The 115,343-nt window shown below is 55.3% G+C and carries 98 protein-coding genes and 1 tRNA gene (1 of these 99 running past the window's edge); 59 read left to right on the top strand and 40 right to left on the bottom strand.

Annotation, left to right across the window (positions count from 1 at the left end):
- Together G494_RS25350 and G494_RS25345 are read left to right on the top strand one after the other, a co-directional pair.
- Positions 1-2,473 carry the 3' portion of a PAS domain-containing protein gene (locus G494_RS25350; protein ID WP_051305562.1) on the top strand. Its footprint begins 653 nt before the window's first position, so only the last 2,473 of its 3,126 coding nucleotides appear in the window; the start codon falls outside the window, past its left edge; its stop codon occupies positions 2,471-2,473.
- An 89-nt stretch (positions 2,474-2,562) separates the two neighbouring features.
- Positions 2,563-4,569, top strand: a complete 2,007-nt coding sequence (locus G494_RS25345; protein ID WP_051305561.1) for a response regulator — start codon at positions 2,563-2,565, stop codon at positions 4,567-4,569.
- A gap of 33 nt (positions 4,570-4,602) precedes the next feature.
- Here the strand turns inward: G494_RS25345 and G494_RS0109225 are convergent, their stop codons facing one another.
- Positions 4,603-5,067 (bottom strand): hypothetical protein, encoded by a 465-nt coding sequence (locus tag G494_RS0109225; RefSeq protein ID WP_153305818.1) that lies wholly within the window; start codon positions 5,065-5,067, stop codon positions 4,603-4,605.
- Between the two features lie 512 nt (positions 5,068-5,579).
- On the opposite strand from G494_RS0109225, the gene G494_RS0109220 reads away from it, so the two are divergent.
- Complete coding sequence (locus tag G494_RS0109220; protein ID WP_028584303.1) at positions 5,580-6,410, top strand: ion transporter; 831 nt, start codon at positions 5,580-5,582, stop codon at positions 6,408-6,410.
- 22 nt (positions 6,411-6,432) lie between these two features.
- Here the strand turns inward: G494_RS0109220 and tviB are convergent, their stop codons facing one another.
- On the bottom strand, positions 6,433-7,725 hold the full coding sequence (gene tviB / locus G494_RS0109215) for a Vi polysaccharide biosynthesis UDP-N-acetylglucosamine C-6 dehydrogenase TviB (RefSeq protein ID WP_035246013.1): 1,293 nt from the start codon (positions 7,723-7,725) through the stop codon (positions 6,433-6,435).
- A gap of 133 nt (positions 7,726-7,858) precedes the next feature.
- Complete coding sequence (queD, locus tag G494_RS0109210; protein WP_028584301.1) at positions 7,859-8,227, bottom strand: 6-carboxytetrahydropterin synthase QueD; 369 nt, start codon at positions 8,225-8,227, stop codon at positions 7,859-7,861.
- Between the two features lie 612 nt (positions 8,228-8,839).
- On the opposite strand from queD, the gene G494_RS22690 reads away from it, so the two are divergent.
- From G494_RS22690 to ribD, 28 genes are all read left to right on the top strand, one after another.
- Complete coding sequence (locus tag G494_RS22690; protein WP_161629965.1) at positions 8,840-9,568, top strand: tRNA1(Val) (adenine(37)-N6)-methyltransferase; 729 nt, start codon at positions 8,840-8,842, stop codon at positions 9,566-9,568.
- A 4-nt stretch (positions 9,569-9,572) separates the two neighbouring features.
- Positions 9,573-11,102 (top strand): YifB family Mg chelatase-like AAA ATPase, encoded by a 1,530-nt coding sequence (locus G494_RS0109190; RefSeq protein ID WP_028584300.1) that lies wholly within the window; start codon positions 9,573-9,575, stop codon positions 11,100-11,102.
- Positions 11,103-11,218: 116 nt separating this feature from the next.
- Positions 11,219-12,955, top strand: coding sequence for a hypothetical protein (locus tag G494_RS0109185; protein ID WP_028584299.1), 1,737 nt, complete (start codon positions 11,219-11,221; stop codon positions 12,953-12,955).
- Between the two features lie 37 nt (positions 12,956-12,992).
- The gene (locus tag G494_RS0109180) at positions 12,993-13,403 is read left to right on the top strand and encodes a hypothetical protein (protein WP_035246010.1); all 411 of its coding nucleotides are present in this window, start codon (positions 12,993-12,995) and stop codon (positions 13,401-13,403) included.
- Positions 13,400-13,672: an HPr family phosphocarrier protein gene (locus tag G494_RS0109175; protein ID WP_028584297.1), complete on the top strand. Its 273-nt coding sequence runs from the start codon at positions 13,400-13,402 to the stop codon at positions 13,670-13,672. The genes G494_RS0109180 and G494_RS0109175 overlap by 4 nt, the downstream gene beginning before the upstream one ends.
- Positions 13,669-15,471, top strand: a complete 1,803-nt coding sequence (ptsP, locus tag G494_RS22685) for a phosphoenolpyruvate--protein phosphotransferase (protein WP_051305559.1) — start codon at positions 13,669-13,671, stop codon at positions 15,469-15,471. Before G494_RS0109175 ends, ptsP begins: the two co-directional genes overlap by 4 nt.
- The gene (gene thiL / locus G494_RS22680) at positions 15,468-16,484 is read left to right on the top strand and encodes a thiamine-phosphate kinase (RefSeq protein WP_051305558.1); all 1,017 of its coding nucleotides are present in this window, start codon (positions 15,468-15,470) and stop codon (positions 16,482-16,484) included. The genes ptsP and thiL overlap by 4 nt, the downstream gene beginning before the upstream one ends.
- 217 nt (positions 16,485-16,701) lie before the next feature.
- Positions 16,702-18,075, top strand: a complete 1,374-nt coding sequence (locus tag G494_RS25340) for an NAD-binding protein (RefSeq protein ID WP_028584296.1) — start codon at positions 16,702-16,704, stop codon at positions 18,073-18,075.
- Between the two features lie 389 nt (positions 18,076-18,464).
- Positions 18,465-19,163, top strand: a complete 699-nt coding sequence (locus tag G494_RS0109155; protein WP_028584295.1) for a FadR/GntR family transcriptional regulator — start codon at positions 18,465-18,467, stop codon at positions 19,161-19,163.
- 138 nt (positions 19,164-19,301) lie between these two features.
- Positions 19,302-19,730, top strand: a complete 429-nt coding sequence (locus tag G494_RS0109150; RefSeq protein ID WP_084456615.1) for a PilZ domain-containing protein — start codon at positions 19,302-19,304, stop codon at positions 19,728-19,730.
- A gap of 99 nt (positions 19,731-19,829) precedes the next feature.
- Positions 19,830-20,648, top strand: a complete 819-nt coding sequence (locus G494_RS0109145; RefSeq protein ID WP_051305557.1) for an MlaE family ABC transporter permease — start codon at positions 19,830-19,832, stop codon at positions 20,646-20,648.
- 22 nt (positions 20,649-20,670) lie between these two features.
- Complete coding sequence (locus G494_RS0109140) at positions 20,671-21,453, top strand: ABC transporter ATP-binding protein (protein WP_028584292.1); 783 nt, start codon at positions 20,671-20,673, stop codon at positions 21,451-21,453.
- Positions 21,454-21,471: 18 nt separating this feature from the next.
- The gene (gene mlaD / locus G494_RS0109135; RefSeq protein WP_028584291.1) at positions 21,472-21,921 is read left to right on the top strand and encodes an outer membrane lipid asymmetry maintenance protein MlaD; all 450 of its coding nucleotides are present in this window, start codon (positions 21,472-21,474) and stop codon (positions 21,919-21,921) included.
- Between the two features lie 7 nt (positions 21,922-21,928).
- Positions 21,929-22,714 (top strand): MlaA family lipoprotein, encoded by a 786-nt coding sequence (locus tag G494_RS0109130; protein WP_051305555.1) that lies wholly within the window; start codon positions 21,929-21,931, stop codon positions 22,712-22,714.
- A 156-nt stretch (positions 22,715-22,870) separates the two neighbouring features.
- Positions 22,871-23,422: an MlaC/ttg2D family ABC transporter substrate-binding protein gene (locus G494_RS0109125; protein ID WP_161629964.1), complete on the top strand. Its 552-nt coding sequence runs from the start codon at positions 22,871-22,873 to the stop codon at positions 23,420-23,422.
- Positions 23,423-23,637: 215 nt separating this feature from the next.
- Positions 23,638-24,153, top strand: a complete 516-nt coding sequence (locus tag G494_RS0109120; protein WP_028584288.1) for a YceD family protein — start codon at positions 23,638-23,640, stop codon at positions 24,151-24,153.
- A 67-nt stretch (positions 24,154-24,220) separates the two neighbouring features.
- Complete coding sequence (rpmF, locus tag G494_RS26065; RefSeq protein ID WP_084456611.1) at positions 24,221-24,409, top strand: 50S ribosomal protein L32; 189 nt, start codon at positions 24,221-24,223, stop codon at positions 24,407-24,409.
- Positions 24,410-24,418: 9 nt separating this feature from the next.
- Positions 24,419-25,429, top strand: a complete 1,011-nt coding sequence (plsX, locus tag G494_RS22670; protein WP_035246008.1) for a phosphate acyltransferase PlsX — start codon at positions 24,419-24,421, stop codon at positions 25,427-25,429.
- A 12-nt stretch (positions 25,430-25,441) separates the two neighbouring features.
- Positions 25,442-26,419: a beta-ketoacyl-ACP synthase III gene (locus G494_RS0109110; protein WP_028584287.1), complete on the top strand. Its 978-nt coding sequence runs from the start codon at positions 25,442-25,444 to the stop codon at positions 26,417-26,419.
- A gap of 18 nt (positions 26,420-26,437) precedes the next feature.
- Positions 26,438-27,586 carry an acyl-CoA dehydrogenase family protein gene (locus G494_RS0109105; RefSeq protein ID WP_028584286.1) on the top strand — a complete coding sequence of 383 codons (1,149 nt, stop codon included), beginning with the start codon at positions 26,438-26,440 and terminating at the stop codon, positions 27,584-27,586.
- A 10-nt stretch (positions 27,587-27,596) separates the two neighbouring features.
- Positions 27,597-28,376 (top strand): electron transfer flavoprotein subunit beta/FixA family protein, encoded by a 780-nt coding sequence (locus tag G494_RS0109100; protein ID WP_028584285.1) that lies wholly within the window; start codon positions 27,597-27,599, stop codon positions 28,374-28,376.
- A 75-nt stretch (positions 28,377-28,451) separates the two neighbouring features.
- A complete protein-coding gene (locus G494_RS0109095) occupies positions 28,452-29,654 on the top strand; it encodes an FAD-binding protein (RefSeq protein ID WP_028584284.1) in 1,203 nt (400 codons plus the stop codon).
- Positions 29,638-30,387, top strand: a complete 750-nt coding sequence (gene fabG / locus G494_RS0109090) for a 3-oxoacyl-[acyl-carrier-protein] reductase (protein ID WP_028584283.1) — start codon at positions 29,638-29,640, stop codon at positions 30,385-30,387. The genes G494_RS0109095 and fabG overlap by 17 nt, the downstream gene beginning before the upstream one ends.
- A 76-nt stretch (positions 30,388-30,463) precedes the next feature.
- On the top strand, positions 30,464-30,697 hold the full coding sequence (gene acpP, locus G494_RS0109085; RefSeq protein ID WP_028584282.1) for an acyl carrier protein: 234 nt from the start codon (positions 30,464-30,466) through the stop codon (positions 30,695-30,697).
- Positions 30,698-30,711: 14 nt separating this feature from the next.
- A complete protein-coding gene (fabF, locus tag G494_RS0109080) occupies positions 30,712-31,953 on the top strand; it encodes a beta-ketoacyl-ACP synthase II (protein ID WP_028584281.1) in 1,242 nt (413 codons plus the stop codon).
- Between the two features lie 16 nt (positions 31,954-31,969).
- Positions 31,970-32,395 (top strand): ribose 5-phosphate isomerase B, encoded by a 426-nt coding sequence (gene rpiB, locus G494_RS0109075; RefSeq protein ID WP_028584280.1) that lies wholly within the window; start codon positions 31,970-31,972, stop codon positions 32,393-32,395.
- A 308-nt stretch (positions 32,396-32,703) separates the two neighbouring features.
- Positions 32,704-33,177 carry a transcriptional regulator NrdR gene (nrdR, locus tag G494_RS0109070; protein WP_028584279.1) on the top strand — a complete coding sequence of 158 codons (474 nt, stop codon included), beginning with the start codon at positions 32,704-32,706 and terminating at the stop codon, positions 33,175-33,177.
- 17 nt (positions 33,178-33,194) lie between these two features.
- On the top strand, positions 33,195-34,310 hold the full coding sequence (gene ribD / locus G494_RS0109065; protein ID WP_035246005.1) for a bifunctional diaminohydroxyphosphoribosylaminopyrimidine deaminase/5-amino-6-(5-phosphoribosylamino)uracil reductase RibD: 1,116 nt from the start codon (positions 33,195-33,197) through the stop codon (positions 34,308-34,310).
- Here ribD and G494_RS0109060 read toward each other — a convergent pair.
- From G494_RS0109060 to G494_RS0109045, 4 genes are all read right to left on the bottom strand, one after another.
- Positions 34,307-35,293 carry a ParB N-terminal domain-containing protein gene (locus G494_RS0109060; protein ID WP_028584277.1) on the bottom strand — a complete coding sequence of 329 codons (987 nt, stop codon included), beginning with the start codon at positions 35,291-35,293 and terminating at the stop codon, positions 34,307-34,309. The two genes, ribD and G494_RS0109060, sit on opposite strands and share 4 nt — an antisense overlap.
- A gap of 36 nt (positions 35,294-35,329) precedes the next feature.
- The gene (locus G494_RS0109055; RefSeq protein WP_028584276.1) at positions 35,330-35,620 is read right to left on the bottom strand and encodes an integration host factor subunit alpha; all 291 of its coding nucleotides are present in this window, start codon (positions 35,618-35,620) and stop codon (positions 35,330-35,332) included.
- A gap of 95 nt (positions 35,621-35,715) precedes the next feature.
- Complete coding sequence (eno, locus tag G494_RS0109050) at positions 35,716-37,008, bottom strand: phosphopyruvate hydratase (RefSeq protein WP_028584275.1); 1,293 nt, start codon at positions 37,006-37,008, stop codon at positions 35,716-35,718.
- A gap of 77 nt (positions 37,009-37,085) precedes the next feature.
- Positions 37,086-38,291 carry a type II secretion system F family protein gene (locus tag G494_RS0109045; RefSeq protein ID WP_028584274.1) on the bottom strand — a complete coding sequence of 402 codons (1,206 nt, stop codon included), beginning with the start codon at positions 38,289-38,291 and terminating at the stop codon, positions 37,086-37,088.
- A gap of 193 nt (positions 38,292-38,484) precedes the next feature.
- Between G494_RS0109045 and G494_RS0109040 the strand changes: the two genes are divergently transcribed.
- On the top strand, positions 38,485-38,730 hold the full coding sequence (locus tag G494_RS0109040) for a PxxKW family cysteine-rich protein (protein ID WP_028584273.1): 246 nt from the start codon (positions 38,485-38,487) through the stop codon (positions 38,728-38,730).
- Between the two features lie 154 nt (positions 38,731-38,884).
- Here G494_RS0109040 and G494_RS0109035 read toward each other — a convergent pair whose 3' ends face one another.
- The 3 genes from G494_RS0109035 to G494_RS0109025 are packed head-to-tail and all read right to left on the bottom strand — an operon-like array spanning position 38,885 to position 41,723.
- On the bottom strand, positions 38,885-40,195 hold the full coding sequence (locus tag G494_RS0109035; RefSeq protein WP_028584272.1) for a UDP-glucose dehydrogenase family protein: 1,311 nt from the start codon (positions 40,193-40,195) through the stop codon (positions 38,885-38,887).
- Between the two features lie 14 nt (positions 40,196-40,209).
- Positions 40,210-40,896: a YggS family pyridoxal phosphate-dependent enzyme gene (locus G494_RS0109030; protein WP_028584271.1), complete on the bottom strand. Its 687-nt coding sequence runs from the start codon at positions 40,894-40,896 to the stop codon at positions 40,210-40,212.
- On the bottom strand, positions 40,893-41,723 hold the full coding sequence (locus tag G494_RS0109025; protein ID WP_051305554.1) for a TatD family hydrolase: 831 nt from the start codon (positions 41,721-41,723) through the stop codon (positions 40,893-40,895). The genes G494_RS0109030 and G494_RS0109025 overlap by 4 nt, the downstream gene beginning before the upstream one ends.
- Positions 41,724-42,053: 330 nt before the next feature.
- Here G494_RS0109025 and G494_RS22665 point away from each other — a divergent pair, with 330 nt between their 5' ends.
- The 3 genes from G494_RS22665 (at position 42,054) to yjgA (ending at position 44,938) form a co-directional block, all read left to right on the top strand.
- On the top strand, positions 42,054-42,554 hold the full coding sequence (locus G494_RS22665; protein WP_051305553.1) for a hypothetical protein: 501 nt from the start codon (positions 42,054-42,056) through the stop codon (positions 42,552-42,554).
- Positions 42,555-42,638: 84 nt separating this feature from the next.
- The gene (gene coaBC, locus G494_RS0109015; protein ID WP_051305552.1) at positions 42,639-43,868 is read left to right on the top strand and encodes a bifunctional phosphopantothenoylcysteine decarboxylase/phosphopantothenate--cysteine ligase CoaBC; all 1,230 of its coding nucleotides are present in this window, start codon (positions 42,639-42,641) and stop codon (positions 43,866-43,868) included.
- Positions 43,869-44,404: 536 nt separating this feature from the next.
- Positions 44,405-44,938, top strand: a complete 534-nt coding sequence (gene yjgA, locus G494_RS0109010; protein WP_028584268.1) for a ribosome biogenesis factor YjgA — start codon at positions 44,405-44,407, stop codon at positions 44,936-44,938.
- A gap of 66 nt (positions 44,939-45,004) precedes the next feature.
- Here yjgA and G494_RS0109005 read toward each other — a convergent pair whose 3' ends face one another.
- Positions 45,005-45,931, bottom strand: a complete 927-nt coding sequence (locus G494_RS0109005) for an NAD(P)/FAD-dependent oxidoreductase (RefSeq protein ID WP_028584267.1) — start codon at positions 45,929-45,931, stop codon at positions 45,005-45,007.
- Between the two features lie 398 nt (positions 45,932-46,329).
- Here G494_RS0109005 and tolQ point away from each other — a divergent pair, with 398 nt between their 5' ends.
- From tolQ to G494_RS22660, 7 genes are all read left to right on the top strand, one after another.
- Positions 46,330-47,022 (top strand): protein TolQ, encoded by a 693-nt coding sequence (tolQ, locus tag G494_RS0109000; RefSeq protein ID WP_028584266.1) that lies wholly within the window; start codon positions 46,330-46,332, stop codon positions 47,020-47,022.
- 7 nt (positions 47,023-47,029) lie between these two features.
- Positions 47,030-47,449 carry a protein TolR gene (gene tolR, locus G494_RS0108995; protein ID WP_028584265.1) on the top strand — a complete coding sequence of 140 codons (420 nt, stop codon included), beginning with the start codon at positions 47,030-47,032 and terminating at the stop codon, positions 47,447-47,449.
- Positions 47,450-47,466: 17 nt separating this feature from the next.
- A complete protein-coding gene (locus tag G494_RS0108990) occupies positions 47,467-48,432 on the top strand; it encodes an energy transducer TonB (RefSeq protein WP_028584264.1) in 966 nt (321 codons plus the stop codon).
- 39 nt (positions 48,433-48,471) lie between these two features.
- Positions 48,472-49,761, top strand: coding sequence for a PD40 domain-containing protein (locus G494_RS0108985; RefSeq protein WP_028584263.1), 1,290 nt, complete (start codon positions 48,472-48,474; stop codon positions 49,759-49,761).
- 136 nt (positions 49,762-49,897) lie between these two features.
- Positions 49,898-50,938, top strand: coding sequence for a tetratricopeptide repeat protein (locus G494_RS0108980; RefSeq protein WP_028584262.1), 1,041 nt, complete (start codon positions 49,898-49,900; stop codon positions 50,936-50,938).
- A 21-nt stretch (positions 50,939-50,959) separates the two neighbouring features.
- Positions 50,960-51,709 carry a TlyA family RNA methyltransferase gene (locus G494_RS0108975; RefSeq protein ID WP_028584261.1) on the top strand — a complete coding sequence of 250 codons (750 nt, stop codon included), beginning with the start codon at positions 50,960-50,962 and terminating at the stop codon, positions 51,707-51,709.
- A 26-nt stretch (positions 51,710-51,735) separates the two neighbouring features.
- Positions 51,736-52,197 carry an SH3 domain-containing protein gene (locus tag G494_RS22660; protein ID WP_084456605.1) on the top strand — a complete coding sequence of 154 codons (462 nt, stop codon included), beginning with the start codon at positions 51,736-51,738 and terminating at the stop codon, positions 52,195-52,197.
- On the opposite strand, the gene G494_RS22655 is transcribed toward G494_RS22660, so the two are convergent.
- Positions 52,160-55,159 carry a DEAD/DEAH box helicase gene (locus G494_RS22655; RefSeq protein WP_084456603.1) on the bottom strand — a complete coding sequence of 1,000 codons (3,000 nt, stop codon included), beginning with the start codon at positions 55,157-55,159 and terminating at the stop codon, positions 52,160-52,162. The genes G494_RS22660 and G494_RS22655 overlap by 38 nt on opposite strands.
- A 201-nt stretch (positions 55,160-55,360) precedes the next feature.
- Here G494_RS22655 and G494_RS0108960 point away from each other — a divergent pair, with 201 nt between their 5' ends.
- From G494_RS0108960 to G494_RS0108950, 3 genes are all read left to right on the top strand, one after another.
- Positions 55,361-57,046: a prephenate dehydratase domain-containing protein gene (locus G494_RS0108960; protein ID WP_232362519.1), complete on the top strand. Its 1,686-nt coding sequence runs from the start codon at positions 55,361-55,363 to the stop codon at positions 57,044-57,046.
- Between the two features lie 211 nt (positions 57,047-57,257).
- Positions 57,258-57,914 carry a hypothetical protein gene (locus tag G494_RS0108955; RefSeq protein ID WP_028584259.1) on the top strand — a complete coding sequence of 219 codons (657 nt, stop codon included), beginning with the start codon at positions 57,258-57,260 and terminating at the stop codon, positions 57,912-57,914.
- A 51-nt stretch (positions 57,915-57,965) separates the two neighbouring features.
- Positions 57,966-58,042: transfer RNA gene (locus tag G494_RS0108950), tRNA-His, on the top strand.
- Between the two features lie 251 nt (positions 58,043-58,293).
- Here G494_RS0108950 and G494_RS0108945 read toward each other — a convergent pair.
- Positions 58,294-58,884, bottom strand: coding sequence for a hypothetical protein (locus tag G494_RS0108945; RefSeq protein ID WP_028584258.1), 591 nt, complete (start codon positions 58,882-58,884; stop codon positions 58,294-58,296).
- Between the two features lie 385 nt (positions 58,885-59,269).
- On the opposite strand from G494_RS0108945, the gene G494_RS0108940 reads away from it, so the two are divergent.
- Positions 59,270-59,821: a DUF6790 family protein gene (locus G494_RS0108940; protein WP_161629963.1), complete on the top strand. Its 552-nt coding sequence runs from the start codon at positions 59,270-59,272 to the stop codon at positions 59,819-59,821.
- An 862-nt stretch (positions 59,822-60,683) separates the two neighbouring features.
- On the opposite strand, the gene G494_RS0108935 is transcribed toward G494_RS0108940, so the two are convergent.
- Positions 60,684-61,394: a hypothetical protein gene (locus tag G494_RS0108935; RefSeq protein ID WP_153305816.1), complete on the bottom strand. Its 711-nt coding sequence runs from the start codon at positions 61,392-61,394 to the stop codon at positions 60,684-60,686.
- 634 nt (positions 61,395-62,028) lie between these two features.
- On the opposite strand from G494_RS0108935, the gene G494_RS0108930 reads away from it, so the two are divergent.
- Positions 62,029-62,271, top strand: a complete 243-nt coding sequence (locus G494_RS0108930; protein WP_084456622.1) for a DUF3955 domain-containing protein — start codon at positions 62,029-62,031, stop codon at positions 62,269-62,271.
- Between the two features lie 206 nt (positions 62,272-62,477).
- Here G494_RS0108930 and G494_RS22650 read toward each other — a convergent pair whose 3' ends face one another.
- The 8 genes from G494_RS22650 to G494_RS28065 all read right to left on the bottom strand — a co-directional run bounded on the left by G494_RS22650 (position 62,478) and on the right by G494_RS28065 (position 72,859).
- Positions 62,478-63,869 (bottom strand): amidase, encoded by a 1,392-nt coding sequence (locus G494_RS22650; RefSeq protein WP_051305549.1) that lies wholly within the window; start codon positions 63,867-63,869, stop codon positions 62,478-62,480.
- 107 nt (positions 63,870-63,976) lie between these two features.
- Positions 63,977-64,753: a hypothetical protein gene (locus tag G494_RS0108920; RefSeq protein ID WP_028584254.1), complete on the bottom strand. Its 777-nt coding sequence runs from the start codon at positions 64,751-64,753 to the stop codon at positions 63,977-63,979.
- A gap of 623 nt (positions 64,754-65,376) precedes the next feature.
- Positions 65,377-67,770 (bottom strand): cache domain-containing protein, encoded by a 2,394-nt coding sequence (locus G494_RS0108910; RefSeq protein ID WP_028584253.1) that lies wholly within the window; start codon positions 67,768-67,770, stop codon positions 65,377-65,379.
- A 511-nt stretch (positions 67,771-68,281) separates the two neighbouring features.
- On the bottom strand, positions 68,282-69,274 hold the full coding sequence (locus tag G494_RS0108905) for a hypothetical protein (RefSeq protein ID WP_028584252.1): 993 nt from the start codon (positions 69,272-69,274) through the stop codon (positions 68,282-68,284).
- On the bottom strand, positions 69,271-70,431 hold the full coding sequence (locus tag G494_RS0108900) for a tetratricopeptide repeat protein (protein ID WP_028584251.1): 1,161 nt from the start codon (positions 70,429-70,431) through the stop codon (positions 69,271-69,273). Before G494_RS0108900 ends, G494_RS0108905 begins: the two co-directional genes overlap by 4 nt.
- Positions 70,421-71,029: an RNA polymerase sigma factor gene (locus tag G494_RS0108895; protein ID WP_028584250.1), complete on the bottom strand. Its 609-nt coding sequence runs from the start codon at positions 71,027-71,029 to the stop codon at positions 70,421-70,423. The genes G494_RS0108900 and G494_RS0108895 overlap by 11 nt, the downstream gene beginning before the upstream one ends.
- Positions 71,030-71,257: 228 nt before the next feature.
- Positions 71,258-72,307: a tetratricopeptide repeat protein gene (locus tag G494_RS22645; RefSeq protein WP_084456599.1), complete on the bottom strand. Its 1,050-nt coding sequence runs from the start codon at positions 72,305-72,307 to the stop codon at positions 71,258-71,260.
- Between the two features lie 330 nt (positions 72,308-72,637).
- Positions 72,638-72,859 carry a hypothetical protein gene (locus G494_RS28065; protein ID WP_408608374.1) on the bottom strand — a complete coding sequence of 74 codons (222 nt, stop codon included), beginning with the start codon at positions 72,857-72,859 and terminating at the stop codon, positions 72,638-72,640.
- On the opposite strand from G494_RS28065, the gene G494_RS27610 reads away from it, so the two are divergent.
- The gene (locus G494_RS27610; RefSeq protein ID WP_232362518.1) at positions 72,794-72,952 is read left to right on the top strand and encodes a hypothetical protein; all 159 of its coding nucleotides are present in this window, start codon (positions 72,794-72,796) and stop codon (positions 72,950-72,952) included. The two genes, G494_RS28065 and G494_RS27610, sit on opposite strands and share 66 nt — an antisense overlap.
- On the opposite strand, the gene G494_RS25335 is transcribed toward G494_RS27610, so the two are convergent.
- Positions 72,937-73,515: a hypothetical protein gene (locus G494_RS25335; protein WP_153305815.1), complete on the bottom strand. Its 579-nt coding sequence runs from the start codon at positions 73,513-73,515 to the stop codon at positions 72,937-72,939. The two genes, G494_RS27610 and G494_RS25335, sit on opposite strands and share 16 nt — an antisense overlap.
- 412 nt (positions 73,516-73,927) lie before the next feature.
- Here G494_RS25335 and G494_RS0108875 point away from each other — a divergent pair, with 412 nt between their 5' ends.
- Entirely contained in the window at positions 73,928-74,137 is a 210-nt protein-coding gene (locus tag G494_RS0108875) for a rubredoxin (RefSeq protein WP_028584249.1), read from the top strand.
- Positions 74,138-74,415: 278 nt separating this feature from the next.
- Here G494_RS0108875 and G494_RS0108865 read toward each other — a convergent pair whose 3' ends face one another.
- Both G494_RS0108865 and G494_RS0108860 read right to left on the bottom strand, forming a co-directional pair.
- A complete protein-coding gene (locus G494_RS0108865) occupies positions 74,416-75,036 on the bottom strand; it encodes a trimeric intracellular cation channel family protein (protein ID WP_028584248.1) in 621 nt (206 codons plus the stop codon).
- A gap of 333 nt (positions 75,037-75,369) precedes the next feature.
- On the bottom strand, positions 75,370-76,386 hold the full coding sequence (locus G494_RS0108860; RefSeq protein WP_028584247.1) for a hypothetical protein: 1,017 nt from the start codon (positions 76,384-76,386) through the stop codon (positions 75,370-75,372).
- A gap of 1,498 nt (positions 76,387-77,884) precedes the next feature.
- On the opposite strand from G494_RS0108860, the gene G494_RS0108845 reads away from it, so the two are divergent.
- The 6 genes from G494_RS0108845 to G494_RS0108815 all read left to right on the top strand — a co-directional run bounded on the left by G494_RS0108845 (position 77,885) and on the right by G494_RS0108815 (position 83,594).
- Positions 77,885-78,106, top strand: coding sequence for a hotdog family protein (locus G494_RS0108845; RefSeq protein ID WP_028584245.1), 222 nt, complete (start codon positions 77,885-77,887; stop codon positions 78,104-78,106).
- Positions 78,107-79,046: 940 nt separating this feature from the next.
- Positions 79,047-80,414: an alanine/glycine:cation symporter family protein gene (locus G494_RS0108840; RefSeq protein ID WP_035245999.1), complete on the top strand. Its 1,368-nt coding sequence runs from the start codon at positions 79,047-79,049 to the stop codon at positions 80,412-80,414.
- Between the two features lie 463 nt (positions 80,415-80,877).
- Positions 80,878-81,654 (top strand): septum site-determining protein MinC, encoded by a 777-nt coding sequence (gene minC, locus G494_RS0108830; RefSeq protein ID WP_028584243.1) that lies wholly within the window; start codon positions 80,878-80,880, stop codon positions 81,652-81,654.
- A gap of 285 nt (positions 81,655-81,939) precedes the next feature.
- Positions 81,940-82,755, top strand: a complete 816-nt coding sequence (minD, locus tag G494_RS0108825) for a septum site-determining protein MinD (protein WP_028584242.1) — start codon at positions 81,940-81,942, stop codon at positions 82,753-82,755.
- A gap of 2 nt (positions 82,756-82,757) precedes the next feature.
- A complete protein-coding gene (gene minE, locus G494_RS0108820) occupies positions 82,758-83,021 on the top strand; it encodes a cell division topological specificity factor MinE (RefSeq protein ID WP_028584241.1) in 264 nt (87 codons plus the stop codon).
- A 378-nt stretch (positions 83,022-83,399) separates the two neighbouring features.
- Positions 83,400-83,594, top strand: coding sequence for a hypothetical protein (locus tag G494_RS0108815; protein WP_028584240.1), 195 nt, complete (start codon positions 83,400-83,402; stop codon positions 83,592-83,594).
- A 206-nt stretch (positions 83,595-83,800) separates the two neighbouring features.
- Here G494_RS0108815 and G494_RS0108810 read toward each other — a convergent pair whose 3' ends face one another.
- The 12 genes from G494_RS0108810 to G494_RS0108730 form a co-directional block, all read right to left on the bottom strand.
- Entirely contained in the window at positions 83,801-84,235 is a 435-nt protein-coding gene (locus G494_RS0108810) for a hypothetical protein (RefSeq protein WP_028584239.1), read from the bottom strand.
- Between the two features lie 421 nt (positions 84,236-84,656).
- Positions 84,657-85,478, bottom strand: a complete 822-nt coding sequence (locus G494_RS22630) for a hypothetical protein (RefSeq protein WP_208597654.1) — start codon at positions 85,476-85,478, stop codon at positions 84,657-84,659.
- A 241-nt stretch (positions 85,479-85,719) separates the two neighbouring features.
- Positions 85,720-88,251, bottom strand: coding sequence for an efflux RND transporter permease subunit (locus tag G494_RS0108800; protein WP_035245996.1), 2,532 nt, complete (start codon positions 88,249-88,251; stop codon positions 85,720-85,722).
- Between the two features lie 368 nt (positions 88,252-88,619).
- The gene (locus G494_RS0108795) at positions 88,620-89,696 is read right to left on the bottom strand and encodes a KamA family radical SAM protein (protein ID WP_028584237.1); all 1,077 of its coding nucleotides are present in this window, start codon (positions 89,694-89,696) and stop codon (positions 88,620-88,622) included.
- A 1,609-nt stretch (positions 89,697-91,305) separates the two neighbouring features.
- A complete protein-coding gene (gene sufU, locus G494_RS0108780; protein ID WP_208597653.1) occupies positions 91,306-91,779 on the bottom strand; it encodes a Fe-S cluster assembly sulfur transfer protein SufU in 474 nt (157 codons plus the stop codon).
- The gene (locus G494_RS0108775; protein ID WP_028584234.1) at positions 91,776-92,999 is read right to left on the bottom strand and encodes a cysteine desulfurase; all 1,224 of its coding nucleotides are present in this window, start codon (positions 92,997-92,999) and stop codon (positions 91,776-91,778) included. The genes sufU and G494_RS0108775 overlap by 4 nt, the downstream gene beginning before the upstream one ends.
- The gene (gene sufD / locus G494_RS0108770; RefSeq protein ID WP_028584233.1) at positions 92,996-94,354 is read right to left on the bottom strand and encodes a Fe-S cluster assembly protein SufD; all 1,359 of its coding nucleotides are present in this window, start codon (positions 94,352-94,354) and stop codon (positions 92,996-92,998) included. Before sufD ends, G494_RS0108775 begins: the two co-directional genes overlap by 4 nt.
- Positions 94,347-95,120, bottom strand: a complete 774-nt coding sequence (gene sufC / locus G494_RS0108765) for a Fe-S cluster assembly ATPase SufC (protein ID WP_028584232.1) — start codon at positions 95,118-95,120, stop codon at positions 94,347-94,349. The genes sufD and sufC overlap by 8 nt, the downstream gene beginning before the upstream one ends.
- An 11-nt stretch (positions 95,121-95,131) precedes the next feature.
- The gene (sufB, locus tag G494_RS0108760; RefSeq protein ID WP_028584231.1) at positions 95,132-96,547 is read right to left on the bottom strand and encodes a Fe-S cluster assembly protein SufB; all 1,416 of its coding nucleotides are present in this window, start codon (positions 96,545-96,547) and stop codon (positions 95,132-95,134) included.
- 918 nt (positions 96,548-97,465) lie between these two features.
- Complete coding sequence (locus tag G494_RS25330) at positions 97,466-99,652, bottom strand: response regulator (RefSeq protein WP_051305546.1); 2,187 nt, start codon at positions 99,650-99,652, stop codon at positions 97,466-97,468.
- A gap of 839 nt (positions 99,653-100,491) precedes the next feature.
- Positions 100,492-101,124: a PEP-CTERM sorting domain-containing protein gene (locus G494_RS26060; RefSeq protein ID WP_153305813.1), complete on the bottom strand. Its 633-nt coding sequence runs from the start codon at positions 101,122-101,124 to the stop codon at positions 100,492-100,494.
- A 753-nt stretch (positions 101,125-101,877) separates the two neighbouring features.
- Positions 101,878-102,729 carry a DMT family transporter gene (locus G494_RS0108730; protein ID WP_028584229.1) on the bottom strand — a complete coding sequence of 284 codons (852 nt, stop codon included), beginning with the start codon at positions 102,727-102,729 and terminating at the stop codon, positions 101,878-101,880.
- A gap of 296 nt (positions 102,730-103,025) precedes the next feature.
- On the opposite strand from G494_RS0108730, the gene G494_RS25325 reads away from it, so the two are divergent.
- From G494_RS25325 to G494_RS0108715, 3 genes are all read left to right on the top strand, one after another.
- The gene (locus G494_RS25325) at positions 103,026-106,151 is read left to right on the top strand and encodes an ATP-binding protein (RefSeq protein WP_084456593.1); all 3,126 of its coding nucleotides are present in this window, start codon (positions 103,026-103,028) and stop codon (positions 106,149-106,151) included.
- Positions 106,144-108,156: an ATP-binding response regulator gene (locus G494_RS25320; protein ID WP_028584228.1), complete on the top strand. Its 2,013-nt coding sequence runs from the start codon at positions 106,144-106,146 to the stop codon at positions 108,154-108,156. Before G494_RS25325 ends, G494_RS25320 begins: the two co-directional genes overlap by 8 nt.
- A 298-nt stretch (positions 108,157-108,454) precedes the next feature.
- Positions 108,455-109,180, top strand: a complete 726-nt coding sequence (locus G494_RS0108715; RefSeq protein ID WP_051305544.1) for a pseudouridine synthase — start codon at positions 108,455-108,457, stop codon at positions 109,178-109,180.
- A 442-nt stretch (positions 109,181-109,622) separates the two neighbouring features.
- On the opposite strand, the gene G494_RS0108710 is transcribed toward G494_RS0108715, so the two are convergent.
- On the bottom strand, positions 109,623-111,239 hold the full coding sequence (locus G494_RS0108710) for an ABC-F family ATP-binding cassette domain-containing protein (protein ID WP_028584226.1): 1,617 nt from the start codon (positions 111,237-111,239) through the stop codon (positions 109,623-109,625).
- Between the two features lie 689 nt (positions 111,240-111,928).
- On the opposite strand from G494_RS0108710, the gene G494_RS0108700 reads away from it, so the two are divergent.
- Positions 111,929-113,800, top strand: coding sequence for an anthranilate synthase family protein (locus G494_RS0108700; RefSeq protein WP_035245994.1), 1,872 nt, complete (start codon positions 111,929-111,931; stop codon positions 113,798-113,800).
- Positions 113,801-114,159: 359 nt separating this feature from the next.
- On the opposite strand, the gene G494_RS0108695 is transcribed toward G494_RS0108700, so the two are convergent.
- Positions 114,160-114,570: a zinc ribbon domain-containing protein gene (locus tag G494_RS0108695; protein ID WP_028584224.1), complete on the bottom strand. Its 411-nt coding sequence runs from the start codon at positions 114,568-114,570 to the stop codon at positions 114,160-114,162.
- 318 nt (positions 114,571-114,888) lie between these two features.
- On the bottom strand, positions 114,889-115,128 hold the full coding sequence (locus tag G494_RS27365; protein ID WP_208597652.1) for an NIPSNAP family protein: 240 nt from the start codon (positions 115,126-115,128) through the stop codon (positions 114,889-114,891).
- Positions 115,129-115,343 lie beyond the last annotated feature (215 nt).

The raw sequence follows: 115,343 nt of genomic DNA, 5'->3' as shown, positions 1-115,343 counted from the left end.
GCTGTTTGAGATCGAGTATTCCTGTCATGGCCCGGAAGGGGAGCGCTGGTTCCATCTTCGGGCCTGCCCCTTGCCCGGGGAAGGGCCGCTGCTGCTGGTCATGGCCCACGAGGATATCACGGCCCGGAAGATGGCCGAAGAGGCCCTGCAGCGCAGTGAGGCCCGCGCTCGTCAGATCTTTGAAAGCCTGCCCATCGGCCTCTGGATGGCGGACAGTGCGGGCAGGATTACCCGGGGCAATCCTGAGGCAAGGCGGATCTGGGGAGCGGAACCCCTGGTGGGGGTCGAACAGTATGGTCTCTTTAAGGCCCGTTTCCTGTCCTCGGGCAGAGAGGTGCTGCCCCATGAGTGGGCCTTGCGAACCACCATTGAACAGGGAGTGCAGGTCCGTGACGAACTGCTGGAGATCCATGCCTTTGACGGTGAGGTCCGCACCATTCGCAACTATACCACGCCCCTGTTCGGCGCCGGTGGCGAGGTGGTCGGGGCCCTGGTAGCCAACATCGATGTCTCCCGGCAGCAAGAGATCAAAAACGCCCTGGTCGAGAGCGAGCAGCGTTTGCGGACCATCTTTGAGGCCGCTCCCAACGGTATCTTTATCAAGAATCAGCAGGGCGAGTACCTGATGGCCAACCAGGCCCTGGCCGCATCTCTGGACATGGATCAGGAGGAGCTCATCGGTAAGACGGATCAGGATCTGGTTCGAGCCGGCCGGATGGAGGGTGAAGATGCGGCCAGGTATGAGCAGGCTCGTCGGCAGGTCCTGGCCACGGGTGTGCCCCTGCGGGTAGCTGAGGACTCTTTTTGCGGGGCCGATGGCGCCCTCAGCTGGTTCAACAGCAGCAAGATCAGGATCAGCGTAGGAGGCGATGATCAGTGCCTCTTGGGGATATTCATCGATATCACTGAACAGCGTGAGGCCAGGGAGAAGTTGCGTAACTCCGAGTTACGCCTGCGTGCTATTCTCAACGCCCTCAGCGCCAGGGTCGTCCTCATCGACCCCCGGATGCGGATCATCTGGGCCAATGAGACTGCCCTCAAAGCCATGGAACTGTCTCTGGAAGAGGCCATGGGGCAGGACTGTCATCAGATCCTTCACGGGCAGGGAGAGGTTTGTGAGGATTGTGGCCTGGTCACCGCCCTGGAGTCGGGTCAGGCCTCCAGCACGATCCGTCACTCTTCCCGGGGTAAGAGCTGGTTGGCTTCAGCTGCTCCGGTCTATGACGACCAGGGGACCATTGTCAGTGCTGTTTCCGTGCTTGAAGATATCTCAGAGAAGGTTATGCTGGAGAAACAGCTCAGACAGGCCCAGAAGATGGAGTCGCTGGGCACCCTGGCCGGCGGCATAGCCCATGACTTTAACAACATCCTTGCCGGGGTCCTGGGCTACACCGAGCTGGCCATGTTGAAGATGGCGGACAGGGAGGGTGAGCTCTTCGATTATCTCCGGGAGATCCATGGAGCCGGGGTCCGGGCCACCGGCTTGGTTCGTCAGATCCTGACCTTCAGCCGGCGGGCAGAGCTTGAACTGATCCCCCTGGATATAGGCCTGGTGGTGAAAGAGGGCCTGAAACTGCTCCGTTCAACCCTGCCCTCCACGGTGGAACTGGTGCAGGGCATCGCAGCCGATACCTCCCAGGTCCTGGCCGATCCCACCCAGATTCATCAGATCATCATGAACCTCTGCACCAACGCCAACCATGCCATGGAACCCTGGGGCGGAATCCTGGAGGTACGGCTGGAGCAGTGCACGCCCCTGGACAGCGTGTTTGAGAGTCGGCCGGAGCTGACCGGCAAGGAGTTCCTCTGCCTGCTGGTAAGTGATGGCGGCTGCGGCATAGCCCCCGAGGCCCTTGAGTCGATTTTTGACCCCTACTATACCACCAAGGAACCAGGCGTAGGGACCGGACTGGGGCTCAGCGTGGTTCACGGTATTGTCCACGACCTGGGCGGGATGATCCAGGTGGAATCTGAACCCGGCAAGGGTAGCCGTTTCAGGGTGTATCTGCCAGTGGAGAAGGCCGAGGCACGGCGGCTGCAGGAGGTGCCGCTGGAGAAGGTCACCGCCGGGGTTGAGCATATCCTGGTGGTGGATGATGAACCGGTGCTGTTGCGGGTATTGGACCGGATCTTGGCGCAGTATGGGTATACGGTGACCACCGAGAGCGATCCCCTGCAGGCCTTGGCCTTGATCCAGCAGCAGCCCGATGGCTTTGATCTGCTCCTGAGTGATGTCACCATGCCCATGCTCACCGGTAACCAACTGGCACAGGAAGTGTTGCAGCTCAACCCCCGGCTGCCTATCTGCCTGATGACCGGTTTTTCCAATATCATCTCCGAGGAGAGCGTCAAAGAGATCGGCTGTAAGGCGCTTCTGGAAAAACCTGTCAGCCGAAAGGATTTGCTGACCACGGTCCGCAGGCTGTTGGACGCAGAGGAGCGGGCCGGGATCTCCTCTGCCGGTCTGGATTAGGACTGCTTGCAGCCATTGTTATGGTCTCGGTCCCGATGGAACAGACTCATCAGCTAAGATCCCCTCAACTGTAGAGCATGAGCATAGGTATGAAGGATCGTATTCTCATTGTGGATGATGAAGCGGTAATCTGCAGCCTCCTGCAACGTATCCTGGAGGACGCAGGCTATCAATGCACAACTGCGGCCAGTGCTGCCCAGGGCAGGGCAAGGCTCAGGGAGGAACACTTTGACCTGCTGATGACCGATATGTATATGCCCGGGGAGACAGGGGCCCAGCTTGCCCGCCATGTCCAGGAGGCCTACCCAAAGACCGCCATCGTCATGGTCACCGTCATCGACGACCCGGACCAGGCCAAGGAAATTCTCGAAATCGGGATCTATGGCTATATCATCAAGCCCTTTGCCCACAACATGGTCTTGATCACCGTGGAAAACGCCCTGCGCCGGCATAAGCTCGAGATGAAGGAGCAGGCCTATACCGCGCTCTTGGAAGCCAAGATTGCCCAGCGGACCGAGACCCTGCGCGAACAGTTGGAATTTTTCCAGGTCCTGATGGATACCATCCCCCTGCCGCTCTATTACAAGGATGATGCCGAGGTCTACCGCGGCTGCAACCAGGCCTTTGCCAGGTATCTGCAGCGGCCCAGTGGTGAAATCATCGGCCGAACTGTGGGGGAACTGGTCGGCCATGAGTCGGCGACAGTCTTTGCAGAGAGGGATCTGGAGCTGCGGGCCAAGGGTGGGGTCCAGATTTTTGAACAGACAGTGACAGGTCCCGATGGTCAACTGCAGGATATGCTCTTCCATCGGGCACGGGTCGGGGGGCAAGGTCGTGCCGCCTCCGGGATCCTCGCGGTCATGCTTGATATCACCAAGCGGAAGAAAACGCTCAAGCTGCTCCATACCTCTGAAGAGAAGTTGCGCACCATCATGGATGGGCTGCATATCGGGGTGGTCATGGTCAATCTCGACAATGAGATCCTGCAGGTGAATCGCCAGATCCAGCGTTGGTTTGCAGAGGCAGCGCCAGGGAGACCCTACTGTGAGCAGTTTTTCGCCGGCCTGCAGAATGGTGAGCGGCGCTGTTGGGGCTCGCTGATTGCTGAGCAGGGCAAGGAGGGGGCCGCGGAAATCATTCAGCGGCTGGTGACCGACGTGGGGGAGCGTGACTTTGCCATCCATGTCTCCATGGTCAAAGACCGCAAAGGGGTCGCCCAGGGGGTCATCCTGCTCTTTGAAGATGTCACCGAGAAGATCGCCGTAGAGCAGGAGCTCCGTCAGGCGCAGAAGCTGGAGGCCATAGGCCAGCTGGCCGCAGGCATTGCCCATGAAATCAATACCCCTGTTCAGTTTGTGGGTGATAATCTGAATTTTCTTGACGAGGGTTTTGTTGAGCTCCACGCAATCTTGCAACGATTTGCTCAACTGCAGGCCGCAGTTGTCGGAGGCAAGCCCACCCAGGGGATGGTTGAGGAGCTGGCTGCGGTCATAGAGGAAGTCGATCTGGAGTTCCTCCTGGAAGAGATTCCCGCCACCATCAGCCAGAGTAGGGACGGGGTCCGGCGAGTCGGGGATATCGTACGAGCCATGCGGGAGTTTTCCCACCCAGGTAGTGATGATCGGGTGGTGGTGGATATCAATGCTGCCCTGGAAAACACCCTGACGGTGAGCCGTAACGAGTGGAAGTATGTGGCCGAGGTGGAGACCGATTTTGCACCCGAGCTGCCGGCGGTGAGCTGTCTGCCTGCTGATATCAATCAGGTTTTTTTAAACATTATCGTCAACGCCGCCCATGCCATCCAAGAGGTGGTGGCTGGGGAAGAGGGGGAGAGGGGGACCATCACCATCCGGACCTCCTTTGACCGGGATTTTGTCCGCGTCCAGATCAGTGATACCGGCCTGGGCATCCCCGGGGATGTTCAGGAGCGGATTTTTGATCCCTTCTTCACCACCAAGGCCATCGGTAAGGGCACCGGCCAGGGGCTGGCCATTGCCAGAAATGTAGTGGTGGAGAAGCATCAGGGGCAGTTGTGGTTTGAACCGCGACCGGGCGGGGGAAGTACCTTTATAATTCAACTCCCCCTGAAACCGTGATCCGCCCCTCTCGGCAGGACAGGGCACGGGGATTCAGGCGGGAGGCTCGCTCCTGCCGTCTTGGCGTGTCACGATTTGGCCTGCATCGCTCTCCTCAGGGGCCAGTTCCGGGCAGTAGCTGTTGATACAGTCAAGACAGAGACCGTTGATAAAGGCGGTCTCTACGTACCGATGGGCTGCCTGATCGAGGATCTGCCAGAACTCCTGGTCATCACAGATTTTTTTGCAGGAGGGACAGACCGGGATGACCTCGGCGATCGTGTTGATTTTTTTCAGGATCTTTTGATTGACCAGGATAACCGGTGACCATACCAGGAGGAGGAGCACGCTTTCGATCACGGATTCCTGCCAGTTAACCGGCGTGGGCTGGGCGCCCAGGATCAGGAAAGGCAGATCAAAGAGCTCGTTGGCCCAGATAATCGCCAGGAGCAGACCCACGGCTCCGCACTCGTAGAGAAATATTTTACGGATGATGGCGTTGGTGCTGACGATGCGCATGGAAAGGAGCTCCCCTCTGCTGGTTCCTCTGCCCGAGAATCGGCCCGGCTCCGGATCAGGGGGAGAGGTCCCTGTCAATGGCTCTCGGCCTGGGCACGGATCATCCTGGTTGCCGGTGGTGTGCATCTTGCACAGGTCGATATCTACCATTACCTCGTTTATCTTCCTAAATCAAGAGGATATCCGGATTATCACGTTGCCCCCGGTCCCTGGTCATGTCGCTGTTGCACCCTTGTATTCAAGCTTGGCAAGGCTGCACCCAGGGCAACTCGATGGAGGCGGAAGAGTGGCCTCCTGCGCTCGTCCGGGGAAGGGAAGGTGCGCGACATGGGATCATGGCCAGGCAGGATTAAGTTGCTGATCGGCGCTGTCCCGGCCATTGGCTGTTTTCTTCCGGCAGGGAGAGGTCCCTGGGGGAAAGGGAGCAACTCTGTAGAGGTACTGTGGAAAAACCGGCCCAGGATCAGGAGATGAAGCAAGATGAAATATAAGCAGGAGCGGATCTAGAGATCATGGACAAGGAGATCAAACCCTGCACGACCTGTCCTTGGCGGGAACAACTATATCGGATCATCTTTGAGTCGGATAGTGGCGCGGCAAAGTTGTTTGACCTGCTCTTGATCGTAGCCATCAGTGCCAGTGTGGGGGTGGTGATGCTGGACAGTATCCGCCTGGTGCGTGAGGAGTGGCTCCTGCAGCTCAATGCGTTGGAGTGGTTGTTCACCCTGATCTTTACCCTGGAGTATCTGGCCCGCCTGCTGGCAGTGGACAGACCCCTTCAGTATGCCCGTTCTTTTTTCGGGATTATCGACCTGTTGGCCATCCTTCCCACCTACTTTACCGCCTTCATTCCGGCTACCGCCTACATGGTGGTGATCCGGTTGCTCAGGATCCTGCGGATTTTTCGGATCCTCAAGCTGGGTGCCTATATCGGCGAAGCGGATATCATCATCCGCTCCCTCCAGGCCAGTCGAAAAAAGATCGAGGTCTTCCTCTGTGCCGTCCTCACCCTGGTGGTGATCTTTGGTTCTCTGATGTATGTGATTGAAGGGGAGGACCACGGTTTTACGTCCATTCCTCGCTCCGTCTACTGGGCCATCGTCACCCTGACCACCGTGGGCTATGGCGATATCTCTCCCCAGACCGGCCTGGGACAGATGCTGGCCTCCATCATCATGGTCTGCGGGTTCGGCATCATTGCCGTGCCCACCGGCATCGTCTCTGCTGAGATGGTGCGCACTGCCAGCAGGGAAGAGTCTTTCATCATCTGTGCCAACTGTCACGACCGTTTCCATGCCCCCCATGCCAGCTACTGCAAGAGCTGCGGCCACAAGCTGGAGTAAGCAGGTTGGAGGTTCATACCTTTTAGAGGGATCCGTCCACCACCTCTCTGGGGAGCACATGTTTGACATCATAGATAACGGCCCTCTCCTTACAGAGCTGTCGCAGTCGGTCTGCGCTCATGGCGGCGAACTGGGCGTGGGCCACGGCCAGGAGCACTCCGTCGTAGTGCGCCTGAGGGAGTTTTTCGATCATGGAAATTCCGTAGCGCTGGCCTGCCTCTTCGGGATCGGTCCAGGGGTCATGGACATCCACCCGGGCCCCGTAGTTTTCCAGTTCTGCAATGATGTCGACGACCCTGGTGTTGCGCAGGTCCGGGCAGTTCTCCTTGAAGGTGAGGCCCAGGACCAGGATCCGGGCATCGGCCACGTGGATGCGTTTTTTCAACATCAGTTTGACCATCTCTGCGGCAATATAGCTGCCCATGTGGTCGTTGAGTCGACGTCCGGCCAGGATCATCTCCGGATGGTAGCCGACTTCCTGGGCCTTGTGGGTGAGGTAGTAGGGGTCAACCCCGATGCAGTGGCCCCCAACCAGGCCTGGGCGGAAGGGGAGAAAGTTCCACTTGGTGCCGGCGGCCTCCAGTACCTCCAGGGTGTCGATCCCCAGGCGATTGAAGATCAGGGCCAGCTCGTTGATCAGGGCGATGTTGACGTCCCGCTGGGTATTTTCAATGACCTTAGCCGCCTCGGCCACCGGGATGGAACTGGCCTTGAAGGTGCCGGCGGTGATGATGGCGCCGTAGAGGGCATCGACAAAATCAGCGGTCTGCGGGGTCGAGCCCGAGGTTACCTTCATGATGGTGGGCAGACGGTGTTCGTGGTCCCCCGGGTTGATCCGCTCCGGGCTGTAGCCGGCAAAAAAATCTTGGTTATAGACGAGGCCGGACTCTTGTTCCAGGATGGGGATACAGACCTCTTCGGTGGCTCCGGGATAGACCGTGGATTCATAGATGACCACATCCCCGGGTTTCAGGACCTGGGCAACGGTCTGTGAGGCGCCGATCAGCGGGGAGAGATCGGGATTTTTGTTGTCGTCGATGGGGGTCGGCACGGCCACGATATAGACATTGCAGGCTGTAAGGTCTGCAACCCTGGAGGTGAAGGAGAGCTCTCCTGCCTGTTGCAGTTCTTCCGAGGAGACCTCCTGGGTGGTGTCCAGGTGCTCCTCCAGTTGGGTGATGCGCTTCTGGTTGAGGTCAAAACCCGTGGTGGGGAACCTGCCGCTAAAGGCAACGGCCAAGGGCAGGCCGACGTAGCCCAGGCCAATGATTCCGATGGAGCTTGTTTCAAGTGAAGGGGGTGCAGGTTGTGCCATGATCGTCTCTGGAAGGTTTGGGGCTGGAGGGAGTCTTGTTTGCTAACAGTTGAGCATATTGGCATAAAAAAGGGAATCGATATTTCCTCCCTTTCAACTCCGGAGGGGGCAGGGTAGGGCGGAGCCGTGGGGCTCAGTCGCCGAAATAGATCACCCCGCTGCTGTCGGTCTCGCTGACCTCAACCGAGTAGAGACGGTAGTGTTCGCCGGCCAGGGGTTGCTGCAGCGCCTTGAAGAGGAAGATGGCGATATGCTCCGAGGAGGGGTTCACCGCGGCAAAGGCTGGGTGGTCATTGAGGTTGCAGTGGTCCAGCTCATCCACCACGGTGTTGACTCGGGCCTTGAGCACCTTGAAGTCAATCCCCATGCCCAGTTGATCGAGCTGATCTGCCCGTACCGTTACCTTCAGCTTCCAGTTATGGCCGTGTGGCTGTTCACAGGTACCAGGGTAATCACGGAGGTGATGTCCTCCTGAAAAGTGGGTTTTAATAAAAATATCCATAGAGTATATTCTCAGCGTTGTTTTTGACTGTGCGACAGGGCTACGGGCATGGCTCTGAGCCGGCTGCTCCGGGAGAAACGCTGTCTCAGCACCTCTGTCTCGGGCCCCCTGGTCGCCCGCGTCCGGCTGGGGAGCAGGCGGCAGGATTGATCAAAGAGCCGGCCCATGGTAAAAAAAAACATGGCTTTTGGGAAGAGAGAAAGTATATCATCTCTCCTTGAGGTGGGAAAGGGAAACGCAGGGTTCGGCCATCCGGGTGGGCGGCTCTCAACGGGATTTCCGGGACAGGGGTGCCAGGGATTGTGGAGCAGGGCTCCGGAGCTGCTGGTTTGGGGAGACAGGGTTCTCCCTTCTCTTTGCTTGGTGGTCCCTTTTCTGAGCACCTCAAGGCCCGCTTGAAAAGTTGCTTTTTTTTTCAATCTCTGCATTATGGTACAGAGATAAACAATGATCCCCGAAATGTCTGTTATCTGCCTCTGCTCAAATTTCTTACAGGTTTTGATCCTGATCGAAAAAACTCTTGAGTTACAGTACCCTCAAGACAAGCCCGTATCCGGGTATGATTTCCCTGTTCATGGACTGGGAGCAGGGAGGCATCTCTTCTAGATGGTGATGATGGCAACAACAGCTGATACCCTTTTTGAGGGCCGACTCCTCTGTCGGCAACATCTCAGGGGCTATCGATTTTCCATAGATGCGGTCCTCCTGGCGGGCTTTGCCCGGATCCGGCCACCCGTGGAGCGGGTCCTGGATCTCTGCGCCGGTTGTGGGGTGGTTGGGCTGATCCTGGCCCATCGTCATCCCCGACTGCGGGTCTGTGGTCTGGAATTGCAGCCGGCCCTGGCTGGACTGGCCAGGGGAAACGGGCAGGATAACGGCTTTGCCGAGCGTTACCGGGTGATCCAGGGCGATGCCCGGGAGGTGGATCGATACCTGGAGCCGGAGTCCTTTGAGCTGGTGGTCTGTAACCCACCCTATCGAAAGGGACAGACCGGCAGGCTGAATGGTTCGGCAGAGGCGACCATTGCCCGTCATGAGGCCCAAGGCAAGATCGCTGAATTTGTCCGCGCTGCCGCCTTTGGGGTACAAAACAGAGGGAGGGTTCTCTTTGTCTACCCAGCTGCCCGGTTGGGGGTGTTGATACAGACCATGGAAAATCAAGGCCTGAGGGTCAAGCGTCTCCAGGTGGTCTACTCCTATCCCGGGGTAGCCGCTGCCAGCCTGGTGCTGGTGGAGGCCCTCAAAAACGGGGGTGAACAGTGCGAGCTCCTGCCGCCCTTTTTCATCTATGAGCACAAGAACGGCGCCTATTCTGCTGCCATGAAGGAACTCTACCTTTAAGATCATGCTGGCCAAGGTGAACAGCGGCGCAGTTGCCGGAGTCAACGGCATCATGGTGGAGGTGGAGGTGGACCTTGCCCTGGGCCTGCCCGCCTTTTCCACGGTAGGCTTGCCTGAGGGGGCGGTACGGGAGGCCAAGGATCGGGTGAGGGCGGCCATTAAGAACGGTGGTTATGAGTTTCCACCCCGCCGGATCACGGTCAACCTTGCTCCTGCCTCGGTCAAGAAGGAGGGGGCAGGCTATGATCTGCCCATTGCCCTGGGCATCCTGGCTGCGGCCGGGGTTCTGCCCCAGGGGGTGCTTGACGATACCGCGGTGGTGGGAGAGCTCTCCCTGGATGGCTCGGTGAAGCCGGTTCGAGGGGTGCTGGCCATGGCCCTGGCAGCCAGGCAAGCGGGGCTGGCTCGTTTCCTGGTTCCCGTTGCCAATGGCCACGAGGCGGCAGTGGTCCAGGGCCTTGAGGTCATCGCGATCGAACGTTTGGATCAGGCTGTGGAGTTGTGCTGTGGGCTGCAGCAGCTGCAGGCGGTGCAGATCGACCTGGCCCGGCTGTTTGCTGTCAGCCCCCAGCAGGGGCCTGACTTTGCCGAGGTCAAGGGTCAGGAGCATGTCAAGCGCGCCCTGGAGGTAGCTGCAGCCGGGGGGCATAATATCCTGCTCAGCGGTTTTCCGGGCAGCGGTAAAACCATGATGGCTCGTCGGCTTCCCTCCATCCTCCCTGAAATGACCCTGGAGGAGGCCCTGGAGACCACCAAGGTGTTTTCCGCCATGGGTGCCCTGCCACTTGACCAACCATTGGTGCTGCATCGTCCCTTTCGGGCCCCTCATCATACCGTATCCGATGCAGGCCTGATCGGCGGAGGCACCGTACCCCGCCCCGGCGAGGTCTCTCTGGCCCACAACGGGGTCCTGTTCCTGGACGAGTTGCCGGAGTTTAAGAAGAGTGTCCTGGAGGTGCTGCGCCAGCCCATGGAAGACGGAGATGTTACCATTGCCAGGGCCGCGGTCAGCCTGCACTTTCCGGCCCGCTTCATGCTCGTTGCAGCGATGAATCCCTGTCCCTGCGGCTACTATGGAGACCCGGTCCACGGCTGCAGCTGCAGCCCGGTACAGGTGCGGCGCTACCAGAGTCGGATCTCAGGACCGCTCCTGGATCGGATTGATATGCATGTTGAGGTCCCTGCGGTGGAGGTGGCCAAGCTCAGCGGACTGAGCCCGGGTGAGGACTCGGCGGCCATCAGAAAACGGGTCCAGCAGGCACGAAGCCTTCAACGGGACAGGTTTGCCCGCCAGCGGGGAGTCTATTGCAATGCCCAGATGGATGAGGCCGGCATCGAACGCTACTGCAGACTCGATCGGCCGGCCAGGGCCCTGTTGGAGGCGGCAGTGCAGAACCTGGGCCTGTCTGCCCGGGCCTATAAGCGCGTCTTGAAGATAGCCCGCACCATTGGTGATCTTGAGGGCATGGAATCCTTGACCAGCACCCACCTTGCCGAGGCGGTGCAGTACCGGAGAGTCCAGTATGACAGGTAGGGGGGATGTCTCATCAAACCTCCAGCGCCCGGGAGGGCTGGCTGGTGTGGCGGCTTTGAGGCGTCCCTGGGGTGCTCCAGCCAGCCTTTGGCCTGGATTGTTTAGCCGGTGGTGTGATGGTTAAGAACCACTGGTTCAGGAAGATAAGCAGTGGCCTTCTGCTGCTGGTGGTGGCGTGCCTGGGCTGCTTTTATCTGAGCTTCAATTTCGACTCAGGACCTGATCTGGCAGAGTTGCTCCCCCGGGAGACCCTGGCCCTGGTACAGGTGCGGGATCTTGCCCAGGCCTGCACCAGCCTGCAACGCTCCCCTCTGGGACAGGAACTGCTGGCGCCGGCGCTGGAGCAGAAGCTGCTCATCCTGGGTGGGGAGGAGCGGACCAGAGCGCGGATCCTCGGCGCGGTTGAGGGCTTCAGGCGGCTGGTCAGTCACCCCCTCTTTGGGGCGGTGTTCAGTCGTCAATCGGCCCTGGCCCTTCTGCCGGCAGAACGCTCCTTTTCAAGCCCTGCCTCCTATCTCTCGGCCAATACGCTCTTTATTGCCCGAACCAGGATAAAGGTCGCTCCCTCCGTTCTTCTCGGCTGGGCAGAGGCAGGCCAGAGCTCCCTGGAAACCAGCGTCTATCAGGGTGCTGTGCTGACCACCATCCAGGGTCCGGGTGGGGGGAGCCTGGTGGTTGCCGTGGTGGATACGACCATTATCTGTGCCCTGGAGCGCCGTGCCGTGGAGCGTTGCCTTGAGCTGATGGCAGAGCGCCTCCTGCGTCCCCGGTTCAACCTGGCCAATGATCCGCTTTACCAGCAGTTGAGGGCCGATATCCGGGGCCGGGAAGATGTCCTGATCTATGCCAATCCCGGCCCGCTGGCAGAGCTGACCTCCCTGGCCGGAGAGGATACCGCCCCTCACAGCTCTCGCTTCACTCCCGGCCAGCGTCTGTTTTTCTCTCACCAGGCAGCGGGAAGGCAGGACTATCTGCAGTTGCTCCTGCGCGGCTTTGGAGATACCCGCTCAGGGCTGGTGGAGCAGTACCGGCTTGCCCCTGCTGTGTACAATCGCGGCCTGGCCGGGATCGGTGCAGAGGCCTCGATTTATTTCTGGACCAACTGGCTGGATCCGGCGGCCCTCTGGCAGGTCTTTTCCCGGTCCCCGACCCTGGAAACGGCTGGTGCACTCTTTTATATCGGCCAACAGGTCTATCACCATACCGGTAAGGATATCGACACCCTGAGCCATATGTTTGGGCCTCAATTCAGTTTTTTTGTCCAAGACCTGGCAGGCGCTGCTCCAGAGAGAGCCCCGCTGCTCTGCTTTCAGTTCCAGGTGCGGGACCCGCTGGGAGTACAGGAGTTGCTGAACCTCGTCCTGGAGGAGGTGCCCACCCGGACCACCAGTCTGGCCGGAGGGCGGGCTGTTTCAGTGATCATGGCGGACGGTCTGATCCAGCCAGCCTATCTGCTTCGGGGTGATCAGCTTGTGGTAGCCGATGATATCAGCATGATCGCAGGCCTGTTCGATGAGCAGGCACCTAAACTGGTGGCAGACCCGGACTTTCGCGGGGTGGGATCCGCCTTTACCCAGGCCAATAACCTCCTGCTCTATACCCGGATTGATCAACTCAACCAGGGGCTGAGGCAACTGGTGCTCTGGATACTCGAGTCCCAGGAGGCCATGGGACAGATTTCTTCAGAGCAACATGCGCTGCTGCTGACCAGTGGGGTTACTCCCCTGTTTGAGAGCCTGGCCCATGTTCGCTCCCAGGGTATCCGTCTGCGCCAGGCAGGTCCGGATCTGCACCTGGAGCTCACCCTGTATTCCCCTACAACCAGAACCCTTGGCCGGAGCGAGGGCAACTGAACCTTGCCCACGCCTCTGCCCAACCAACAGGATGGAGATGACCTTAGAAAAACTCGTGGCTGACCTCAAAAAGGTACTGCCCCTGAAACCAACCACCAGCGAAGGCGACATCGTAATCATAGCTGCCCAGGAACCCCAGCTCTTGAGTTATGCAGTGGTCTGTAGCATTGAGCCGGATCCGTCGCGCCGGGATCAATGGTGGCATGTGACCATGCAGCTGCTGAGCATACCTCCCCAGAAGGTTACCTGGACCCTGAGGACTCCACAGTTTAACGGCCAGGAGACCTTCACCATGGGGGGCAACGGCCACTTTATCCAGGCCGTGGATTTTGCTATCCAGCCTGGCCCGGAGGCGCTTGGCGGGGCGGCTGCTCAGGAAAAGCAAGCGGTCGCAGGCAAGGCCAAGGACAAGGCCAAAGGCAGTAATGTGTTCAGGATTGTCCGATGACCAGGGTCAGGCAGCAATATACCGTGGCCAACAGCAAAGGCATCCATGGCAGGGTGGCCACTCGGTTGGCCGAAATCGGCAGGGACTTTGAGTTGGAGCTGCTGCTCAACCATGGCGGCCGGGAGGTGGCGTGTGACTCCATCCTGGATGTGCTCAGTTTGGCCGTGGTCCACGGCAGCACCATTGAACTCACCATTATGGGTGCTCGGGCCCAGGAAGCTCTGACGCCGCTGGCCGTCCTCTTTAACTCTGCAAACGACCCTGAATGAAGAAGCAGCAATATTCTGCCGGCAAAGAACCAGCCTGCTCCACCCTGCTCCAGGGGATAGGCGTCTCTGCCGGGATCGTGGTCGGCAGGGTGGTGGTGATCAAACGTCAGACCTGCAGGGCCGGCTGGTATCAACTGCCCCCGGAGTTTATCCAGGAGGAGGTAGCCAGGTTTCAGCAGGCCGTGACCACGGCAGAGCAGGAGTTGCGTCAACTCCGGGAGAACCTTGCCGACGACCTTGCCGATTCCCTCTCTATCATCGATTCCCATATCCTGATGCTCAAGGACCGGATGATCTATGATCAGACCGTTGAGATCATCCGCCTGAAAAACGTCAATGCCGAGTGGGCCCTGGCCCAGGCCCTGACCAAGGTCAAACAGCGTTTTGATACCATAGCCGATCCCTACATCAAGGAGCGCTATGCCGATGTCAAGCATGTTGCTGATCGGGTCTTCGGGATCCTCTTTGGCAGGGAACCGTATCAGCTGGTCACCGGCCAGGAGCCGGTGGTGGTGGTGGCCAACGATTTTTCCCCGGAAGACACCATGCAGCTCCACACGGAAAATATCCTGGGGCTGCTCGCTGAAAGGGGAGGGATGACCTCCCATACCTCCATTGTGGCCCGTTCCCTCAACATTCCTGCAGTGATCGGCCTGACCCACATCACCGGGAGCATTGCCACCGGCGACCTGGTGATCATCGATGGGGATGCCGGTACGGTCATCGTCGCCCCCAGTCCTGAGCAGATCAAGGCCTATCGCCGACAGGCCCTGGAACTCAACGCCGGAGCCGGTGAGCTGGCGCAGTACATCCCCTTAAGCGCGACCACTTTTGACGGTTACCAGGTGCAGCTGAGCGCCAATGTGGAGATGACCGAGGAGCTGGCCTCGGTCCTGCGTTTCGGTTCCCAGGGCATAGGGCTGTTTCGCAGTGAATTCGATTTTTTTCACCAGAGTTGTCACCCTGATGAGGCGGCGCTCTACACCACCTACCGGCAGCTGCTGGAGACCCTGGCACCTCATCCGGTGACGGTGCGTACCCTGGATGTGGGCGGAGATAAGTTTTTAGATCACCTGCCCGGCCACCTTTCCCAGCTCGACCCTGAACGCAATCCGGCCCTGGGCTTGCGCTCCATTCGTTTTTCCCTCTACGAGAGCGAGCTCTTTTCCATGCAACTGCGTGCCCTGTTGCGAGCCTCGGTACACGGACGGTTGCGGATCCTCTTTCCGCTGGTCTCCTCCCTGGCGGAACTCCATGCTGTCAAGGCCATTCTCCGCACCATCATTGGCCAGCTGGAGGAGGATGGCCTGGACTATGAACCTCAGGTGGAGCTGGGGGTCATGGTGGAGGTCCCCAGTGCCGTGATCCTGGCCGATGTCTTTGCCAAGGAGGTCGATTTTTTAGCCGTGGGCACCAATGACCTGATCCAGTATTCCCTGGCCATTGATCGCAGCAACCAGCATGTGGCCCATATGTATGACCCCTTTCATCCTGCGGTACTGCGGATGATCAAACAGACCATTGACGCCGGCCATGCCCAGGGGATTCCGGTTTCGGTCTGTGGCGAGATGGCCGGTGATATCCTCTGTGCAACGGTTCTCTTTGGCCTGGGCGTGGATGAGTTGTCCATGCGGCCTGCTGTTATTCCCTATATCAAACGACTGCTCAGGCATCTGCGCTACGACGAGTTACAGCTCCTTGGTCAGGAGATCCTCCACTGTGTGGATGGTCGCCAGGTCCAGAATCAGCTGATGGCCTTCCTGCGGCAGTACTACCCGGAGAAGGTACCCCAACTGTGAACGAACGAGCTATTATAGACCATATCAGCGGCCTGGTGGGCGGAGAAGCAGAACAACTGGTCCTGGGTATAGGCGATGATTGCGCTGTTATCGGGAAAGATGATCAGGAACACTGGTTGTTGACCATGGATACCCTGGTGGAGTCGGTCCATTTTGATCGGAGCTGGCATCCTGCGCACCAACTGGGTCGCAAGACCATCAGCGTCAATGTCAGCGATGTTGCGGCCATGGGGGGACGGCCGCAGTTCATGTTGCTCTCGGTCGGCCTGCCACCCGGCTTTGACCGGGAGTGGTTTGCCGCCTTTTCCCAGGGCATTGCCGAGGCCTGCCGGGACTATGGCTGCCTCCTGGTTGGCGGGGATACGGTCAGAAGTCCGGAGAGCTACAACTTTACGGTCACCGCCATTGGCACGGCGCTCCGCGATCAGGTGATTTACCGGCACGGCGCCCGGCCGGGAGATACCATCTGGGTCAGCGATTATCTGGGCCAGGCCGCAGCCGGGCTTGAGCTGTTCCACCGCGGAGTCGATCCCATGGACGGTGCCTATGGTCCGCTCTGCAGTCGTCACCTCGATCCCTTGGCCCGGACCGTACTCGGATCCCGACTGGGCAGCAGCGGCCTGGTCCACGCCATGATGGATCTCTCCGATGGCCTGGCGACAGACCTGGCTCATCTCTGTAAACGCTCCCAGGTGCAGGGGCGGATCGATGCCGACAGGCTGCCCCTTTCGCCGCAGTTGCTCCAGGCCGCAGCTCTGCTCAGCCTTCCCCCTGAGCAACTGGCCCTTAAGGGCGGAGAGGATTATGAGCTGCTCTTTACTGCCCCGCCCGAGGCCCGGAGTGCAATCCTGGAAATCGGGCGTGGTTGTGGACTCCAGCTGCACGAGGTGGGAAGGATAGGCAGGGGCTGCGGGGTTATCCTTCGGACGCCGGTCAGTGGTTCTCAGGTGGTGGAGGAGCAGATCGACTATGGCGGCTTTGACCATTTCAACAGCCAGGATTCGAAGCAATGAGCATGGGCCGTGGACCCTGTAACCATGGATAGCGGAAGATGATTTCAACTCCCATGCCCTGAGCCGCGTTTGCGGAGCTCCAGGGGGCATGCAGGCCGCCACTGTGCTATCTTTTACTATTTTTTTTCTGCCACCATGGTATATCTAGGGCTAGGCAGCTGTCCCGGCGACAGCAGATTCTTCAGTTATCGCTTCTTTTGCCCTGGGGATATCTCTGATGGCCGGTTTTAAAGTCGACAAGATCATCCTCGCCCTCCTCCTGCTCAGCGGCACCATCTTGTTTGGAACGGCAGGGTATTACCTGATCGATCACTACCCCCTGCTCGATGCCCTCTATATGTCGGTCATCACCATTACCACCGTTGGCTTCGGAGAGACCCATCCGCTCTCCCAGGGGGGGCGGCTGTTCACCGTTGCCTTGATTCTGTTGGGGTTCGTGGTCCTTGGTTTTGTCGGTCACTCCCTGGCCGCGTCCCTGCTGGAAAAGGTCTGGAGCGGCAACAGCCTGGAGAGGAGAATGAAAAAAAAGATCGCTGCTTTGCAGAACCATTACATCCTCTGCGGCTTTGGCCGGGTGGGAGAGGTGGCCTCCCAGCACCTGGCCGAGGCAGGGGTGGACTTTATCGTCATCGATCCCGGCCTGGCAGGTGTTGAACAGGGTAAGGAGCCGCTGTTTCCCTCTATCCAGGGAGACGCCACCCGGGAGCAGGTGCTGCTCCAGGCCGGCATCAAGCGGGCCTGCGGGCTGCTGGCCCTGGTGGACTCTGATCCCCTGAATCTCTTTATTGCCCTGACCGCCCGGGAACTGAACCCCACCCTCCACATCATCGCCCGTTCCGAGGAGAAAGAGACCGCCAACAAGATCCTCCGGGCCGGTGCTGATGCGATTATCTCTCCCTTTGACTCTGCCGGCCGGCGCATTGCCGATGACCTGCTGGCTGCCACCGGCAGGGGTGACGCAGCCCCGGACCAGACAGACAGTGCCCCGGGGTCTTGCCGGCCGAGCTGGATCCTGGTCAACCAGGTGTCCGGACTGGCCGGGAAATCGGTGGCTGAAGGCAGCCGCCTGCTCAAGGGGACCATTGTCGGTGTACGCAGAGGTGACCTGGACCTGCTGCAGCCTGACCAGGCCATGATGATCAGGGGTGATGATCAGCTCATGTTCATCGCACCAGGGGCGGGTACCGAGCTGGACCGCGGTCTTCCCGTGCCCCGCAAGATTGTGATTGTCGACGACAACCCGGTGATCGCCCGTCTCTTTACCCGTCTGTTCCAGAAGGAGGGGTACCATCCCCTGTCCGTGGACAACGGTGAGGAAGGTTTTGAACTGATCCTGCGGGAACGTCCTGTTGCTGCGGTGATTGACTACATGCTGCCGGGGATCAGCGGCCTGGATGTCTGCCGTAGACTGCAGGCCATCAGCTTTGAGCAGCAGCTGAAGATTGTCATCTTCACCGCCGAAGATGACCCTGAACTCCGGGAGCAGTGCCTGGCTGCCGGTGCCGATGCCGTGATCGTCAAGAGCGCCGATGCAGCGGAGATTATCCAGACCGTGGGCCTCCTGATTGGCCAGGGAGGGGTGAGGGGGTGAGCCCCTGCGCATGACTGACGGTCGTACTCCTGCCTACGTCAGGCGCCCCTTGGTGCTGAAATTGACTTGCAAGCGCGGTGGCTCTGGAATATCATGGCCGCGGTATCTTGACCCATAGGGTATCCGGGGTGGTCGCTTGCTTAAGAGCCTGTTTCTGCCTCTGGGCAGTGGCAGCAGGCGAGCTGCAGGTTTTTTAAGGATCGTCAGGGATCGTTAGAGATAGTTTAGGGAGCGGAGGGGCAGCGGCCCTCCAGGCCCTGCTGCCGCCGCTTTTAGGCAAAGGGTTGGAGGGCGCGTTCTTCGGGCCTAGGCAGCGAAGGGATGCCTGCTCAGGATCGCACCCAGTTTTTCGCCCAAATAATTGCCCTGAGAATTGCCCTGAGGAGGCTATGAATTTACGTCCAATTAAACCAAAACGGGTTTCTGACCAGGTATTTGAGCAGTTGCGAGAGTTGATTTTCCGGGGAGAGTTGAAGCCCGGGGAGCAGCTCCTGCCCGAGCGCGAGCTGGCCGGGAGCCTGGAGGTGAGCCGGACCACGGTGCGGCACGCCATCAATAAGTTGGTAACCCTTGGCCTGCTGGAACATCGACAGGGACAGGGAACCTTTGTGACGACTCCCGATGGTCAAAAAAAGAATCCCCTGGCCACCATCATTGCCGTGGACGAGGTGACCATCCATGACCTTCTTGAGGTTCGCCTCGGTCTGGAGTGCAATGCCGCCAGGATGGCTGCCATGCGGGCCACTGCCCAGGACCTGCACAACCTCTCAAAGAGTATCGATGAGATGAGGGCTACCATCAAGACGGGAAACCTTGGCAGCGAAGCTGATGCCGCCTTTCACATGGCTGTCACCTTTGCCACCAAGAATCCGGTCCAGATCCACCTGATGCGCAACTTCTATGACCTGCTTTTTCTGGGGATCAAGAGAAATTTAAGTCACCTCTATGATGACCCGGACAACATCAGCACCGTGCTTGCGGCGCACCAGAAGGTCTACGAGGCCATCGCCGATCATGAGCCGGACCGGGCCGAAACCGCGATGCGGGAACATATCAACCATGTCCAGGAATGGTTCCGGAAGCGCTAGCCCTGGCATGAATCGGGATGCGGTCGCGGCAGCCGGTCAAAGCCGTGCCCAGCTTGAGGCAGCCGGCCTCAAACCCTCTTTACTTAGGTTATTTAGGTTAATTTAGCCCAATCCAGCTCAGCTGGTTCTATTCTTGAGATGATAGCGGACTACAGTACCCCAAAATTGCACCCTGATAAACGACAGCATACCCGCGTGGTCTTTACCCGTACCGTAAAGATCCGCAGCCAAAATTGCCTGCTTGGAGAGTTTCCGGCCCGTAATCTGTCCATGGGCGGCCTGTTTATTCAGGGGTGTCCCCGGGTCCAGCCCAAGGGATACTACCAGCTTGAACTCCGTGAGAGCGGTCGTCAGTCCAGTCTGATTCTCAGGTTCTACGTCAAGGTGGCTCGTATTGAAGCCGACGGCGTTGCTGTGGAGTTTATTGAGATGGAAGACGACAGCTTCATGTTTCTCCAGACCATGGTCTTGTATGCATCGGATGACCCCATAGGCATTACCGAGGATTTTCTTGAGGATTTTTCCACGCGTTGCCGTTCAAACCGTTCCGGTCCGGATTGTGAATAGTCGATACAGCTGGTTCCTCCCGGTGACTGCCGCTTGCGGTTTGATCGGCGGACCCTGGCAATGCCTCTTTCTTGGTTCTCAGCGCCCAATGCATACTCTATGAATGTTGTTCAGCAATCCATAAACCGGTTCTCCTCCTTCCTTGGCGATATCGGTGATCGTTTCAGCTATCTGTTGACCGATCTCGGCAATATGGGAATCTTCCTGTTGTTCTCTCTGGCCGGTCTGTTCAGGCGGCCTTTTCGACTGGCCGAGTTGATGAAACAGGTCGCCTTTATCGGCGCCGACTCGCTGGTCGTGATTTTTTTTACCGCCCTCTCTTCGGGGATGGTGCTGGGGCTCCAGGGCTACTATTCGCTGAGCAAGTTCGGGGCAGAGGGTTTACTGGGCTCGGCAGTTTCCCTGACCCTGATCATGGAGCTGGGACCGGTTCTGACCGCCCTGATGGTGACCGGTAGAGCCGGCTCCGCCATGTGTGCGGAACTCGGGATCATGCGGATCTCAGAACAGGTGGATGCCCTGGAGTGTATGGCCATCGATCCCTTCAGGTACCTGATTTCACCCAAGGTGGCGGCAACCTTGATTGCCGTACCTCTGCTCACCGCATTTTTCGATGTGGTGGGCATCTTTGGCGGCTATCTTGCCGGGGTGAAGCTGATGGGGGTAAATGGAGGGGCATTTTATGCCGGGATGGAGCAGAGTGTCACCAACCATGATCTTCGGCTGGGCATCATTAAATCCTTTGTCTTTGCGCTGCTGATTGTTTGGATCTGTGCGGGCAGGGGATACTTTGTCCAACAGATCAGGGGTGCCGGCTTCGGGGCCGAGAGTGTCAGCAGGATTACCACCCAGGCCGTGGTCCTGGCCTCGATCTCCATCCTGATCTTTGATTACCTGCTCACCGCAATCTTACTCTAGTCCAGGAGCCATGGAGCACACTATGCACTCGTCAACCGAACCGGCGGTCCGCTTTGTTGAGGTGGTGAAAACCTTTGGTGGCGCCGATCAGTGCCACCGGGTTCTTGATCAGGTGAGCTTTTCCATTCCCAAGGGCATGACCACCGTCATAGCCGGGGGCAGCGGCCAGGGGAAGAGTGTGATTCTCAAGCTGGTCCTGGGCTTGTTGCGACCGGATGCAGGGTCGATCCTGGTGGGTGGGCAGGACGTACCCAAGCTGGGGTACAAGGCCCTGCAGCAGGTGCGTATGCGTTTCGGGGTGCTCTTCCAGGGCGCGGCCCTGTTTGACTCTCTGACAGTGTTTGAAAATATCGCCCTGCCTCTGCGGGAACGAACCCGCCTGGATGAAGGAGGTATCAGAGAAAAGGTGGAGCAGACCCTGGACCAGCTTGAACTTGGCGGTCATGGTCAAAAATATCCCGCCCAACTCAGTGGCGGGATGAAGAAACGGGTAGGGCTGGCCAGAGCGCTCCAGCTTGAACCCGAGATAGTGCTCTATGATGAACCGACCACCGGCCTTGATCCGGTGATGACCCGTGAAATTTATGATCTGTTTGCCAGGACCCAGCAGCGCTTGGGCTATACGGCCATTATCGTCAGCCATGATATCCCCCAGGTGTTCGAGCTTGCCGATCAGATTATCCTGTTAAATCGTGGCGAGCTTGACGTTTTTGGCCGAGTTGAGGAGATAGCGTACTCCAGGAAGCCATTTATCCGCGAGTTTGCTGAAAAGACCATGGGGTTACCTACCCCTGGTAGAATTTGAGAATAAGGGGACTGCTGGATGCGACATAGCCGTTTGAATATTGTGGTGGGTCTTTTCCTGGTGCTGGGCTTTCTCGCCTTTGGTTGGCTGGCCTTCCGCTTAGGGGAGGTGCCCTGGCTGACCGGTGCCAAGACCTATCCGCTCCGGGCCGAATTTCATAATGTTTCAGGGGTGAAAACCGGTGCCGATGTGCAGGTCTCCGGCGTCCGGGTGGGAACGGTCAAGGAGTTACGCCTCAGTCAAGACGGGCTGGCCATGGTGACCATGCAACTCAATAATGGCCTGTCCGTGCCCCTGGATTCCATCGTTTCGGTGAAGTCCCAGGGTATTATCGGTGACAAGTATCTGCAGATCTCCCTGGGTGGCGATGAGGAGAGCTATGCAGCAGGTGAGGTGGTTGTGGATACTGAATCTTCTGTGGATCTGGAGTCCCTAATTTCCAAGTTTGCCTTTGGGCAGGTGAAATAGCACGGTTATGTGGATGGAGAGCGTGGAGCGAAAACAGAGCATAAGGACGGTGATCCTCACCACGGTGTTGCTGCTGGTGGTTGGCTTTGGTTGTGGGCGGGTCCAGGCGGAAGAGGTCGATTTTCTTGACGACGCCTTTTATGAGGAAGAGGCCGACGGTCCTGCGGTTGCAGACCCGCTGGAGCCTCTGAACAGGGCCATCTTCACCTTTAACGACAAGGCCTACACCTATCTGTTGAAACCGGTAGCCACCGGCTACAGCAAGGTTCTACCCAGCGATATTCGCGGCACGGTCTGGAATTTTTTCCGTAACCTGGAGGAGCCTATTCGCTTTGTCAACTGTATCCTCCAGGGGCGGTTCGAAGAGTCTGGCTGGGTTCTGTCCAGGTTTGTGATCAACAGTGTGGCCGGTGTCTTTGGTTTGGGAGATCCAGCCTATCGGGAGTTCGGCATTCCCAGGATTGAAGCCTCTCTGGGCGAGACCTTGGAAAGCTGGGGCGTGGGAGATGGGTTTTATACGGTGATTCCATTCTTCGGTCCTTCGACCCTCCGTGATTTCAGCGGCACCGTGGTCGATGCGCTGACCCTCTCGCCCTACTACTTCTGGGTGGATGATTACTGGACCATGGCAGCGATCTACGGCACCAAGGAGATCAACAAGCTTTCCCTGTCCCTGAACGCCTATGATGATTTGAAAGAAGTCAGCTTTGATCCCTATGTTGCCATCAGGGACGGCTATCTGCAGGTCCGCCGGAAGCTCCGCGACCACAGTGAGTTTGAAGTGGATTTCTAGCGGCAATTTCTGGTTGGTGCCGGTTGTTGGCGCCCACTGTTCTTATTCTCTTCCTTGTGGTTAGCTCTTGTCATGTTCCAGTCGCGCCTTGTTGTGGTCGTTTTGCTGTTGTCCGGGATATTGCTTCCCCTCTCTTCTCCTTTGGCAGTAGATGCTGTGCCGGATCCCACACGGCAGTTGCAACCCTTTATCGAGAAGATGATCAAGGTCTTGGCTGACGCCTCCAGCGAGGATCAGCAGCGCTTTGACCTCTGCCAGAGGGTGATCGATGTGGCCAGGGAACGGTTTGATTTCCAGGAGATGTCCAAACGGGTCCTCGGGCGCCAGTGGAAGAAGCTGAGCCCTGAGCAGCGGCTTGAGTTCGAAGATCTCTTTACCCGTCTGCTTCAACATGCCTATATCGGCAAGGTGCAGGAGTACACCGACCAGGAGGTGGTATATCTCAAGCAGCGTATTCGCAAGCAGAGGGCAGAGGTGCAGACCCAGCTGGTCAATAACGGCTCAACCATTGCGGTTTCTTATATCATGCTGCTCAAGGGGGAACAGTGGAAGGTCTATGACGTGGTGGTTGAAGGGGTCAGCCTGGTGCGGAACTATAAGGAGCAGTTCAGAGAGATCGTCGACAGCAAGGGTTATGCAGAGTTGGTGGTCAAGATCAGGGATAAAGTGGAACAGATCGAACAGGCCGGGAAGGGGCAGGACCAGTGATTCCCTTGGGGCCGTGCCTCTTTGTTCGGGGCACCTTTTCACCATGAACGGCTCTTGCTGAGGCCTGCGGACAGGGGGAAGGGCCCTGCTCAAGGCCGATCTCAGCCCTGTGCAGAATCACTCTTTTCTCATTTTTCGATGGCATTCTTGTTTTTTTTTGTGTATTGTCTCACCTTTTGACGAAAATTGTCCTTGTTACCACGTGGTAGGGTCTCATGCGCATCCGCTTTAATGAAATTTCACCCAACGGTAATCAGTTTACAATAGATGATCCTGCCGAGATTGGTGATGCTGATCTCAGCATCCAGGACGGCACCATGGAAGCCACCTTCGTTCTTCGCCGCAAAGATGAACATAAGGTGGAGATGAGTGGCGCCCTGAAGTTGACCCCTGTTCTCTGCTGTGATAGATGTCTGGGGTCCTATGCCTATCCCCTTGAAACTGAATACCATATTCTTTTTGAAACCATTGCCGATAGTAAGTGGAACCTTAAGGAACTGGAGTGCGGTTCGGAAGATCTGGATACGGTCTTGCTCGAGGAGCCGGAGATCGATCTGATAGATGTGCTTCGTCAGCAGGTGGCCCTCTCCCTGCCGGACAAAAAACTCTGTTCAGAGCAATGTAGAGGCATCTGCAGTCACTGCGGTGCCAATCGAAACACAGAGCAGTGCAACTGTGCGCAGAATACGGTTGAAACGCCCTTTGCAATACTCTCTAAACTGAAAAAATAGTAACCGTTTTATCCCCTAGATGCAGGTCTGACCATGAGGCCTTGCTGAGACGAATAAGGAGAACACCATGGCTTTACCGAAGAGACGACATTCCCATTCCCGCACCAGACAACGGCGAGCCCATGACGGCCTCAAGGGTCCCAGCGTGTCCAACTGTCCCGAGTGTGGCGAGCCCAAGATGCTCCATCAGCTCTGCAGTGGTTGTGGTGTGTATAAAGGCAAGAATATTATCCAATTAGAGGATGAACTTAACTAGGTTGTTGATGTGCGAATAGCTCTTGATGCCATGGGTGGTGACCGTGGATCGGAAATGCTTATCCGTGGCGCAATTGCAGCTGTAGAAGAGCAAAGTGATATTGAAGTCGTGCTGGTCGGGCCAGAACCCCTGCTCCGAGATACCCTTACTGCGGTAGGGGGCAGGGGAGGAGCATGGTCCGACCGGCTGACCATCGAGCATGCCCCGGAAGTCGTTGGCATGGATGAATCTCCGGTTGATGCCGTCCGCAAGAAGAAGCTCTCTTCGGTGATGGTCGCCTTTGATCTGGTGAAAAACGGTAGGGCCGATGCCGTGGTCTCGGCCGGGAATTCCGGAGCCACCCTGGCCGCCGGGGTGCGTAAGCTCGGTCGCCTGAGGGGCGTCTCCAGGCCGGGGATAGCCAGTTTTTTTCCTACCTTGAAAAAGCCAGTCATGCTGATGGACATCGGTGCCAACGTGGATTGCCGGCCCCAACATCTCTGTCAGTTTGCGGTGATGGCGTCTTCCTGTTCCAGTTTACTGCTTACCATTGATAGGCCGCGGGTCGGTCTGCTGAGTATCGGCGAGGAGTCCGGCAAGGGCAACGCCCTGGTCAAGGAGACCTATGACCTGCTCAGGGAGAGTTCCCTGAACTTTGTCGGCAATGTCGAGGGGCGGGACGTCTACAAGGGCGATGTGGATGTGATAGTCTGTGACGGCTTTGTCGGCAATATTTCACTGAAGATCAGTGAAGGGCTGGCCGATGCTGCCATGCAGATGCTGAAAAAGGAAATTATGAAAACCTGGAGGGCGAAACTGGGCTACCTGCTTATTCGGAAGGCCATCAGCGGTTTCAAGAAACAGGTTGATTATGCAGAGTACGGTGGCGCTCCCCTGCTTGGCATCAATGGTACCGGCATCATCTGTCACGGTACCTCCAATGCAACCGCGATCCGAAATGCCATAGAAGTCGCATCTGACATGGTGCGAAACAAGGTTAATAAAGTCATTGTAGAGGGCCTGGATAATCCCCAGGCCTGATTGAGGCAATATATGTGTAAAGCCGTCATCCTGGGAACCGGGTCCTGTCTCCCTGAACGAACGCTGACCAATGCTGAGCTTGAGCAGATGGTGGAGACCTCTGATCAGTGGATCACCAGCCGAACCGGGATTAAAACCCGCAGAATCTCCGGTGCCGGAGAGTATAACTACCGCCTGGCTGCCGGCGCTGGCCGGAAGGCCCTGGACAATGCCGGGCTGACAGCCGCTGAGCTGGACATGATCATTGTCGCTACCCTTTCGCCGCAAAAGATCATGCCCTCCACAGCCTGTTTTGTCCAGGCAGAGTTGGGGGCGGATAATGCCTTTGCCTATGATATCAATGCCGCCTGTACCGGCTTCACCTACGGTCTTGACCTGGCGAGCAAATATATTGCGTCCCAACCGGAGATGAAGGTCCTGGTCATCGGTTCAGAGACCCTCTCCACCAGGGTGGACTGGGAGGACCGCAATACCTGTGTGCTCTTTGGAGACGGTGCAGGTGCGGCGGTCCTGGGGAGCCGTGACGATGGTCGGGGTATCTTCGGCAGTAAACTGCGCTCCGACGGGCGTTTGTGGAACCTGCTGCACATGGATGGCCCGGAGAGCCAGAATCCTGCTCTCCAACCCGAAGACTGGCAGGGTGCCCTGATTCGGATGAATGGCAGTGATATCTTCAAACATGCCGTTCGTGCCATGAGTGGCGTGGTCAACGATCTGCTGGAACAGCAAGGCCTGAGCGTGGCCGATGTCGACCTGATTATTCCCCATCAGGCCAACATCCGTATCCTGCGAAAACTCCAGAGCAGGCTTGATGTTCCTGATGAAAAACTGTTTGTAAATGTAGATAAATACGGCAATACTTCTGCCGCCAGCATACCTATCGCGCTTGATGAAGCCAACCAGCAGGGACGGATCAAAGAAAATGACGTCGTCCTGCTGTGCACCTTTGGTGCCGGTCTCACTTGGGCGTCATTACTTATGCGCTGGTAATATACCAAGGAGAGACTCGTGGAGTATTTTTTAACAGAAGAACAACAGATGATTGTTGACACTGCCAGGGAAATTACCAACGAGAAAATTATCCCTGTTCGGGCAGAACTTGACGAAAACAATCAATTTCCCAGGGAAATCCTGGAGGATATCGCCAAGGCGGATCTGTTCAGCATCTTTGTACCCGAGGAGTATGGCGGTTTCGGCGGCGGCTGTTTTGACATTGCCCTGGCCATGGAGGAACTTTCCCGCGGCTGCGTCGGCGTGGCCACCAGCTTTGCCGCCAGTGCCCTGGGGATCTTTCCGGTGCTCATCGCCGGCAGCGAGGAGCTGAAGGAACAATATCTGCCCTCCATTGCCTCTGGCGAACGTTGGGCAGCCTTTGGCCTGACCGAGGCCAATGCCGGCAGCGATGCCTCCGGGATCCAGACCACGGCCGTCCTGGATGGCGATGAGTGGGTCCTCAACGGCACCAAGCAGTGGATCACCAATGGCGGTGAAGCCGAAATCTATACCATCGTTGCCCTGACCGACCCCCAGAAGGGGGCGCGTGGTGCCTCCATCTTTGTGGTGGAAGACGGTGATCCCGGATTCTCCTATGGCAAGAAAGAGGACAAGATGGGGATTCGTTCCTCGGCCACCAGGGAGTTGATCCTCAAGGACTGCCGGATTCCCAAGAATCGGCTGGTCGGCCGCAAGGGTACCGGCTTCATCACCGTGATGAAGACTCTGGATATCTCCCGGCCCGGGATCGCGGCCTTGGGAATCGGCCTGGCCCAGGCAGCCCTGGACGAGGCGGTCGTCTATTCCAAACAGCGGGTACAGTTCGGCAAGCCCATCGTCTCCTTCCAAGCGGTGCAGCATATGCTCGCCGATATGGCCATCCAGCTGGAAGCCGGCCGGGCCCTGGTGTACGCCGCTGCCCGCCACATCGACAATAACCCCAAGAACATGTCCAAGGCCTCGTCCATGTGTAAGGTCTTTGCTACGGACATGGCCATGAAGGTGACCACCGATGCGGTTCAGGTGCTTGGCGGCTACGGCTACATGAAAGAGTACCCGGTGGAGAAGATGATGCGTGATGCCAAGATCCTCCAGATCTATGAGGGGACCAACCAGATCCAGCGCAACGTGGTTGGCCAGGAACTCAATAAAGAATACTCCTAGGAAGTTTGCCATGAACATAGTGGTTTGCATCAAGCAGGTTCCGGATGCCAAAGATGTCCGACTCGATCCCGAGACCAACACCCTGGCCCGTGAGGGAGTGGAGTCGATAATGAATCCCTACGATCGCCATGCCCTTGAAGAGGCGGTGCAGCTCAAGGAGGAACATGGAGGATGCGTGACCGCCGTCACCATGGGCCCTCCCCAGGCGGAAAACGTCCTGCGCGAGGCCCTGGCCTGCGGCGCGGACAAGGGATTGCTGGTCTCTGATCGAGCCTTTGCCGGTGCCGACACCTGGGCGACCTCCTACACCCTGGCCAAGGCCATAGAGTCCCTCGGGGAGATTGATCTGACCCTCTGCGGAAAACAGGCCATAGACGGGGATACTGCCCAGGTCGGTCCGGGCGTTGCCTGTCGCTTAGGCGTTCCCTTTGTCACCTGTGTCCAGAAGACCCGTGCATCCAGCCCTGACTCCATCACAGTGGAACGGATGATGGATGATGGCTATGATCTGGTACGGCTGCCTCTACCGGCCCTGTTGACCGTGGTCAAGGATATCAACGAACCTCGGGTTGCATCCCTCAAGGGGAAGATGAAGGCCAAGAAGGCGGTTATCCCCATGGTCTCAGCCGCAGATATCCAGGCAGCGCCGGAGAATATCGGACTCGGCGGTTCACCCACCAAGGTGGTTCGGGTCTTTTCTCCCGAGGCACGCGGTGATCGACAGATTTTCACCGGCACGGTTGAGGAACAGGTCGATCAACTGGTTCAACAACTGAAAGCGCATCTCTAGAGCGCGCCCCCTGTAGGCAGGATGAGCTGGTCCCTGTCGCTTCCCCCCGGATCCAGAGATAGAAGAAAAGAAAAGATGCTGAAAATAGATTGTGACAAGTGCATAGTATGTGGGATTTGCGAGTCCGGTTGCCCCTTTGCTGCCCTTCACTGCGAGGACGACTGTGTCGTTGTCGATGAAAACTGTACCCTCTGCGGTGCCTGTGTGGAAAGCTGTGAGGTCGGTGCACTCTCCATCGAGGTCGGTGAGAAAAAGGTGCAGCAGGACCTGGCAGACTGGCAAGGTGTCATGGTCTTTGGCGAATTTCGCCACGGGACCATTGCTTCGGTAACCTACGAACTCCTTGGAGTCGGGCGAAAGCTCGCAGATGCCAGGGGCGTCGGCTTGAGTGTGGTCCTGCTGGGGACGGATATTGGCTCCCACGGACCTTCTCTGATCGCGGCCGGAGCCGATTTAGTCTACCTGGTTGATCATCCTGCACTTGAACAGTTTCGAGAAGATGCTTACGGGTATGCACTGGAAAAGATCATCCGCCTGAAGAAGCCGGAGATTGTACTTGCCGGTGCCACTGCCATTGGTCGCTCGGTTATTCCCTTTGTCGCCACCCTGATCGATGCCGGCCTCACCGCCGACTGTACCCGTCTGGAGATCAGGGAAGAAGACGGGATGCTGCTGCAGACCAGGCCGGCCTTTGGCGGTAATATCATGGCCACCATCGAATGTCCTGATACCAGGCCGCAGATGGCCACGGTTCGGCCAAAGGTCATGGTGGCAGCTGAGCCAGACGGCAACCGCAAGGGGGTGGTTGAGTCCATCGATCTTGACGAGAAACTGACCAGCTCCAAGGTGGAGATCCTGGAGACGGTGATCAGTGAGGAGGAACAGGTCAACATCCAGGAGGTGGAGACCCTTGTTGCCGGTGGTCGTGGATTGGAGTCTGAAAAGGGCTTTGCCTTGATTCGGGAGTTGGCCTCAGAACTCGGCGCCGCCGTCGCGGCCAGCCGTGCGGCTGTAGATTCCGGCTGGATTCCCTATCCCCACCAGGTCGGCCAGACCGGCAAGACCGTCCACCCCAAGGTCTATATTGCCTGCGGTATTTCAGGTGCCATCCAACACGCCGTGGGGATGCAGTCCTCTGATATCGTGATTGCCATAAACCGTGATGAGAATGCCCCGATCTTTGATATTGCCACCTACGGCATTGTCGGTGATCTCTACGAGGTTATTCCGGCACTTATTAAACGTATCCAGGAGGTGAAGAGTGACTCTTCAAGATAAGGTAGCCCTGGTCACCGGCGGCAGCCGTGGGATCGGGCGTGCCATCTGTACCCGACTCGCTGCCATGGGGGCACTGGTCGGGATCAACTATGTCTCCAACCCGACCGCTGCCCAGGAGACCCTGGACCTGCTCGAAGCGCAGGGAGGCCGGGGCTTTCTCTGCCCCTTCAATGTCTCTGACTTTGCTGCAACCCAGACAGCCGTCAAGTCCATCATCAGCGACCATGGCCGACTGGATGTCCTGGTCAACAATGCCGGTATCACCCGTGATGGCCTGATGGCCATGATGAAAGAGCCCCATTGGGATGATGTCCTGGACACCAACCTCAAGGGCGCCTTCAGCTGCAGTAAGGCAGCCATGCGCTCCATGCTGAAAAAACGTTGGGGACGCATTATTAACATCAGCTCGGTTATAGGTTTTGTCGGTAATGGCGGCCAGGTCAACTATGGCGCTGCCAAAGCCGGACTGGTCGGCCTGACCAAATCCATGGCCAGAGAACTTGCCGGACGCAATGTTACTGTGAATTGCGTGGCACCCGGATACATTGTCACTGATATGACCGAAGAGCTGGCAGAGGATGTCCAGCAGGCGATTAAGGCACAAGTTCCATTGAATCGGTTGGGTTCAGCCGAGGATGTGGCCGCAGCTGTCGCCTTCCTGGCCTCCGCCGATGCCGAGTACATCACCGGACAGACCCTTCATGTCAATGGTGGAATGTATATGGGAAACTAGCAACCTTCCTCCCAGGAGGAATAGCGTTGCTTTGAGCAGTACCTACATCAAAACATATAATATTCAGGAGAATACAATGGCTGTTGAAGCAAAGATGATCGATATTATCGTAGAGCAGTTGAGCGTGGATAAAGAAAAGGTGGTTCCTGCCGCCTCATTTGTTGACGATCTGGGTGCAGATTCCCTTGACCTGGTTGAGCTGATCATGGCCATGGAAGAGGAATTTGACGTGGAGATCCCTGACGAAGAGGCCGAAAAGATCACCACTGTGCAGAATGCAATTGATTTTGTTGCTAAAATCCAAGAATAATAAGGGTTAGTTTCGTGAAAAGACGGGTCGTTGTTACAGGAATAGGCTTGGTCACACCTCTTGGTACGGGTACCGACAAGACGTGGGATAATCTTATCCATGGCCGTGGCGGTATTGGACCGATTACCAGGTTTGATGCCAGTGGTCATGCCTCACAGATTGCCGCAGAGGTCAAAGATTTCTCAGCTGCAGACTGGTTTGAAAAGAAGCAGGTGAAGAACCTCGATCTCTTTGTCCAGTATGCCATTGCAGCGGCAGAACTTGCCTGGAAAGACAGCGGCCTGTCTGTTACCGATGAAAATCGGGAGCGAATCGGGGTTATCACCGGATGCGGCATGGGGGGCTTGCCCACCATTGAGGAGTACCATCAGGTCTTGATGGAGAAGGGACCTCGAAAAATCACCCCCTTCTTCATCCCCCGGGTGATCCCCAACATGCCTTCCGGTCATATCTCCATGCGTCTGGGCAGTAAGGGACCCAACCTAACCCAGACCACGGCCTGTGCTGCCGGTACCCACGCCGTGGGCGAAGCCTTCCGCCATATCGCCTACGGTGACTGTGATGTGGCTGTCACCGGGGGCACCGAGTCGGTGATCTGCCCGCTGGCAGTAGGGGGATTCAGTGCCATGAAGGCGCTCTCCACCCGTAACGATGATCCAGCCACGGCCTCAAGGCCCTTTGATGTCGATCGTGATGGTTTCGTCATCTCTGAAGGATCCGGGATGCTGATCCTGGAAGAGTTGGAGACGGCCAGAAAACGTGGGGCCAGGATCTATGCCGAGATTATCGGTTATGGTCAGACCAGCGATGCCTATCATATCGCTGCTCCACCAGAGGACGGAGAGGGTGGAGCCCGCTGTATGGCCATGGCCCTTCGAGATGCCCGGGTTGCCGCCGAGAGTGTCGACTATATCAATGCCCACGGCACCTCCACCCCGCTGAACGATCGCTGCGAGACCCTGGCCATAAAGACGGTCTTCCAGGAGCATGCCTCCAAACTGGCCATCAGTTCCACTAAATCCATGACCGGACATATGTTGGGCGCTGCCGGAGGGATAGAGTCGGCCTTCACCGCCCTGACCCTGCATACGGGCATCATCCCACCCACCATCAATCTCCATAATCCGGCCCCTGAGTGTGACCTCGATTATGTGCCCCTTACCGCTCGAGAGGCCAATCCGGAAGTCGCCATCTCCAACTCCTTTGGCTTTGGTGGGACCAATGGGGTCGTGGTCATGAAGAAGTTCAGTGAATAAAGGCAAGGAGAACAGAGTGAAGATTGCACTTGGCTGTGACCATGGGGGCTTTGGCCTTAAGCAGGAGATTGCAGCTGTCCTGAAAGACTGCGACTGCGAGGTCGTTGACTATGGCTGCTATTCCAGCGACTCGGTCGACTACCCTGACATTGCCGCTGCTGTCTGCAAGGCGGTGGCCGGCGGAGAGTGTGAGCGCGGGATATTGATCTGTGGTACCGGTATCGGCATCTCCATTGCCGCCAACCGGCATCCAGGTATCAGGGCTGCCCTCTGCAGTGAACCTTTTTCAGCACAGATGAGCAGGGAACACAATGACGCCAATGTGCTCTGCCTTGGAGGTCGCGTCATCGGCGGAGCACTGGCTCTGCAGATTGTTGATGTCTGGCTGAAGACCGAATTTAGTGGAGGACGTCATCTCCGGCGCATTCAGATGCTGGACTGAAACCCGGCTGATTGTCCTGGGGAAAACGAATGAACCGGTATGCTTTTTAGATAAGGCTACCGGTTTTTTTATGGGAAATTTATCAAGGCGTTGGCTTCCGGTTTCGGGAGGGAATTCCACCGATAAGTGATGCCGGACCGGCACCACCAGGCATCACCAGGCAGTACCGACCGGGCAGTACCGCGCAACCAGGGGAGCGTGCGCCCCTGAACAACCAAGGACAGCGGTACTTGTCATTACCCATGGCTACCTTGCGAAATTGCTATTACATGAATTTTTCAAGCTATCCTCATATATAGAGAACTATCATGAAATGTCCCTACTGTGGCCACCTGGAAAACAGGGTCATCGACTCCAGGGTGAATAAGGACAAGACCATTATCCGTCGACGTAGAGCCTGTGCCTCCTGTCGGCAGCGATTCACCACCTATGAACGGATCGAGTTGATGCTGCCCATGCTGATCAAAAAAGATGGCCGTCGGGAGCCCTGGAACCGAGGCAAGATTGTGGCTGGCCTGGAAAAGGCCTGCGAAAAACTTCCGGTGAGTATGACCGATATCGATGCCTTTGTCGATGCCATCGAACTGCGCCTCCAGGATGCCGCAGGCAAGGAGGTTTCCACCAGGCAGATCGGGGAGTGGGTCATGGAGTCTTTGCCTGCCCTTGACGAGGTCGCCTATGTCAGGTTTGCCTCTGTTTACCGGCAGTTTAAGGATGTGAATGAGTTTATGGATGAGTTGAAGCTTTTCCTGGGCAAATCCCAGGAAGGCAAAGAAAGTTAAGCAAGGAGTCCCTGTTGATGTCGAGTTTCGATGATGATCAGCGGTTCATGGAAATCGCTCTGGCCGAAGCCCGTAAAGGGCTTGGCCGAACCTCTCCAAACCCCGCAGTGGGCGCTGTCGTCGTCCGTGAAGGCAGGATCGTGGGCCGGGGGTATCACCGCAAGGCGGGTACCCCCCATGCAGAGGTCCACGCCCTGGCCGATGCCTCTGCTTCGGCCAGGGGGGCCACCATCTATGTTACCCTGGAGCCCTGCAACCATACCGGTCGCACCCCACCCTGTACCCAGGCCATCTTGAAGAGTGGCATTGCCCGGGTGGTGATCGGGATGTTGGATCCTAATCCACATGTGGCCGGGAAGGGTATGGAATGTTTGGAGCAGGCAGGGCTAACGGTCTGCCATGGGATCCTGGAGAAGGAGTGTCGTGCCTTGAACTATCCCTTTCTCAAACATATAGCCACCGGTTTACCCTGGGTGATCATGAAGGCTGGCCTCAGCCTTGATGGCAGGATCAGTTACCGCAAGGGAGAGGGCGGCAAGATTACCGGGCCCGCGTCCGGTGAGCGCGTCCACCAAATCAGAGACCGGGTTGATGCCATTCTCATCGGCGTGGGCACCGCCCTGAGCGATGATCCGAGCCTGACCACCAGGCTCGGAACCGGCAAAGGGCAGGACCCCTTACGGATCATTGTCGACACCAGTCTCCGCCTGCCCCCCGCAGCCAGGATGCTGCACCAGGATTCGGAGGCAGAGACCTGGGTCTACTGTGGAACCGCGGCCAGTGAAGAGCGGCAGCAGCAGTTGGAGGCGGCCGGGGCAAGGGTGGTGCGCCTTCCCCTATACCCGGATGGAGGTCTCGACCTCAACGCACTCCTGGCGCACCTGGGAGAGGAAGGGATCAACGCACTCCTGGTCGAAGGCGGGTCCCGGATTCATGGCAGCTTTCTTCAGGCAGACCTGGTGGATCAGGTCTGCCTCTTCTATGCGCCATTTTTTATCGGCGACCAGGGCACACCTCTGCTGAAGGGTTACGGTATCAATCAACGAGAAGCGGGAGCAGGCTTTGTGGAAACCTCGATCACCGCCCTGGGCAGCGACCTGCTCTTCACCGGCTACCGCCATTTTCCCGCCTAGGACGAGGCAAACATTGCCTGGAGTTGAGCGACCTGCTCCCTGAGGGCCTCCTGGCTGGGAAAGGTCATGGTGACCGTACAACTGTCCCGTTCAAAGGCAGGAGAGGGGGTGACCTCCACCTGGGCCGGGAGCTGCAGACCTTGGACAAAACGTTGAAAGGCTGCCTCGGCTTCGATCCTTTGGGGGGCATGGAGGTTGTGCAACTGTTCAAGCAGACGGGCGCCCTGCTGGGGGATATTGTTCGTGTCCGGACTTGCCTGCTCCGGCAGCATCGCCAAAAGTTCAGCAAAGCTGCACTCTTGCCTTCGGGTCATTTCGATGACCAGCTCAAGGAGCCTGTTCTGCTTGGAACCGCCGAAATGATACCTTTTGATGGAGTGGACCACCAGCCCTTGATCCTGGTGGGTGAGCTTGGCTAACTGAGTAGCAGCCTTGGCCGGGATCAGTCTCCCATGGATTGCCTCCTGGGCAGAGGGGGCCAACTCCAGCAGGGCCAGCAGCCCGGCCAGGGCGTGTTGGTTGCCCCTGTAGCCCATCAGCTCAAGGAGCTGAAACAGTTCTTCCCCGGAGAGTCGGGCAGAGGCCTCCCTGGCGACCAAGGCGTCTTCAAGGGGGCTGGGCACCCCACCCAGGCGTCGATGGGCACAGAGCAGCGAGAGTCGCTGGAAGGGTGGCGTCTCCACGCTCAGCACCAGACAGGGAACCGTGCTCAGCTTCAGCTGGCTGCAGGCCGCGAGTTGACGATGGCCGGAAAGGAGCAGGGCGCAGAGCGGCTCATCTTCGCCCTGCTGGACAAGCAGGGGCAGGAGCAGGCCATGCTGTGAGATGGCACTCAGCGTTGCCGGATCCACGGTTTCGTCGATGAAATCAGGATAGGTGGAGGAGCAGGGGCTGATCTGTTTCAGGGGCAGGTGCTTGATAGTATGGCTGGGAATCACGGTACAGGGGCAGGTGGGGGTTAATAAAAAGAGGGGCCTCATCATCGATGAGGCCCCTCACGCTCACTGCAAAAAGCAGGCTTATCGGTTGGCGTTGATCCGTGAACGGAGGATCCCGGAGGGCTTGAAGGTAACAACCCGTCTGGCATCGAGTATCAGTTCGCTCCCGGTTTGAGGATTTCGGCCGCGTCTGGATTTTTTGTCTTTGATGTTGAACTTGCCAAAGCCACTCAGTAATAGATCCTGGCCATTAATAAGGGAAGATTTAGATAACATCAGGAAGGTCTCCACAGATTCTGTGGATTGCGATTTGGTCAACGTTGGATGGGTCTTGTAGATTTGCTGTACTAAATCAGCCTTAGTCAGGGTCATTGTTCACCTCCTAATGGAGCGAAGTTTCAATCTTTTGTTTGGAATTTGTTCCTGCATATATAGTATGCAGGGCTTATACCGCTTGTCAATCCTGATTATTGAAGAAAGTGAAAGGCGCCCTTGCCTGCATAGAGGGCTGCCTCACCAAGTTCTTCCTCAATGCGAAGGAGTTGATTGTACTTTGCCACCCGATCACTGCGTGAGGGGGCACCGGTTTTAATCTGACCGGCATTGAGGGCAACCGCCAGGTCGGCGATGGTGGCATCTTCGGTCTCGCCGGAGCGATGGGAGATAACCGCCGTATATCCTGCCCGGTGGGCCATGTCCACGGCATCGATGGTCTCGGTCACCGTGCCGATCTGATTGAGTTTGATCAGAATGGAGTTGGCCACCTGCCGACTGATCCCTTTTTGAAGGATAGCGGTATTGGTGACAAAGATATCGTCTCCGACCAGTTGAATCTTTCCTCCCAACTCCTGGGTCAGGGCCTTCCAGCCGTCCCAATCTGACTCATCCAGGCCGTCTTCAATGGAGATCAGGGGGTACTGCTTGACCCAGTTGGCATAAAATTTGATCAACTGCTCGGCGTCTTTCTTCGGTTTTTTCTCGGCATTCAGGACATACTTCTTATCCTTGGCCATGTAGAATTCGCTGGCAGCGGCATCGATGCCGATGAAGATATCCTTACCAGGCTTGTAGCCGGCCTGGACGATCCCCTCCAGGATAGCCTCCATGGCCTCCTCGTTGGAGCTGAGGTTGGGGGCGAAGCCGCCCTCATCGCCGACCGCGGTCTGCAGGCCACGGCCTTTGAGCACGGATTTCAGGGCGTGAAAGGTCTCGGTTCCCATACGCAGGGCCTCTGCAAAACTCTTGGCACCCACGGGTAGGATCATGAACTCCTGGATATCGACATTGTTGTCGGCGTGGGCTCCGCCGTTGAGGATGTTCATCATCGGTACAGGCAGGACCTTGGCATTGACCCCGCCCAGATAGTTGTACAGGGGCAGCTCCAGCTCAGCGGCGCTGGCCTTGGCCACGGCCATGGAAACACCGAGGATGGCGTTGGCGCCAAGCTTCTTCTTGTTGGCGGTATTGTCCAGCTTGAGCATGATCTGGTCCAGCAGGACCTGATTGGCCGATTCCCGACCGAGCAGGGCAGGGGTGATCAGCTCGTTGACGTTTTTGACGGCCTGGAGCACACCTTTGCCGTTGTAGCGCTTCTTCTTGGTATCACGCAACTCCAGGGCCTCACGCTGGCCGGTGGAGGCGCCGGAAGGTACGGCGGCCCTGCCCATGACCCCTGTCTCCAGGTAGACCTCAACCTCCACCGTAGGGTTTCCCCTGGAATCCAGTACTTCGCGTGCAACGATATCGACGATTTCTCCCATGACTCTATTCTCCGTAAATTTCTAAAGAGTGGTGAACGATCTCTTCTGATATATTAATAATAAATGAGTGTTTGCCCTTAGACCACGCTGGCCATCTTAAAGATCGGCAGATACATGGCCACCACCAGCCCGCCGATCATGCCGCCGAGAAAAACCATCATAAAGGGTTCGATCATGGCCGTCAGGTTGTCCACTGCCTGATCAACCTCCTCGTCATAAAAGTCAGCAATCTTCTCCAGCATGGTATCCAGGGCACCCACGGATTCACCGACATTGATCATCTGGACCACCATGTTGGGGAAGACCCCGGACTCCTCCAGGGGCTCGGCAATGGGGCGACCCTCGGCAATGGACTCCGCGGTTCGAAAAACAGCTCTCTCTATTACCTTATTCCCAGAAGTTTTGCCAACAACTTCTAGGGCTTCAAGGATGGGAACGCCACTTTGGAGCATGGTGCTCAGGGTCCGGGTGAACTTTGCCACCGCCACCCGGCGCAGCAGGGTGCCGACCACCGGGGTTTTCAGCAGGAGGCTGTCGATCCTTAGCCGCCCCTTTTCCGTACCGTAGATCCGCTTGACAATCCAGCTGAGGACGAAGGCGACGATGATCAGGTAGATGAAGTTGCCCTTGAAGAAGTTGCTCATATCCACCACCAGCTGGGTGGGAGCAGGCAGGGCCGAGCCGAAATCCTGGAACATCCGGTCAAAGACCGGGACCACAAAGACAAGGATGACCACCAGGATGATGATGGAGATTCCCAGACAGATGGCAGGGTAGGTCATGGCTCCCTTGATCTTCTTCTGCAGGGCCATGGACTTCTCCTTAAAGACCGCCAGCCTGGAGAGGATGGTATCCAGGATACCGCCGAGCTCACCGGCTTCGATCATGTTGGAGTAGAGGTTGTCAAAGACCTTGGGGTGCTTGCGCATGGAATCTGCCAGGGTGGTTCCGGTCTCCACGTCACCCTGGATTTCCAGGAGAACTTTTTTAAAGGTGGTGTTGCTCTGCTGCTTGCCCAGGATCTGGAGGCACTGGACCAGGGGCAGGCCGGCGTCGATCATGGTGGAGAGCTGCCGGGTAAAGATGACCACATCCTTGCCGGTGACCTTGGGCTTGAACAGGGGAATGTTCTCCAGGAGATCCTTGGGCTTTTCTTTGATCCGGATATTATCCATACGAAGACGCCTGAGTTGGGCCAGGGCAGAGCCTTCGTCAGGGGCCTCCAGTTCCCCTTTGCGCTTCTCTCCGTAGCTGTTCTTTCCTTTCCATATATAAATGGGCATTGGGTATTCTCCGGACAACACGCCGAGACTTTTTCAAGGCAGTTGAAGATAAGTTGTTGACAGATGCAGGGATAGCCTTTATAAATTTATTTTTTTTGCGGGCAATGCGTCCTCTGGTCGCAATTTATGATATTGTATGGAAGTTTTTTTCTTGATTCAAGAAAAAGTTTATATTTTTTATGGAGTTGGCAATATGCAGAGCAATGAGACAGCAAAGTTCAGTGAGGGAGCATTTCAACCGGTCATCGAGCAGTGTGAAGGTTGTGAGCGGATCGTAGAAGTTGACAGTGCAAAGTTTTGTAACACCTATGCACAGCCCGGTGCCAAGTGGCGGCTGGGGATCTGCAACTTTGCAACCCATGCCAAGCCGGAGGTCAAGGTGGTCAAGGTCCGGATCAACCCGCTGAAAGCTGCCAAGCGCGCCAACCGTCGGGGCTAATCCTCCACCCGTCATGGCTGTTCTCCGCTGAGGAGTGCAGCCCCTCTCTCCGCCTGCGGGGAAGAGACCCAAAAAGCCTCTGCATCATCTCCGATGTAGAGGCTTTTTTTATGCAGCCGGCTCTGCCCGGCAAGCGAGCCGGGCTGGGGGCGGCTCAGCGGTTGCCGACACCGGTGTAGTTGAAGCCCAGGCTCTTCATCCGCACCGGATCATAGACATTGCGCAGGTCAACAAAGACCGCTGCCTTCATGCTCGTCTTGATCCGCTCCAGGTCCAGGGCCCGGTACTGATTCCACTCGGTCATCAGCACCACGCAGTCTGCCTCGGCCGCAGCCTGATAGGCGTTCTCCTGGTACTCGATGCCGGCCGGCAGGTAGGCCCTGGCCTCTTCCATGCCCTGGGGGTCATGGGCCTTGATCCGGGCCCCCTTCTCCAACAGGGCCGGCAGGATGGTCGCGGCCGGGGCATCGCGCATATCATCGGTCTCCGGTTTAAAGGTCAGCCCCAGGACAGCAATGGTCTTGCCGGCCACCGAACCTCCGACCATCTCGCGGATCTTTTTCACCATCCTGGCCTTCTGGGCTGCATTGACCTCCACCGCAGCCTCAACCACCCGGACGTTTTCCCCATGCTCCTGGACGATGCGCATCAGGGCCAGGGTATCTTTGGGAAAGCAGGAACCGCCATACCCGGGTCCAGGGTGGAGAAACTTGGAGCCGATCCGGCCGTCCATGCCGATGGCCTTGGCAATATCGGTGACATTGGCCCCCACGGCCTCGCAGACGTTGGCGATCTCGTTGATGAAGCTGATCTTCACGGCCAAAAAGGCGTTGGCCGCATACTTGGCGAGTTCTGCGGTTTCGATGGTGGTGCTGACAATGGGGGTGTCGCGGAGATAGAGCGGCATGTAGATTTCCCGGAGGATCTCTTCGGCGCGTTCGGTCTCTATGCCGATCACCACCCGGTCCGGCCGCATAAAATCAGAGATGGCGGCTCCTTCGCGGAGAAATTCGGGGTTGGAGGCCACGTCAAACTCAGCTTTCGGATTGGTCTCAGCGATGATCCTGCTGACCTGACGGGCGGTGCCGACAGGTACCGTACTCTTGTCAACCACCACGGTATAGCCCTCCAGGTGGGCGGCAACCTCTCGGGCAGCGTCATAGATATAGGTCAGGTCGGCATAGCCGTCGCCGCGGCGTGAGCTTGGCGTGCCCACGGCAATGAAGACCGCATCAGCCTTGGGTACGGCCTGGGTGATGTCGGTGGTGAAGCAGAGGCGACCTTCGCTGATATTTTTTTTCACCAGGGTATCCAGGCCTGGCTCGTAGATGGGGATTACCCCCTCTTTGAGCTTGGTGATTTTCTCCTCCACCTTGTCCACACAGGTGACCATATGGCCAAACTCTGCAAAACAGGTTCCGGTGACCAGGCCCACATAGCCCGTGCCGATCATGGTAATATTCATGGGTTCTCCTTGAACTATTCTCTGGCACCAAAGAGTGCCGTTCCTATGCGTATGATGGTGGCGCCCTCCTGGATGGCCACCGGGAAGTCTCCGGACATGCCCATCGAGAGCTGGATGTTGTCGTTATCGCTGAAGAGTTGTTTTGCCGCCAAACTCTCGGCCAGTTCCCGGGTCGCCCTGAACAGGGGCCGGGTGGCCTCTGGATCCGCTGCCAGGGGCGGGATGGTCATCAGGCCGCTCACGCGGATGCTGGTGCTTTCCCTGATCTGAGTCAGCAAGCCTTCGACCTCTTCAGGGGCCACCCCTGCCTTCTGTTCTTCCCGGCCGATATTGACCTGGATCAGGATGGAGATGGATCTGTTCTGGGCCGTGGCATGCTTGGCCAGCAGGGTGGCAAGTTTGAGGCTGTCCACGGTCTGGATACAGTCAAAGAGGCTTGCCGCCAGCTTAGCCTTGTTGCTCTGCAGGTGGCCGATGAAGTGCCAGTTGATATCGCTGGGCAGGCTCGGAATCTTCTCGGCCGCCTCCTGGATATAGTTTTCCCCAAACAGCGTCTGTCCGCAGAGGCGGGCCTGCTTGATCAGTTCGATGGGCTTGCGCTTGGATACCGCCAGGAGCTGGACGGTTTGGGGATCTCTGCCGCAGTCAAGGGCGCATTGTGCAATCTGGTCGCGGATCTGTTGAAAGTTGGTTGTGATCATGATCTGGTTGTTTCGGTTGGCAGTTGGAAGAGGGCCCGGGCATTACGGCTGGTTGCCTGGGCAACTTCCGACAGGGGAATCTGTTTCAAGTCGGCAACCATCCGGGCGGTATGCAGCACCTTGTCAGGGGTGTTGCGTTTGCCGCGAAAGGGGACCGGCGCTAGAAAGGGGCCGTCGGTTTCCAGGATCAGGTGGCGGAGGTCAATCTCACGGACCACCTCATGGAGGTCGCGGGCGTTTTTAAAGGTGACAATGCCGGGGATGGAGAGGTAGAAGCCCAGCTCGATCACCTGGCGGGCAAAGTCCAGATCACCGGAAAAGCAGTGCATCACTCCGCCTGCCGGAAAATCCGAGAGCTGGCGGAGATGGTGGAGGGTGTCCTGGTGGGCATCGCGGTCATGGATGATCACCGGCAGCTCCAACTGCCGGGCCAGCCGGAGTTGACTGGCAAAGGCGGCCTGCTGCACCGGGACAGGGGCGTATTTCTTTGCATAGTCCAGGCCGATTTCGCCGTAGGCTACAACCTTGGGGTGTAGAGCCAACTGGGCCAGCTGGTTCAGGACCGGGGCTGAGGCCCCTTGGGCATCGTGGGGGTGGATGCCCACGCTGGCGTAGATGTTAGGATGCTGTTCGGCCAGGCTCACGGCACGCCTGGAGCTCTCCAGGTCGATCCCGATGGTGATAATCCTGGAGACTCCGGCCTCGGCGGCAGCCTGGAGTACTGTCTCCAGGTCATGGTGATAGGCTTCCATGTCAAGGTGGCAGTGGGTATCGATTAATTCGATTCCAGGAGGCAGCTGGCCTGCTGAAGGGGGTTGTTGATCCATGGTGATCCTGCTTTTTCGGGTACTTAGTTCCCTGGCTCTTCCCTTGACCGGAGCAAGATAAGGCCTGTGCCCCTGTCAATGGCTGGGTAGGAATCGGCAAAGGGGGGGAGGATAAATGATTTGTTGAAAAAAACAAGGCTATATAGCACAGAGATTGGTTATTGACATTAAATCCTTATTTTTTTACAACTGGTATCTTACCTGCTGGCAGCAGAGAGGATCAAGGGTTTTGTTGAATCCAGCAGCAAGCGGGTGCCCCTGTCCGTCGGCAGGCCGGTACCGTGATTGAGAGTAACGATATTTCATACCATAATCGGAGGAATTGCTTAAATGAAAAAGAGTAGCGTCACCTGTGTTCTGATTGCCATGCTGATGGCTTCCCTCTTTGCCGTCAGCGGTTGTACTGCCAATAAAAGTGCTGTGGCTGCTTCCACTGAGGGTGTGAGTCCAGATACCCTGCCCCCGGTACCCGGGTTTGCCGGCGATATCCAGGATATTGTACTGCCGCCTGAGCTGGAGTGGGACCGGGCCAACTCCATGGGCATCAAGACCGAATCCTTTCGTGGTGGCGTCTATGTCTATAAGGGGGATGTCTCGGTGATGTCGCTCAAGGACTACATGGTCCAATCCATGCAGGATAACAAGTGGAAGCAGGTGGGAGAGACCTCATCCAAGGACGTGATGCTGGCCTTTGTCAAGCCCAACAAGACCTGTATGATGGTTATCAGTGAGGGGGGATTGGTCGCCAAGACCAGCCTGACTTTTTATGTCACCATCGATGCCACCGCAGCCACCGCCCTCAATCCCTTTGGGGAGGCCATCAGTCAGTAACTCGGCACGGTCTGGTTGGAATTTCGCGGGTCAGAGAGCCGCGGATAGAGCTTGTCGTCATACAGGTAGCAGAAGGTTCATGTTGTGAAAGAAAGTATCGTTAAGTCAGATAAACCCGGGTTGCAGGGGGTGCGGGTCCTGCTGGGAGTCACTGGTTCCATTGCCGCCTATAAGGCAGCGGAATGGGTACGGGAGTTGGTTAAGGAAGAGGCCCTGGTTACGGTGATGATGACCGACTCGGCCTGCGAGTTTGTCTCGTCGCTGACTTTTGCCGCCCTCTCCGGTAACCGGGTCTACCGGCAGATGTTTGCAGAGGATCCCGAAGGGGTCATGGCCCACATCAACCTTTCCCGGGATACCGATATTCTGCTCATCGCACCGGCCACGGCCCAGACCCTCAGTCGACTGAGTCACGGCATGGGCGATGACCTGATTTCCACCACGGTCCTGGCTGCCAGAAAACCGGTGGTGATCTGTCCTGCCATGAACACGAATATGTTTCTTCATCCCGCAAGCCAGCAGAACCTTGAACGTCTGCGCAGCTACGGGTACCAGCTGGTTGACCCGGACAGCGGTTCTCTGGCCTGCGGTGAAGAGGGCACCGGTCGGCTGCCTGAGTGGGATGTGGCCCGGGAGGCCCTCTTGGGGGCGCTCACCCTCAATGACCTTGAGGGCAGGAAGGTGGTTGTCACTGCCGGACCCACCCGGGAGGCCCTGGACCCGGCCCGCTATCTGACCAACCGCTCCAGCGGCAAGATGGGCTACGCCCTTGCCCGGGCCGCCCGGCGCCGAGGCGCCAAGGTCACCCTGGTCAGCGGTCCTGTGGACCTGGACGCACCTCCCGGGATCGAGCTGGTCAGGGTGCAGTCTGCCAGGCAGATGGAAAGTGCGGTACTGGAGCATGCACAGGGGGCTGCAGTGGTTGTCAAGGCCGCAGCAGTGGCCGATTATCGCCCCGCGACGGCCCAGGAGCATAAGATCAAGAAAAAGGCCGAACCCATGCATCTGGATCTGGTCAAGAATAACGACATCCTGGCTACCTTGGGTCAGAACCGTCGACCGGGCCAGATCCTGGTTGGTTTTGCCGCAGAGAGTCAGAATCACCGCCAGGAAGGATTTCGCAAGCTCACCGAGAAGGGGGCGGATCTGATCGTGGTCAACGACATCCTTGGCTCGACCACCGGCTTTGACGTGGATACCAACCAGGTGACCCTGGTTGAGCAGAATCAGGTGACCGAACTGCCCCTGATGTCCAAGGAGGGGACCGCCAATCAGATCCTGAACCGGGTGGTTGCCCTGCTGGAACAGCAGTAGGATCCCTTATTCGCTGAGTTCGCTCTATAAATAGCTCACCCACCCTCCGGGTCAGCTGAGGGGGCTGCTGCAATGTATTTGGTCTCCCTCTTACGCTGCCTTTGTCGAGCAGTCGAGCAGATTGCGCTGCCTGGCTAAGGCGGTCATTTTTTAAAGGGCCAGGATATCTAATCTGGCCAGGAGTTTTTCTTTCCCCTTTCCCCCTTGTCAGCCATGGAGTAGGGTGCCTGCCTTCTGGAGTTGGGCAGGTTTCTCTCTCTGCGCGGTCACTGCCTCTGGGCAGTCAAACCACAGCCCAGGGTCGGAACCCGGCTGACAGCTTTCAGCTGACCCTTATGGGTACCTTGGAAAATTCGATTTTTGGATCAAGGTCAAGGCGCGCCGTGAATTGTAGCGCGGGCATATGTTTGATATTCCGAGGATACAATTTTGAGCGTAACGACGTGGTTGGAAGGGAATAACAATTTTACAAGGTGGTCCTGTACCAACAGGGCCTTGGCTGAAGAGCTGAGGTCGCCGCCCGTGGAGACGGAATCGTGCAGCTGAGTCGAACCGAACAGAAGAGAAGAATCAAGGAAGTGGAAAAATTGGTGGTGGAGCTTGCAGCTCTGCCCAGCCAGATTATAGGACAGTGTCCCTGTTCCCGGGAAGTGCGAGCCTACCTGCAGGAGATCGCCGATCTCAAAGGGGGCGCCAGAAAGCGACAGGTCAAGTATGTGACCAAGCTGATGAAGGGCATGGACCTGGAAGAGGTCTATGCATTCATCGGCCAGCGCCGGGGCAGGGAACTCATCAAGACCAAGCAGTTTCACGAGGTGGAGTATTGGCGGGATTCCCTGGTGAACGAGGCCCTGGCCCAGCGCAAGCTGTGCAAGGAGGAGGAGCTGGAGTGGTCGGAGCGGTGGAATTCGGAAACCGTGGCCACCATCTGTGCAGAGTTGCCAGGGGCAGAGGAATATACCCTGTTACGATTGGCCTATCTCTTTGTTCAGACCAGGAACCCCAAACACAGTAGGGAGATTTTTCGCTACCTCATGGCCTTGAAGGAGCAGCAGCGTTTTGCCGGCTAGGCCGGTTGCTCTGTTACCGGTGGCAGGGCAGCGCCCCCTTGACGTTCGAGGGGGGCTGCCGCTCTCTCAGGCCTGTTCCGTCTGCTGCCGACGACGCAGGCTGCGGGCATAGGTGGCTGCGGCCATGCCGGCCACACAGCCGTCACCCACGGCCTTGGCCATCTGATAGGGAGGGCCGATGATGTCACCTGCAGCGTAGATGCCGGGGATGTTGGTCTCCCTGTTGGCGTTGGTCTGGATGTATTTAAACGATTCGGTGTCCAGGAGTACCCCGATCTGGGTGGCCAGTTCCAGGGCGCCCTTGGAGCCCAACTCGATGAAGATGCCGTCCGTGACAATGGGCTCGCCCCTGTCGAGTTGGATGCTGGTCACGGCATGTTCACCCTTGATGGCGGTGATCGTGTCCTGGATCCATTCCACCTCGCTCTCCTCCAGCCGGCTGAGCAGTTCCGGCGAGACCGAAAGCCGGTCGCCCACCAGGTAGACCTTGGCAGCATAGTTGAGCAGGGTCAGGGCGCCGTCCACGGCAGCGCTGCGGTCGCCGGTCACGGCCACGGTGGCTCCCCGGTAAAAGTTGGCATCACAGTCCACACAGTAACTGACGCCTCGGCCGGCAAAGTCATTTTCCCCGGGCACCTTGAGTTTCTTTTTAGAGACACCCATGGCAAAGATCAGGCTCCTGGTCATGATCTCCCGCCCGGTTTCCAGGGTCAGGAGGAACAACTCCGCCTCTTGGCTGATTTTCAGCACATCTTCCGGGGACACCTCTGTGCCAAAGGTCTCGGCCTGCTCGATGCCGACCCGCAAGATATCACAGCCGTCTGTGACTCCGCCGACAAAGGCGTAATTTTCAATATGGGCGCCGTAGAGGGCAGAATTTTCGATCCTTCCAAGCATCAGGACCCTGGTTTTTTTTCGTGAGGCGTGGATTGCCGCTTGGATGCCGGCAGGGCCTGCTCCAATGATTACAACATCATAGAGGGTGTCAGACATTCTATTTCCTCCGTTTGAACTGTATACAGAGACACTTTTTCCGGCCAGGCAGAAAAGAGGTGCGTTATCTATCGATAAATATTTCGAAAATATTTCTACACCATCCATAGATCAAGGTCGACAGAATTATAATTTTCCTTTATATTTTCCTCTGTAAAAGAACGTGCAGGCGCAACTCCGCTCCGGCCTTAAGCGGCCGCTGATGGTCCCCGCCGCAGCTGGCAAGGCGAATCCGTCCCCGTGGTTTTCTGTAAGCCGGGGATAGACACGCTGGTCTGGCACGTTACTTGCTAGGTTACCTTGTCGGTGCCCAAAGACTCCCTTGCCTTTCGGCAGGCGGAGATATCGTCCACCCTGCGTGATCGCCCCCATTTAATTTTTTTCAGTACAGGTACACCGTGACATTATCTATAATCGAAATGATGCTCAATGCGGGTTTTATGGTCAAGATGGTGATGATCACCTTGTTGACCTTTTCGCTGATCTCCTGGTCCATAATCGTGATGAAGTACCTGCTGTTCAAACGTGCCCAGGCAGCCTCCCAGGCCTTTTTGGATGATTTTTGGAACAGCAAGACCTTGAACGAGGCCTTTACTGCGGCCCAGAAATACAACCAGAGTCCCGAGGCCTCAGTTTTTATCACCGGCTATAGCGAGCTGAAGAAGATTAGCTCATCCCGCGCCGGCAACGACGCTTCCTCCACCCTGGAGATGCAGTTGGCCACCATGGAGAATCTGAAACGTTCGGTGCGTAAGGCCCAGGTCATGGAAAGCGATCGGATCTCCCGCTCCCTGGCCTTCCTCGCCACCACCGGCTCTGCCACCCCCTTTATCGGTCTCTTTGGTACGGTATGGGGGATCATGACCTCATTTAAAGATATCGGTGAGCGGGGCTCTGCCTCTCTGGCCGTGGTCGCCCCCGGCATCTCCGAGGCCCTGGTCGCCACAGCCGCAGGGCTAGCCGTCGCCATTCCTGCGGTGATTTTTTTCAATTTCTATTCCAACAAGCTGGCCGACGCCGAGTCTGATATTGCCAATTTCAGTACCGATTTTCTCAACTTAATCGAACGGGACATCTTATCCCGAGCATAGGAAGGACATGGGGCCGTCAGGAAACAGGAACAGGAGAGGATTTGTCGCAGAGATCAACGTCACCCCGCTGGTGGATGTCATGCTGGTCCTGCTGATTATTTTTATGGTCACTGCACCGATGATGACCCAGGGCTTGGAGGTGGATCTGCCGACCACCACTGCCAAGGCCCTGCGTCAGCATGAAGAACCGGTGGTGGTCTCCATCCATGAAGATGGGGAGATCTACCTGGGAAAGATTAAGGTCAGTGCCGGCCTGCTCAGGCAGCAGTTGGCCGGCCTTTCTGCTGAGCAGAAGGAAGAACCGGTCTACCTGCGAGCGGATAAAAAGGTGCCCTATGGTTTTGTGGTGGCGACCATGGCGGATATTAAGTCTGCCGGTTTCCAGAAACTGGGCATGATTACCCTGCCTGCCGAGAAGAAGCGGTAGGATCTATACCGATATACATGGCTGTACCTATTTTGGAATCCGACTTTTACCTGCAGCAGCGTGATGGTGATAATAACTGGCAGAAGGCTGCTGCGGCGGCAGTGCTGTTCCATCTTGCTCTAATCGTGGTTTCCCTCTATGCCCCTGGCCTGCTCCCGGAGAGACCCCTGCTGGACAACGTGGTTACCGTGGATCTGATCTCCTTGCCCGAACCCAGCGGAGTGGAGGAGCAGCCGGAACCGGCCCCTGAGCCGGTTGTCGAGCCTGTAGCCTCTGCCAGCCCACCCCCTGAGCCGGTTGTCGCCTCGGAGCTCACGATTCCGGCGGCGGTGGAGAGCAGCCCTGCACCGCCGCCGGCTGCCAAACCTGTTTCCGTGCGACCCTTCAAACGGAAGTTGAAGCGTGCGGCGGATACCCGCCTGGCTGAGGAACGGCAACGGGCCCAACGGGCCGCAGAGCTGCGCCGGGACGAGCAGGAGAGAAAGCGGAGGGAACAACTGCAGCGTGAACAGCGACGGCGTGCGGCGGCCGCCAAGCGTGCAGCGTTGGCCAGGCAGGAGGCGGAGAAGGCGGCCCGGGATGCCCGTAAGGCACTGGCCGACATGTATCGGCAGCAGCGGGCCCTTGCCCCAAGCAGTGGTGCCCGGACGAAGTCTTCTGCCAAATCCGGGGCTGGCCAGCGCCAATCTGTGGTTGCCCGTCAGTACTGGGCAAGCCTCTATCAGCATATCCAGGCCTACTGGGTTCTGCCGGAGATGCGTAAGTGGAACCCCAGCCTGGAGGCGATCGTGGTCATCAAGATCGATCGCCAGGGCAGGGTGATGAAAACCATGATCGAGAAAAAATCCAATGATCGTTTTTTTGATCAGCTGGTGGTTAAGACCATCAACAAGGCCGCACCCATGCCCCGTTTCCCCAAGTTGATGAAAGAGGCCACCCTTGAGGTGGGCCTGCGCTTCAGACCCGGAACCCTGGAAATGTAACCCCATATCCCTTGATCACCTCTACCGATGATGCACCCTATGAAATCGATCCAAGTCCCTACAGCGGTCTTTTTTGCCCTGATCCTTGTTGCCTTGTCCCTGGTCTCTCGAGCGTATGCTGAACGGGTTTACCTGGACATCACTGCCTCAGATCTTCGCAAGGTCGTGGTCGCGGTACCGGCCTTCAGCAGCGAAGGCACGGCCGCGCCTGCCAGGCAGGGAACGGAGATGGCCGAGTTGCTCGGTCGTGCCCTGGAGCTCCACGGCTTCATTGATCTTGTGGATGGCGGCAGGTATGGAGGCGCCAAGGAGGCAGACTGGAAGGGGATGGGGGTCGATTATGTGGTGATGGCCAAGTTCAGGCTCAGCAACGGGAGTTTGATGATTGAAGGGCGTCTGCTGGATGTCGCCGAAAACAGGCTCCTGGCCGGGCGTCGCTATACCGGGACCAGCAAGCAACAGGATGATATGGTGTTGCGCCTTGCCGATGCCCTGATTGAAGAATTTACCGGCGAGCCTGGCATCAGTCGAACCTCCATTGCCTATATCTCTGACGTCTCAGGGAAAAAAGAGGTGTATCTCACCGATATCCTGGGACGGAAGCAACGGCAGATCACCAAACACCGCCATCTCTGCGTCTCGCCGCGCTTTACCCCGGACGGCAACTTCCTGGCCTATACGACCTACCATCGTGGTAACCAGGATCTCTACATCACTGATCTTCGCCAGAACCGGGTCACTCGCTCACTCTCCAGGAAGAAGGGGATGAACCTGGCACCGGCCTTTACCCCGGACGGTAAGACCATGGTGGTTACCCTGAGTAAGGACGGCAGCCCGGATCTCTACCGGATGGATCGCCAGGGCAAGGTGTTGGAGCGACTGACCAGCCGTTCCGGGATCAATGTCTCTGCCTCTTTTTCTCCGGATGGGAGGAGCATGGTCTTTGTCTCTGACCGGAGCAGACGACCCCAGCTCTATACCATGGAGATGGCCACCAAGCGGGTGAAGAGGTTGACCTTCCAACGTTCCGAGAACAGTGAGCCGGTCTGGTCCCCCACAGGCGAGCTGATCGCCTTTACCGGCATGGTGGATGGACATTATCAGCTCTTTGTCATGGATACCGCGGGCAACAGGGTCCGGCAGCTGAGCAGCGGTTGGGGTGATTACGAATCGCCCTCCTGGTCGCCTGACGGTAAGCTGATAACCTTTACCAGGCGCAGGAACGGAAAATCAGATCTCTGTCTGATCGGCAAAAACGGTAAGGGCTTTCGGGTGCTGTTTCCCTTTAAGGGGAACAAGTCCTATCCCCAGTGGTCGCCACGGCCTTGAAGCGGACAGAGAGCAGGCAGCAGTTTCACTGTCCCGGCAGAGGAGTGCTGCAGGGCAGCTGGGCAACAAGGGATAATTAAGCGGGATTTGGGCTGTCGCCTTCCCGGTGTATAGCGTGAAATAAAAGGGAGTGTTTATGAAAATTATTCGCAATCTCACCATGGCTGGGTGTTCTGTGTTGCTGCTGAGCCAGTGCGCAACCCAGGACGAGGTCAGGGCATTGAATTATCAGCTTCGTGCCGTCAACCAGAAGGTGGAGGATGTCAAGAGCAACGCCGTCAACAAGATGCAGAAACGTCAGGCAAGTTCTGTCAACAAGATTGATCAGGTGGAAAGTGAGACCATGCGATTAAAGTCCATGATCGAGGAGAATGCCCACCAGGCCAGCCTGCAGCGAGAGCAGAGTAAGGAGGACCTGGCTAATCTCCAGGCCATGATCGAATCCATGGCCGCGGAGAACTCCACCCGCCAGCTGGAACTGCGTCAACAGGTCACCCTGCTTGAACAACAGCTCGCCCGGCTCAGTGGCAATCTGGAGCGGCTCCAGCAGCTCAAGGTACGCGAGGCTGAACAACGTGCCCGCGAGGCAGCCAGGAGGGCGGAACTGGCCAAAAGACAGACCGTAGTGGCTGCCGCCTCCGGCAGCTCGGGCCTGGCCAGAGTCCTTCCCCTGGAGAAGAAGGTCAGGGTGGGGAGCGCCAGGGTGGTCGACGGGGCCGGCAGCACGAGTAAGCCCTCCACCCAGGTACAGGCCGCAACAGGGACCACTTCCCCCAAACCATCAGTGGAAACGGTGATTACCCCGGATGAAACCGCCGGACCCTTTGCCAAGGCTATGCAACAGTTTCAGGCTAAGAAATATCAGCAGGCCTATGGCGAACTCGAGCAGGTCCTGGCAGGGAATCCCCAGGGGAAAAGGGCGGCTGAGACCCTCTTCTACATGGGGGAGTGCCTCTTCTTCCAGGGCGAGTATGATCTGGCCATACTCGACTATCAGAAGGTTATATCCAACCACCGGAGGGACTCTCTCGCTCCCCAGGCCCTGTTGAAACAGGGGATGTCCTTTGAGAAGCTCACCGATCTCGAGACCGCCAAGATCATCTATAAAAAGTTGATCAGCGAGTACTCCAGCAGCAGTGAGGCCAGCCAGGCCAAATCACGGCTGGCCAACCTCTAATCCGGAGCAGATCGTTTCCCCATGGCCAGAAAAAAACGTCTGGATACCCTGCTGGTTGAACGGCAGATCGCCGCAGATCTTGAGGCTGCCAGAGAACTGATTGCCCTGGAGCAGATCCGGGTGAACGGTATCCTGCGCAGCTCTGCTGCCAGTCAGCATGATGAACAGGTCAAGATCGCGCTGCATAGCAGCAGACGTTTTGTCAGCAGGGGAGGCGAGAAACTGGAAACCACCCTTGAGAAGTTCGGGGTCGATCCCCAGGGCCTGACCTGCCTGGATCTGGGCTCCTCCACCGGTGGATTCACCGATTGTCTGCTCCAGCATAAGGCCCGGCGGGTCTACTGTGTGGATGTGGGCTACGGGATTCTGGACTGGAAGCTTCGTCAGGACAGCCGGGTGGTGGTGCTGGAGCGGACCAACGCCCGTTTTCTGACCAGCAAGGAGATTCCCGAGCGCATCGATCTTTGCGTGATCGATGCCTCCTTTATCTCCCTGAACAAACTTCTGGCCCCGATTCTCCCTTTTTTTCAGGGGCAGGTGACCATCGTCGCCCTGGTGAAACCGCAGTTCCAGTTGCCGCCCGCCAAGGTTGCCCCAGGCGGAGTGGTGAGCGATGAGGCCCTCCATGAGGAGGCCATCACCATGGTGGTCGACTATGCCCGCACCATCGGCCTCTGTTCCAGGGGAACCATTGCCTCGCCCATACGCGGCGCCAAGGGGAATCAGGAATTTTTTATGTTGTTGACCCAAGCCGACAACGACCGTCATTGAAGCAAAGGCTCTAGAAAAAGGAGAGTATGATGAGACCACGCCATTTCAAAAACCTGCTACTATCGTGTTTGACCACAGCAGCCCTGGTCGGCACCACTGCCATGAGCAGCGCTGCTGCCGATTACCTCAGCGTAACCAAGGACGGAGTCAACCTCCGTTCAGGTCCTGATACCAAATATGAGGTCATCTACCAGCTGCCCCAGAACTACCCGCTGAAGGTTCTCTCTAAGAAGGGCAAGTGGATCAAGATCGAAGACTATGAGGGAGACAAGGGCTGGATCTACGAGACCCTGGTTCGTCCCTCCTCCCATGTGATTGTCAAGGTCAAGGAGGCCAATGTCCGTTCCGGTCCTGGAACCAAGGAGACCAAGGTGGGAACCGTGGCCAAGGATGTGATCCTGCGGGTGGAGCAGCGTCAGGGCAAGTGGGTTAAGGTCAGTCATCCCCAGATCAAGGGCTGGATCTTTGCCAATCTGGTCTGGCCATAGCCGCCGGCCCGTCTGAAGGCTTGCCTTTGCCCAATCGCCGGATGGCAGCCTGAAAATGCACCGGCAGCCGTACCACCTGTTCTGCCTTATTCTGAAAAAGCAGGTAGTGCTGCCGGTAGCCAAAGAGAAAGAGGTCTCGGGTCAGGGCAACATCCTCCCGGCAGTAGGCGGTCAGTTGCTCCCATGCGCCCTGTCGATACCACTCCAGGGCCTGGAGACCATTCGCCTGCTTGCTCTTGCCCAGGGTCTTTTCCGCCAGCCGATCCAGACTGAGACGGTAACCAAGCTGGAGAGTGATCTGTTCCAGCAGATCCAGGCTGGGGAGGCTGGCGAGTGGCCGCTGGGTGTAGGCCGAGAGTACCCTGTTGTCAAAACGCTTGTTGTTGAAGCCGATGATCAGCTCAAAGGAGAAGAGCCGCTCGATCAGGGCCTCAACCTCCTCCTCCCTATAGCTGTAATAGCCCTGACGGCGGTTATCATAGAGAACCGCCACACTGAGCCCCATCCGCTGGGCCCGGTGCCAACCGCCCACCTCGGCTGCCGATCGTCTGGTTTCCAGGTCAAACACGCAGTAGTTTTCCGGGAACTCGATTCCGATCTCGTCCTTCGCCTCAACCTGGGCAGCCAGGGGACGAACCTGGGGTGGAGGCATGGGGTCGGGTCGGTTCCTCCCTGAGCCGCTCTCCACCAGGGTGCGAAGCAGCAGCAGGGCTGCGGCCTTGTCGATGGGCCGGTTTCCTGAGCCACATTTCGGTGAATGCACACAGCTGGGGCAACCGCTTTGGCAGGGGCAGGAGGCCGTGGCCCGGAGGGTCTTGTTCAACAGGCTTGAGATATCTGCAAAGGCCTCACGGCTCAATCCGGTCCCCCCGGCCTGGCCGTCGTAGACAAAGATGGTCGAGCTGGCCAGTGGTTCGTACCAGGGGTAGGAGATCCCTCCCAGGTCGTTACGGTCACAGAGCACGAACAGGGGCATCAGGCCGATGATCGCATGTTCCATGGCATGGATACCGCCCATGTAGTGCAACTGCTGCGCCACACAGAGGTTCATAAACTCCGGCGGCAGGGTGATCCAGAAGCCTTCGGTTACAAAGGTCTGGGGAGGCAGATTCAACTTGAATCGTCCCAGGGAATGCATGCTGCCGGTCCTGATCTTCTCATAGCCGATGATGGTCTCGGTTACCCGCAGTTTGCCGAAAGAAAGTTCCACCTCCCCCTGTCGCCGGGAGGAGAAGGTCTCCACAATGGTGGTTTCCTTGCTGGCCAGGGGCCGGGTAAAGTAGTTGGGGCTGTCCGGGGTCACCCGGACCTCTGCATTGGCCGTGTCCAGGGCTTCGACCCGGTAGCTGCGGGCCATGTGCAGATAGATGGCCCCGGGGTGGCATTCGCTGAAGACCCGGTTGCCGTCCACCTCGCCCAGGGGAGTGCTAAGGTGAGTGGAACAGATGGTGAAGGGCCGGCCGCTGCCGCGGATGTTGAGCCGGCGTTGGGGATACTTGCGGGCTGCAAACCAGGTGTTGCCGTCGGCGGATTGGAGCAGCTCTCCGCATTCCACGGCCCCGGCCATGGCAGGGGCCAGCTGCCGGGAATCCAGCAGTGGTTCGCCGGCCCGGAGGGGTTGCTCTGCGGCCGCGCAGCAGAGGTGTTGGCCGGCAATACAGGGGTTGGCAGGGTTGAGGGTCACCGACTCCACCGGGCGGGAGAAAAAATCATCAGGATTGCGCATGAAGTACTGGTCCAGGGCATCTTCCTGGCCCAGGAGGATCACAGCAGATTCCCGGTTGCTGCGGCCGACCCGGCCGGCCCGCTGTCGACTGGCCATGATGGATCCGGGATAGCCCACCAGGATGCAGATATCCAGACTGCCGATATCGATACCCAGCTCCAGGGCAGAGGTCGAAATCACGGCCAAGAGGTCGCCCGAGGCCAGTCGGCTTTCAATTTCGCGCCGATCCTCCGGCAGGAAGCCCGCCCGGTAGGAGGCGATCCGTTCCCGGGCCTCGGGCAGCCTTTTGCCGGCCCAGATGGTGATCAACTCGGTCATCTTTCGCGACTGGGTATAGATGATGGTCCGTAGCCTTCGCTGGACCGCCGCTGCCAGGAGCTGGGTTGCCGCCCCTGCGGCAGAGTCCAGGGGGTTGATCAGGGTGGTGTGTTTGCCGGCCTGCGGTGCTCCGGATTCGGTCACCTCCACAAAGGGTTGACCGCAGAGTTCTCGGGCCAGGGTCGTGGGGTTGCCCACGGTGGCAGAGGCCAGGATAAGGACCGGGCTGGAGCCGTGGAGCCTGCAGAGCCGCAGGAGACGGCGGAGTACCCAGCTGACGTGGGAGCCGAAGACCCCTCGATAGCTGTGGATCTCGTCAATGACTATGTAGCGTAACTTGGCAAAAAAATGGTGCCAGCGCTGATGGTAGGGCAACAGCGAGAGGTGGAGCATGTCCGGGTTGGTGATCAGGATAGCCGGCAACTGCTCTCTGAGCTTGCGTCTTCTGTAGGGGGAGGTGTCGCCGTCATAGCTGGCGGCCAGGTTCCGCCCTGAAGCGACTGTCTCCTCGGGCAGGGCTGCTGCAAGCTCGTTGATGGTCTGGAGCTGGTCCTGGGCCAGGGCCTTGAGGGGAAAGAGGTAGAGGGCCTTGGAGTGAGGATCCTTGAGCAGCTCCTGGAAGACCGGCAGGTTGTAGATCAGGCTTTTGCCCGAGGCTGTGGGGGTGGCGACAATCACATTGCGACCATCCCGGATGTGGGCGATGGCCTCGGCCTGATGTGCATAGAGACGCCCGATTCCCCGGCTTTCAAGGAGTTGGAGGAGCTGAGGTGCAATCAGTTCCTGCTGCATCTCCGGAGCCGCAAAGATCCCGCCGCGCTGCTCACTACTCCTGTGGGCGATGACCTGGGGGCCAAAGGTGGTGGATCGACGGAGCGAGGCCAGGTATTCGCCAACCCCTCCAGCTGCCGGAATCATCTCAGGGGAGAACTATTATTTGTCATTTTCTGTTTTTCCGATATTATTGAGCAGTCGTTATTCACGTCGTTATTCACGTCGTTAATCACGTTGAGGGCGCGATGATGAGTGCTACTGCCAGCGGGTGGTGCTCCTTGGGATCCCGTGCCGGGAGCCGTACTCGTGTCTGCATTTTTTTGTCTCCACTCTTAAGAAGGTGTCATGATGTTAAGCGTTGCAACCTTGGGCCCCCGGAACTCCCTGGCCTGTCAGGCAGCCAGGCAATACGCCGATGATGCGGTGATCCGGGTCCATTCCAGTTTCAGAAATATTATCTCAGCCTTTGTCAACCAGGACGTCGACTGTGCCATCCTTCCTGTATATAATACCCGTGAAGGCGAGAATAAACAGTATTTCAGAATTTTTGAGCTGCTGAGCTCCGGTTACTGGGTGGATAACGTCATCGTCTATTCAGACCTCTCCCTGGGAACACTCTGGCCGGAAGAGAGCCTTGAGACCATCGAGTTACTGGTCGGTTGCCGTGAAGTGTTCAAGCAGTGTTCGGAGTTTCTCGATCAGCATCTCTCCGGCGTGGATCAGATGGCCGTGACCGAGGTGGCCCCGGTGATGACCCGGATGCTCCAGGAGGGGAAGCGGGGCGTGGCCTTTATTGATACCATCGAGAAGCTCCAGCAACACAATCTCTATGTCCTTGAGCGGGAGGTTGCCCCCCATAACCGGACCAGGTTTGCCGTCTTCTCCCATGAACTGCCTAAGCCTTCGGGCTATGATGCCACCACCCTGGTCACCGAACCCCTTGATGATCGGGTGGGGTTACTGGTTGATATCCTGGGTGAATTCTCCCGGCGGGGGATCAATATCCTTGACATGCGCTCGGAAAATGACCTCAAGAGTCAGAAGCTGCGGGTCTATCTTGAGGCCGAAGGCCATATCAGTACCGAGGTCTTGGCCAAGGCCATCACCCATATCGAGCAGCAGGTTATCCAGCAGCCTGGGGCCATTCAGGTGCTGGGCAGCTTCCCCCGGATAGACATGCGGACCAAGCGCATCAAGGCCATCGGCTTCATCGGCACCGGGGCCATGAGCGACTGGTTTGCTCGACGTCTGGAAAGTGAGGGCTATAAGGTTTTCATGAGCGGCCGTTCCACCTCCCTGCGACCGGAAGAGATGATTCGTCACGTGGATGTGGTTGTCATCTGTGTTCCCATCTCGGTAACCGTGGAGACCATCGCCCAGTACGGCCCCCTGATCGGCGCCAATAAGGCGCTGCTGCTGTTGGCCGGAGAGTCAGAGGGTACGGTCAATGCCGCCCTTGAGTCCACCAACAGCAAGGTGGAGGTGATGCTGATCCACAACCTCTGGGGTCCCCAGGCTGCCTCCATGAAAGACAAGAATGCCATTGTGGTGAGGACGCGGCGGAGTGGACTGTTGTGCTCCGAACTCGAGGCCTTTCTCTACAAGCATGGGGCCGACATCTATCGGGATACCCCTGCCCAGCATGACCTGCTGATGGGGGTAGGTCAGAAGTTGCCCACCGCCATCTCTGTGGCGCTTGCCCAGGCCCTCCAGGAGAACGGTATAACCAGTGAAGAGATTGCCAGCCACTGTACCCTGACCTCCCTCTATCCCATGTTGGCCATGGCCAGGGTTCATTCCCAGAACCCCAGGACCTATGCCGAAATACTCTCCACCTCCGGTCAGGGCCGAAAGATAGTGGTGGATTTTTTACGCAGTCTCCAACGGATCATGGAGTTGGCAGATGGAGCCTGCATCGAGGAGCTCTGTCAGCTGATCCATGACAATGCCGTCCATCTCAGTGATGGTTTTCTGCGGGAGCGGATGAAACAGGCCAAGGCCGTTGATGAGGTCTTGGGGAAAATGATTTAAGCCCATGAGTTGACCAATCAGCAGCCAATGGTTAAACTCTTGGTCCAGTGGCAGGTATCCCCTGAATACCCCTCGGTTGCCAGGCTCAGGCGTGGTTACACCGGCCTCTTTGCGGTATCAAGACCCATCTGCTTTCCTCGGGGTGCCATGTGCATCAGTCGGTGAGATCGGATCGTTCATCCCTCTATTTTAAACAGGAGTTTTTTGTCATATGTTGTCAGCTGCCCTGAAGTACCTCGAAGAAGAACATACCTGCCCCCACTGTAATAAGGAACTAACCCTCTGTCATGCGCCCCCTGTGCATGTGGGGGACGGGCTGGGTTGGGGCTCAGAATTTCTCTTTATCTGCCTCAATAACGACTGTCCCCTCTTTGTTAAAGGGTGGAAGTACATAGAAGATCAGTATGGTCATGTCGGCTCCTATCGCCATATGGAAATTCCCAACTCCAACGAGACCTATAACATGATGGTCGCCGGTAATGATGCCTTTACCGGCTCCATTGTCGATGTGGAGGCCATGAAGGCCAAGAATGAACGCCACCTGAAGGAAAGGGAGGCTGTGGCCGCGCTGGACAGCTGCGTTGAGCAGGGTGACCTGGACTCGGTGCTGACCCTGATCCTGGATGAGCGTGCCAAGCTGGCTGATCGTAAGCGGGCCGTGGAGTTGCTGGTGCCCCTCAATGACCTGGCCTGTGTGGAACCCATCCGCAACATGACCTTTCGGGACACAAGCCTTGAGCAGTTGACCAATATGGCTCTGTCCACCCTGCTGGCCAATAACTTTGTCAAGGAGTGCCCCTTTTGCACGGAACTGATCAAGAGTCGGGCCACAGTCTGTAAGCATTGCCAAAAAGATCTGGAAGGCTAATTTTTTCCTTGCCAAAAGCTCTGGAGAAGGGTAAATAGTCTCTCGTTCGCGGTGAGCGTAGCTCAGCTGGTGGTAGCACCGGGTTGTGGCCTCGGAGGTCGTGGGTTCAAGTCCCATCGCTCACCCCAGGAAATACAAGGCGTATCAGAATTCATTCTGATACGCCTTTCCTTTTTGCTCCCCCTGTCCTTCCGGTATAAGGGGCAACCACGGTCTCCTGCCCGCCAACGGGCCTGCCTGCAATCAGCTCCCCTCGATCCTGCCGAGGCATGAGCCGCCCTGGGCTCCCTTTTCAGTCATACCTTGGTTGATGGTCATTCCTGCGCAGGCGGCAATCCGCCCATCTGTCTGTGGGCTGGGTCAGGTCGGTGCCAGGCTATCAATCCTCTCTGAGGTCGTTAAAGTCGCGTCGTATCTGTTCAAGTCTCAGGTGATACTGCTGACTGTCGCCATATTCCATGAATTTATGATAGCGGTTGTGGATGGTGCCAAGTTTTCTGGCATGTTTTATCGGGCACCAGTACTGTTCTGTTCTTGCGGCTATCTCTTGCAGGTAGGCGATCAGACCATTGAAGTAGCCGCAATAAAAGCAGTTTAATTTTTCGATGAAGTTCAGGTAATCAAGATTCTGACGGTCCAAGACGATATAGTCACGTCTGTTTACTCTCGGAATACTGTATATCCGAAAACAGATGCACTGGTAGAGAGAGGCCGTGATGTCCATCAGCAGAGCAGGGGCCAGGCAACTCCAGATAAAGGGCACTGTAAGAATGTTGAACAGCGAGGCACTGGAGAGGTAGGAGGATATCTTGACCGCCAGTTTCTTGTGATATTTTTTGGTCTCCTTTTCAAAGTAGACCTTCTTTCCCTGTACCCTGTAAAAAAAATCCTCCTCTTTCTTCTGAATTTCCAGGAGCAACTCTTTTTCAAGCTGTTTGATCTGCTCTATTATTTCTTGAATTTTATTCATATTAAAAGCGACCTGTTGAAGGGGGCTTCACAGCTATGCGCTGCTCGCCTTAAAAAAACGTGCTCTGTCCAAATGTTTCCTCTTTCCACCACGGAGATGTAATACACCGTGCCAGATAGGGCAAATTGAAAGTAGAGCACCCGTGGAAGAGAGGCGCTGCGGCTTGAGTTTTGTCCCAACGGACCTTTCCGGCTCGGTCTGGCGCTCTTGCTGTTCTCTGGCTAGCTCGTCTGCGGCTCTGGTCCCTGGCTGTGAATAGAGCTGATCAGCCGGCGGATTCCTTGTACTTCTCCAGGATATCCTGGAAGGCTCAGGCTGCCAGTAGATCGCTTGAGATCCCTGGGAAGGAAACATTTTTCGAGCAAGCGGGTTGAGCGCTTCCAGGGTGGATCATTTGCTTACGCATATATTTGACACCTACCCTGTTGCCCTGATACCATTTATTTCAAAACGTCCCGTCTTTCCAAGCGATTTAACCGAGGGAGTCTCCATGTACGTTGTCTATCTGATGCTTGTCGCCTTACTGGTTACCGCCTGTCATGTATTCTTTTGGAATACGCCCTGGCTGGCAACGCTCCTTCTCTGGTTGTTGGTTATAAAGGTGGGCCTTGGTGGGATCTGGGCCTTTATGGGCCACTACTTCCAGGGAGAGCGGGTTGCGGCCTATATCGGCTGGCCTGCCGGGAATCCTTTTCAGAAGGAGGTTGCGTTTAGCAACCTGGCGCTGGGGATCAGCGGAGTGCTGTGCTTCTTCTTTCGAGATGAATTCTGGTTGGCCACCATTGTCTTTGCCTCGGTCTTTTTACTGGGTGCCTTTTCTGTCCACCTGAAAGAGCAGCGCGAGACAGCCAATAACAACCCGGGAAACGCAGGCCCTGTGTTTTTTGTCGACCTGATCTCTCCTCTGGTTTTATGGGGTCTGTTTCTGGCGCACTAATACCTCTCATGGTCTATCCCTTTGCCTGCAGGGCATCCTGCCGGGGCGTCTCCAGAGAGACTGTGGTGGATCTGGTGGCTACCACGGGCAGGTCGAGAATATCTGAATATTGAGATACTATCCCCTGGGCCTGGTTCAGGGGCACCGAGCTGCAGGCCCAGGCATATGTATCATTCCAGCGCTGGTATCCTCCAGTTCTTGAGCGGGGGGGAATGTAGATTTGATTCCGGATTTGTAAGGGAAACCATCTGTAAATGTGCTTCCTGTTGCCTGGTCACCACTCATTTCAGCGACCAGTGAGGCTTGTAGGCTATTTTTTCAGATATCTCCGGGTGAACCAATTACCGAGAAGAACCCACGCTCCAAGGTATGTTACCAGGAGCGATACGCCTAAAATGAGACCGCCGGTGCCCCTGGAAAAGGCACATCCAAAAAAAAAGTTTTCCATGGCCTCCCAGGGGCGGAATCTTAGAGCCTCGTTGTCCGCCCTGGAGAGGTACTCCAAGGTTAAAGTAAAAAGAGCATATCCCAGAGTGCAACTGAGACAAGCTGTGAGAATGGTACGAGAATTCATTATCGCCTTCTGTTCTCATTGAAGGGTACCTTGAAAAATGAGATTTTTCGATCAAGGTCAAGGCGTGGGTTAAATGGAAGAAAAAGCTTTTTTTCAAGGTGGCCTTAATCATCTGCCCAGGGGAATGATCTTTCACGCTCAACAAGGTATCGCTTCAGGATGGTTACCTTGTTCGCCGGGATAGCGTTTCCTTGATTCCTTTTTTAGCGTGTTCCACTGGAGCGAGATCCTGAAGCAAATATCCGGAAACTTCAACTTCCGCTGGGCCGCCCCGACAGCAGGGATGCTCTATCCAAGGTTGAGTTCTGAAGAAATGCCTGCCAGGTAATCCCGATCCGATTTACCGGCAAACAGCGTTTCCAGTCCGGCCTCGCCAAAGACAAGGCTGGCCTTGGGTTCACCCATATTTATATACCGCTCAAACAGGGCCTCGGCTGCGGCCTGCCCGAGCGTATCGTAGGCTTTGCCGTAGGCCTGTTGAAATATGGCTCCTGATTCCAGGGACATGGTGTGCTCTTTATAGCGAAGAGCATTGTGGAGGTTATAGCTCAGGGTTTCGTCCTTTGAAAAAAGCTCCTGGATTTCCTCCTGCTGCGGGTGTTTTCCTACGATGACCTTACCTGTCGAGTCAAAATTTATCGAGACTGGAGGCACATTTGTTATCCCAGCTGCGGAGAAGGCAGCCTCCATCTGCCGGCTCACGTCTTTCAGCACATTGTTTGATAGGCGTGCGCTGTCTTCAATGCTGACGGTTTTGTTCAATGTGCCAGTGGCTACGGTTTCCTCTAGAAATAACCAGTGGGGCATTCTTTCTTGGCTAACAGGCTGGCTGCTATCCAGCGGATCTGGCGGAGATCCAGCCATATTTTTAGGTTGAGTCTGGACTGTTGTGTCTTGGAGCCGATCTAGCTTAAATATGGCCTTATCAGGCAGAGTAGGTTTTCCTGTCAGGCCCGGCGTTGTGCCGGACAAAGAAGGATGGTAGCTGTTGATCATCATGCTGATTCCCCTGGTAAAAGATATGTAATGACTACCCGCAATCCAGAGAGGCTCTGGCTACCCCAGCCTCTATCAAGGGTATCTTGAGCGGCAAGGGTGGAAGAAAAAGAAAATACTCAGACGCAACAAAGACTTAAGTTACCTTGAATAATGAAATTTTTCGATCAAGGTCAAGGCGCGCGATAAATTTTAGCGTAGGCATATGTTTGATATTCCGAGGATAAAATTTCGAGCGCAACACCGAGATTGGAAGAAAAAGGATTTTTTCAAGGTGGCCTTAAAGGTAGCTCGGGTAACAGTAGCCCTAGACCTTTACCCTTATGACGCTCTATCGGTGCCGACTTGAAGCAGGTATCAGTTTGGTCTATTGTTGGTTCGAAGTTTCCTTTACTTATTTCGGAGAGATACAGGGCATTCTTTACTTAAAAAGAGGAAAATGGTTTTAAATATTTTTACAAGCCATGAAGTGGCTCTTCTGCTACAGTGTATTGCCTGTCAGGCCTGCAATGTGCAGCAGAACAGAAAATGGTTAAAGGCACGAGAAGAAACTCCCGGTTAGCTGTAAGCCAAGGGCGGAACATGAACAGGAGCCGGCGATACAACCCAGGCTATGTTTTGGAAGAGGATAAAAGGGATGATGATGAGAGCAAAAATGTCATGGTTGAGCCTGTTCCTGCTGTCTCTTGGTCTTTTTTTCAGATGGGCGGAGAATTATTTCTATCAGTATCTGGATGAGAATGGGGTGCTGCAGGAGAGCTGGTTCATGCCCCTTGCCGCCTTAAGTCTGCTGGCCGGTGGGATTGGCCTGGTTGTTGTGGCTGCTCAATGGATCTGCCGGCTTGTCAGCAGTTCTGTATCGGGGAAGAGGGGGAAGTGAATTTTATGGGCTACGGGAAGAAAGCACCATTTATTGCCTGATTCTGTACAATCGCTGCGTTTTTGCTGGCCCGGTGAAGAGACGACCCTGCCAGACTGGCTGATACTGCCTCCGGACCGGTGGTTCAATCCAGGGATTGCCGTGGCCCAGGGTTGCCCTTACTTCCCCCGCGGCCCTTCACCATGGTGGGAGGGGCGGCGGGTTTGTCAGCTGATGGGCTCAGAGCAGCCTGGTTGGGGGAATGTCCCAAGTGCCTGCTCCAGAAAGGCGGCTAGGGCCAGGGCGAGATCTTCTCTCCACGGGGCTGCGACAATCTGCAGGCCGATGGGGAGCCCTGTGGCGGAGGTCCCGCCTCGCAGCACCACCGCAGGCCATCCTGTGAGGTTATAGGCAGAGGTGTAGCTGAAGGCCCGCAGATCCGCGCCAATGGCCCCATGGGCCAGGGCCGGATGGGCATTCACCGGGCAAAGAATCAGATCATAGTCCTGAAAGATAGAGAGCATGCTGCTGCGATACTGATACCATCGCACGAGCAGGGCATCGAGCTGTCCTGCATCCAAGGGCTTGGCCAACCCCAGCCAGGGAATGGTGTGTTCCTCGGTGCCATGCTCGGTCAATAACCGTTCGATCATGGCTCCACCGTCTGCCGACCATAAGCCCAGGCCAAGCTCGTAGCTCTGTTCGAGGCCAGCAGGCCGGGCCTCTTCAACCACAAGCCTTTCCTGTTCAAGTATGGCCGCTGCCCTGCGAACCACCTCCCTGGTTTCCGGAGAGGCTGGCAGGATCCCGTTGTCGGTGTGATAGCTCACCCGCAGGGAGCCGAGTTCGATGCTGCCGGGCTCTGCCAGGGGCATGGGGACGATGGACGGGTCAATGTTGTCGGGTCCGCAGATAAGGGGCAGGAGCAGCTGCAGGTCCTCAACCCGTCGGGCAATGGGGCCGACCTGTTGAAAGGAGTCGAGCATGCCGCCAAAGGGCAGAATATGACCGGTCCGGGGCACCCGTCCAGAGGTAGGTTTGATGGTGCAGACTCCGCAGCAGTGTGCGGGATAGCGCAGGCTTCCGCCATAATCCGAGCCGATGTCAAAGGGTGATCCTCCGGCGGCAACGATGGCTGCTGCCCCTCCACTGCTCCCCCCTGAGCTGCGCTGAAGGTCATAGGGATTGCTGGTTCGGCCGTAGAGCAGGTTGTCTGCATCGTAGGAGAGGGTAAACTCCGAGGTGTTGGTCTTGCCAAGGAGGATGGCCCCTGCCGCCCGCAGCCTGCTCACCACCGTTGCATCCCTGGTGGGGATAAAGTCCGACCTTCCCAGGGTCCCGCCTGTGGAGACGATCCCTGCGGTGTCGAAGGAATCCTTGATGGTCATCGGGATACCATGGAGCGGCCCCAGGAGGGTACCCTTTGTCAGTGCCTGGTCTGCCCTGGTTGCCTGGGCCAGGGCCGATTCAGCAGAGAGCCGGACCACTGCATTGAGCTTCGGGTTAACGCGCCTGATCTGTCGGAGGTAGGACTCCACCACCTCCCTTGAGGAGACCTGGTTGGTCTGAATGGCAGAGGCGAGCGAGGAAAGGGACTGCTGGTTTTCTGGATCAATCATGTTTTCTCTTCCGATCTTTAAGGTGATACCCGGTGCTATTCTACAAGTTAGCCTGCAGCAGCTTCATCCTGGGTAGGATGGGTCGACCTCCCTGTGGCTGACCGCAGCTAACGGTCCTTGCCGCATGCCTGATCATAGATCGCAACGTATTTTGCTATGATCTCATTACTCTGTCTGTTTTTGATAAGCAGGGTGCTTGGCTGCTGGCTGGTCTGGCCAGGGGGCGGTTGCGGGCAGGGCTTTAGAAAAGTGCCTGCCCGGTGCAGGGCAATGGTACCGTCGGCCAGGAGGAGGCCGCCTATCCTTCCCTCCAGCACCAGGCTTAGCTCCTTTTCTATCTGTTGAAAGAGGAGGGCCTGTTCCGGTGGGATCCCTCTGAAGGTAAGGAGGCCATCTCCAGGCCCCATGGCGGATGCTGTCTCCGGCCTCGGGTCGGCAAAGTAGCCGGGATGCAACCAGCTACATTCCATCCGGCCGGGGCCAGAGCAGTGGCGGCACTGCTTGAGGGCTGAGACCATGTCACCAAATTGATCCAGGATGTTCAGGGTGAGTATCCTGGCCTCTGGCCTATAGGAGACCTTGATCTTTCCGGTGTGCTGACAGCGCAGGGTTTCGCCGCAGAGCAGGGTATCGTCTTCAGGAAGGCTGGTGTTCCACCAGTTGATGATTTTATAGAGCAATACAAAGTTATCGTCCAGATAACAGGCCGCTGGCCAGGGTGACTGGAGGTCGGCACTTTGTGGCTTCTGGCCGGCGCTCACCAGGGGGCTGCCAAGGAGGATAACAAGGGTGAGGATTGCACCGGCAGCTCTTCTCCCTAGGCGAAAGAAGTGCTCGGGGATGTCACCTCTCCCTGCTTCAGAATTGGATCTTCTCTTATTCATCGCAGCTACTCATCAGCTCAGAAGTGTTTTGGAACAGAGGCTCGCTCGAACCGTTTAAGGATCTTGACCATTTCCTCTTCCTTTCGCTATACACTCTCCTCCACCTGTGCCGGATGGGGAAAAGGCTCTTGCAGGTTCCCTAATAAGACAGCTAATTAGGCCTGTGCCTGAGCAGAGAGCCCTCAAAACCCAAGGAGAGCCAATGTTGAGTCCGGTTATGGGCAGGAGGGGGGAGCAGCCAGTTGGTTGATCCCGGCAAGAATCACAACCTCAAGAGGGAGAATATACCAAGGGCCATTTACATCACATTGTAATCTATGGCAAGAGCGAACGCTACAGTATCCGATCTTGGTCGTGCAGGGGCCGGGGGACGTTTTGAACACCTTGGCCGGGATCTATCCAGAGGTAGGGAAACTGAGCTGTGTGGGGGAGGGTGGGCGCTTGCTCTCAGCGGCGATCATCTCGCCGCTGCAACAGGCCTTTGGCTAAGGTAGGGGTTTAGTCAGGCTATCATGGCTTAACCGAGCACCTCGGGTGAGAGGACCGGATCTACTCGTGCCATTCTGCTCTGCCCCGGGTCGAAGCCTGCCGCGTAGTCCGGGCGGCGGGACAGGGCCTGACCATTACAGGGGGCGCAGCCCCTGTTTAACGGCCTTGCCGATTGCGTTTATGGTGTAGGGCTTCTTTAGGTATTGGGCCACCCCAAGACCTCTGGCCTCCTTGATCCGATCGGTCTCTGCGTAGCCGCTGGCTATGATCGCCTTCTGTTGCGGGTGGATCTCAAGTATGCGTCTAAAGGTCTCAAGTCCATCGATTCCAGGATCCATAATCATGTCGAGTATCACCAGGTCAACCTCATGGTGCTTGAGATATTCCAGCGTCGCTTCCCCGCTTGGGGCGGTTTCTGTCGTGTAACCGAGGCGGCAGAGGAGGTCCTGGGCCAGTTCCCGCTGTACCTTGAGATCATCCACCACCAGTATGGATTCCCCCTGACCGCGATACTGGGCTATATCTTCAGCGCTTTCCCCTCTCAGCGATTGTTCGCGGCTGGCCGGGAAGTAGAGTTCAAACAAGGTTCCCTGACCTTTCGAGGTGGCAACGTTGATATAGCCGTCGTGATCCTGGATGGTTCCCCAGACAACGGCCATGCCTAGGCCGGTTCCGCTTTTCCCCAGTTGTTTCTTGGAGAAGAATGGTTCAAAGATATGTTCCAGGTCGGCAGTGTCAATGCCAACCCCTTGATCTTCTACACTTATGAGTACGTACTCTCCTTCAGGAACTTCAGGGTGACCACCGATGGGTTGGTCAATATATCTGTTTTCGGTGGTAATCCGGATCATGCCGCCTGTCGGCTGGGCTTCGGCTGCATTGGCGATCAGGTTCATGAGCGTCTTCTGAAGATGTACCCGTGAACCGTTTATCGTTAACAGTTCCGGGTCTAATTCCGTCTTGACCTCTACCTCGGGGTGCTCTATCAGGATTTGGGCATGTTCCGGGGAGTTGAGGTAGTTGCCAACCAGACCGTTTACGTCCAGGATGACCCGTTGTGCCACGCCGCGCCTGGCCAGGGTCAAGAGATCCTGGACGATTACGGCCGCCTTTTGGCCTGAGTCCTTGATGGTAAGGATGTATCGGCGCAACGGGCTGTTTTCAGGGAGGTCCTCTAATATGAGGTCAGGGTAGCCGACCATGGCTGACAGGACATTGTTTAAGTCATGGGCCACGCCGCCGGCCAATACGCCGAGGGCCTCCATTTTTTTGCTTCTGTTGAGTTGGTCCTGCAGTTTCTCCAGGGAGGTGCTCGCCCTGTTGCGTTCATCGATCATCTGGTTCGCCGAGCGTGCCAGCCTTTTAAATTCTGAAAAATGGAGGGATTGATCCCGGATGGTAATGGAGTCACTGGCAGCCTGTTCAAAGAAACGGGAGAAGGTTTCCATGTTGTTGGTAATCTTGCGGGTGATGTATCTGGAAATCAGGATAATGACCAGCAGGGAGATGGCGAGAAAGGCGAATATTGTAACAAGGTGGGCCTTGATCTTGGAGATCAGGGCCGCACGCCTGGTTTCCAAGATTTCGTCGATGGCGTCAACATACACCCCGGCCCCTACCATCCAGCGCCAGTCGTCCACCGAACGGGCATAGCCGATCTTAGGAGCAGGCAGCCCTGTGCTCGGGCGGATGGTTCCGACATAGGAGAGAAAGCCGCCTTCCTTCTGCTGACTCATGGTGATCAGCTCCCTGAGCACGTATATTCCGTTGGCATCTTTAAAGTCCCAGCGATTGATACCGATGTTTTTCTGTTTAAAGTGGGCCAGGGTGGTTGCATCGAAATCATAGACAAAAATGTAGCCGTCATCTCCAAAGCGGATCGCATTGATCCTGTCCAGGGTCTGTTGCTGAATGTCCTTTTCAACGTCTTCAACATACTCCCCGGTGCCGATCCACCAGCCATAGGGCTCGAAATATTTTGAAAAACCTATTTTTTCAGCCATCTGCTTCTTGTTGCCGGGCTTATACCAGTACCAGCGCAGAAAACCCTCTCCCTGGCTTTTGACCATGGCCGTTATTCTTTGAACATTGTAGCTTCCCCTGCTGTCTTGCAGGTTCCAGAGATTTGTACCTTCCAGATGGGGAGAGAAGGGAAGCAGGATGTTGTTGCCCTCCATGTCATAAATGAAGAAGTAGCCCCGTCCCTGGTTGAACTGCAGCGAGCGTAAGGCCTCCCTGATCAGTAGCTGGATTTCTTCTCCACTCTTGAGGTCTTGGTAGGTTTGATGGAGATGTTCGGCCAGGGCAACAGCCTCGTAGACACGATCTCTGATGTTGTGTTTGAGTTGATTTTCGGTTGATTTTCGCTGGTATTCAATAAATGCTATCGTCCGGTCCACCTCCTCTTTGATCTCCTGTTGCTGGCTGGCCAGATATTCCCTTTTCAGGTGTTTGATTTCATAACCAAATTTACTGTATTCCCCATAGAGCCAAAGTGATCCGACCATGCCGGTGGATAACACGGCCATGAGAATCAGACTCCAGGTCAGGGTTTGGGAAAGGCTCTTGAATAGTCTCATAGAACAATTTGGTTGGCGGAGCACGATGCTGTGCTTGCGGCTGAAGAGGGGATGATACTGTTGCCCGCCTGCATCTCCATCCTGGAGCAGGGAGTTGTTCGCAAAAGAGCGTATATTGTAGTATACGAATAATTACATGATAGTCAAGAAGTCAGTCCAGGCAGTGGCTACGGTTTGCAAGCCGGAACGAATAGAGAAGCACAGATGAGAAAAACAGGGGCAAAGCAGAGATCACCCTGTGCTGATCCAACCATGGAGAAGAGGGAGGTTGTCAGAGGGAGAGACCGTGGCAGAGGTATGCGCTTATCGCCTTCTGACTTGGCATGGGTAAAGACCAGCAGCCGGATGGTTTGAGGTCGCTCCATGGGCTCACATTGCCAAGGGCCTTAAGCCCTGGCCAGTTACTGTCCACCGCCCATTGCCTCGATCAAGGTCAAGGCAATGGGCGCGTTTGGCATGCTTACTTCTTTCCTTTACCGTTGCCGCCTTTATTGCTGTTGGAACTGTTGCCGCCCTTATTGCCGCTGCCGCCCTTGTTGCCTGGTCCCTTGGAGCCGGCCTGTCCTTTGGAGTCGCTTTTACCCTTGCCGTAGCCCTGGCCACCGCCACTGTCAGCGCCCTTGTTGCCGGAGCTCTGGCTGCCCAGGCCGCCGGCGCCACTGTAGCCGCCCCCGCGGTTGCCCTGGTTTCCACCGCCTATGCCATTCTTTCCCTTGGAGGACTTACCGCCTGCTGCAAATGCTGGGGCTCCTGCGCTGGAGGTATCTACCCCAGATTGGATACCAAAGCCGTGGCCCTTGGACCAGCCGCTCTTGGTGTCCCTGGCCGTTGCCTCCTCCAGTTCACTCTGGGTCATGGCTGCGGTAACCTCATCCTGGGCCGGATGTCGTCCGGCATAATGTTTCTGTTTGCCCTTGGTTCTGCCCAGCCCCAGGAGACCGGGGTGAACGCCCAGCTCATGGGCTATATTGCCCCAGCCCAGACCCGATTCGCGCATTCCGATAATGTCATCTCGGGTCACGCCGACCACCTCGCTCAGGGTTGTGGCATAGCTCTCCTTGGCTGCGTCCAGCTGTTGGTGGGCCATCTCCAGGGCCGCCAGGTCGTCCGGTGACTCTTTTTCGAGCTGAGCCAGGGCCGCCTCAGCATCCTCCACCGCAGCCAGGGCGGTCTGGACCTGGGTATCGTTTTGGAGAGCCGACTGCTCGGCAAGCTGCGCTGCATGGGCAGCCTGGGCTGGGTTGGAAAAGTAGGAATTGGTCGGCTCTTCCCCATTGTCCTGGTCAGGGTCCTCCTCCCCTGCCATGGTGTCGTCCGGATCCCCGGCTGCCGGATCATCGTCGCCCACACCGGCGGCAAAGGCCGGGGAGCTCAGCCAGGGGCTGGCTGTGTTAAGGGCGGATAGGGTGAAACAGAGGGCGATCAGGGCGATGATAAGTTGTAATCTTTTCATATTCGTTGCTCCTGGTTGTTGGTTGGTAGAGGGGTGGTAAAGAGAACAATGCTCCTGTCTGATCTACCTGGGGCTATTCCGGGGGAAGACGGTTCTTGCTGTCTAAACCAGCTGCTGGTGATGCTCAGGCTTTTGGCCGGGGCAAGGGCCTGGGTCAGCCCCCTGCTGAGTTCGATGGCCTTAGTGCGAGCCAGGGCCACTCCGGTGGGGTCGAAGATCACGATGTGGAGCTGTACGGGCGCTGCACTGCGCAGAACCTCGGCAATGCGGAGAAGCTCAGCCTGTTGCGCTGCCCCTTTGGGGCTGAGCAGGATCTGCTGGTCCAGGATGACCCTGGTCCTGCCAAGCTGGTAGCTCCTGAAACGATGGTTGCCCAACTCCCGGAGGCGCTCAGCCACTTTCCAGGCACGGCTACCCTGCCGGTATTGGCTGAGGTAGGCCTGTAAGGCCTCTATTTCCTGCACCTGGTCTCCGGAGATCCTGAAGGCAAGCGCCTGGTTGTAGAGGGCCTGTTCCTCCCTGGGGTTGAGCTCCAGAACCTGGCTATAGAGCTGCACCGCCTGTACCGCCTTACCACCCTGAAGGTAACTGTTGCCAAGGTTGAGCAGGGCAGGGAGGTAGTCTGGCTTGAGTCGAATACTTTGCAGGTAGCTGGCGCGCTCCTGCTCGTATTGGCCGGTCTGCCAGTAGGCGATCCCCTGCCAGAAGTGATAGGCTGCCCGTTGTGGTGCCTGCCGTGCGGCCTGACGCAAAAAGGCGACTGCCTGGTGCTCACTTCCGGCCATCAGCAGATCTCGACCGATGATAAAGTTCGCCTCCGGGCTGTTGGCGGTAGTCACGGCCAGGACAGCCGGGTTGACTCCAAGGGGGACTCCTCCGGGGGTGTCTCCGCTGGGCGCCAGCTCTCCTCGTAGCCCCCCCTGGCTCCAGTAACCGGCCAGGAAAAAGAGGACACAGCTGCAGGCCCAGAGGGTGGCACCCAGGGGCGATACCTGAAACCCTATGGGGGTGAGCAGCTGGCGACGAAGTCGTTGCCAAAGGCTCGGGGCAGGGGGGCTGAGCTGTTGCATCACCTTGGCGGTGATATCACAGGGAGGGACCTTCTCCGGCAAGGAACGGATGGCAGCAACAAGGTCTGTTCCAGGGTCACTGTTCATGGGGGGACACCTGATTGAAGGGGTTCTCGACAAGGGAGCGGAGCTGCTCCAGGCTGCGCTTGATCCGCATCTTGGTGGCACTCTCGGACAGGGAGAAGATCTCGGCTATCTCCCTGATGGAGAGTTCGTAGCTATACCTGAGGATAAGGGGTTCTCGTTTTTCCGCAGGCAGGGTGAGCAGGGCGCGCTGCAACTGCTCCTGGTACTGTTGCTGTTGAATGGCCTGCTCCTGGCTGGAGAGGTCTTGAAAATGGTCCTTGCGGGGAGCATGATCGGTCTCTCGCCAGGGGGTGTGGTGGCTGCGATTGCGCAGGGCCCGTTTCCAGTCCCGCCCCTTATTCAAGGCTATGGTGTAGAGCCAGTTGAAGTATGGCTGGTGGTTGTCAAGGGTCTGGAGTTTGGCAAAACTCTGCACAAAGACCTCCTGGGCTAAATCCGCAGCCTCCTGCTCATGGGCCGTAACCCGGTACATCAGATTATAGATCGGTCGCTCGTATTTCCGGACCAGCCATGCATACTCCTGGGTGGCTCCGGCAAGGACCCTGGCAACGATCTCCTCATCGGACGGCTCCACGGCTGCCAGCCTTCTCCTGTTCATGCGCTCTTTACGCTCTGGTTCATAGCTGTCGTCTTACCCAAGGGGTTCCGTGTCTGTACATGGTTACAGGCTCAGTTCAGGCCGGGTAGCAGCGTCTAGGTTACCGTGCTTTCCTTTGCCGCTACGACCCGGTCTGCTGGACACCCTGTCTGGGACGCTTGGCAGTGGAGTCTTTCTACCTCTATATACGTCTGCCTGGGGCAAGCGTCACTTTTGGCAGAGGAATAGTCACTTTTTTTGCATTTTAGGGGGAGTCAGGATGAAGCGAACCGATTCATCGATGCTCAGCCGCCGCCCCTTGATCCTGATTCGCTCTGCGCTGGAGAACCAGCTCAGGCGGATCCTGTTGCCAGCCAGCTCAGGAAATTTGCGGCTGAGATAGCGCTTGATGCTCAGCGCTCTCCTGCGGGCCAGGCCGGCGTTGTTTTTTTGATAGACCACCAGATCCAGGGTACCCCTGTCAAGGTTGGCAGCGGTTGCTCCTACCAGGTCCAGGGCAGGGCGGCTGGCCTTGTCCAGGGTAGCGCTCAAGGGTGTGAAGGTAATCTTGGGCAGGGAGAGGGATCTTGCTCCCAGTTGCTGGAGCCGATAGGAAAAGTCTCCCAGGCCGTTGAGGTGGGCCACGGCCCGTCGTGCCAATCCACCGGAAGGGTAGTGGCGGAGGTACTCAAGCCAGGCGGTTCGCTCTTCCGGGGTACGCTGGAGGTAGTGTGCAGCAAGGGCGCGGTTATAGAGGGCAGCAGGGCTATTGGGCCAAATACGCAGGGCCTTGGCATAGAGAACAAGGGCCTGTTGATATTGTTTGCTGCCCAGGAGATTGTTGCCCAGGTATATCAGGGCCTGGAGATGTTTCTTGTCCAGGGCCAGTGCTTGCTGATAGCTCTTTTTTTCTTTGTCCCTCTGCCTGTTTGCCCCATAGGCAACTCCCAGCCAGAAGTGATAGTCAGGCTCTTTGGGAAGGAGGATCACCGCTTTTTTCAGGTAGGGAAGGGCGGCCTTGTAACGCTTGGATGCCAGGAGGAAGCGGCCGGTGAAGTAGCTGGCCTCAGCATTATCCGGGTGGGTCTTGACCGCCTCTTTGAAATAGGCATACCCCTGCTCATAGTCCCGGAGCATGAGGTAGTGCTCACCTACGATATCGTAGCGAAGCCCATGAAAGGTGGATTGGAAGCTGCGCTGGGCACAGCCCTGGAGAAGAGCAAGAAGCAGCAAAAGGAAAAGAGCGGTCCTGGACCAGGCGGCTCTGCTGAATGGTGTAGGTTGGTCTGCTGGATACATATATCTCTCCCTGGATAGATTGTTCTGATTGCGAAAGCCGCCTATTGGCTGCAGCGCTCCTCTGTCTTGATCTCCAGGTAGAACCTGGGGAGAATGCAATGGCTTAAGCAAAGTATATACCAGTTAGCACTCTCGGTTCCAGCCAGGTGGAGAAGAAATCATGCCCAGGTACACCCTGGCAGCAGAATGAGACAGTGAAAGGGATCGCGTCCGCTTTCGCGGTAACTGGCTTGGTTGATGGTCCGGTGTTATGGCCAGGAACAGGCGCGATGTGTCCAGGAAGACATGGAGGCGTATCTTCAGGCCTCAGCCCTGGGCGGGAACAGCTGGTCATGGGCCCAGTTGTAGATCAAGGAATAGCCCGAAAAAAATCAGGGCAAAACCGGGTGTTGTCAGCAGGGCTGCCCAGATGGTTACCACCAGCCACCAGGCAGCAGGCAGCAGGTTGTAGCGCTGACTAAAGAGGGGAGGGGCGGTCAGGATGTGGTGCTTGCACAGGGTTGCGGTCTGGACCAGGCCCTTGCCCAGGAGGGCGGCAGCCGGGAAGGTGATGATGCCCAGGGCAAGGAGTTCAAAGCCAAGGGTATGGCGGATACGGTCAGCGGTTTATCGGATATGCCTGGGAGTAGCTATTTGTGGGGCTGATTCTGGAGGTATCTGACCAGATCGCTCAACTCCTCATAGCGGGCCAGCAGGGAGACAACCGTCTGCCGGTCGGTCCAGGGGTAGGGCAGTTGTTGCTGAAGGTGGGCTAAGAGTTGATCACTCTGGTCGGGGAGATCGATCATCTCGGCAATGGTGATCCGGTGGCTCCTAATCTGCTGGGAACTGTCAGGAGCCTGGCAAAAATGCCAGTCGTAGAGGCCGCAGCCGACTTTCAGCAGTCCGCCTGTCCGTTCCCTCATCAGCACCAGCCAGGGTTGTGCCGTCACAGCCAGGGAAATGCGGCAGGCAGAGACCGGGGCGAGGTAGTAGGTTCTTACCTCCTTGTACTTCGTGTTAAAGTCCGCAGAAAGGACCCGGGCAATCTCACGGTTGCCCTCTATGCGCTCCGGAAAAGTGATGCCTGCTGTCCGGACAGAGAAGCTCAGCAACGCCTCCTGGTCATAGATCTCTTCGAGAAGGGGATAACGATCGTCATCCTTGCCGTGGATATATTGTTCCAGTATCCCTGTGATCTCCGCGTTGGTCCTTTCCGTATCGTCCACTTTTTTCCTGATGATGTTAAAGGCGAGGCCTGGGAGGCGGTGGCTGCCCTTGGACGCCCCGCAGGTAGACCCGGCTTTCCGTGAGTTGATCCCACTATGCCATATCCTCTGGCTGGCTGCCACGCACTTCTCTGCCGTGATGCTCATTTTATTGAGCTGATGGCCGCGCAGGCGGGCTGCCGGGTCTGGACTGGAGTGGCCACATTTCAGCCAGGACCGGATTCCTGTCTGCGTGGCAATGAGAGCAATCAGATGAATGACTTAAAAGGGAAAAGTACCCCGCAGTTCACTCGTTGACAGATCCGGCCAGACCCGTATCACCAAGCCTCACTGATCTTCTTTGCTTTGACCTTGATTGATTATGCTGCTACAATTTTTTATGATAGCAAATCATAAGCAAAAGGAGAGAGAGATGGCAGATCCGAAAAATATGTTTCAATGTCAAGTAAGTAACTGTGGCTACATCTATGATCCTGATAAGGGAGAGCCCAAGACCAACACCCCTGCAGGTACCGCCTTTGAGGACTTGCCCGATGACTGGAAGTGCCCCCACTGCGGTTCCTCCAAGTTCACCTTCCGGCCGCTGGCCGGGCCCGGTTCGGTGATGGAGGAGGGAATTTAGGCCCTGCATTCCCCGGTTATAGGCCAGGTCTTACTGACAGGAGTTCGTCCCCATGGGTTGAAATCGCCAAGAAGCCCGAGGATACCCGGCCCCTTCCTCCCAGCCAGGGGCAGGGTCGTGAGAGGAAAACAGCAGAGAGGGGCAACCCTGTTAACCCTGGTGGCCGGGCAGCTTGCCTCTGCTGGTTTGAGCCGGATGATCGGCATAATCGGTACTTCCTGAGTTGTTTCGCTGCTGCGCAGCAATCTCACCTGGTTGTGCCCTGCGCTTGGCCCTGCTCATTCATCCAGCGTGTTGATGTGGTAGACAAATTTAGGGATATGCCAGTCAAAGCGGATGGCCAGCATCCTGAAGCTGAAGCCGAAGAGCAGGGTCAGCGGTACAGCCACCGTGTCCCCCACTCCACCCTCGGTCAGTAAGAGGTAGAGCCAGACCGCAGAGATGGAGACGCTGGCATACAGTTCCTTCTGAAAGGCCAGGGGGATACGGTTGCAGAGGATGTCGCGGAGAATACCGCCAAAGACTCCGGTGCTGATGCCCGTCAACGAGGCCACGGCTATGCCGTATCCCATCTCCAGGGCACGGGTGGCCCCGATGATGGTAAAGGTGATCAGACCCAGGGCATCCAGGCCCAGAAAGAACCACCTGAGCCGGTTGAAATAGCGGGCAGTGAGCACCATCACCAGGGCTGCCATTGAGGTAAACAGCAGCAGGTCCGGCTTGGCAATAAAGAGCATGGGAGCCCGTCCCAGGATTACGTCCCTGATCACCCCGCCGCCAAAGGCCGTGACATTGGCCACCACCAACACCCCGAAGAGGTCCATCTGGTGTTCACCGGCAGCAATGGCTCCGGTCATGGCTTCGACGATCAGACCGGTAATAAAGAGGACCGTGAGGATGAGGGCTGGATCCATGATATCTTTTCTCCTGGCTGGCTGGGATAGTTTTGTTCTTTAATGAAGCTCAGGCCTGCGATGCCATCGAGGGCAAGGCGTAACATTTACTTCAGGGTACTTTGAAAAGTCAGATTTTTCGATCAAGATCAAGGTCTGGGGAAAATTCTCCCCAGCCATATAACGGATACCCCGAGGAAACAATTTTCACCATAATTCACCACAACGCAGAAATGGGAAGAAAAAGCAACTTTTCAAGCTCGCCTTAAACGAGCTTCATCCTTCCAATGCTCAAACCCTGCACGGCGAAAACCGCCGGTTCGTAGAACCACACCATCGTCAAGGCGAGATCGCCTCCTCCGCGGGGAAGCAGACCAGGATACCCTGACGCTCTAACTCCCTGTTCAGTGAGAACCGGGCCAGACTGATCCGATTACTTTCCCCCTGCTGCCGGCTGTCGAGGCGGTCCATTACCACGTTCATCCAGTTCAGGTCAAGGGAGAGTTGTTCCATGATCAGGGCCGACTCCGGATTACTCAGGATCCTGACCAGGTGGCGAAGTGCGTCTGCCGGTTCGCCGATCTCTCTTCGGGCAGCGGCAATCTCCTCTTCTTTTTCAACCATGGCAGTGCTTATTGCCTCTATCTTTCGCCTGGTTGTGTGACTGGGTGGGGCAAAATGACTGAATGCCCGGTTTTTTCCCTGAAGGATGTTGCGCATTGAGGCCAGGTGACTCCGTTCTTCCCTCAGCAATGCCAACTCTTCTTGCAGGCCATGGATCGTTTCCATGGCCACGGTGGCCAAGAGTTCCAGGGCCCGCTCTTCAAGCTGGGCAAGCGTGGCCGCCAGGCTGGTGCTGGGAGCGACCAGGAGGTGGTCGTAAAAGGTGACCGCCTCCATGGGCACGTCCCGTAAGGTGAGTTCTCCCTGTTGTTGATGCCCATAGATGGTTTTTCGTCGCTGCGACATGGTCAGCAGGGCCACGATCTCGCCCGTGGCTGTGGCGGTGACTGGCTGAGCCAGGTTGGCCATGGAGGTTTTGAGAAAGTCGGACAACTGTTTGCTCGAGGGAAATATGGCCCTGAGCAGTGCGTCTTGCGAGTATCTGCTGCGATCGATTCGGATGGGGCCGGGGATTTGGGAGACGAGCCGTCTGCTGTATTCCATGGCCATGATAAGGGCTGGTTCGAGCTGCCTCCTGTAGCCTGAGACCAGCCTGATCTTGCTGTCTGCCGTGTCCACGACCAAGTTGACCGAGTGGTCAACAACACGGGACTGAATGTTTTTTTGCTGAAAGCTGTTGAACACTCTCCTCAGCCAGGAACTCTTAGGGGCGGTCGGCTCGGTGTGCTTCATGGCGGGATCCTTAGGAATGAGCAATCATTGATTGCAAAGGGGAGGGGGATACCGAAGCTGCCTTGATGAAGTATGTATACTATACAGCAGCGCGAGCAGAGGAGGGTAGAAAGAATCAGGCCAGGATCGAAAAGATCAAGATCACTGCTCGCCAAGGAGTGTTTAGAGTTTTTTTTTAGCAAATCTCACCAGCTTGCGCTTATCCTGGCAGGGTGCTCCTGGAGCTTTTAGGGCAGCTTGAACCATGATAGGGGGCCGGGGGCTGAATATGGATTTTGAAGAGGCCGCTATCCATGGCTATGGGCTGGTACAGGCTGGATCCAATATAGGGTACCTTGAAAAATTAATTTTTCGATCAAGGTCAAGGCGCGCGATAAATTTTACCGTAGGCATATATCTGATATTCCGAAGATAAGATTTTGAGCGCAAGGTCGAGATTGGAAGAAAAAGCTTTTTTTCAAGGTGGCCTATAGTCAGTTGCGACCCTCTAGATCAGCTGAGGCCAGCCCAGGTGCCAAGAGGAGCGTTGGCCCATTTTACAAGGTTGAACCCAGAGGTGTTATCATGGAGAATCAGGTACGTGTTTCCAGGGGAGAGGAGCTAAGTTGGCGGCTGAAGTGCGGAATCGGCCTGTTTATGCTGAGTGTTGTCACTCCTCTTACAGGAATACCCCTGGTCGCTTGGTTCAATCTCTCCACCGCTGCAACGGCCTCGATCAGTGGGGCCCCCTGTTGGTGGGGGCGGAGGTTCTCGGCATGGCAGCGATAGCCGTCATGGGCAAGGATGGTTACGCCTATCTCAAAAAAAAAGGCAGCCACCCTGTTCAGGCAACATGGGCCTCCGCAAACAGTGGGTAAGCTGCGTTATACCATCGGCTTGGCCCTGTTTATTCTGCCTATCCTCTTTGGCTGGCTATCAGTCTACTGTATCCAATGGATTCCCGTCTATACAGAAAACCACCTCCTCTTTGCCATCATCGGTGATCTGATTTTACTGCTAAGCTTTATAGTCTTAGGCGGTGATTTTTGGGATAAAATCCGGGCGCTGTTCATCCACTCTGCCAAGGTTTCCTCCCCAGTTCACCGACCACCTCAATAGGCAACTTTTCGTTCCTCCCCCATCTCCGGCTGCCGGGTGGGCCGCTATCAAGCTGTCAGGCGAGTGAGCTCTGACCTTGACTGCATCCCGTACTCACCAGAGTTTGTTCGCTTGAAGGAGGGTGATCCTTCTCGGCCGGTTTCCCGTGATTTTCATCAGTATATCAAAGGCTGGCAGAGGCAAGCCCATGGTGCATACGGGAAAACCTGTTTCCGAGAAAGGGCGACCTCGGACAGCTGCGCCAATGGTTGGGACAACTGGGTGAGGACGAGCATCTGTTAATGCTGGTGATCCAGCCCCGGCCCGAGGATAAGCCCTCCAACCAGCCGGCAGCCACCCTCTCTCTGAACCAATCACTCAACCATCAGCGTGAGCGGCTGCGCGTACCCTGGAGGCAAGCTTGGCCAGGTACACGCCCCAGCTTGTCATGGGGCAGCCTAAGGTGGTACAGGAACTCCGTGCCGTTGATACGGCTCTGGCCCTGTTCAGCCGCAGCCTGGCACCGGGTGGTGTCGTGATTGCTCAGCAGCTCTCCATGGTCAAGGGGATGCAACTGAGCATCGAGCACTGGCCGCCTGCCCCGCCGACACCCCTCTGGTTTAACGTCTGGAACAGGCACTAGCCTGCCTGCACTGTCCTTGACCAGGAGGCTGGTTTCCCCCGGCAGATACACTGTTAGGCGCTAAGGACTCGGCTTGGTCTCAGGTATGGGGAGTAGGGAAGAGGGGCGCTTGAATCTCCCCGGGAACCGCATATTGCACTGATCACCTCCTATCCTTAAAGGAGCTTTTCCTTCAGCCAATGAGCAGGTAAACGACCAGCATAGACTAAATCCAGTTGTTTCGATTTATCGTCGAGCATGGCTCTGCCGTATTCCGCAAACGATTACCCTATGGCGCATTATCTCTGTTCGAGAAAATCGCGATCAGTGGCAACTCCCTCCATCAATTCACCCTTGACAGAAATTCCGGCAAATTCCACTCATGTTTACGCTGCATCATCAAGTTTTTAAACCATTTTGCTGAGTCTCTTAGGTCAGCTCTGCCGCGTGATCGCTGCACGCCCGGTGCAGTACCTTGGCCAACAGCTATCGACAATCAGCTTGTCCGTTGTTCGTCAAATAGCCCGTGAGCCGGCGAGGGTTGATTGTACCCTTCAGGAAGAGAGCGGGGGGATGCCTTGGGCGAAAGTAAGCGGGAGATAAGCCGGCTGCAACCGCCAAATTCTATTAATATAATTTTATGATAATATTAAAAAAAATAGATAGTACGTAGGTTTATGGTAATTAACTAATTGTCAATTGACAGCGGGCTGAATTGGCAGTAATCATCACAATTTTTTATGACATGGCTTCGAGACATGCGCAGGTCTGCCGGCGGACAATTTCTCCTGCAGATCGCCCGTGTGCCAGCCCCCGGAGACAGGGGGTGAGATCGAAGTCTGGAGCGCTGCCTTTTGCAGGGCCCCATACCTTAATTGCCTTTTCCGACCTGGCGCCTTTCTTGAAACAGATGAGCAGGCGGTGTGTTGGTGGGAACAGAACCAAGGAGTAGAGAGAGATCATGATTGGACAGTTGAACGACTTTTTTTCCACCTTGAGTGGATTGGTCTGGGGGGTGCCGGTACTGGCCCTTCTGGTGGGTACCGGGGTAATTCTGACGGTGAGGCTCAGGGGAATCCAGGTGCACAAGCTTGGTTACGCCTTTGGGCTCATGTTCAGTAAGCATGATGACGAACCCGGCGATATCAGTCACTTCCAGGCACTGATGACCGCGCTGGCAGCCACCATCGGCACCGGCAATATCATCGGGGTCTCCACGGCCATCTATTGGGGAGGCCCCGGTGCCCTCTTTTGGATGTGGCTGGCCGCCTTCTTCGGCATGGCAACCAAGTACGGGGAGGGGATCCTGGCGGTGAAGTACAGGGTTAAGGATGAGCATGGCGAGATGAACGGCGGTCCCATGTATTATCTGGAGCTTGGCCTCAAACAGAAGTGGCTGGGAGTCGCCTTTGCCGTATTTGCCTGTATCGCTGCCCTGGGGACCGGTAACATGATCCAGGCCAATGCCATCGCCGGCAACCTCAAGGACCTGGGCGTCGACCCGATCTGGTCCGGGATGGTCTGTTGTCTTGCCACGGCTGCGGTTATTCTCGGCGGGGTGAAGCGGATCGGCAAGATTACCTCTGTGATTGTCCCGGTGATGGCCCTGGTCTATGTCGCCGGCTGTCTGGTGATCCTGTTTCGCTATTCCTCCGAGATTCCCGGGGCCTTTGCCATGGTTTTCGATGGCGCCTTCAACGGCACCGCGGCCAGCGGTGGTTTTGCCGGGGCTGCGGTCATGTTAGCCATCAGGAAAGGGATCTCCCGAGGGGTTTTCTCCAACGAGGCCGGGCTGGGCACCGCGCCCATTGCTGCTGCGGCGGCCAAGACCAAGGAGCCTGTCGAGCAGGCGCTGGTATCGATGACCGGCACCTTCATCGACACCATCTGTGTCTGTTCCATGACCGGGCTGGTACTGATCGTGACCGGTGTCTGGAACACGGGCGGCGAGGTGGTGACCATGACCGGAAACGCCTTCAGCATCGGAATTCCCGGGGGATGGGGCGGGTTCATCGTCAGCTTCGGCCTGATCTTTTTTGCCTACTCCACCATCCTTGGTTGGGGATACTACGGGGAGAAATGTTTCGAGTACCTGTTCGGGATCAAGGCGGTTTTGCCCTATCGTATTCTCTGGATCCTGCTGGTTCCGGTGGGGGCGGTGGCCAAGCTGAATCTGCTCTGGAATGCCTCTGACTGCTTCAACGGGATGATGATCATCCCCAACCTCATCGGTCTGATCGGTCTGAGCGGCGTCATCGTCAGCGAAACCGATGATTACATCAAGCGGAAGGCCAGACAGCGGCAGGAGTTGAAGTTGGCCCGCTGTTAGTTCTCGGCCTCTTTTAAACGCCGGTGCCAGGAAAGCTTGCGGGTTCTGCCGAAGAACCCGCAAGTCTGAACGGCTTTGGCTCCTGGTGATCGCTTTGTTCCTTGCGAGCGCTGCCCTGCTGAAAAGATCCCGACCAATACCTCCCTGCAGCTCACCCCTGTCTCTACTTACGTTTGCTTGCGGAAACATCCATATCAGGTAGGTTTCCTTAGGCTGTCCCGGCAGGGAAGGATGATCCCCTTGGTCTTGCCGTCATCGTTGTTCCTCTCTGCCTGGGTTTCTGGGCCAAAAAACACCCCATCTGCTGCGTTCTCCAGTCCGTGCCCCCTGTCGAGCTGCTGTGAAAAATCCTTGAATCAAATCTCGCCTGAGGGTACAAATAGAGACTTGCCCGGCTGATCCAGACGGGCCACTATGGAAAGGTGTTGTCGACAAGCTGTCGTTAATGTCGTTAAGGAACTGCATGAAGCCACTCACTGATCAGGAAACAGAAGAAGCAGCGGTAGCCATCAAGGCCCGAATGGTCTCCATGACCGTTCTGGAACTGTTGAGTACGGACTTGGAGGCGCTTGATCGACAACTGCAGGAGGCAACGGCCCAGGCCTCCTCTTTTTTTCGTAACGCCCCGGTGTTGTTGGATTTTCAGTACCTGGATGCAGAACCTGACCCCCGATGGCTGGAGCGTGCCTCTCATATGGTGAGGGCCCATCATTTTGTTCCCGTGGGCATGGCCTCTGCCCCGGAATCCCTGGTTAAGGGTGCCAGGGAGACCTGCCTTGCCGTCTGGCCAGGCAGCCATAACGGCAGGCAAGAGTCGGCTCCGGAGCCCGAGCCCGAACCGGTTCCGCCGGCCAGGCCGAAGTCGGAGCCGGAGCCGGAGCCGGAGCCGGAGGTGAACCAAGAAAAACTGCCGGCACAGACCATGACCATCCATCAGCCGGTGCGTTCAGGGCAGAAGGTCTATGCCCGTGGAGGCGATCTTCTGGTGTTGGCATCGGTCAGTACCGGGGCGGAGATAATGGCCGACGGTCACATCCACGTTTACGGTACGCTCAGGGGACGTGCGCTTGCCGGTGCTTTGGGAGATGAGAACGCCAGGATCTTCTGCCAGGATCTGCAGGCCGACCTGGTCTCCATTGCCGGTCTCTACACCATCAACGAAGATCTGCCCCAGGACAAATGCAAAACCGCGGTGCAGATATTCCTGGATCAGGATCAGTTACACATCGAATCTCTGTGACCCCTGCAGCTCAGCTTAAAAACGGTATGGATGTTGCTGCAGTAATTCCAGCTTCTTCTGTTTACACGGCAGGATCGTATAGGGTTGCAGCTTAGAGGGCCGGACCACTACTCAAGACCTCGAACCAGGTTGCCGGCTTGCCGGAAACAGCGCCTGGCCGGCCTGATCGAGGACAACGAAACCATTCTCAGCTAGCCAACAGTCCTCAATAAACCTCCACTGTAAACTGATAAAAAACAATTATATTCACCTTTTAAGAGAGCGTTCAATTTAAGGGATAGATCCATGGCAACAGTTATTGTTATAACCTCAGGAAAGGGAGGCGTTGGTAAAACCACCACCAGTGCCGCAATCAGTACTGGCTTGGCACTGTGTGGCTACAAGACCGTGGTCATCGACTTTGATGTCGGCCTGCGTAACCTCGACCTGATCATGGGATGCGAGCGCAGGGTGGTCTACGATTTTGTCAACGTGATCAAGCAGGAATCAAATCTCCGTCAGTCGCTGATTAAAGACAAACGGGTGGACAACCTCTTTATCCTGCCTGCCTCCCAGACCCGCGACAAGGACATCCTCGATATCGAAGGGGTCGGGCGGGTCATCGATGAGCTCTCCGAATCCTTTGACTACATCATCTGCGACTCACCGGCCGGGATCGAACGTGGGGCCTTTATGGCGATGTATTTTGCCGATGAGGCCGTGGTGGTCACCAATCCGGAGGTGTCGTCGGTTCGCGACTCTGATCGTATCCTCGGTCTGCTGGCCAGCAAAACCCGTCGTGCCGAACAGGGGGGCAAGCCGATCAAGGAACACCTCTTGCTGACCCGCTACGATCCCCTGAGGGTGGATAAGGGTGAGATGCTCAGCGTGGAAGACGTCAAAGATATCCTGGCCATCCCCCTGCTGGGGGTCATTCCCGAATCAAAGGCCGTGCTGCAGGCCTCCAACGCAGGCACACCGATTATTCTGGAGGGCGACAGTGATGCCGGCCAGGCCTATGACGATGCGGTCAGCAGGCTGTTGGGTGAAGAGCGGATGCACCGATTTCTGGAAGTGGAAAAGAAGGGATTCTTCAGTAAATTTCGACTGTTCAGGAGTTAACCATGCGTTTTTTAGACTACTTCCGAAGCAATCGGAAAACCAGCGCATCTGTGGCCAAGGAACGGCTGCAGATCATTGTTGCCAGAGAGCGTACAACCCGCAACGGCCCCGACTATCTGCCCATGATGCAGGAGGAACTGCTGCTGGTGGTCAGGAAATACATCCAGGTGGAGAATGATGCCGTAAAGATACAGCTGGAGCAGGAGGGCAACTGCGAGGTGCTGGAGCTCAATATCACTCTGCCGGAGAGCGCCGCCGCCTCATAGCCGCTTCTCCCTGCCTGGGTGTTCTCTTTCAGCTGGGGAGTCCGGTGGAACCGTTGTAAACCACTGTGGGCAGGGCCGGCCTTTCTCCAGGAGAGCTCGGTGCGTTGCCCGTGGTCCTCACTGTTGCCTGGTGGCGACTATTTGGTTTTTGGACAGGTGGCAGGGTAAAATTGCAGGGCAGGCGGCAGGGCAGTGGCAAGGGCCATGGGCAGAAGGTCGCGTTGCTCAGGCCCTATGCTGTTCAGTGCGTCCAGACGAGACAGCCAAGGACAAAAAGCCCAAGGGTGACAGGCTTACGGTGCCGCCTGGGGAACTCCCGGGCCAGATTGTATCTGGCGGCAGCTTGAAAACTTGAAAGTGCTGATTGGGAGGAAGAGCATGAACCACAACGATCTTTGGGAAGGGCTCGGCGAGCTTGGCGAAGATGAGTTTGAACAGGTGTTGACCCAGTTGTTTGCCCAATATGAAGAACGCCTCAAGGCAGATCCCGCTGATCAGGCGGCGCAACAGTTTTTCAACTACCTTGCTGCCGTTATGGGGCAGGTCCAGTCCTGTAATGTCAATCGGCGCTGAGCCCCGCATCACCAAGAGTTCTCTGTCAGGCCGGTTGATCCGGCTTGGGAGGAGTTTTGCTGGACCCATCGTTTCCGTCATTCCCGCGCAGGCGGGAATCCAGGACAGATTGAATCCAGGACACGCTACATCCCAACCTTGTTGTATAAGTTCAAGGGCGAAGGAGGGTAACTGTTAGGCCTTTCGGTACATTCCGATATAGCCGATTATTGAAACAGTTTTTTTAACCAGCCCTCTTCGGCGTCCTGCCGGCCCGCCAGTTTGGCGAGAAACTTCTGGAGGATTTCCTGATCCTGCCCTCCCAGGAACTCTATCCCCAGCTTAAATTTGGCAATCTCAGTTTCAGATGAGCAAAGATCATACCAGGCAGGATTTCCATAAACGACTACAGGGTTGTCTTCATCATCTGCTCTATATTCAAGACTGACAACATGATTCTCGTGGTCCTGGGTCGTGTAGAAGAGGTGATGGTCGCCGCATTTAATTGTATCCAGATGGAGACAGGCGCCATACGGGGTAAAATCAGTTATCCTGCCGGTAATCCTGCTGCCAATAGGGGCATTATCCCTGCGGATATCGCAAAGATTTATTGTAACCCTAACCTTACTCTTTACCCTGTTGATGCGGCGTCGTTCAATCATGAGAGCGTATCTTGAGAGAGGTTGTCGTGTCCTGTCATTATACTCTGTTTGCCTGAATCTGGCCTCATTACGGGCATGGTCTGTTTGCTTTTGTTCCGTTTTCCAATCTTTCCGTTTTCCAATCTTTCTGTTTTCCAATCTGTAAGGTGGCACGCCGAATTTGTGTTCAATGGAAAGTTTTCACCATGTTGCCTCAGCTATGGACAGATTCTCAACGCCCTCTCCTTCATACGATCTTCATATGATCCATCATACCAGATAATAAGACGGCTAAGATGGAAAGACAAGGAACCGCTCATGTGGGTGGCCTTCACAGAAAGGTACATCTCCCAATGAATCCAACGGCCAGCTCAGCAGGAGAAGAGAGAAGGGCGGTTGATCCACGCTGAAAAAAACCGGCTAACTGCAATTCCCCATACATTTATGACAAGCGGCTATCCCGTTTTGCAGCCCCAGATCCATTGGGATTTCTGCCCCAGTCGTCGTCGGCGCGATTCCACAGCCATACGGTGCTTGCAAGACAGGGAACAAGCATGAACCATGTCCCAAAGAGTGCAATTACCACTCCTGCATAGGGGGCGGGCAGGAAGGCACCCAGAATCATCGTGCCGGTCAGCACGCCAAGGGGCGACACCACCACAAACCAGCGTGGATACATGGTCCGTCCGCTTGCAACCCCCACAGCATGCCAGATGGCGCCCACATTGAAGGCCAGGATTGCGGTCAGATCCCCCAAGATAAAATGTTCGAGCAGAAAACGGTCGGCCATTGCATAAAATGCCTGGTCCGTGCATCCGACCGCAGCCTTTGCCTGCGCCAACACACTCAAGAATGCCCATCCGGCATGTTGGATCCCGCCAATCATCAATATAGCATAGGCAAGCAGTCCGCAGGGAACAGAGGCAAGCCAAAACCCGGCGCGTCGCATGCCGATCCACCAGTGATAATAGGAGAGCGCGTACAGGGGATAGAGCCAGCCCGCCGTTTGTGCCAGCAGCACCAGCCAATGGGGCCGGTGACCTGCGGTACGAATCACCTCCCATACCGCAGGAGAAAAGTATTCAAGGCCACTCAACCTGGGTGAGTAAGCGTAAATATAGTCACAGACACCGTTCCAGAGTATCAGAATGGAAACAGAGAGACCCATAAGGCGGAGGCGACGGCAGCGAGCTGCTGTGGCCTCATCGCTGCCCCCCTGTATCTGATCGCCGGGATTGGTACAGGAATCACTCTTTATGTCCATGCTGCAACTCCTCTCTGTGTCTTTGGGAACATTTTTCGTTTTCGCTTCAGCTATTTTGAAAAATAGAATATTTCGATCAAGGCCTGTGATAAAAGCATCACAGGTATGTTGTTTATATTTTATGATTATTTTTTTGGCATCAGGCCGGGATCGGGTGAGAAAGCTCCTGCGCGGAGCTGCATCCGAAGGCCGGGGGGAATCCCGCTGCCAGACTAGTTATTTTCCCTGGGCTTCTAGCGCCTTACGACCCGGTTGAGCGTTCGGGCCCCAGGGGCTTGAAGCGGATGATCAGCAGGGGCAGAATGGTCATGTCGGCCACCAGCGCGGCGATCATCGAGAAGCCGGTCAGTAGTCCGAAGTAGATGGTGGGAATAAAGTTGGAGAAGGCGAGGATCGAGAATCCCAGGGAGATGGTGATGGTGGTGTAGTACATGGCCCGACCGATGGTGTCGTGGCTGCGCCGTGCCGCGGCCCAGTAGTCGCCTTCACGCCTGAACTCCTCGCTAAAGCGGTGAATATAGTGGATTGTGTCATCCACGGCGATGCCGATACATATGGCGGCGATGGTGATGGTCATCATGTCGAGCGGTATGCGCAGCCAGCCCATCAGGCCGAGAACTATTGCCGCGGCAAACAGGTTGGGAACAATGGCGACAGCTGCCATGTGCAGATTGCGAAACAGCAGCGCGAACATAAACATAATCGCCACAAATACCACGCCGCTGGTGAGGATCAGCGAGCGAAACAGGCTCTGCAGCATGTTGTTAAAGAGCACCACCATGCCGGTGATCTTCACCTGCTCCCCGGCCAGTCCCAGCTCAATGGTGAGGTGGTGTCGGATCTTCTCAAGGAGCTCCTGTCGCTTCAGCGATGGATCGGACTCAAAGATCCGGATACTGAAGCGGAGTTGATTGCCATCGGCCGAGAGGTAGGGGGCGAAGAGGGATGATCTGATCTCCTGCGGCAGGCGCTTGTAGAGCACTGCCAGGGCAAAGTTGTCGTGCTGGATGTCGGGGTCGAGCTTCTGCAGCATGCGCAGGGTGGTGGTCAGTGAGAGCACCTTGCCACTCTCTTCGAGGCTGTCAAGGTAGTCGTGGATCTCAGCGATGCGCTCCAGGGTAAAGCTGTTGAACCAGTAGCTGGTGCCGGTGATCCCCGCCTCCCTCTCCATGCCGTCGGCAAAGAACTCGTCCTCCCCGTAGAAAGGGTCCTCCTCATCGGGCTCCTCCTTGATAAGGAAGCTGGCAGGTGCATCGATGATCACATCCATTGGTGTGGTGCCACCCAGTTGGCGGTCGATCAGCTCCATCCCCTGATAGATCTCGGTCGAGGACTTGTAGTAGTCGATAAAGCGATTCTCCACCGTCAGCTGCGAGATGCCGGCGACACTCAGCAGGCTGAGAATAGAGAAGCCGAGTAGGATCCGGTTGCCGTAGCGCTCGTTGCTGCGGGCAAGAAAACGGGTGATCGCCACGGTGATGGTATTCTCCTGCGTCGCCCCTTCGCGCCTGAGCAGCACCAGTGCAGCCGGAAAGAGGGTGAAGGCTAGAGTCATGGCAATGGCGATGCCGAACATCATCATCCAGCCGAAGTCGATCACCGGGCGAATCCCACTCACCAGCAGCGAGCCGAAGGCGACCATCGTGGTGATGGCGGTGTAGAGGCAGGGGATGAACTTACTTTGTACCGTCGCCAGCAGCAGGGCGCGCTGGTCAGCGTCACGATCGCTGGTCAGCAGTTCTCGGTAGCGCACGATCAGGTGGATCAGCAGCGACAGGGTAAGGATAAGCAGCAGCGAGATGAAGTTGGAGGAGACCACGGTCACCGGCCAGGTGATAAGGCCCAAGAGTCCCATCATGCTCGCACCAGCGACAATGCAGGTAGAGATCGCCATCAAGACCCAGCGGGCTCGGCGGAAGATGATGGTAAGGATCAGCACCAGAAAGGCAAACACGCCGATCCCGAAGGTCATCAGATCGAGGCGCACGAAGTTGATCGAGTCGGCGGCGATCATTGGCACGCCGCCAAGATAGAGGGTGGCGCGGTCGAGGTGCTGATCCATGATGGTGCGCACCGTGGCGATGTCATGGTCGAGCTGCTTCTGAAGTGAGGTGCTGTAGTCATCGAACTGGGTCTCGGCACGGGCAAGGGCGCTCCTCTCCTCTGTGCTAAGTTTGCGTTCCAGGCGCAGCACGCGCAGGTCGTTGCGTGCCTTCAGTAGGCGGTGCCAGGTATCATCACGTTTGAACAGCACTTCCAGGGCGGTGGTATCGCCAGCAAGGTTGATCAGCAGGTTGCGGTAGAGTGGGCTGTGGGTAAGCTCTTGTTGTGCCAAGGAGCGATCGGCACGCGGATGTTCGAGGGTGATGATCTCCTTGGCGATTTCGGAGAGGGTTACCGGCGGGCTCTCGAGCAGTGGCACATCGAGCAGAGAGGTAACCGATTCTACCCGTTCAATCGCGGCAAGCTGATCGCGCAGTTGCCTGAGGTCATCGATCACCGCAGCGGAGAAGAGTGGTCCCTTCGGCGTATAGGTGATGATCAGGCTGTCGTCCGAACCGTAGACCGCCTTGATCGCGCGGTAGTAGGCCAGCGACTGGTCGTTTTCCAGCACCAGGGTGTCGGCCGATGCGTCGAGCCTGAACTGATGGAGATAAGAGATGGATCCGCCAACCAGCATGGCGACAAGGAGGAGGGTGAGGAGCGGGTGCCCGAGAACCGTGCGGTCATAAAGGAGAACCAGTCGTGAGGTAAGGGGGGTCCAGTCACCCATAGTGTCCAGTCGCCTCGTCAGAAACTAATGGCTACCTTGAAAAGTTGCTTTATCTTCCAATCCCGGCCTTGCGCTCAAATTTTCATCATCGGAATATCAACCATGTGCCTGCGGTGAAATGTATCGCGCGCCTTGACCTTGATCGAAAAAACTCATTTTTCAAGGTAGCCTCAAGTTATTTCAATATGTAAGTTCAATATGTAAGGGTACCTTTAAAAAATTCATTTTTCAAGGTACCCTTAGGTCGAGAGAGCCAAAATGGGCGCCCCCTGGGGGCAAGTGAATTGCGCGGGTCGGCCTTTTTGGCCGTTTGATTCATTGCCGGCGGTCAATTGGATTCAGCCATTACTTTTCTTTAAAATTAGTATTTATTCCGGAACATTAGGGATCGTGGTGGTCTCGCCCTTATAATTTCGTACCGTATATTCTTTTTGGTTTTTATCAGTAATGTAATAGTCCGGCATTAATGGGATCTTGCCGATCTTTGTCGCCAGCACGTACATGGGTTGGGCAAGGCCGGTAGTATGACCACGTAATCCATCACGAATCAACTCGGCCCCCTTTTCCACAGGGGTACGGAAATGATCGATTCCCGGAGCCGGTTCACAATAAAAAACATAGTAGGGTCGGATACGGGTACGGAGCAGTTTCTGGTGCAACTCTCTGAATGTATCCACATCATCATTGATGCCCTTCAGCAATACAGCCTGATTTCCGACGTTGATGCCGCAACTCATCAGTTCGTAAATCGCTTGTGCTGTTTTTTCGGTAATTTCTTTTGGGTGGTTACACTGGGTGTTAATCCAAACCGGAACGCGGTGGTAGCCTCCGATCGCCTTTTTCAACCCTTCGGTAACACGCTGGGGAAGGACTATTGGCAGCCGGGAGCCAATCCTGATCATTTGGATGTGTGGCATTTCGCGAAGTCTGCCAATCAGGTATGCAAGTTTTTCGTCTGACAAAAGCAATGGATCGCCGCCGGTAATTAATACGTCGCGAATCTCAGGGTGTTCTGCGATCCAGGCCAGGCCTTCCTCGACATCAAAGTTAAGCTGCAAGTCCTGGTCGACAACCAGTTCCTTACGGAAACAGTGGCGACAGTAAATGCCGCAAACCTGCACCACGGTAAAGGCGATACGGTCATGATACTGACGGGCAATGCTATCGGGTCTGATTTCTTCGGTTGCTCTATTCTCTTTCCATACCAAGTAGTTGTCCATCCCGTATGTGTTAGTCTGCTCCTCTAGGGATGGGATCACCTGCCTTCGGATCGGACAATTCGGGTCATTCTTATCCATCAACGAGGCAAAATAGGGTGATGTTCCCCACTTGGTTTTCAAGGTCTCGATGGCCTCCCTTTCCCCATCAGAGACATTGATGTACTTTGTAAGCTCCTCAAGTGTATTCACTTGATTTTTCATCTGTTCTGTCCAATGTTCGGTCATTCTTATCCTTTGTTATGGTTTTTGGAAAGTTCGAAAGTATTTACGGATCAGCTCAATCATAATTGAGCTGATCCCTGTAAATAACCGACGGCATAAGGTGGGATGAGCGGAGGCGAGCACCGCTTTTTGCCCTCCCTGTTGCCCTGGCTTGTCAGCCCTTATTCGCAACCCACGCAGACTTTGCTTTCGTAGGGTGAGCAGTTCGAACTTGTGGGTACCTTGAAAAATTAGATTTTTCGATCAAGGTCAAGGCGCGCGATAAATTTTACCGCAGGCATATATATGATATTCCGAGGATAAAATTTTGAGTGCAACGCCGAGGTTGGAAGAAAAAACAATTTTTCAAGGTGGCCTTATGTGCTTTCTTCATCCAGGCTTGGCTGTCATGTTATTAGCCTTCCTGTCACTCCATTTTTGATCTTCCTCCTTTTGCCTGTGATTTATATTTTTATCGCTTGTCAATATTTGTTTGCATTTGACCAGGTTGTTTCCCTTGTTTTGGGGTGACGGCCTTCCTGGCTTTGATGCTTATCTACAAAGGTTACCCTTGTGGTCTGTTTGTTTCAGCTTATCCATTCGTTTTGGTTAAACTCGAGATGAAATACCAGCCTGATGTTATCTCAGACCTTGGCTGTTAGCTGTTTGGGATCTGCTGTAGGTTTGCTGGATAAATACCCGATAGATTTGAGTGATTATGGTCAGCGTCTGTGTCGTATGTAACAAGCTAAGCAGTTGTATCTGTTTGGCCTGCATCCGTGGTAGTGGATGCAGGGTCTGGCGATGGATCGGTTGGCTCTGTGCTTTTAGAATGCTTTTCAGGTATCTTTGCGCGCTCTTTGCGGGCTGCATCTTGAAGAGATACTTGATTAATCTATTAAAGATCTTTGATTATACCTGAGGAGGAACGGGGGATGAGCACGTGTGAAATCAATCCGGTGCGTGCCAACCTGTAATCATTAAGATAAATGTTACCGTAACGATAGCCATCCATCCTAAAACATCTTCAAGTATATGGGGTACTACAACCCGTGTATTAGCACCTTCCCCTTTAGTCAACGAGTTCTCGTCGGAGCAGGTGTATGGGTATGAGGGGGGAAATGGCGAATTCTGTTGGTTGATCACCGCCAAGATCACAACCAGCAAGAAAGCGTATGCCATGGGCATTCTACCGCATCAATCCCTTTAGCACAAGGGGGCAAGGACGAAAAATCGCTGACCTAAGTGCTGTGACTGTGGGGGTGACAACTTTTTAACCAGGCTGCCGAGGCCGAAGGAAGCCTATTTTTTGAGCAGGACATTCTGGCCAAATGGTGGCTGGTGACTGGTGGCTGGTGGCCGCAACGCTGGAGTTCGCAACGGATCTCAGGGGGCAGGCGCCGCTCTCTTTTGCCTTTTGAATCGAATCAGCCTGTTTCCGCTCAGTCAGGGCTGATCCAGAGGAGATCAGGTGGCATCAAGATGAACAGGTCGTGCTCGTAACTGCACACAAGATGATGGGGGGCTCGGAGTGGGCTTGGAGGAGCTGGCTTCAAGCCACCTGAGTTATTGAGGTAGAGTGGGCTCTATCCGGATCTGCCGGCGGATAAGCTGCGTGGGCCTTTCCTTCTCTTTATTCTGTCTTGGTCTGGCCTGTTTTTCCTTCCAGTGCCGCTTTCATGGTATGCCAAGCCAGGGAGGCGCATTTTGTCCTGACCGGAAATTGCCATATTCCTGAAAATACCTTGAGTTTTCCGAGGTGATGCGGTTCGCGATCAGGATCAAGTTGTTTCAGTAAGAGTCGACGAAACTCCTCAAACAGCTGCTCTGCGGCGGCGATATTTTTGCCCTTGAGCGCCTCGGTCATCAGCGAGGCGGAGGCCTTGAAAATAGCGCATCCCTCGCCCTCAAAGGAAATATCCTCAATCGTACTATTGCCTTGGCCTATTTTAAGATACACCTCGAGTCGGTCGCCGCAGAGTGGGTTGAAGCCCTGGTGGGAGCAGGTCTGCTCGTCCATCTTGCGGAAATTGCGTGGATTTTTATAGTGGTCCAAGATGACGGCCTGGTACAGCTCGGCCATCTCCTTGTTGCTCTCCACTTTCATAGAAAAAAACTCCTGGCCTCTTCTATGGCTGCGGCCAGCAGATCAACCTCCTGGAGAGAGTTGTACACGGAAAAAGAGGCCCTGGTGGTTGCAGGGAGTCCGAAAAAATCCAGTACCGGCTGGGCACAGTGATGCCCTGTTCGCACTGCTATGCCGCGCTGGTCCAGGAAGGTTCCCAGGTCATGGGGATGGATCTCCTCCAGGGAGAAGGCGCAAATGGCCGCTTTGCGGGCTGCTGTGCCAATGATGCGTAGGCCCGGAATCCTGGCAAGTTGCGCGCTGGCGTGGACGCGCAAAAGCTCCTCGTGTTCGCTGATCTGAGCAAAACCGATGGACTCGATATAGTCGATTGCCGCCCCAAGGCCGATGGCCTGGGCAATGGGAGGCGTTCCTGCCTCAAATTTATAGGGTAAGGCATTGTAGGTGGTCTTGGCAAAGGTGACCTGACTGATCATCTCCCCGCCTCCCTGATAGGGGGGCATCTGTTCAAGGAGGTTTTCTTTGCCATAGAGCACTCCGATACCGGTGGGGCCGAACATCTTGTGGCCGGAGAAGGCCAGGAAATCGCAGTCCAGTTCCTGCACGTCCACCTCCAGGTGAGCAATGGTCTGGGCAGCATCAAGGAGCACCACTGCTCCCATCCCATGGGCCTCTTCAATTATCTGCTCTACCGGGTTGATGGTGCCCAGAGCATTGGAGGTGTAGACCAGCGCCACCAGGCGCACCCTCTCTGTCAGGAGTTCCCTGAACCTGTCCAGGCGCAGCTGGCCTGATTCATCCATTGGAATGACCTTGAGCCTCAGGCCACGGCTCTGGCACACCAGTTGCCAAGGTACGATATTGGAGTGGTGTTCCATCTGTGAGACCAGGATTTCATCACCAGGCTTGAGAAGATGGCCGCCATAGGAACTGGCTGCAAGATTGATGGCCTCGGTGGTACCCCTGGTGAAGATGATCTCCTGCTCACTGCCTGCATTAATAAATCTGACGACCTTTTCTCGAGCCCCCTCGTATTTTTTGGTGGCAAGCACACTGAGATGATGCAGCCCCCGGTGGACATTTGCAGTTTCTGCGCGATAATGGTTGGTTATGGCCTCGATAACCTGCCTGGGCTTCATGGTGGTTGCGGCATTATCCAGGTAGGCCAGAGGGTGTCCGTGGACCTGGCAGCCAAGGTTTGGGAAGTCGGCCCGTATCCTGTTCAGCTCTGCTTCTTTCATCTCATGTTCCCCTCTTGGTTGGCAATGAAATGGGTGTTGATGACCTGCTCAAAGATGGAGGAGCAATACTCATCAATTTTTCCCCTCAACCATGGATCGGTCAGGTGGGTGAAGGCTTCAGCCATAAAGGCCTTGAGCAGTAGTTTTCGGGCCTGATTGGTGGGGATACCCCGTGAGCTAAGATAAAAGAGTTGTTCCTTGTCAAGGGTGCCGGTGGTAGCCCCGTGTTCACATCTGATGTCGCTGGCATCTATCTCCAGCCAAGGCATGGAGTTGGCTCGGGCGGCCTTGCCCAGGAGGATGTTTTTGTTCAGTTGTGAGGCCTCTGCCCCTTTCACCTGTTTATCCACCTTGATCCTGCCACGGAAGACGCCGCGTGATTTCCCTGCAAACAAGCCCTTGTAGAGCTGCATACTGAAGGTGTGTGAGGCCTGATGCTCGATCCTGCTGTAATTATCAACCTGTCCACTCCCGGCCAGTCCCGAGATTCCGCTGGTCTCCACTCTGGCATGGGGCTGTGTCAAGAGAATACTCAGGTTGTTTCTCGACATGCCGCTGCCGCCATTTATTACCAGGGTGCGGTATCTGGCCCTGCTCTTGAGGATGGCCTCGGTGTGGCTGATGGCATAGGTCTTTCCATGGCCCTGCCAGTATTGAACATGTTCGAGTTCTGCCCCCTCGCCCATGATGAGATGTTTGACGCAGTTATCTGTGCTGAAAAAATTGCCCGTCCAGATGGTTGTTTCCAGGAGAATGGCCTTTGATTCGCGGCCTGCCACGATAAAATTTCTAGGCGATGAAACCATTGCCCTTGAGGCCCTGGTGTAGAGGGAGATAATATGGATCGGTCTGTCCGCCTCAAACCCCTCCCTGATCTCCAGCCGGATTCCCCGCTGCATCATGGCCTGGTTGAGCAGGAGAAATGGATCTGCAGTTCTAAAGGATGCGTTCTTGACCAGGCCACTCTGTTCCTGTCCCTGGGAGGGCAGGGATGTCTTAACTTGGCTGAGCCTGATCCCGCCAGGCCACTGGGGCGAGCCGGATAACTCCTTGACCAAAAAACCGTTGACCATGATGATCGGTATGGTTGCATCTTCATCTCTTACCCTGGCCAGCAGTGCTCTGTCTGCGGCGCTCAGGCTGGTTAATGCCTGTCGGTCCGACTGATGCAGCCCCAACTGCTCTGTGGGGAACTTGTTGATATTGGTGAACCTCCACTCTTCATCCCTGGTGGTGGGAGCCGCGGTCAGCTTGAGGCGCTCACGGCCCTGTCGGCGCAACTCAGCCAGCCAGTCCCGGGGCTGAGCCTCGGCCATTTTCTGGGTGCTGAGATAATGAAGGAACCGGTCAATCATGGTCGTTTTCTTTCTCGTTTAAGCATTGATCGTAGCCCTTTTCTTCAAGCGCCAGCGCCAGCTCCCTGTCTCCTGATTGTACTATCCTGCCGGCCATGAGAATATGGACAAAGTCAGGTTCCACATAGTTGAGTAACCGTTGGTAATGGGTAATCAAGATGATCCCTTTTGCCGGACTGCGCATGGCGTTAATACCCTGGGAAACGGTCTTCAGGGCATCAATGTCCAGGCCGGAATCTGTCTCGTCAAGAATGATCAGATGCGGATCAAGAATGGCCATCTGCAGAATTTCATTTTTCTTTTTCTCCCCTCCGGAAAAGCCTTCATTGACCGGCCGGTTGATGAAGGAAGGGTCCATCTTGAGCTCTTGAAGCTTTTCCCTTACCATCTCCCGGAAGTCATAGGGGTCGACCAGTTCCCTGCCCTGGTGGAGAGCGATACTGTTGTAGGCCTCGCGCAGGAACACTTCATTGCTTACCCCGGGAATCTCGGTGGGATATTGAAAGCCGATAAATATCCCCTCCCGGGCCCTTTCAAAGGTCTCCAAGCTGGTTAAATCCAGCTGCTCGCCAGCAGGAGCGTAGAGCATCTCACCCCCGGTGACCGGAAAGGCAGGATGCCCGGCTATTACCTTGGCAAGGGTGCTTTTACCTGAACCATTCGGCCCCATGATCGCGTGAACCTCGCCGGGCCCTATCTCGAGATCAAGCCCTGAAAGGATGGTACGGCTGTCAATCTCTACGGTGAGACCCCTTATGCTGAGCATCTCTGGTCACCTCAGGCGATACTGTTTTCCAGTTTCATTTCAAGCAGCCTGACCGCCTCCACCGAAAATTCTAGGGGCAGGGTCTTGAATATTTCTTTGCAAAAGCCGTTGATGATCAGCGAGATACATTTTTCAGGATCAAGGCCTCTTGCCTGCAGGTAGAAGAGTTGATCTTCACCGATCCTGGAAATGGAGGCCTCATGCTCAACCACCCCGGAGTCATTTTGGACATCGATATAGGGAAAGGTGTTGGCCGAGCACGCATCCCCCACCAGCATGGAATCGCATCTGGAATAGTTTCTGGCATTATCGGCCCTGGGGCTGATCAATACCAGGCCGCGATAACTGTTGACGGCCAGGCCGGTGGATATCCCCTTGGAGATAATGGTGCTTTTGGTGTTTTTCCCCAGGTGGACCATTTTGGTGCCGGTATCTGCCTGCATCCTGTTGTTGGTGACGGCCACGGAATAGAAAGATCCTTCTGAATCGTCCCCGGCCAGAATGCAGCCCGGGTACTTCCAGGTAATGGCAGCGCCTGCCTCAACCTGGGTCCAGGATATTTTCGATCTGCGGCCCTGACACTTTCCCCGCTTGGTGACAAAATTATAGATCCCGCCATGACCGTCGGCATCACCGGCGTACCAGTTTTGTACGGTGGAGTATTTAATCTCGGCATCATCAAGGGCAATGAGCTCGACCACCGCTGCATGAAGCTGATTTTCATCCCTCTGCGGGGCAGTGCAGCCTTCAAGGTAACTGACATAACTCTCCTGGTCGGCAATGAGCAGGGTTCGTTCAAACTGGCCCGACTGTGCCGCGTTGATCCTGAAGTAGGTGGAGAGCTCAATGGGGCATCTGGTTTTTTTTGGGATGTAGCAGAAAGAGCCATCGGTAAATACGGCTGAATTGAGGGCTGCATAAAAATTATCAGCGGAGGGGACCACAGAGCCGAGATACCGTTGAACCAGGTCCGGGTGCTTTCTGATGGCCTCGGAGATGGAGCAGAAGATTACCCCGTGTGCGGCAAGTTCTTCCTGGTGGGTGGTGGTGATGGAGACGCTGTCGAAGATGGCGTCAATTGCCACCCCTGCAAGCCTTTTCTGTTCCTGGAGGGGAATGCCGAGGCGATCAAAGGTCTTGATGATTTCCTCATCAATCTCTCCCAGGCTCTGCTGTTGCGCTTTCCGCTTAGGGGCCGAGTAGTAATAGATGTTCTGATAATCTATGGGCGGAAAATCAAGGTGTTGCCACTCTGGGTGGGTCATCTCTTTCCAGCGGTCATATGCCTTGAGCCTGAATTCCAGCAGCCAGCCTGGCTCTCCTCTCTTCTTTGAGATGAGCTCTACAATCTCTTTATTCAGCCCCTTGGGAAAGTCCTCTGGTTCAACAGCAGTGCTGAAGCCGTATTTGTAATCTGTGTCTTTCACTTATCATGCCTCCGGCAACCGGTTTCCCTGGTTCCCCTAAAGGATGCTTGACCACGGAATTATCCTTCTGTTGCTATGTTAAACATCGCTTTTCTGAAGGGCTTGGCCTGGGGTCAAGGCTAAGGCCTGAATTTATCGTAAAGGTTGCAGGAACCGGAAGGACTGTTGGCTAAGAAATTCTGAGGCAATGGTCCTTCCGGTTCCTGCCCATGAAACAGTGGAGTATAGCAAAAGAGTAAGACCGAAATTCCAGCAAATCAAATCGATAGCACCTTACTCCTCCAGGGCGCACAGTTCTTGCCGGCCGACCGCTTGGTATCTGCGGCAGAGATTGGCTCATTGGAGATGTCGCCTTCACTGTCTGGGGTATAGCTTTGCCCTTTGCCGCTGCCATGGCCGACTGCTTGCCGGGTCCCAGCCATGGCCGCAGCTGCGAAGCTGACCATTAGCGCCTGGGAGCAAGACGCGGTTGAGCCTGATTATTGTACTGAGTCAAAAGAGGTTGGCGAGAGCCTGAAAATCCGTTGCGCTCAAACCGTTACCCCCTTAGAACTCCAGCAGCTGCTGGGTTTCGGGACAAAATGATGGGGGGCAATCTCGGAGGGAATTGGGCGGTTTTGTATTGTACCTGTTGTCTCTTCGCAGATTGAGGAGCTGGAGAATGTTTCAGCTTGTGAAGGCAACCGCCTTTGTCCCCCTGTTGTCTGGATCCAGGTGGTTGGTTGCGTTGAAGGCGAGTAATAAATATTAAGGATCTTAAACCTGCCTTTTCAGACATGAAAAGGAGCTGTTAAGGCTGAAAAAAGCTGTTTATCGTTATTTTTTGCTGTGAACTTAAATGGTTGATTTGGCCCGACCCTGTTTTAGCGTTTTGGACTTTAACCCTGTCTGTCTTTACTTGACCACGTCAGATGGTGGTCAACATCCCTTTTCCTTGCCGTCAAGGACCTCTCGAAGTTTACAGGAGAGCGCAGACACGGTAAACGGTTTTTGCAGGAAGCCGTTGCAACCTCGCTGTATAATCCTGGCTGCCTGCTGGTCGGCAGAGTAACCGCTCGACAGGATGATGGGTTTTTCAGGAAAGAGTGTACGGATCTGGTCAAATGTTTTCTCGCCATCCATATCCGGCATTATCAGGTCCAGGATTACAAGGTCAATATCGGTGCCACTCTTTTCCAAGATTGCAAGGGCCTCTCTGCCGCTTTTGGCTACGATGACGCGGTAGCCCAGTTTCGTCAATATGGAGCTCCCGACCTCCACAATAAGGTCTTCGTCGTCGACAAACAGTATGGTCTCGGTCCCTGTGAGTACTGTTGAGTCCATCTTCGGCTCATGAAGGGCAGTTTGTTGTTCCGATAAGGGTAAATAGATGTGAAAGGTTGTGCCGCGACCTAATTTACTATAGACCGTGATGATACCATTATGGTTTTTGATGATCCCATAGGCAGAGGATAGTCCAAGCCCGGTACCCCGGCCTTTTTCCTTGGTGGTAAAAAAAGGATTAAAAATGCGAGAGCATGTTGCCTCGTCCATGCCGATACCGTTGTCAGTGACCGAAATTTTAGCATACGGACCGGGTTGGGTCTCGTACGGTTTGCAGAAGTCCCGATCAAGTGCTACCTTTTCCGTCATCAAGTGGAGTTCTCCGCTTTCCTTGATCGCTTGCCATGCGTTAACATACAAATTCAATAGGACCTGCTCAATTTGATGTTGATCAACATCGGCTACGAGAGGTGATGGCGTGATATCCATTGTTACCGTCATCCCTTTTCTGGTGCGGCTGAACATGGTTGCACTGCTCTTGATAACCTTGTTCAGATCTCTTGGTTTGATATCATACTTTCCCCCCTTTGCTGTTCCCAGTAGCTGCGCAGTCAGAGCAGATGCCTTATGTACATGATTTTCGATGGCGTCTATATGTTCCAGGTGTGGATGAGAAGGGTCAATGGTCAAGGAAAGCAAGGAACAGTGTCCTTGGATTCCCATCAAGAGATTGTTGAAATCATGCGCTATGCCTCCGGCTAAAGTACCAATGGCTTCAAATTTTTGATTCTCGTTCATCCTTGTGAGCAGTTCTTCTTTCTCTTTTGCAGATTTCTTTTCATCTTCTATGTTGCTGAGTATGCCGCGAAGACTAATCAGCTTGCCATTATCTATCACCGGGCGATTTGATGCGCGTACCCAGTTAAGTTTACCCGAGCTGTCGATCATTCTGCATTCTATGGAACCACTATTTCCTTTTATAATCTGGGGGACCACATTTTCAGTTAAGGGGATATCTTCAGGATAGATATATTCCGTATACGCTCTGCCGATTAATTGTTCCGGGAGGTAGCCGAGAATAGAGGAAACAGCTGGGCTTATATAGAGTATTGTTCCTTTGCGATCAATGTGATAGATGGCATCGTTAATCTCTTCGGTGAGCTGACGGTATTTCTCCCGAGAAGCTTTCAACTCTTTAGTGCGTTCCTCGACAAGAATTTCCAGGCTGTTTTTGTGTCGCTCTAGTTCTTGAGATGTGCGCTCCTGTTTTTTGCGGGAACTGATGAGCTCCAAATGCGATGAACTCATTCGTTTTGCCAGCAGGTATATGGCGGACATGAACACTACCCCGGTGAGTCCTGCGAGTCGAAGGGGTCTTTCTGTTTGCATGAGCAGGGTAACCACAAGCGGCAGGCAACACGGGAGCATAAAACAGGTATAGGCCAACATTGAAGGGGCAAGAGCCATCAGTGCCCCTCCGGACATGCCCACAACTACGGCAATTAAAAAGAGGCGATGGATATCTGAGGAGCAGGCATAGAGTTGTATCGAGGCAAAGCCCCAGCTCATTCCCTGCAGAGCGATGAGAACGATGAGGATAAAAAAGACTGTTTGCGGAGCCATGCTCGAAAGGATCTTCTTTCTATCCAGGATAACAAAGAGTACCCGCATTGCTGAGACAGTGATTATCAGCCAGAGCCACAGCTGATGGGGGGATGGAATGGCGATAAAGGTGATGAGAGCAATGCACAGGTTAGAGATTGCAGCAATGTGAGTGGATTCCTGTAGCAGGCGAACCAATTCCAGGGTGCGTGCCCCTCTGTCTGTATCGTCGTGACTCATAAAGTTAGGTTTGTTCTCTATCGATGTTTGAGAGGATGGTGTTTTCAGTATAGTTAGAAAAATCGGCCAGTTAGGCTACTAGGTGTTACTTTGTGACTGCCCGTTATTATTGAAGTTTAATCTGGTGTTTCCTATGCTCCTCGAGGAGCCGGTGAACTGTACAGGTGAAAAGGGCTCTTCTGGATAACTTGTGGTTAAAGGTCGTCTTTTCAAACAGCTGAAAACAGCCAAGCCTGCTACGTGGGTATGCTTGGCAATCTGCCTGGCCTCTGTTGATAGGTGGCGGAAGCGGAGGGGCGCCAATTTTGGGCTTGGGTAAAGAAACTTTGATTTGATCATTAGGTCAAAGTTCCTGCAGCTCCGGCTAAACTAACCTGATATCGTTTGTTACGGGGTTGCAAGTCAGGGGGTGGCCCGCAGATTTACCGCAAGAGGATAAAAAGGTTGAACTCCTCAGGGGTTGGAACGTGCGTCGCAGCAGATTTGCTTCGCCAGGGCTTGCGGCGACAGTTCCTGAAGCTTATCACAGAACGTAGTATTGGAAACAGCGTTTTTTTCAGCCAAGCTATCACCGTGGGATGGATGGGGAAGGTGTCACTTATTTTTTAGGAGTCGTACCGGTATCCAAGGTGGTCAATTGAGTAGAGATGCGTTTTGTTCTGCACATGTTAAGGCATTAATGAGGCACTCCTTCCGCTTAGGGGCTTGTCCGAATGTACACGGCTGTCTCAGGGAGTTGCTTTTCTTGGGCAAAGAAAGAGAGGCTGACGATTCCCCTAAACAAAGGGTCGATCATTAATTAATGATCGACCCCTGTGGCTTTGTGTCTGATTTTCCTCTTATTTTTTCAGTTTGCGACGCATGACCCCGCAAAGTCCAGCTAGCCCTGATCCAAAGAGCAATGTTGTCGAAGGTTCGGGAACAGGAGAAGGATTGGCAGTGCCCTCAATCGTCAGTTGACTATAATCCAGGTACCACCAATCACCTGTACTGTAGGTGTCAATCCGCATGGTGTTTGCTCCATCAAATGCATTTGCGTAGGCTGTTAAGTCAAAAGACTGCTTCCAGGCAATATTAACATTGGGATCAGAATTCTCCCAGGTGTTGTCACCGTCCAGTAAGGTCCCTATGTACTGGCCATCCAGATAGAGTTTAGATACTCCCTTCCAGCCTTGGGCAAAAGTCATTAATTCCAACTCAACAGATGTGATGGATGACATTCCGGAAATATCATAACTATGAGAATATGTTTGATCTGACCAAAGTTTCGTGTCGGTTATCGTGCCTGTATCAGCTGGATTCCCCTGAACTATAGGTGCTTCAGGCCAAGTCGGTTGAGTGTAGCCATGGGTTAATCCTAAGCCGAATCCATCCTTGTCGCCATATAGATCTACAATCGTTAATGCACTCGCGGTACCAGATGCCATAATCAAACAAATAGCCATGCTGGCAACAATCTTTACTCGTTTCACAATAGACTCTCCGTGGTTGTAATTTTTTTTAGGTTAAAGGTCCTTGTTGGCTGTTGACAATCAGTCAGGTCGAAATTAAGCAATAAGTGTGCCTGTTGCGTTTTGGACGTGTTCCCAGCGTTTCCAGGCTTACAGGAGACATCTGGCACCCTCTATTTCCGGAATAAAGGACGATATTTCCTGTATTCCGTAATTGCGGAAGTTGATCCTGCTGCAAAAGAGGGGACACCCGTTAAGCAAGTATCAAATGGATTGGCAGGAGTGAGATATGAGTAGTCAGCGTAGAGAGTGTGATTCTGATTCAAATGAAATGCGGTCAGGTTGACAGAGGAACCAGGGCGCAGGCTGAAATTAGGCTTGGTCAGAAACCCAACGCATCTGAACCGTTTTGGTTGGAGTATGACCTCACCTTCAGGTTCAGAAGCTACAGGGATTTAAGCTAAAGGTTGTTACATCAAGAAGGCGGTTGGGAGATTCGGATGGATCCGATGTCTGACAGGGAAAAAAACGGAAGGTTCGGCAGGTAGTTGTTGCTTTGTGAGTAGCCGATTTTGTAGAGATTTAATCTGATATTTCCTGTGCTCCTCGATAATGGGTGAACTCTACAGGCGTAAAGGGGCTCTACTGGATAATCTGTAGGCAGAAGTCGTTCGTTCTGCCTGGCGAAAAATTCTCCAGCCACCTCCATGCCTTTGCGTACCAGCTGGCAGATGGCAAACAACTGATAGAGCCAAGCCCCCTACGTGGGTGTGCTTAGCCCCTCTTCACGGTGATCAATACTGCTGTCAGGATGACAGCTGCACCGATATAGCCGGCAAGGGTGAAATATTCGCCCAGAAAGATATAGGCTGCAACGGCAGCCACCACGGGTTCAACTGTGGCAACAATCGAGGAGGTGGTGGCATCCAGAAACTTGAGGCTCTTGTAGTAACAATAGTTGGCCACAAAGGTTGAAACTACCGACACCAGGAGAATGGCTATCCAGGCAAGCTGGCTTTTGGGGGCAAAGTCGACAAAGGGGAAGAGGGCTGCAGCCCCGATGGGCATGACATAGAGAAAGAGATTGGCCGAGCTGTATCTCGTTGAGAAGTATTTGCCGATGGTATAGTAGAGGGAGTAACAGAAGCCCGAGGCAAGTCCGGTGAAAATTGCCCAATAACTGAGGGAGACATCTGCGGCAGCATTGCCTCCGGATCGGGAGATGAGAAAAACCCCGGCAATGACCAGGCAGATGGAGAGGGCCTGGTTGCAGCTTGGCCTGTGACGGTGCAGGATATAGGCGCTTATCAGCACCCAGGCCGGAGCAGTGTATAACAGGATTGAGGCAAAGGCAGCCCCGCCTTCCTGTACTGTGAAGAGATAACAGAAGTAGAAGAGGGTGACCCCAAAGAGGGCAAACAGGACCAAGAGAGGTATATCCCGTAGATCAAGACGAAGCTCTCTCTGTACCATTGCCTGCCCGGCAAAGCATAGCCAGGCAATGACTGCCCGCCAAAAACCGACCTCCATTGGCGTGATCCCTTGCGAGAAAGCCAGATTGGAGAATATGCCGATGAAGCCCCAGCAGAGGGCGGCACTCAGTATAAACAAGTATCCTCTTAGCATAGAGGAGACTTATAGTAGCATGCCTGGTCCTGAGGCAAGGAAAATCAGGTGCGATTGAGGAAAGTTACCCTGTCTTCCGCTATTCAGCGCCTGGGTGAAACTGATTGCACTACAGGGGCTTTGGTGGAAAGCTGGCAAGAGCGTTGACATGTAAAATGTTGTATTATAGGGTCATTTTATATTTATATTTATATTTTGTTTTGCTGTTGCGGCCAAAGGGCGATGAAAACGAAATCTGACCCAGAGGGAACGCTCACCCTGCCGTGAAGCGATCTCCTGTCACTCCTGGAGTAAAGATGCATAACTTCATTCAATACTTCAGGGACCTCGTTATCTTGATTGACGGCATGTTCAGCAAGATACCGTTGCCCCTTACGGAAATATGGGGCGTGGTAGGATTTACGATAGGGAGTGCATTTGCAATCGCAGCCTTCGGAGGATTGCGTTTCAATGTCAGGGGGCGATGGGGTATTGCCCGCGAAGGCTATCGCCTTGATAATCGTTTTATCATCAGCATGGTGCTGACCTTTCTGTTGATGGCAGCCGGAAAGTATCTGGGCCACCATATCCTGCTGGTTCCCGGTGCCCAAAGTCTTGAATCACTCTTCGATCTTGCAGTCTTTCTCTGCGCCGTCCTCTTCGGGTACCCGGCTATTCTGACGATTCCCGCAGCCTACTTTCTCCTTGATGCCATCGGCGGCTTTCCCTTGAATGACCTGGTGTCGTGGATTCCCGGACATTTATTGATCGGCGGGTATCATTGGCTCGGTTATATCCTTATCGGCAGGGATCCCGACTTCTGTAAGGGGCGGACCTGGCGCCGCTATATCTTGTTTGTCCTGATTTTTCTGGCCTTTTATCCTGCTTGTTGGGGTTTCATCTGCGGGCCGTTTTCAGGGGTGTTTCCGGCGGATATCTCATACACCAGGATTACGCCGTCCATCTTCATGACCTTCATGCTTACCTGGTTGCTTGCCCCGTTTTTCATGTTGATCGCCTATCCCCTTGCCCGCAAGGTGGGACTTTTCTGGGCCGACATTGACAACCATGTCACGATACGGGAGAGAGGAAGCCGCGAAATCATCTGGCAAAGCGGACCGGACCGTCCTGCTCTGGTCGACAGTGAAGGGGCTGCAGGTTGGTCGGCGAGGTTTTTTTTCGGCGCTCCGGTTGTTCTCCTCGTGTTGGCGACCTTCGGGGCTGTCTCCTACATCACCTTGAATAGTGGTGAAGAGGCGGTTGCTCGGCTTGCGCTCAAGCTCCAGACCCTGGAAGCCTCCATTGTCACCCAGAGTCTGGATAGACTGGCTGCTGCTGGTAATCGTCCCGGTGGTGATCTCCCGCCAGAGGCGGTGGTGCAATCCATCCTGGAAGAGTGGCGGGCGATCTATCGCGAGGAGAACAGGCAGGTGTTCATCATCGATAGAAACGGGCATCCTCTGTTCGGTTCAGCTATACCTGCCGGTATTTCCGACCAAGACCTGCCTCTGGTAACACAGGAAGCGATGCAGGCTTTACACCACCAGGTACCTGACCTGCGACAACTCAAGGCTGCACTCTCCTATCGATTCGAGCTTGTTACTGCCACGCCTCTGACCAGGCAGAGCTGGTTAGCCAGGGTGGCGGCCTATCCTGGTCAGCCGGATTGGTTGATTGTGGTGCTCAACGAGAAAAGCTCTTTCATAGAGGGTATCTATAAGGGGGGCAGCCGCTCGGCGATGATCATCTCCATCCTGATTATCCTCGTCTTGTTATTGGTGATGGCGCTTTCCGAGGCACTGACCAAACCGCTGGCAAACTTATTCCTGGCTGCCAAGACCCTGGCTGACGGCAATCTCTTGCAGCCGATCTCCCCCAGCCGCATCACCGAGCTCAACCAACTGGGGAAGAGCTTTGCCGATATGGCCGAGCAGTTGGCCAGGCACCAGGGGCAGCTGGAAGAGCTTGTCTCCTCCAGAACCAATGATCTGCTCGATGCCAAGGAGAGAGCCGAAATCGCCAATCGGACCAAGAGTATCTTTCTGGCAAACATGTCCCACGAATTACGCACCCCGCTGAACGCCATCCTCGGCTTTTCCGAGATGATGGCAGCTGACCCCAATGCCACCGGCGGCCAACAGGAGAAGCTTGCCATCATCAACCGCAGCGGTGAGCACCTGCTGGCAATGATCAACGATGTACTGGAAATTTCCAAGATCGAGGCAGGGCGGGCCGAGCCGGAAGCAGAGGCCTTTGACCTGCCGCAGATGCTTAAGGATATCGGACGGATGTTTGAGCTGCGTGCCGGGAAGGCCCAGTTGAACTTCGAGCTCCAGCTCGATCCGCAGCTGGCTCAAACCGTCAAGGCCGACCTTGGCAGGCTGCGGCAGATCCTCATCAATCTGCTGGCCAATGCGGTGAGCTTCACCGGAAAAGGCGACATTGCCCTGCGTGCCCGCACCATACCGGTAGATGCCGATCCAGCCATGGTCCTCCTCCAGTTGGAGGTGGAGGACAGCGGTCCCGGCATCCCGGCGGGACAGTTGCAACGCATATTCGAGCCCTTTGTCCGACTCGGCAACTTTTCGACCTCAACCAATGGTACCGGGCTGGGGCTGGCCATCAGCCGGTCCTTGGCAGAAGTGATGGGCGGCGGGATCATGGTGGAAAGCACACCCGGCAAAGGCTCGCTGTTCAGCGTCGAACTGCCTCTGGCCCTGGCCAAGGCAGCAGAGGCCAGCCCTGCTGGGGCTGCCAGGCGGACCGTGGTGGGGCTGGCAGCCGGCCATACCGCGTGGCGCATCCTGGTGGTGGAGGACATCCCGGAGAACCGCTTGCTGTTGAGCAGCTTGCTTCTCCAGGCGGGTTTCGAGATACGGGAGGCGGAAAACGGCGAGCAGGGGGTCGCTCTGTTCGAGCAGTGGCAGCCCCACTTCATCTGGATGGATATGCGCATGCCGGTGATGGACGGCTACCGGGCCACGGCAAAGATTCGCCAACTTCCCGGCGGGGATAGGGTGAAGATCGTCGCCATCACTGCCAGTGCCTTCAGGGAACAGCGGAAGAGCATTCTGGAGGCCGGCTGTAATGAGGTGGTGCGCAAGCCGTTCCAGGCCCATGAGATCTTTGACTGCCTGGAGCAGCAGCTGGGTGTCTGTTACCGCTATGCTGAACAGGGCGCGGAAAAAGGGGAAGAGGAGGAGAGGGCGCCAATAGAGAGCGCGGCCTTGGGGAAGCTGCCTGTTGATCTTTTAAGGCGCCTTTCCGGCTCAGCCAGGGAGCTGGACATAGAAGCCGTCATGGATCAAATCGACGAGGTGGCCGCCCATGATCCTGAACTGGCTGTTATTCTCGGCAGGTATGTGAAGAGATTTGAGCTTAACCTTGTGTATAGGGTCCTGAATGATTTTTGCGAAGATCAGGGGAAGGTGAAGAATGACTGAGAACAGCGGGAGGCCACACTATACAGGCGATATACTGGCGCTTGACGACATACCTGCCAATCTGCAACTGTTAACCGACATACTCACTCGTGCCGGCTATAAGGTCCGCCCCACCAAAAAACCGCACATGGCCATTGAGGCTGCTCAAGCCCGGCCACCGGACCTGATCCTGCTTGACGTGAAAATGCCTGAAATGGATGGCTTTGAGGTCTGCAGGCGCTTGAAGGAGGACCAGCGTACCAGGGAGATACCCATTATCTTTGTTACTGCTCTCCAGCGTATAGACGATAGAATCAGGGGATTTGAGGCGGGGGGCGTCGACTTTATCACAAAACCCTATCAGGAAGCGGAGATCCTGGCACGGATAAAAACACATATGGAGTTGCGCGGCATACAGAAGCATTTAGAGCGTCTTGTCTCTGAGCGCACCGCTGAACTTCAAGAGGCCCTTGAGGCCATGGGAAAGAGTGAGGCCAGGTACAAGAGCCTTTTCGATGACGCCTCGGATATGATCCATATCATTGGCCAGGATGGAGTGATTATCGATGCTAATCCCATTGAGCTCCAGACCCTGGGCTATTCGAGAGAGGAATACATCGGCACGCATTTCCTTGAGATCGTTCATCCTGATAATCGGGAAAAAACAGCCGCCGCCCTCCGGCAGGTGATGTCCGGAAAAACCGTCAATAATCATGAAGCCATTCTTGTCGCCAAGGACGGCTCCCTCGTATATGTTGAAGTCAACGCCGTTCCCCAGGTCGAGCAAGGTAGGATTCTCTCTTCACGGGGAATCATGCGAGATATCACGGAGCGCAAGAGGGAGGAAGAGAAGAGGGTGAAGCTCGAAGAGCAGCTCCGCCAGACCCAGAGATTGGAGGCCATCGGCACCTTGGCAGGCGGGATCGCCCATGATTTTAATAATCTCCTCTCGCCCATCCTTGGCTATAGCGAAATGGTGCAGCAGGAACAGCCTCAAGAGAGCAGGGACTGGCAAAGGCTACAGCTGGTCATCAACGCCGGTTACCGGGCTAAAGATCTCGTCCAGCAGGTCCTGACCTTCAGCCGTGTGGGCGAATATCAGCGCCAACCCATCAGCGTCCATCATATTCTCAAGGAAGCGTTGAAGTTGCTCCGGGCATCCATCCCTGCAACCGTCAAATTCAGCCTTGATATAAAAGACGTATCCTCCGTGGTGTACGCTGATCCCACCCAGATTCATCAGCTCATCGTGAACCTCTGCACCAATGCCGCCCAAGCCATGCAGGAGTCAGGCGGCATTTTAGGGATCTCCTCGACCGCTGTGGAGGTAGCTCAGGACGATGGACAAGTTGCTGGGCTGGCATTGACCCCCGGTCGGTATCTGCGGCTGGAGGTTAGCGATACCGGTTATGGAATGGATCGGCCAACCTTGGAGCGAATCTTTGAGCCCTACTTTACCACCAGGAAGAATGGGAAGGGAACAGGGTTAGGCTTGGCGATAGTGCATGGTATCGTCAAAAGCCATGGCGGCCATATCACGGTCCACAGTGAACCTGGTGAGGGGACCACCTTCCAGGTCTACCTGCCCCGGGTATGTTCTGAAGATATTGAAGCTGCCGCTCCCGGGTCTGAAAAGAAAAAAGCGCTGCCGCAAGGGAATGAACGATTGTTAGTGGTGGATGACGAAAAACTTGTTGCCGAACTGTATAAAGAAACCCTTCAAGAGCTGGGATATACGGTCACCGCCATGAGTGACAGCAAAAAAGCCCTTGCAGCCTATCAATCCTCGCCAGATGATTTTGATCTCGTTCTCACAGACCAGACCATGCCTGATTTGACAGGGGCCGAGTTGGCAGCTGAAATAGTAAACATCAGACCAGGGACTCCTGTTATCCTCTGCTCCGGTTATAGTGGTAAGGATTCCGAAAATAGGGTTAAAGAGCTTGGCATCAGCAGCTTCCTGGTGAAGCCGGTGAGCAGTAAAGTTCTCGCGACCACAATTCGAAAAATTTTGGATAAGAGCTAAACAGGCAAAATGAGACCAGAGGAGATATGGTGACTGCTGCCTCTCCGATCCATGGCTTGCGATACCCTGTGGGCTGTCGCCTGTTTCGTGCCTGTGGGTAGCAGGGCAGGATCAGGAGCTTAACCCCGCCGTTTTAGCGGTGAAAAAGAGCTGTTAAGGCTGAAGAGGGGCGAGCTCTTGGTATTTTTTTTATATGAATGGAGATGGTTGGCTTGGTCTGACCCCGATTGACAACGAAAGCAGACCGTCAGGTGCTTCCCCTGGAAGGAGTTTGACTGGCTGAGTATTAACAGCCACTGTGGCCATTTTGGTCGATTTTTTTATCTGGATAAGGATCTATATGAGATTGCAGAAATATTTATCTGAAGTTGGTTTTTGTTCGAGGCGGGATGCAGAAGAGCTCATCAGTGCCGGGAAAATCCTTATTGATGGCGTAGTTGCCACCCTGGGCGATAAGGTTACAGGGCAAGAGGCGATTGTCATAGCTGGAAAAGAGCTGGAAGCCAAAGAGCTCCCTCCACGCAAGGTCCTGGCCTTTTTTAAACCCAGTGGGGTGGAATCTACCTTGACCTCCTGTGGTGATATAAAGACCTTGCTCGATTTTGATTTTGGCCCGGATCGTGTCTTTCCGATCGGTTACTTGGATAAAGAGTCTCGTGGCTTGTTGCTTCTCACCAATGATGGCGATTTAGGCAACCGACTCAGTCAGCCAAGCCGTGGTGATGAACACGAGTATCTGCTGGTGGCGGGAAATGATATCTCTTCAGCCTTAATCGCCAAACTGTCCCAGTCGATAATGGTAATGCATAAGACGCTCCTCCCCAGTGAAGTCGAAGATCTTGGTGGAAGGCGATTTCAAATCGTCTTGAATAACGGGAAAGTTAAAAAGATCCGCAAGGCCTGTGATGAAGCAGGCGTAGAGATCCGTGATCTCCTGCGGCTGAGAGTCGGTGATATCGAGCTTGAAGGTCTGGAAGAGGGGGCGTGGCGTGCTTTAACTGAGCAAGAGCTCAAGAAACTGTAATAGCAGCCGTTTCAGCTGACTCCCTATCCCCCTTTTTTATCCTGGGGATGATTGCTGCTTCTACCTGGACTGCGTGCAGGAGTATGGCCACGACACAGGCTGGTCTGGCCATGCCTATCTGTTGAGAGCGGTTCTGAGGAAGGTTCGGGGGCTCATTATCCTTGAGGGCACCTTGAATCTTTGAACAGGCGACGTTACCTCCCAGGCCCCTTGTACGCAGTATAGGGAGGTCAGCTGTGAAGCCCTTTTCAGAAATCCGGATATAGCCAATAATTCAAGGGTACCTTGAAAAATGAGATTTTTCGATCAAGGTCAAGGCGTACGATAAATTTTACCGTAGGTATGTATTTGATATTCCTAGGATAAAATTTTGAGCGCAACGCCGAGATTGGAAGAAAAAGCTTTTTTTCAAGGTGGCCTCAAGCTAACCTCTTCCTGGCCATTACCCTGTCTGTTCCTGGTAATAGTCGTAATCCCCTTCGTAGATGCGCATTTCTCCGTGGTCGATCTCAAAAACCCTGTTGACCAGGGAACCGAGGAAATGACGGTCATGGCTGACCAGGAGGACGGTACCTTTAAACTGCTGCAATGCCTCGAGCAGCACCCCTCGTGAGAGGATATCCAAATGGTTGGTGGGCTCATCGAGCACCAAAAAATTGAGAGGTCTGGCCAGCAGCTTGGCCAAAACGACCCGGCTTTTCTCTCCACCGGAAAGATTGGCAATGCGCTTGTCGACATCATCGCCCTGAAATAAAAAGGCAGCACAGAGATTACGGATAACGCCGATATTTTCCAGTGGCAATGCCTCCTGCACCGCCTCGAACACGGTATGCTTGGGATTGAGGATATCCATGGCGTGTTGGCTGAAGTAGCCTGTGGTAACGCCTGCACCCATAACCACCTCCCCTGAGGTTGCTCCGGTCCGGCCACTGATCACCTTCAGCAAGGTGGACTTACCTGCTCCGTTTATACCGACCAGGGCTATTTTTTCCAACCGCCTGACAGTGCAGCTCAGCCCGCTGAAAACCGGTTTTCTCTCACCGGCCGGGGTCAGCCATTCTTTGCTCAAGGCTTTAAGGTGTAAGACGTCCTCACCGCTTCGAGGAGGGTCGGGAAAATGAAATTTCATCACCTTCTGTTCAGGCGGCAGTTTTATCCGCTGGATTTTTTCAAGTTTTTTGATGCGCGACTGCACCTGGGCAGCATGGGAGACTCTGGCCGCGAACTTGGCAATAAAATCCTCTTCTTTGGCAAGCATCTCCTGCTGACGACGGAAACTCGCTATCAGTTGTTCCCTGCGCACCTCCCGCTCACAGATGTAAAAATCATAGTCACCGCTATAGGTCGTTGCCTGACCGTTGGCGATCTCGATGATACGAGAAACGATACGGTTCATGAAGGCCCGATCATGGCAGGTCATGAGCAGGGCGCCCTTGTAGTCGCTGCTCAGCCACTCTTCCAGCCAGAGAATGGACTCTATGTCAAGATGGTTGGTTGGTTCGTCGAGGAGGAGGACATCCGGGTTGATGGTGAGAATCTTGGCCAGGGCAATCCGCATTTTCCAGCCACCGCTGTAGGTTTCCACCGGCTGGGAAAAATCTTCTTCAGCAAATCCCAATCCGCTCAGGACGGCTTTGGCACGAGCATCTAGATCATAGCCGCCGCGATGTTCAAACATCTCGGTGATCACGCCATATCGCTCAAGGAGATCCGCTAAGGCGTCATCATCCATGGGCTCACTCATCTGAGCTTCCATCTCACCCATTTGCCGGCCCAGGGCGACAACCTCTCCGGCGGCAGACATCACCTCTTCAAGTACGCTACGACCGGACATTTCTCCGACATCCTGGGAAAAATAGCCGATGACGGTTTTTTTGGCGCAGGAAATCGTACCTTTGTCCGGCTCTTCTTCACCGGTGATCAGACGGAATATGGAGGTTTTACCGGCTCCGTTGGGTCCGACCAGTCCGGTTCTGGTCTGGGGAAGAATCTGCAGGCTGGCGTCGCTGAACAGAATCTGGGAACCATGCTGCTTGTAAATGGTATTGAGGTGTATCATGAGGTAGCAACGTCTTGAGGGAAAGAGGGGAAAAGAAGGGTAAGAAAGAGGCGTCGCGGCAATGGCTGCCCCCTTTGAACAACTCAAACGATCGCCCATAAAAATACGGGAATCTGGCTGTTTACCTAAAAATCAGCTAAGTTTAAAGGAAAAAAACATCTCTGCTCATCAAGATATCCCTTCAAGTCCGAAGAAACATCGGCCAGGCTACCGTTCCGAGCACCCTGGAGCAGCAGCCAGCCATAGCTGCCCTGTTCCCAAAGATCCAGCGCGCTCTGCCTGCTGGCAGTCATGGCCGCCATGGTCTTGTTCGATGGCGTCGGGGGTTGCTGTCGCTCATGGCTTGATTTGGTCTGACCCCGGTTTAGGTTTCGGAACTAACATATTGACAATGTCAGGTATTTCTATCACTATTAACGCAACACTATTTTTATCAGGAAGCGTACACGGAGAACCATGCATACAACAACCTTCATGCCAAATCTCAGCTGGTCCAGCATTAACTGGCGCAGCTGGCAAGGATATGGTGATGGGAGTTGGCACTAAAAGAGTTCTTTATAGTTAACTGATATAAAAAGCCCTTGCAGATCGACTTCAGGTCTGCAAGGGCTTTCTTTGTTTTATCGGTAGTAGATGGCCTACAGATCCTGAGTTTGCTTGCAAAAAAAAACAGCAACAGGAGAACCGCAATGAACCAACTACTCCCGCAACTTTATGCCGGAAACACTCCATTCTGTATCATTCAGAAGCAGGATAGCGAAGACGTTCTTGTACTTACGGGTGAGGCCGCCCGGTATCGTAATATCCATGATATCCCAAGAAAAACAGGCTCGACTGGTGGAGAGTGTCATTATGACACAATCAGTGTCATTCCTTTCTGCCAAATAAGGGAACGGGGCTATACAGTTCGTGATGCAGGTGAGGATATCCTGACTATTCAGGTAGTTTCCCAGTATGAGTTTGATGCCGATCAGTTTACCCGGCTCCTACCATCTGAGCATATTTGCCTGCAGGAAGATCTCAGTTATGATTCCACCGAGGAGGAATATAGATCGATTATCAGAAATATAGTCGAAAATGAGATTGGCAACGGCGAAGGGGCAAACTTTGTAGTGCCGCGCAACGCTGAAGGTCGCATTGATGATTTTTCTGTGGCTCGAGCATTGACCATCTTTAAGTCATTACTGGAAAATGATTACGGTACCTATTGGAAGTTCATCTACTACGATACCACGCGCTTTTTTATCGGCTCAACTCCTGAACGGCATCTTTTGGTACAGTGCGGCAGAGTCAAGATGAATCCCATCAGCGGTACATTCAGAAAAGATCGCAACTGGGGGCGTCGAAAGGATTTCAAGATGGATCTGCTCCAGTTTCTTACCGACCAGAAAGAAATTAACGAACTCTTCATGGTGGTGGATGAAGAACTGAAAATGATGGCCAAGATGTGTGATCGGGGCGGTGCCATTGTTGGGCCATTATTAAAAGAGATGTCACAGCTTATCCATTCAGAGTACCTGCTGTCAGGTGAGAGCGATAAGGATATCTTTGAGCTATTTACCGACTCGATGTTTGCCGCAACGGTTGTGGGCAGCCCTGTGGAAAATGCCTGTAATGTAATCGCTAAATATTCCGACAGATCAAGAAGATATTACGGCAGCGCCATGATGCTGGTGGGCCGGGATGAGCAGGGGCGTGATTTTCTTGATTCGCCCATCACCATAAGGACCGCAGAGGTAGACCTGGCTGGAAAAATACATGTGAGTGTCGGGGCGACCCTGGTGAAAGATTCTGTACCGGAAGAAGAGCTACTGGAGACCAGGGCAAAGGGCGCAGCAATTCTCTCAAGCATTGTGGCAAGCGAACAGCGGGAGGTTCAAGCACCGCTCCTTCCCCGTCTGTATAATGATGATGAGATCATCGAAACCATGGTGCAGCGCAACCAGAACCTCTCAAACTTCTGGTTTTTCAAGCAGGAGACCAGTGAAATTGCAAACAGCTCAAGGCAGCTGAGGATCACCCTCATTCACAACCAAGATGATTTTGTCTATATGCTGAGCCATATGTTTTCCTGTATGGGGATCAGGACGAGTATCGTACGTTACAATCAATATGATATCGAACGGGACACCAGTGATATAACCCTTCTTGGCCCAGGCCCTGGTAACCCCAATGAGCATAAGGTCGAAAAAATAGCCACAAATAATAAAATTGCAGCCAGGCTTTTGGAACGGAAAAGAAAATCTATCTTTATCTGCCTTGGTCACCAGATACTCTGTCGTACCCTCGGTTTTGATGTCATACGGAAGGCGCAACCACTGCAGGGTTCACAGGTAAAGATCGATCTCTTCGGCAGGGAGGAACTGGTAGGATTCTACAACACCTTTGCCCCTATGGTATCCCATACCCCTGCCAATTTGGAAATATCTTCAATCAAGGAGCTCAATGAGATTGTCGCAATCAGAGGAAATCATTTTGCTGGATTTCAGTTTCATCCAGAATCATTGCTGACAAAAAATGGGTATACCATCCTGCAAGATACAGTGATGAATCTATTGTGAGATATGCGGAGGAGAGCGTGTTGAGAGGCTGTTGAAAAACACCATTTAGGCAAAGCCGACACCCGTATCTCCTGGGAAATTCAGCGAAATTCCCGAAATTCCGGGGGCACGATACCCATCTTTCTCTAATGGAAATGGAGCAAAGGGGCTGACATGCTCAGGGTAGATGGGAGATGAACCAGTTAAGGGGAGGAACCTTCGGTATAGACAAGATCAATCGAAAGACTGAAGGACATGGGGAACCGTATGAGTCGAGAGGTTCAGGAGCGAAACCGTGAGAGCCTGAGGGGGGAGTTCCTCGGGCGAATCGGCCATGCTGGGTGGTGTGGGGACTGGGGAGGATTCCTCCGGTCATCCGATTAGAACATCTCCATTAATTTCGCTACACTTCTGACGAGCTGTCCATGTCCTTCGTGAACATAGATTCCTATTTGCGCAATCAGCGAGTAGGCCAGGGCAAACTGCGCTAACGCGAAGCCAGCAATTGTGAACTGGCTAACACTGACTACACCGATACCGAATTGCGACAAAGTGAAGATGCCACAGGCAAATTGACCGATGGCAAATATCCCCTTGGCCGGCACCGGACACCTGTTCGGTCTGTATTTGAATGAGATGTGAATCCAGGGCAGGCCACCGAGTGTTGCTTTAGATTTGTATTCGAATCCCCATCCATCCCATTTCTCTTTGGCGGGAAACGGTGCTCCGCACTGTGGGCATGCCATGGCCTGTTCAGATATCTTATGTTGGCACTCTCGACAAGGTTTCATATTTCTCCTGCTCTAACTTGATGCTCATCGGTTTATCCGGTGCTCATCTTGTTAGCTTAATCTGGTATTGACCGGTTTGCCAAGGGTCGTCTTTTCGGCCTGATAATTGATAGTGCGACCTTGTAATTTCAATTACTTGCATGCCGTGACCAGTGCCTAACATATTTGATGTCATGTACTTGGCTTGGTCCGAGCCTCTTTTGTCCGATTAACTTGAAGCGTTGGTAGAATACTCAAACCTTCAATATGGTAAATATTAACTGCGGAATCAACCAGCGAAATTCAGCGATTCAGCGTTTAATAGTTGCTTAATTATTATTATTCAAATATTGGTTTCATGAAACTTCTTTCATAACGTATTATACATTTTGTTTCATCTGCATATTCAAAAGCCTTTTTGCAATCAGTATCCACCCACATCTTCTCTCTGTATTCTTCATAAGTCAGCAGTTCCCGCTTTGGCCGCAAAGCCTTAAATAGCGTAGTATGCCAAGCGGCAATTTCGTAAACTTTTAGGCGATATCTAATTGAATTTATGTAAAAAATAATTGCAACCAAGAATGGTTTCTTCTTGACATCCCTGAGAGGGGTGGTCGCGTTTTTTTCTGTAAGAACAAATAATTACAGGAGAACGTACCATGGCCTCACTCGGAAGACTGCTTAATAGACAACGCAAATCCAACGCAACCTATCGTCGAATCAAAATGCGCAACCATCTCAACGCAGATGCCCTCTATGCACGAGTACGTGAGGATTTTGACAAGGTGCCCGAT

The sequence above is a fragment of the Desulfogranum mediterraneum DSM 13871 genome (genome assembly GCF_000429965.1).
In the GTDB taxonomy this organism is placed as follows: Bacteria; Desulfobacterota; Desulfobulbia; order Desulfobulbales; family Desulfobulbaceae; genus Desulfogranum; species Desulfogranum mediterraneum.
The sequence above is the reverse complement of the archived record's forward strand: the minus strand, read 5'-3'. Positions and strand labels throughout refer to the sequence as shown.

What these genes read in the sequence shown, in the direction of transcription:
- G494_RS25345 (WP_051305561.1), top strand. Translation starts at nt 2,563, where the DNA reads ATGAAGGATCGTATTCTCATTGTGGATGATGAAGCGGTAATCTGCAGC.
- G494_RS0109225 (WP_153305818.1), bottom strand. Translation starts at nt 5,067, where the DNA reads ATGCGCATCGTCAGCACCAACGCCATCATCCGTAAAATATTTCTCTAC.
- G494_RS0109220 (WP_028584303.1), top strand. Translation starts at nt 5,580, where the DNA reads ATGGACAAGGAGATCAAACCCTGCACGACCTGTCCTTGGCGGGAACAA.
- tviB (WP_035246013.1), bottom strand. Translation starts at nt 7,725, where the DNA reads ATGGCACAACCTGCACCCCCTTCACTTGAAACAAGCTCCATCGGAATC.
- queD (WP_028584301.1), bottom strand. Translation starts at nt 8,227, where the DNA reads ATGGATATTTTTATTAAAACCCACTTTTCAGGAGGACATCACCTCCGT.
- G494_RS22690 (WP_161629965.1), top strand. Translation starts at nt 8,840, where the DNA reads ATGATGGCAACAACAGCTGATACCCTTTTTGAGGGCCGACTCCTCTGT.
- G494_RS0109190 (WP_028584300.1), top strand. Translation starts at nt 9,573, where the DNA reads ATGCTGGCCAAGGTGAACAGCGGCGCAGTTGCCGGAGTCAACGGCATC.
- G494_RS0109185 (WP_028584299.1), top strand. Translation starts at nt 11,219, where the DNA reads ATGGTTAAGAACCACTGGTTCAGGAAGATAAGCAGTGGCCTTCTGCTG.
- G494_RS0109180 (WP_035246010.1), top strand. Translation starts at nt 12,993, where the DNA reads ATGACCTTAGAAAAACTCGTGGCTGACCTCAAAAAGGTACTGCCCCTG.
- G494_RS0109175 (WP_028584297.1), top strand. Translation starts at nt 13,400, where the DNA reads ATGACCAGGGTCAGGCAGCAATATACCGTGGCCAACAGCAAAGGCATC.
- ptsP (WP_051305559.1), top strand. Translation starts at nt 13,669, where the DNA reads ATGAAGAAGCAGCAATATTCTGCCGGCAAAGAACCAGCCTGCTCCACC.
- G494_RS25340 (WP_028584296.1), top strand. Translation starts at nt 16,702, where the DNA reads ATGGCCGGTTTTAAAGTCGACAAGATCATCCTCGCCCTCCTCCTGCTC.
- G494_RS0109155 (WP_028584295.1), top strand. Translation starts at nt 18,465, where the DNA reads ATGAATTTACGTCCAATTAAACCAAAACGGGTTTCTGACCAGGTATTT.
- G494_RS0109150 (WP_084456615.1), top strand. Translation starts at nt 19,302, where the DNA reads ATGATAGCGGACTACAGTACCCCAAAATTGCACCCTGATAAACGACAG.
- G494_RS0109145 (WP_051305557.1), top strand. Translation starts at nt 19,830, where the DNA reads ATGAATGTTGTTCAGCAATCCATAAACCGGTTCTCCTCCTTCCTTGGC.
- G494_RS0109140 (WP_028584292.1), top strand. Translation starts at nt 20,671, where the DNA reads ATGCACTCGTCAACCGAACCGGCGGTCCGCTTTGTTGAGGTGGTGAAA.
- mlaD (WP_028584291.1), top strand. Translation starts at nt 21,472, where the DNA reads ATGCGACATAGCCGTTTGAATATTGTGGTGGGTCTTTTCCTGGTGCTG.
- G494_RS0109130 (WP_051305555.1), top strand. Translation starts at nt 21,929, where the DNA reads ATGTGGATGGAGAGCGTGGAGCGAAAACAGAGCATAAGGACGGTGATC.
- G494_RS0109120 (WP_028584288.1), top strand. Translation starts at nt 23,638, where the DNA reads ATGCGCATCCGCTTTAATGAAATTTCACCCAACGGTAATCAGTTTACA.
- rpmF (WP_084456611.1), top strand. Translation starts at nt 24,221, where the DNA reads ATGGCTTTACCGAAGAGACGACATTCCCATTCCCGCACCAGACAACGG.
- G494_RS0109110 (WP_028584287.1), top strand. Translation starts at nt 25,442, where the DNA reads ATGTGTAAAGCCGTCATCCTGGGAACCGGGTCCTGTCTCCCTGAACGA.
- G494_RS0109100 (WP_028584285.1), top strand. Translation starts at nt 27,597, where the DNA reads ATGAACATAGTGGTTTGCATCAAGCAGGTTCCGGATGCCAAAGATGTC.
- G494_RS0109095 (WP_028584284.1), top strand. Translation starts at nt 28,452, where the DNA reads ATGCTGAAAATAGATTGTGACAAGTGCATAGTATGTGGGATTTGCGAG.
- acpP (WP_028584282.1), top strand. Translation starts at nt 30,464, where the DNA reads ATGGCTGTTGAAGCAAAGATGATCGATATTATCGTAGAGCAGTTGAGC.
- nrdR (WP_028584279.1), top strand. Translation starts at nt 32,704, where the DNA reads ATGAAATGTCCCTACTGTGGCCACCTGGAAAACAGGGTCATCGACTCC.
- ribD (WP_035246005.1), top strand. Translation starts at nt 33,195, where the DNA reads ATGTCGAGTTTCGATGATGATCAGCGGTTCATGGAAATCGCTCTGGCC.
- G494_RS0109060 (WP_028584277.1), bottom strand. Translation starts at nt 35,293, where the DNA reads ATGATGAGGCCCCTCTTTTTATTAACCCCCACCTGCCCCTGTACCGTG.
- G494_RS0109055 (WP_028584276.1), bottom strand. Translation starts at nt 35,620, where the DNA reads ATGACCCTGACTAAGGCTGATTTAGTACAGCAAATCTACAAGACCCAT.
- eno (WP_028584275.1), bottom strand. Translation starts at nt 37,008, where the DNA reads ATGGGAGAAATCGTCGATATCGTTGCACGCGAAGTACTGGATTCCAGG.
- G494_RS0109045 (WP_028584274.1), bottom strand. Translation starts at nt 38,291, where the DNA reads ATGCCCATTTATATATGGAAAGGAAAGAACAGCTACGGAGAGAAGCGC.
- G494_RS0109040 (WP_028584273.1), top strand. Translation starts at nt 38,485, where the DNA reads ATGCAGAGCAATGAGACAGCAAAGTTCAGTGAGGGAGCATTTCAACCG.
- G494_RS0109035 (WP_028584272.1), bottom strand. Translation starts at nt 40,195, where the DNA reads ATGAATATTACCATGATCGGCACGGGCTATGTGGGCCTGGTCACCGGA.
- G494_RS0109030 (WP_028584271.1), bottom strand. Translation starts at nt 40,896, where the DNA reads ATGATCACAACCAACTTTCAACAGATCCGCGACCAGATTGCACAATGC.
- G494_RS0109025 (WP_051305554.1), bottom strand. Translation starts at nt 41,723, where the DNA reads ATGGATCAACAACCCCCTTCAGCAGGCCAGCTGCCTCCTGGAATCGAA.
- G494_RS22665 (WP_051305553.1), top strand. Translation starts at nt 42,054, where the DNA reads ATGAAAAAGAGTAGCGTCACCTGTGTTCTGATTGCCATGCTGATGGCT.
- G494_RS0109005 (WP_028584267.1), bottom strand. Translation starts at nt 45,931, where the DNA reads ATGTCTGACACCCTCTATGATGTTGTAATCATTGGAGCAGGCCCTGCC.
- tolR (WP_028584265.1), top strand. Translation starts at nt 47,030, where the DNA reads ATGGGGCCGTCAGGAAACAGGAACAGGAGAGGATTTGTCGCAGAGATC.
- G494_RS0108990 (WP_028584264.1), top strand. Translation starts at nt 47,467, where the DNA reads ATGGCTGTACCTATTTTGGAATCCGACTTTTACCTGCAGCAGCGTGAT.
- G494_RS0108985 (WP_028584263.1), top strand. Translation starts at nt 48,472, where the DNA reads ATGAAATCGATCCAAGTCCCTACAGCGGTCTTTTTTGCCCTGATCCTT.
- G494_RS0108980 (WP_028584262.1), top strand. Translation starts at nt 49,898, where the DNA reads ATGAAAATTATTCGCAATCTCACCATGGCTGGGTGTTCTGTGTTGCTG.
- G494_RS0108975 (WP_028584261.1), top strand. Translation starts at nt 50,960, where the DNA reads ATGGCCAGAAAAAAACGTCTGGATACCCTGCTGGTTGAACGGCAGATC.
- G494_RS22660 (WP_084456605.1), top strand. Translation starts at nt 51,736, where the DNA reads ATGATGAGACCACGCCATTTCAAAAACCTGCTACTATCGTGTTTGACC.
- G494_RS22655 (WP_084456603.1), bottom strand. Translation starts at nt 55,159, where the DNA reads ATGATTCCGGCAGCTGGAGGGGTTGGCGAATACCTGGCCTCGCTCCGT.
- G494_RS0108960 (WP_232362519.1), top strand. Translation starts at nt 55,361, where the DNA reads ATGATGTTAAGCGTTGCAACCTTGGGCCCCCGGAACTCCCTGGCCTGT.
- G494_RS0108955 (WP_028584259.1), top strand. Translation starts at nt 57,258, where the DNA reads ATGTTGTCAGCTGCCCTGAAGTACCTCGAAGAAGAACATACCTGCCCC.
- G494_RS0108945 (WP_028584258.1), bottom strand. Translation starts at nt 58,884, where the DNA reads ATGAATAAAATTCAAGAAATAATAGAGCAGATCAAACAGCTTGAAAAA.
- G494_RS0108935 (WP_153305816.1), bottom strand. Translation starts at nt 61,394, where the DNA reads ATGATGATCAACAGCTACCATCCTTCTTTGTCCGGCACAACGCCGGGC.
- G494_RS0108930 (WP_084456622.1), top strand. Translation starts at nt 62,029, where the DNA reads ATGATGATGAGAGCAAAAATGTCATGGTTGAGCCTGTTCCTGCTGTCT.
- G494_RS22650 (WP_051305549.1), bottom strand. Translation starts at nt 63,869, where the DNA reads ATGATTGATCCAGAAAACCAGCAGTCCCTTTCCTCGCTCGCCTCTGCC.
- G494_RS0108920 (WP_028584254.1), bottom strand. Translation starts at nt 64,753, where the DNA reads ATGAATAAGAGAAGATCCAATTCTGAAGCAGGGAGAGGTGACATCCCC.
- G494_RS0108910 (WP_028584253.1), bottom strand. Translation starts at nt 67,770, where the DNA reads ATGGCCGTGTTATCCACCGGCATGGTCGGATCACTTTGGCTCTATGGG.
- G494_RS0108905 (WP_028584252.1), bottom strand. Translation starts at nt 69,274, where the DNA reads ATGAAAAGATTACAACTTATCATCGCCCTGATCGCCCTCTGTTTCACC.
- G494_RS0108900 (WP_028584251.1), bottom strand. Translation starts at nt 70,431, where the DNA reads ATGAACAGTGACCCTGGAACAGACCTTGTTGCTGCCATCCGTTCCTTG.
- G494_RS0108895 (WP_028584250.1), bottom strand. Translation starts at nt 71,029, where the DNA reads ATGAACAGGAGAAGGCTGGCAGCCGTGGAGCCGTCCGATGAGGAGATC.
- G494_RS22645 (WP_084456599.1), bottom strand. Translation starts at nt 72,307, where the DNA reads ATGTATCCAGCAGACCAACCTACACCATTCAGCAGAGCCGCCTGGTCC.
- G494_RS0108875 (WP_028584249.1), top strand. Translation starts at nt 73,928, where the DNA reads ATGGCAGATCCGAAAAATATGTTTCAATGTCAAGTAAGTAACTGTGGC.
- G494_RS0108860 (WP_028584247.1), bottom strand. Translation starts at nt 76,386, where the DNA reads ATGAAGCACACCGAGCCGACCGCCCCTAAGAGTTCCTGGCTGAGGAGA.
- G494_RS0108840 (WP_035245999.1), top strand. Translation starts at nt 79,047, where the DNA reads ATGATTGGACAGTTGAACGACTTTTTTTCCACCTTGAGTGGATTGGTC.
- minC (WP_028584243.1), top strand. Translation starts at nt 80,878, where the DNA reads ATGAAGCCACTCACTGATCAGGAAACAGAAGAAGCAGCGGTAGCCATC.
- minD (WP_028584242.1), top strand. Translation starts at nt 81,940, where the DNA reads ATGGCAACAGTTATTGTTATAACCTCAGGAAAGGGAGGCGTTGGTAAA.
- minE (WP_028584241.1), top strand. Translation starts at nt 82,758, where the DNA reads ATGCGTTTTTTAGACTACTTCCGAAGCAATCGGAAAACCAGCGCATCT.
- G494_RS0108815 (WP_028584240.1), top strand. Translation starts at nt 83,400, where the DNA reads ATGAACCACAACGATCTTTGGGAAGGGCTCGGCGAGCTTGGCGAAGAT.
- G494_RS0108810 (WP_028584239.1), bottom strand. Translation starts at nt 84,235, where the DNA reads ATGATTGAACGACGCCGCATCAACAGGGTAAAGAGTAAGGTTAGGGTT.
- G494_RS22630 (WP_208597654.1), bottom strand. Translation starts at nt 85,478, where the DNA reads ATGGACATAAAGAGTGATTCCTGTACCAATCCCGGCGATCAGATACAG.
- G494_RS0108800 (WP_035245996.1), bottom strand. Translation starts at nt 88,251, where the DNA reads ATGGGTGACTGGACCCCCCTTACCTCACGACTGGTTCTCCTTTATGAC.
- G494_RS0108795 (WP_028584237.1), bottom strand. Translation starts at nt 89,696, where the DNA reads ATGACCGAACATTGGACAGAACAGATGAAAAATCAAGTGAATACACTT.
- sufU (WP_208597653.1), bottom strand. Translation starts at nt 91,779, where the DNA reads ATGAAAGTGGAGAGCAACAAGGAGATGGCCGAGCTGTACCAGGCCGTC.
- G494_RS0108775 (WP_028584234.1), bottom strand. Translation starts at nt 92,999, where the DNA reads ATGAAAGAAGCAGAGCTGAACAGGATACGGGCCGACTTCCCAAACCTT.
- sufD (WP_028584233.1), bottom strand. Translation starts at nt 94,354, where the DNA reads ATGATTGACCGGTTCCTTCATTATCTCAGCACCCAGAAAATGGCCGAG.
- sufC (WP_028584232.1), bottom strand. Translation starts at nt 95,120, where the DNA reads ATGCTCAGCATAAGGGGTCTCACCGTAGAGATTGACAGCCGTACCATC.
- G494_RS25330 (WP_051305546.1), bottom strand. Translation starts at nt 99,652, where the DNA reads ATGAGTCACGACGATACAGACAGAGGGGCACGCACCCTGGAATTGGTT.
- G494_RS0108730 (WP_028584229.1), bottom strand. Translation starts at nt 102,729, where the DNA reads ATGCTAAGAGGATACTTGTTTATACTGAGTGCCGCCCTCTGCTGGGGC.
- G494_RS25325 (WP_084456593.1), top strand. Translation starts at nt 103,026, where the DNA reads ATGCATAACTTCATTCAATACTTCAGGGACCTCGTTATCTTGATTGAC.
- G494_RS25320 (WP_028584228.1), top strand. Translation starts at nt 106,144, where the DNA reads ATGACTGAGAACAGCGGGAGGCCACACTATACAGGCGATATACTGGCG.
- G494_RS0108710 (WP_028584226.1), bottom strand. Translation starts at nt 111,239, where the DNA reads ATGATACACCTCAATACCATTTACAAGCAGCATGGTTCCCAGATTCTG.
- G494_RS0108700 (WP_035245994.1), top strand. Translation starts at nt 111,929, where the DNA reads ATGAACCAACTACTCCCGCAACTTTATGCCGGAAACACTCCATTCTGT.
- G494_RS0108695 (WP_028584224.1), bottom strand. Translation starts at nt 114,570, where the DNA reads ATGAAACCTTGTCGAGAGTGCCAACATAAGATATCTGAACAGGCCATG.